102 protein-coding genes, 20 pseudogenes and 1 riboswitch (1 of these 123 running past the window's edge) are annotated in these 115,343 nt (G+C 56.9%); of the genes and pseudogenes, 86 read left to right on the top strand and 36 right to left on the bottom strand.

Annotation, left to right across the window (positions count from 1 at the left end):
- The 4 genes in view from cpaB to HK44_RS03150 are tightly spaced (at most 28 nt apart) and all read right to left on the bottom strand, a layout consistent with a single transcriptional unit that may run on beyond the window.
- Positions 1–808 carry the 5' portion of a Flp pilus assembly protein CpaB gene (cpaB, locus tag HK44_RS03165; RefSeq protein WP_019689315.1) on the bottom strand. The gene continues 5 nt to the left of window position 1, outside the view, so 808 of the gene's 813 nt are visible here — the first part of the coding sequence; it begins with the start codon at positions 806–808; its stop codon lies off the left edge, out of view.
- Positions 809–823: 15 nt separating this feature from the next.
- Entirely contained in the window at positions 824–2,143 is a 1,320-nt protein-coding gene (locus tag HK44_RS03160) for a hypothetical protein (protein ID WP_019689314.1), read from the bottom strand.
- Between the two features lie 14 nt (positions 2,144–2,157).
- Positions 2,158–2,676, bottom strand: a complete 519-nt coding sequence (locus HK44_RS03155; RefSeq protein WP_019689313.1) for an A24 family peptidase — start codon at positions 2,674–2,676, stop codon at positions 2,158–2,160.
- 28 nt (positions 2,677–2,704) lie between these two features.
- Entirely contained in the window at positions 2,705–2,899 is a 195-nt protein-coding gene (locus HK44_RS03150) for a Flp family type IVb pilin (protein ID WP_019689312.1), read from the bottom strand.
- Between the two features lie 421 nt (positions 2,900–3,320).
- Here HK44_RS03150 and HK44_RS03145 point away from each other — a divergent pair, with 421 nt between their 5' ends.
- Positions 3,321–4,184: a helix-turn-helix transcriptional regulator gene (locus HK44_RS03145; RefSeq protein WP_019689311.1), complete on the top strand. Its 864-nt coding sequence runs from the start codon at positions 3,321–3,323 to the stop codon at positions 4,182–4,184.
- A gap of 530 nt (positions 4,185–4,714) precedes the next feature.
- On the opposite strand, the pseudogene HK44_RS03140 reads toward HK44_RS03145, so the two are convergent.
- The 5 genes and pseudogenes from HK44_RS03140 to HK44_RS03120 form a co-directional block, all read right to left on the bottom strand.
- Positions 4,715–4,944: pseudogene (locus tag HK44_RS03140) on the bottom strand (PaaX family transcriptional regulator C-terminal domain-containing protein); the annotation flags it as partial.
- 267 nt (positions 4,945–5,211) lie between these two features.
- On the bottom strand, positions 5,212–6,555 hold the full coding sequence (locus tag HK44_RS03135; protein WP_019689310.1) for an MFS transporter: 1,344 nt from the start codon (positions 6,553–6,555) through the stop codon (positions 5,212–5,214).
- 196 nt (positions 6,556–6,751) lie between these two features.
- The gene (locus HK44_RS03130; protein ID WP_019689309.1) at positions 6,752–7,081 is read right to left on the bottom strand and encodes a 4-methylmuconolactone methylisomerase; all 330 of its coding nucleotides are present in this window, start codon (positions 7,079–7,081) and stop codon (positions 6,752–6,754) included.
- A 12-nt stretch (positions 7,082–7,093) separates the two neighbouring features.
- Entirely contained in the window at positions 7,094–8,377 is a 1,284-nt protein-coding gene (locus HK44_RS03125) for an MFS transporter (protein ID WP_019689308.1), read from the bottom strand.
- A 112-nt stretch (positions 8,378–8,489) separates the two neighbouring features.
- The gene (locus HK44_RS03120; RefSeq protein ID WP_277884162.1) at positions 8,490–9,029 is read right to left on the bottom strand and encodes a TetR/AcrR family transcriptional regulator; all 540 of its coding nucleotides are present in this window, start codon (positions 9,027–9,029) and stop codon (positions 8,490–8,492) included.
- Positions 9,030–9,268: 239 nt separating this feature from the next.
- Between HK44_RS03120 and HK44_RS03115 the strand changes: the two genes are divergently transcribed.
- The 3 genes from HK44_RS03115 to HK44_RS03105 are packed head-to-tail and all read left to right on the top strand — an operon-like array spanning position 9,269 to position 12,115.
- Positions 9,269–10,096 (top strand): FAS1-like dehydratase domain-containing protein, encoded by an 828-nt coding sequence (locus HK44_RS03115; protein ID WP_019689306.1) that lies wholly within the window; start codon positions 9,269–9,271, stop codon positions 10,094–10,096.
- A gap of 27 nt (positions 10,097–10,123) precedes the next feature.
- Positions 10,124–11,287 (top strand): acyl-CoA dehydrogenase family protein, encoded by a 1,164-nt coding sequence (locus HK44_RS03110; RefSeq protein ID WP_019689305.1) that lies wholly within the window; start codon positions 10,124–10,126, stop codon positions 11,285–11,287.
- 9 nt (positions 11,288–11,296) lie between these two features.
- The gene (locus tag HK44_RS03105) at positions 11,297–12,115 is read left to right on the top strand and encodes an HpcH/HpaI aldolase/citrate lyase family protein (protein ID WP_019689304.1); all 819 of its coding nucleotides are present in this window, start codon (positions 11,297–11,299) and stop codon (positions 12,113–12,115) included.
- A gap of 240 nt (positions 12,116–12,355) precedes the next feature.
- On the opposite strand, the gene HK44_RS03100 is transcribed toward HK44_RS03105, so the two are convergent.
- The 3 genes from HK44_RS03100 to HK44_RS03090 all read right to left on the bottom strand — a co-directional run bounded on the left by HK44_RS03100 (position 12,356) and on the right by HK44_RS03090 (position 15,313).
- Positions 12,356–13,507 carry a thiolase gene (locus tag HK44_RS03100; RefSeq protein WP_019689303.1) on the bottom strand — a complete coding sequence of 384 codons (1,152 nt, stop codon included), beginning with the start codon at positions 13,505–13,507 and terminating at the stop codon, positions 12,356–12,358.
- On the bottom strand, positions 13,504–13,890 hold the full coding sequence (locus HK44_RS03095; RefSeq protein ID WP_019689302.1) for a Zn-ribbon domain-containing OB-fold protein: 387 nt from the start codon (positions 13,888–13,890) through the stop codon (positions 13,504–13,506). The genes HK44_RS03100 and HK44_RS03095 overlap by 4 nt, the downstream gene beginning before the upstream one ends.
- A 184-nt stretch (positions 13,891–14,074) precedes the next feature.
- Positions 14,075–15,313: an OprD family porin gene (locus tag HK44_RS03090; RefSeq protein ID WP_019689301.1), complete on the bottom strand. Its 1,239-nt coding sequence runs from the start codon at positions 15,311–15,313 to the stop codon at positions 14,075–14,077.
- A gap of 267 nt (positions 15,314–15,580) precedes the next feature.
- Here HK44_RS03090 and HK44_RS03085 point away from each other — a divergent pair, with 267 nt between their 5' ends.
- From HK44_RS03085 to HK44_RS02980, 22 genes are all read left to right on the top strand, one after another.
- On the top strand, positions 15,581–16,777 hold the full coding sequence (locus tag HK44_RS03085) for an acetyl-CoA C-acetyltransferase (RefSeq protein ID WP_019689300.1): 1,197 nt from the start codon (positions 15,581–15,583) through the stop codon (positions 16,775–16,777).
- A gap of 13 nt (positions 16,778–16,790) precedes the next feature.
- The gene (locus HK44_RS03080; protein WP_019689299.1) at positions 16,791–17,651 is read left to right on the top strand and encodes an alpha/beta fold hydrolase; all 861 of its coding nucleotides are present in this window, start codon (positions 16,791–16,793) and stop codon (positions 17,649–17,651) included.
- Between the two features lie 34 nt (positions 17,652–17,685).
- Entirely contained in the window at positions 17,686–18,576 is an 891-nt protein-coding gene (locus tag HK44_RS03075; RefSeq protein WP_019689298.1) for an MBL fold metallo-hydrolase, read from the top strand.
- Between the two features lie 91 nt (positions 18,577–18,667).
- Entirely contained in the window at positions 18,668–19,591 is a 924-nt protein-coding gene (locus HK44_RS03070; protein WP_019689297.1) for a LysR substrate-binding domain-containing protein, read from the top strand.
- Positions 19,592–19,715: 124 nt separating this feature from the next.
- A complete protein-coding gene (locus HK44_RS03065; RefSeq protein ID WP_019689296.1) occupies positions 19,716–20,768 on the top strand; it encodes a cyclase family protein in 1,053 nt (350 codons plus the stop codon).
- A gap of 21 nt (positions 20,769–20,789) precedes the next feature.
- Positions 20,790–21,491, top strand: coding sequence for an SDR family oxidoreductase (locus tag HK44_RS03060; RefSeq protein WP_019689295.1), 702 nt, complete (start codon positions 20,790–20,792; stop codon positions 21,489–21,491).
- 205 nt (positions 21,492–21,696) lie between these two features.
- Positions 21,697–22,401, top strand: a complete 705-nt coding sequence (locus tag HK44_RS03055) for a 3-oxoacid CoA-transferase subunit A (RefSeq protein WP_019689294.1) — start codon at positions 21,697–21,699, stop codon at positions 22,399–22,401.
- Complete coding sequence (locus tag HK44_RS03050) at positions 22,398–23,120, top strand: 3-oxoacid CoA-transferase subunit B (RefSeq protein ID WP_019689293.1); 723 nt, start codon at positions 22,398–22,400, stop codon at positions 23,118–23,120. The genes HK44_RS03055 and HK44_RS03050 overlap by 4 nt, the downstream gene beginning before the upstream one ends.
- Entirely contained in the window at positions 23,117–23,992 is an 876-nt protein-coding gene (locus HK44_RS03045) for an acyl-CoA thioesterase (RefSeq protein ID WP_019689292.1), read from the top strand. Before HK44_RS03050 ends, HK44_RS03045 begins: the two co-directional genes overlap by 4 nt.
- Before the next feature lie 134 nt (positions 23,993–24,126).
- Positions 24,127–25,440, top strand: a complete 1,314-nt coding sequence (locus HK44_RS03040) for an MFS transporter (protein ID WP_019689291.1) — start codon at positions 24,127–24,129, stop codon at positions 25,438–25,440.
- Positions 25,441–25,445: 5 nt separating this feature from the next.
- Positions 25,446–25,724 (top strand): muconolactone Delta-isomerase, encoded by a 279-nt coding sequence (gene catC / locus HK44_RS03035; RefSeq protein ID WP_019689290.1) that lies wholly within the window; start codon positions 25,446–25,448, stop codon positions 25,722–25,724.
- A 100-nt stretch (positions 25,725–25,824) separates the two neighbouring features.
- Positions 25,825–27,108 (top strand): acetyl-CoA hydrolase/transferase family protein, encoded by a 1,284-nt coding sequence (locus HK44_RS03030; protein WP_024264721.1) that lies wholly within the window; start codon positions 25,825–25,827, stop codon positions 27,106–27,108.
- A 711-nt stretch (positions 27,109–27,819) separates the two neighbouring features.
- Positions 27,820–28,764, top strand: a complete 945-nt coding sequence (locus tag HK44_RS03025; RefSeq protein WP_019689288.1) for a LysR family transcriptional regulator — start codon at positions 27,820–27,822, stop codon at positions 28,762–28,764.
- A gap of 440 nt (positions 28,765–29,204) precedes the next feature.
- Positions 29,205–29,417: an AlpA family transcriptional regulator gene (locus HK44_RS03020; RefSeq protein WP_019689287.1), complete on the top strand. Its 213-nt coding sequence runs from the start codon at positions 29,205–29,207 to the stop codon at positions 29,415–29,417.
- A gap of 36 nt (positions 29,418–29,453) precedes the next feature.
- Positions 29,454–30,317 (top strand): ParA family protein, encoded by an 864-nt coding sequence (locus HK44_RS03015; RefSeq protein WP_019689286.1) that lies wholly within the window; start codon positions 29,454–29,456, stop codon positions 30,315–30,317.
- Entirely contained in the window at positions 30,301–30,561 is a 261-nt protein-coding gene (locus tag HK44_RS03010) for a hypothetical protein (protein ID WP_019689285.1), read from the top strand. Before HK44_RS03015 ends, HK44_RS03010 begins: the two co-directional genes overlap by 17 nt.
- Positions 30,554–32,278 carry a ParB family protein gene (locus HK44_RS03005; RefSeq protein ID WP_019689284.1) on the top strand — a complete coding sequence of 575 codons (1,725 nt, stop codon included), beginning with the start codon at positions 30,554–30,556 and terminating at the stop codon, positions 32,276–32,278. Before HK44_RS03010 ends, HK44_RS03005 begins: the two co-directional genes overlap by 8 nt.
- Positions 32,279–32,289: 11 nt before the next feature.
- Entirely contained in the window at positions 32,290–32,850 is a 561-nt protein-coding gene (locus HK44_RS03000) for a DUF2857 domain-containing protein (protein ID WP_024264720.1), read from the top strand.
- Positions 32,850–34,037: an STY4528 family pathogenicity island replication protein gene (locus tag HK44_RS02995; protein ID WP_019689282.1), complete on the top strand. Its 1,188-nt coding sequence runs from the start codon at positions 32,850–32,852 to the stop codon at positions 34,035–34,037. The genes HK44_RS03000 and HK44_RS02995 overlap by 1 nt, the downstream gene beginning before the upstream one ends.
- Positions 34,038–34,455: 418 nt before the next feature.
- Positions 34,456–35,280 carry a PFL_4669 family integrating conjugative element protein gene (locus HK44_RS02990; protein ID WP_019689281.1) on the top strand — a complete coding sequence of 275 codons (825 nt, stop codon included), beginning with the start codon at positions 34,456–34,458 and terminating at the stop codon, positions 35,278–35,280.
- Entirely contained in the window at positions 35,277–35,792 is a 516-nt protein-coding gene (locus HK44_RS02985) for a DUF3158 family protein (RefSeq protein WP_019689280.1), read from the top strand. Before HK44_RS02990 ends, HK44_RS02985 begins: the two co-directional genes overlap by 4 nt.
- Positions 35,789–36,184 carry a single-stranded DNA-binding protein gene (locus tag HK44_RS02980; protein ID WP_019689279.1) on the top strand — a complete coding sequence of 132 codons (396 nt, stop codon included), beginning with the start codon at positions 35,789–35,791 and terminating at the stop codon, positions 36,182–36,184. The genes HK44_RS02985 and HK44_RS02980 overlap by 4 nt, the downstream gene beginning before the upstream one ends.
- A gap of 204 nt (positions 36,185–36,388) precedes the next feature.
- On the opposite strand, the gene HK44_RS02975 is transcribed toward HK44_RS02980, so the two are convergent.
- Positions 36,389–36,628: a hypothetical protein gene (locus HK44_RS02975; protein ID WP_019689278.1), complete on the bottom strand. Its 240-nt coding sequence runs from the start codon at positions 36,626–36,628 to the stop codon at positions 36,389–36,391.
- A 422-nt stretch (positions 36,629–37,050) separates the two neighbouring features.
- Between HK44_RS02975 and HK44_RS02970 the strand changes: the two genes are divergently transcribed.
- The 7 genes and pseudogenes from HK44_RS02970 to HK44_RS02940 all read left to right on the top strand — a co-directional run bounded on the left by HK44_RS02970 (position 37,051) and on the right by HK44_RS02940 (position 44,021).
- On the top strand, positions 37,051–37,239 hold the full coding sequence (locus tag HK44_RS02970) for a hypothetical protein (protein ID WP_162174760.1): 189 nt from the start codon (positions 37,051–37,053) through the stop codon (positions 37,237–37,239).
- The gene (locus HK44_RS02965; RefSeq protein WP_187682477.1) at positions 37,236–38,120 is read left to right on the top strand and encodes a hypothetical protein; all 885 of its coding nucleotides are present in this window, start codon (positions 37,236–37,238) and stop codon (positions 38,118–38,120) included. Before HK44_RS02970 ends, HK44_RS02965 begins: the two co-directional genes overlap by 4 nt.
- A gap of 400 nt (positions 38,121–38,520) precedes the next feature.
- The gene (locus HK44_RS02960; protein WP_019689274.1) at positions 38,521–40,545 is read left to right on the top strand and encodes a DNA topoisomerase III; all 2,025 of its coding nucleotides are present in this window, start codon (positions 38,521–38,523) and stop codon (positions 40,543–40,545) included.
- Positions 40,546–41,095: 550 nt separating this feature from the next.
- Positions 41,096–41,323 carry a hypothetical protein gene (locus HK44_RS02955; RefSeq protein WP_019689273.1) on the top strand — a complete coding sequence of 76 codons (228 nt, stop codon included), beginning with the start codon at positions 41,096–41,098 and terminating at the stop codon, positions 41,321–41,323.
- A 40-nt stretch (positions 41,324–41,363) separates the two neighbouring features.
- Positions 41,364–42,343 (top strand): annotated as a pseudogene (locus HK44_RS02950) (IS5 family transposase).
- 711 nt (positions 42,344–43,054) lie between these two features.
- Positions 43,055–43,417, top strand: coding sequence for a hypothetical protein (locus HK44_RS02945; RefSeq protein ID WP_019689270.1), 363 nt, complete (start codon positions 43,055–43,057; stop codon positions 43,415–43,417).
- 364 nt (positions 43,418–43,781) lie between these two features.
- Positions 43,782–44,021: a hypothetical protein gene (locus tag HK44_RS02940; protein ID WP_019689269.1), complete on the top strand. Its 240-nt coding sequence runs from the start codon at positions 43,782–43,784 to the stop codon at positions 44,019–44,021.
- A 44-nt stretch (positions 44,022–44,065) separates the two neighbouring features.
- On the opposite strand, the gene HK44_RS02935 is transcribed toward HK44_RS02940, so the two are convergent.
- Positions 44,066–45,157, bottom strand: coding sequence for an IS630 family transposase (locus tag HK44_RS02935; protein WP_024264718.1), 1,092 nt, complete (start codon positions 45,155–45,157; stop codon positions 44,066–44,068).
- Positions 45,158–45,306: 149 nt separating this feature from the next.
- Here HK44_RS02935 and HK44_RS02930 point away from each other — a divergent pair.
- From HK44_RS02930 to HK44_RS02890, 10 genes and pseudogenes are all read left to right on the top strand, one after another.
- Positions 45,307–46,680 (top strand): annotated as a pseudogene (locus tag HK44_RS02930) (IS1182 family transposase).
- A gap of 321 nt (positions 46,681–47,001) precedes the next feature.
- Positions 47,002–47,277: pseudogene (locus tag HK44_RS02925) on the top strand (IS630 family transposase); the annotation flags it as partial.
- 132 nt (positions 47,278–47,409) lie between these two features.
- A pseudogene (locus HK44_RS30380) lies at positions 47,410–47,706 on the top strand (PAS domain-containing protein); the annotation flags it as partial.
- Positions 47,707–48,438: 732 nt separating this feature from the next.
- On the top strand, positions 48,439–48,990 hold the full coding sequence (locus tag HK44_RS30375; RefSeq protein WP_431357296.1) for a methyl-accepting chemotaxis protein: 552 nt from the start codon (positions 48,439–48,441) through the stop codon (positions 48,988–48,990).
- Between the two features lie 39 nt (positions 48,991–49,029).
- Positions 49,030–51,696 (top strand): EAL domain-containing protein, encoded by a 2,667-nt coding sequence (locus tag HK44_RS02915; RefSeq protein ID WP_019689263.1) that lies wholly within the window; start codon positions 49,030–49,032, stop codon positions 51,694–51,696.
- 143 nt (positions 51,697–51,839) lie between these two features.
- Positions 51,840–51,924, top strand: a riboswitch (cyclic di-GMP riboswitch).
- A gap of 560 nt (positions 51,925–52,484) precedes the next feature.
- Positions 52,485–52,625 carry a hypothetical protein gene (locus HK44_RS02910; protein WP_019689262.1) on the top strand — a complete coding sequence of 47 codons (141 nt, stop codon included), beginning with the start codon at positions 52,485–52,487 and terminating at the stop codon, positions 52,623–52,625.
- A 444-nt stretch (positions 52,626–53,069) separates the two neighbouring features.
- Positions 53,070–54,194 (top strand): methyl-accepting chemotaxis protein, encoded by a 1,125-nt coding sequence (locus tag HK44_RS02905; RefSeq protein WP_019689261.1) that lies wholly within the window; start codon positions 53,070–53,072, stop codon positions 54,192–54,194.
- A gap of 5 nt (positions 54,195–54,199) precedes the next feature.
- Entirely contained in the window at positions 54,200–55,057 is an 858-nt protein-coding gene (locus tag HK44_RS02900) for a nitrate- and nitrite sensing domain-containing protein (RefSeq protein WP_019689260.1), read from the top strand.
- Positions 55,058–55,067: 10 nt separating this feature from the next.
- Entirely contained in the window at positions 55,068–56,333 is a 1,266-nt protein-coding gene (locus tag HK44_RS02895) for an EAL domain-containing protein (RefSeq protein WP_019689259.1), read from the top strand.
- 118 nt (positions 56,334–56,451) lie between these two features.
- A pseudogene (locus HK44_RS02890) lies at positions 56,452–56,700 on the top strand (plasmid pRiA4b ORF-3 family protein); the annotation flags it as partial.
- A 54-nt stretch (positions 56,701–56,754) separates the two neighbouring features.
- On the opposite strand, the pseudogene HK44_RS30370 reads toward HK44_RS02890, so the two are convergent.
- A pseudogene (locus HK44_RS30370) lies at positions 56,755–57,114 on the bottom strand (YagK/YfjJ domain-containing protein); the annotation flags it as partial.
- Between the two features lie 264 nt (positions 57,115–57,378).
- Here HK44_RS30370 and HK44_RS02885 point away from each other — a divergent pair.
- Positions 57,379–58,471, top strand: a pseudogene (locus HK44_RS02885) (IS630 family transposase).
- A gap of 173 nt (positions 58,472–58,644) precedes the next feature.
- Here HK44_RS02885 and HK44_RS30275 read toward each other — a convergent pair.
- On the bottom strand, positions 58,645–58,854 hold the full coding sequence (locus HK44_RS30275) for a hypothetical protein (RefSeq protein ID WP_347248968.1): 210 nt from the start codon (positions 58,852–58,854) through the stop codon (positions 58,645–58,647).
- Positions 58,855–58,920: 66 nt separating this feature from the next.
- Between HK44_RS30275 and HK44_RS02880 the strand changes: the two genes are divergently transcribed.
- From HK44_RS02880 to HK44_RS02860, 5 genes are all read left to right on the top strand, one after another.
- Complete coding sequence (locus HK44_RS02880) at positions 58,921–59,898, top strand: ATP-binding protein (protein ID WP_347248966.1); 978 nt, start codon at positions 58,921–58,923, stop codon at positions 59,896–59,898.
- Entirely contained in the window at positions 59,895–61,214 is a 1,320-nt protein-coding gene (locus HK44_RS02875; RefSeq protein ID WP_019689255.1) for an HD domain-containing phosphohydrolase, read from the top strand. The genes HK44_RS02880 and HK44_RS02875 overlap by 4 nt, the downstream gene beginning before the upstream one ends.
- Before the next feature lie 257 nt (positions 61,215–61,471).
- Positions 61,472–64,879, top strand: coding sequence for a GAF domain-containing sensor histidine kinase (locus tag HK44_RS29575; protein WP_019689253.1), 3,408 nt, complete (start codon positions 61,472–61,474; stop codon positions 64,877–64,879).
- 6 nt (positions 64,880–64,885) lie between these two features.
- On the top strand, positions 64,886–65,320 hold the full coding sequence (locus HK44_RS02865; protein WP_019689252.1) for a response regulator: 435 nt from the start codon (positions 64,886–64,888) through the stop codon (positions 65,318–65,320).
- Complete coding sequence (locus tag HK44_RS02860; protein WP_019689251.1) at positions 65,317–67,518, top strand: PAS domain S-box protein; 2,202 nt, start codon at positions 65,317–65,319, stop codon at positions 67,516–67,518. Before HK44_RS02865 ends, HK44_RS02860 begins: the two co-directional genes overlap by 4 nt.
- On the opposite strand, the gene HK44_RS02855 is transcribed toward HK44_RS02860, so the two are convergent.
- Positions 67,436–68,464 carry an IS30-like element ISShes10 family transposase gene (locus tag HK44_RS02855; RefSeq protein WP_011711660.1) on the bottom strand — a complete coding sequence of 343 codons (1,029 nt, stop codon included), beginning with the start codon at positions 68,462–68,464 and terminating at the stop codon, positions 67,436–67,438. The genes HK44_RS02860 and HK44_RS02855 overlap by 83 nt on opposite strands.
- A gap of 56 nt (positions 68,465–68,520) precedes the next feature.
- On the opposite strand from HK44_RS02855, the pseudogene HK44_RS02850 reads away from it, so the two are divergent.
- The 5 genes and pseudogenes from HK44_RS02850 to HK44_RS02835 form a co-directional block, all read left to right on the top strand.
- A pseudogene (locus HK44_RS02850) lies at positions 68,521–69,666 on the top strand (EAL domain-containing protein); the annotation flags it as partial.
- 114 nt (positions 69,667–69,780) lie between these two features.
- Positions 69,781–70,332: pseudogene (locus HK44_RS02845) on the top strand (IS5 family transposase); the annotation flags it as partial.
- Between the two features lie 552 nt (positions 70,333–70,884).
- Positions 70,885–71,895 (top strand): annotated as a pseudogene (locus HK44_RS29570) (reverse transcriptase domain-containing protein); the annotation flags it as partial.
- A gap of 9 nt (positions 71,896–71,904) precedes the next feature.
- Positions 71,905–72,384 carry a group II intron maturase-specific domain-containing protein gene (locus tag HK44_RS29565; RefSeq protein WP_277884161.1) on the top strand — a complete coding sequence of 160 codons (480 nt, stop codon included), beginning with the start codon at positions 71,905–71,907 and terminating at the stop codon, positions 72,382–72,384.
- A 110-nt stretch (positions 72,385–72,494) separates the two neighbouring features.
- Positions 72,495–72,791: pseudogene (locus HK44_RS02835) on the top strand (transposase); the annotation flags it as partial.
- A 267-nt stretch (positions 72,792–73,058) separates the two neighbouring features.
- On the opposite strand, the gene HK44_RS02830 reads toward HK44_RS02835, so the two are convergent.
- Positions 73,059–74,090 (bottom strand): IS110 family transposase, encoded by a 1,032-nt coding sequence (locus HK44_RS02830; protein ID WP_024264711.1) that lies wholly within the window; start codon positions 74,088–74,090, stop codon positions 73,059–73,061.
- Positions 74,091–74,177: 87 nt separating this feature from the next.
- Here HK44_RS02830 and HK44_RS02825 point away from each other — a divergent pair.
- A pseudogene (locus tag HK44_RS02825) lies at positions 74,178–74,300 on the top strand (IS5/IS1182 family transposase); the annotation flags it as partial.
- A gap of 361 nt (positions 74,301–74,661) precedes the next feature.
- Here HK44_RS02825 and HK44_RS30110 read toward each other — a convergent pair.
- Positions 74,662–74,793 (bottom strand): hypothetical protein, encoded by a 132-nt coding sequence (locus HK44_RS30110; protein ID WP_019689244.1) that lies wholly within the window; start codon positions 74,791–74,793, stop codon positions 74,662–74,664.
- Between HK44_RS30110 and HK44_RS02820 the strand changes: the two genes are divergently transcribed.
- The 7 genes and pseudogenes from HK44_RS02820 to HK44_RS02790 all read left to right on the top strand — a co-directional run.
- Positions 74,792–75,091: a hypothetical protein gene (locus tag HK44_RS02820; protein WP_141651656.1), complete on the top strand. Its 300-nt coding sequence runs from the start codon at positions 74,792–74,794 to the stop codon at positions 75,089–75,091. The genes HK44_RS30110 and HK44_RS02820 overlap by 2 nt on opposite strands.
- Before the next feature lie 141 nt (positions 75,092–75,232).
- Positions 75,233–76,078 (top strand): MinD/ParA family protein, encoded by an 846-nt coding sequence (locus tag HK44_RS02815; RefSeq protein ID WP_019689243.1) that lies wholly within the window; start codon positions 75,233–75,235, stop codon positions 76,076–76,078.
- 63 nt (positions 76,079–76,141) lie between these two features.
- Positions 76,142–76,516 (top strand): chemotaxis response regulator CheY, encoded by a 375-nt coding sequence (locus tag HK44_RS02810; protein ID WP_019689242.1) that lies wholly within the window; start codon positions 76,142–76,144, stop codon positions 76,514–76,516.
- A 339-nt stretch (positions 76,517–76,855) separates the two neighbouring features.
- A pseudogene (locus tag HK44_RS02805) lies at positions 76,856–77,928 on the top strand (IS630 family transposase).
- A 566-nt stretch (positions 77,929–78,494) separates the two neighbouring features.
- Entirely contained in the window at positions 78,495–78,908 is a 414-nt protein-coding gene (locus tag HK44_RS02800; RefSeq protein WP_019689239.1) for a PAS domain-containing protein, read from the top strand.
- The gene (locus HK44_RS02795) at positions 78,871–79,041 is read left to right on the top strand and encodes a PAS domain-containing protein (protein WP_158002029.1); all 171 of its coding nucleotides are present in this window, start codon (positions 78,871–78,873) and stop codon (positions 79,039–79,041) included. Before HK44_RS02800 ends, HK44_RS02795 begins: the two co-directional genes overlap by 38 nt.
- Positions 79,026–79,508 (top strand): annotated as a pseudogene (locus HK44_RS02790) (IS110 family transposase); the annotation flags it as partial. The gene HK44_RS02795 and the pseudogene HK44_RS02790, both read left to right, overlap by 16 nt.
- 416 nt (positions 79,509–79,924) lie before the next feature.
- Here the strand turns inward: HK44_RS02790 and HK44_RS02785 are convergent.
- Together HK44_RS02785 and HK44_RS02780 are read right to left on the bottom strand one after the other, a co-directional pair.
- Positions 79,925–80,143 (bottom strand): hypothetical protein, encoded by a 219-nt coding sequence (locus HK44_RS02785; RefSeq protein ID WP_019689237.1) that lies wholly within the window; start codon positions 80,141–80,143, stop codon positions 79,925–79,927.
- Positions 80,103–80,649 (bottom strand): annotated as a pseudogene (locus HK44_RS02780) (IS110 family transposase); the annotation flags it as partial. The gene HK44_RS02785 and the pseudogene HK44_RS02780, both read right to left, overlap by 41 nt.
- A 427-nt stretch (positions 80,650–81,076) precedes the next feature.
- Here HK44_RS02780 and HK44_RS02775 point away from each other — a divergent pair.
- From HK44_RS02775 to HK44_RS02685, 19 genes and pseudogenes are all read left to right on the top strand, one after another.
- A complete protein-coding gene (locus HK44_RS02775) occupies positions 81,077–81,451 on the top strand; it encodes a hypothetical protein (RefSeq protein WP_033865242.1) in 375 nt (124 codons plus the stop codon).
- Between the two features lie 98 nt (positions 81,452–81,549).
- Positions 81,550–81,831: a hypothetical protein gene (locus HK44_RS02770; RefSeq protein WP_019689234.1), complete on the top strand. Its 282-nt coding sequence runs from the start codon at positions 81,550–81,552 to the stop codon at positions 81,829–81,831.
- A gap of 63 nt (positions 81,832–81,894) precedes the next feature.
- Positions 81,895–82,614: pseudogene (locus HK44_RS02765) on the top strand (ABC transporter substrate-binding protein).
- 18 nt (positions 82,615–82,632) lie between these two features.
- The gene (locus tag HK44_RS02760; protein ID WP_019689231.1) at positions 82,633–82,953 is read left to right on the top strand and encodes a hypothetical protein; all 321 of its coding nucleotides are present in this window, start codon (positions 82,633–82,635) and stop codon (positions 82,951–82,953) included.
- Between the two features lie 323 nt (positions 82,954–83,276).
- On the top strand, positions 83,277–84,077 hold the full coding sequence (locus tag HK44_RS02755) for a hypothetical protein (protein ID WP_019689230.1): 801 nt from the start codon (positions 83,277–83,279) through the stop codon (positions 84,075–84,077).
- Positions 84,078–84,164: 87 nt separating this feature from the next.
- Positions 84,165–84,527 carry a DUF3085 domain-containing protein gene (locus HK44_RS02750; RefSeq protein ID WP_019689229.1) on the top strand — a complete coding sequence of 121 codons (363 nt, stop codon included), beginning with the start codon at positions 84,165–84,167 and terminating at the stop codon, positions 84,525–84,527.
- Between the two features lie 525 nt (positions 84,528–85,052).
- The gene (locus tag HK44_RS02745) at positions 85,053–85,604 is read left to right on the top strand and encodes an STY4534 family ICE replication protein (protein WP_019689228.1); all 552 of its coding nucleotides are present in this window, start codon (positions 85,053–85,055) and stop codon (positions 85,602–85,604) included.
- Positions 85,605–85,862: 258 nt separating this feature from the next.
- Complete coding sequence (locus tag HK44_RS02740) at positions 85,863–86,690, top strand: DUF932 domain-containing protein (RefSeq protein WP_019689227.1); 828 nt, start codon at positions 85,863–85,865, stop codon at positions 86,688–86,690.
- Positions 86,691–86,844: 154 nt separating this feature from the next.
- Positions 86,845–87,126: pseudogene (locus tag HK44_RS02735) on the top strand (DUF6094 domain-containing protein); the annotation flags it as partial.
- 97 nt (positions 87,127–87,223) lie between these two features.
- Positions 87,224–87,529: a hypothetical protein gene (locus HK44_RS02730; RefSeq protein WP_019689225.1), complete on the top strand. Its 306-nt coding sequence runs from the start codon at positions 87,224–87,226 to the stop codon at positions 87,527–87,529.
- A gap of 179 nt (positions 87,530–87,708) precedes the next feature.
- Positions 87,709–87,937, top strand: a pseudogene (locus HK44_RS02725) (plasmid related protein).
- A 109-nt stretch (positions 87,938–88,046) separates the two neighbouring features.
- Positions 88,047–88,238 (top strand): annotated as a pseudogene (locus HK44_RS02720) (IS5/IS1182 family transposase); the annotation flags it as partial.
- Positions 88,239–88,496: 258 nt separating this feature from the next.
- A complete protein-coding gene (locus HK44_RS02715) occupies positions 88,497–89,084 on the top strand; it encodes a PilL N-terminal domain-containing protein (RefSeq protein WP_080690568.1) in 588 nt (195 codons plus the stop codon).
- The gene (locus HK44_RS02710; RefSeq protein ID WP_019689219.1) at positions 89,081–89,737 is read left to right on the top strand and encodes a hypothetical protein; all 657 of its coding nucleotides are present in this window, start codon (positions 89,081–89,083) and stop codon (positions 89,735–89,737) included. The genes HK44_RS02715 and HK44_RS02710 overlap by 4 nt, the downstream gene beginning before the upstream one ends.
- Positions 89,738–89,745: 8 nt before the next feature.
- Positions 89,746–90,468, top strand: a complete 723-nt coding sequence (locus HK44_RS02705) for a TIGR03759 family integrating conjugative element protein (RefSeq protein ID WP_019689218.1) — start codon at positions 89,746–89,748, stop codon at positions 90,466–90,468.
- Complete coding sequence (locus HK44_RS02700; protein WP_024264709.1) at positions 90,453–91,085, top strand: lytic transglycosylase; 633 nt, start codon at positions 90,453–90,455, stop codon at positions 91,083–91,085. The genes HK44_RS02705 and HK44_RS02700 overlap by 16 nt, the downstream gene beginning before the upstream one ends.
- Positions 91,082–91,621 carry an integrating conjugative element protein gene (locus HK44_RS02695; protein WP_019689216.1) on the top strand — a complete coding sequence of 180 codons (540 nt, stop codon included), beginning with the start codon at positions 91,082–91,084 and terminating at the stop codon, positions 91,619–91,621. Before HK44_RS02700 ends, HK44_RS02695 begins: the two co-directional genes overlap by 4 nt.
- A gap of 9 nt (positions 91,622–91,630) precedes the next feature.
- Entirely contained in the window at positions 91,631–93,790 is a 2,160-nt protein-coding gene (gene traD, locus HK44_RS02690; RefSeq protein WP_019689215.1) for a type IV conjugative transfer system coupling protein TraD, read from the top strand.
- Positions 93,787–94,536, top strand: a complete 750-nt coding sequence (locus HK44_RS02685; protein ID WP_019689214.1) for a TIGR03747 family integrating conjugative element membrane protein — start codon at positions 93,787–93,789, stop codon at positions 94,534–94,536. The genes traD and HK44_RS02685 overlap by 4 nt, the downstream gene beginning before the upstream one ends.
- Positions 94,537–94,855: 319 nt before the next feature.
- On the opposite strand, the gene HK44_RS02680 is transcribed toward HK44_RS02685, so the two are convergent.
- From HK44_RS02680 to HK44_RS02645, 8 genes are all read right to left on the bottom strand, one after another.
- A complete protein-coding gene (locus HK44_RS02680) occupies positions 94,856–96,022 on the bottom strand; it encodes an NAD(P)/FAD-dependent oxidoreductase (protein ID WP_052014721.1) in 1,167 nt (388 codons plus the stop codon).
- On the bottom strand, positions 96,015–97,391 hold the full coding sequence (locus HK44_RS02675; RefSeq protein WP_080690566.1) for an NAD(P)/FAD-dependent oxidoreductase: 1,377 nt from the start codon (positions 97,389–97,391) through the stop codon (positions 96,015–96,017). The genes HK44_RS02680 and HK44_RS02675 overlap by 8 nt, the downstream gene beginning before the upstream one ends.
- Positions 97,388–97,741 (bottom strand): (2Fe-2S)-binding protein, encoded by a 354-nt coding sequence (locus HK44_RS02670; protein WP_019689210.1) that lies wholly within the window; start codon positions 97,739–97,741, stop codon positions 97,388–97,390. Before HK44_RS02670 ends, HK44_RS02675 begins: the two co-directional genes overlap by 4 nt.
- A complete protein-coding gene (locus tag HK44_RS02665) occupies positions 97,731–98,870 on the bottom strand; it encodes an NAD(P)/FAD-dependent oxidoreductase (RefSeq protein ID WP_019689209.1) in 1,140 nt (379 codons plus the stop codon). The genes HK44_RS02670 and HK44_RS02665 overlap by 11 nt, the downstream gene beginning before the upstream one ends.
- Positions 98,867–99,664 carry an ABC transporter permease gene (locus tag HK44_RS02660; RefSeq protein WP_019689208.1) on the bottom strand — a complete coding sequence of 266 codons (798 nt, stop codon included), beginning with the start codon at positions 99,662–99,664 and terminating at the stop codon, positions 98,867–98,869. Before HK44_RS02660 ends, HK44_RS02665 begins: the two co-directional genes overlap by 4 nt.
- A 6-nt stretch (positions 99,665–99,670) precedes the next feature.
- A complete protein-coding gene (locus HK44_RS02655; protein WP_019689207.1) occupies positions 99,671–100,543 on the bottom strand; it encodes an ABC transporter permease in 873 nt (290 codons plus the stop codon).
- The gene (locus HK44_RS02650; RefSeq protein ID WP_019689206.1) at positions 100,530–101,603 is read right to left on the bottom strand and encodes an ABC transporter ATP-binding protein; all 1,074 of its coding nucleotides are present in this window, start codon (positions 101,601–101,603) and stop codon (positions 100,530–100,532) included. The genes HK44_RS02655 and HK44_RS02650 overlap by 14 nt, the downstream gene beginning before the upstream one ends.
- 74 nt (positions 101,604–101,677) lie before the next feature.
- Positions 101,678–102,733 carry an ABC transporter substrate-binding protein gene (locus tag HK44_RS02645; RefSeq protein WP_019689205.1) on the bottom strand — a complete coding sequence of 352 codons (1,056 nt, stop codon included), beginning with the start codon at positions 102,731–102,733 and terminating at the stop codon, positions 101,678–101,680.
- A 232-nt stretch (positions 102,734–102,965) separates the two neighbouring features.
- On the opposite strand from HK44_RS02645, the gene HK44_RS02640 reads away from it, so the two are divergent.
- Entirely contained in the window at positions 102,966–103,868 is a 903-nt protein-coding gene (locus HK44_RS02640; protein ID WP_019689204.1) for a LysR substrate-binding domain-containing protein, read from the top strand.
- Positions 103,869–104,040: 172 nt separating this feature from the next.
- Here HK44_RS02640 and istB read toward each other — a convergent pair whose 3' ends face one another.
- The 6 genes from istB to HK44_RS02610 form a co-directional block, all read right to left on the bottom strand.
- Positions 104,041–104,844 (bottom strand): IS21-like element helper ATPase IstB, encoded by an 804-nt coding sequence (istB, locus tag HK44_RS02635; protein ID WP_024264708.1) that lies wholly within the window; start codon positions 104,842–104,844, stop codon positions 104,041–104,043.
- Positions 104,837–106,336, bottom strand: coding sequence for an IS21 family transposase (gene istA, locus HK44_RS02630; RefSeq protein WP_187682478.1), 1,500 nt, complete (start codon positions 106,334–106,336; stop codon positions 104,837–104,839). The genes istB and istA overlap by 8 nt, the downstream gene beginning before the upstream one ends.
- 275 nt (positions 106,337–106,611) lie before the next feature.
- The gene (locus HK44_RS02625) at positions 106,612–108,810 is read right to left on the bottom strand and encodes a malate synthase G (protein ID WP_019689203.1); all 2,199 of its coding nucleotides are present in this window, start codon (positions 108,808–108,810) and stop codon (positions 106,612–106,614) included.
- Positions 108,811–108,880: 70 nt separating this feature from the next.
- A complete protein-coding gene (locus tag HK44_RS02620; protein ID WP_019689202.1) occupies positions 108,881–109,279 on the bottom strand; it encodes a heme-binding protein in 399 nt (132 codons plus the stop codon).
- A 67-nt stretch (positions 109,280–109,346) separates the two neighbouring features.
- Positions 109,347–109,700, bottom strand: coding sequence for a RidA family protein (locus tag HK44_RS02615; protein WP_019689201.1), 354 nt, complete (start codon positions 109,698–109,700; stop codon positions 109,347–109,349).
- A gap of 22 nt (positions 109,701–109,722) precedes the next feature.
- Complete coding sequence (locus HK44_RS02610; protein WP_019689200.1) at positions 109,723–110,979, bottom strand: NAD(P)/FAD-dependent oxidoreductase; 1,257 nt, start codon at positions 110,977–110,979, stop codon at positions 109,723–109,725.
- Between the two features lie 230 nt (positions 110,980–111,209).
- On the opposite strand from HK44_RS02610, the gene HK44_RS02605 reads away from it, so the two are divergent.
- Positions 111,210–112,037 (top strand): IclR family transcriptional regulator, encoded by an 828-nt coding sequence (locus tag HK44_RS02605; protein WP_019689199.1) that lies wholly within the window; start codon positions 111,210–111,212, stop codon positions 112,035–112,037.
- Between the two features lie 36 nt (positions 112,038–112,073).
- A complete protein-coding gene (locus HK44_RS02600) occupies positions 112,074–113,594 on the top strand; it encodes an MFS transporter (protein WP_019689198.1) in 1,521 nt (506 codons plus the stop codon).
- A gap of 25 nt (positions 113,595–113,619) precedes the next feature.
- Here the strand turns inward: HK44_RS02600 and HK44_RS02595 are convergent, their stop codons facing one another.
- Positions 113,620–114,522: a LysR family transcriptional regulator gene (locus tag HK44_RS02595; protein WP_019689197.1), complete on the bottom strand. Its 903-nt coding sequence runs from the start codon at positions 114,520–114,522 to the stop codon at positions 113,620–113,622.
- A 166-nt stretch (positions 114,523–114,688) separates the two neighbouring features.
- Here HK44_RS02595 and HK44_RS02590 point away from each other — a divergent pair, with 166 nt between their 5' ends.
- Positions 114,689–114,886 (top strand): tautomerase family protein, encoded by a 198-nt coding sequence (locus tag HK44_RS02590; protein WP_020723503.1) that lies wholly within the window; start codon positions 114,689–114,691, stop codon positions 114,884–114,886.
- 84 nt (positions 114,887–114,970) lie between these two features.
- Positions 114,971–115,324, top strand: coding sequence for a putative quinol monooxygenase (locus HK44_RS02585; RefSeq protein ID WP_019689195.1), 354 nt, complete (start codon positions 114,971–114,973; stop codon positions 115,322–115,324).
- The last annotated feature ends 19 nt before the right edge of the window (positions 115,325–115,343 follow it).

The following is a 115,343-nucleotide window of genomic DNA, read 5'->3' as shown; positions in this document are numbered from 1 at the left end:
GTTGAGCTTTCACCACGTTAACCTCGGTACCGCGAATAACGGTGATCCCTGAACTGCCACTACGGTGCTGCATGACTTTGACCACTTTCACAACTTTGACCGCTGCTGGCAGTTGTTTGACCTCGGCAACAGGCTCAGCGATCACCGGTTTTTTCTGGTTATCCAGCGGGTTGCGCAAGGCCAGCTGCAACTTGCCTTCGCTCATCCCCTTGACTAGGACGACCGTTTGCTCCGGGGTCATCTCCAGCGTCACCGCACGTACCACCACCGGCTGGGTCTTGTCGGTGCTGGCCGTCTGATCCACCGCCAGTACGCGCAGGTTTTCCAGAATGGTTTCAGCCAGGGTGTTGCTGTTACTGCCGGTCTGTTTGGTGGCCAGCACGTCGACCCGATTGCCTGGCAAGAGGAACCCGCCGACACCGACCACGTCGTCCACGCGCACCGAGATGGCGCGCATGTTGGGCTCGATCAGCGAGGCCAGGGTACTGCCCCCCAAGTGTTCGGCCAGGCGCGCGCCGCGCACGATGTCGCCGCGCAGGATGGAGACATTGGCAATCTTGCCCACCACTTTGTCGGTGGCATCGAAGGCATCGTCCGGCACCGTGTCCTTGGGCATGCGCACCACGGCGACCTGCTGGGCCTCGACCATCTGCCCGAAAGAGATTTCCACCGTGGCGACCACCACGGTCTTCAGGTTGTCGTCTGGATTGGCATTGAGCCGTGCGCTCAGCCAGCTGTTGGCCATCCAGGCGGCACCCAGGCCAAGAACCAGCGACAGAGCAATCAGGGTGAGCGTACGAGAACTCATGTCTGTATCTCCTTTTCAAAGAAAATCGAGCTGGACAAAGTAGTTGTGCCAGGCCCATTTCAGATCCGCTGGCGACAGCGGTCCGGAGCTGCCCAAGTAACGCTGACGGTCGATCGCCATGTTCAACAGATCGCGTGGGTGGCAAGGCACCAGCGGCATGTTTTCCGACTCGTAGAGCTGATGTAAGACATAACGCAATAACAGCGGGTCATAGGGAATGCCCAGCCGTTCGGTTTCCTGGCGCCAGATGCGTTCATAGTCATCGGGTTGCAGATAGCCGAACGGTAGCTTGTAGCCAATGCGCCGCAGAAATGCCTCATCGGCCAATTCCAGCGGATTGAGGTTGGTGGAGAACACCAGAATCACGTCGAACGGCAGCTCGCAGTGCCGCCCGCCTCCGAGGTTGAGGAAGTCACGCTTCTCCTCCATCGGCACGATCCAGCGGTTGAGCAACTCGGCCGGCGCTATGCGCTGGCGCCCCATGTCATCGATGATGAACAGGCCGTTGCTGGCTTTGAGCTGCAAAGGGGCCTGATACAGGCGAGTGAATGGGTCGTAGTGGACATCCAACTGTTCCATATTCAACTCGCCGCCGGTGATAACCACCGGACGTTTGCAACAGATCAGCCGGCGATCGATTCCTTCGCTGAGCAGCAGCTTGCTTTGCTGTTCGTCAACATCCAGCCGCTGGTGGACGTGGGGATCGAAGATCTCGATCACCGAATCGTTGATCGCGATGGCATAGGGCACCCAGATACATTCGGCAAACAGGCAAATCAGTCGGCTGCTGATATAAGTCTTGCCGGTACCCGCAGGCCCGTAAACCATGATCGCGCGCCCGGAGTTCAGCGCTATGCCCAGTTGATCGAGCATGCGCTCGGCCAGTACCACGGACTCGAAGGCGCGATGCATTGCGCTCGCGGTGATGCCGCCATGGTGAATGGTCTGTACCTGGATCAGCGCTCGGTAGGCGCTCACCGGGAAAGGAGCCGCGCCGATATAACCACTACGCGCCAAGGCGTCACGTGCCGCGCTGCGGCCACGCTCCGTCAGGCCATAACGCAGCGTCTGGCCATTCGTCTGGCCGAGTATCTCGACCCGGCCGTCCTTGCGCAGAAAAGCCAGTATTTCCTCCAGAACCGCGCCCGTCAGTGCCAGGCGCTCGACCAGTCGCGACAGATCCAGCACGCCGGCATCGTGCAGATGCTTGCAGACCAGATCACCGAGAAAATTGTCCGCCAGGCCGGTCTCACGGACAGTGCGAGGCTGAGGCGCCAGTCGCTGCACCGCTCCCCGTTCGAAGGTCCCGGCATTTTTTTCGCTGATGGCGTACATAAGGTTCTCCCAAGCTACTGGCCCAAAGGCAACCAGATAACGCTGGTCAAAGTGCCGAGCAGGATCGCGACCGAATAGGGGAACGGCTGACCTGCCACTTCATCCGCCGCCGGTGCAAAATAGGCCCGGGCCCTCAACATCAGCCAATAGCGCCCCAAGGTCTGCTGCACCTGGCCACGCACGAGTACAATCAGGCACCCGCACAAGCCACCGGCTATCAGGCAGAAAAACGTAGTCCAGAGTGCCGGGAACGGAGTGAGGAAAGCGCCCACCATGGCCATCAACTTGACGTCGCCGGCTGCCATCCCGCCCAGGGCGTACAGTGGCAGAAACACTCCAAAACCGACCAGGATGCCCAGCAGGCCATCCCCCAACCCGCTTACTCCACCTGAATAAGCCTGACCGGCCAGCCCCAGGGCCAGACCTACCAGGATCAGCAGATTAGGAATGCGGTGGCGACGCAGGTCGCTCACCACCGCCACGCCCAGCAGTCCTAGCAGCAGAACAGTAGCCATCAGCTGTTCCTTGGACATCACAGCATCTCCCTTGCGGAAATTATTGTTACGCGCAAGCAGCACCACCCACGGCATTGCACAGCGCTGTGATTTTGGTGTGTACATTCGTTCCGAGACTGGTAAACGCGGCAGCAACAACCGCCGTAATCAAGCCTCCTGCTACCGCATATTCCACAACGGTCAAACCATCTTCGTCTTTGACGAACTTCAGTACCGAAGCCTTGATTGTTTGCATAATCATTTTGCCCACCTCACTCGAGTGTTGTTCTTCCGGGAAGCAGCACCTTATGTACTGCGTGATGCAACATTAGTCAGGACACAACCGAAGGGGTTAGGAAGATTTTGCACATCGCTAGGACTTTTTTGCGGGCGCTGCCAAATACCGGGTGATCGGGTTTTGAAAAGGTTATGGAAGGGGCAAAACAAGAAATGGCTAGCAAATGCCATTTTCTTTGATTCGCAAGCGACGAACGGTTGATCCCAAGTACACCGGCAACGCGCCAATAAATAACCGCCCGGCACTGACTTACAGGCGGAACATAGAACGCATAGAACTAAATACGGTTTTTCTTATCAGGATTTAGTCTGCAAAGTGATAGCACATTGACAATACTACTCAGCGGATAGAGGCACGAAGAACCTCAGAAGCCAGAGCCAAACACATGACGTCAAACGTGATCAGGAAGCCATCACTACTCTGGTTCGATCGGACCCACGATCGGTCCACCCCGGAACTCATGGCGCAGTTCGAACACGCCTGCGACTGCAAGCTGGCGAAAGGCTCCGCATTTTCCAGCGGGATGCAGGCCGACATGATCTGCATCCATTTTGACCGCCCCGACACACCTGGCCTGAGGATGCTGCTGGAGATCAAACGCACCGCACCGGCCATTCCGATCACCATGTTCACCGTGCAGCACTCCGAAGAGCTGGCCGTATGGGCGATGCGCTCCTGTGTCTGGGAATACATGGTGCTGCCCCTTTCAGCCGCCGAAAAAAATCGCTACCTGACGGCTGTCATTCAGCTCTATGAGCTGCGCCGCAATGTTCGCGACCAACGCAAAACGATGCAGATCGACCACTCCCCGACCCTTCCGGGCAGTATCCGGATGACGCCGGAACACCAAAAACACCAGGCGTTGAGCAATGTGCTGCTGTACATCGATCAGCACTTTCGGGACAACATCGATCAGAGGGATGTGGCCAAACGCTGCGGCATGACGACCTTTCGCTTCAGCCGCCTGTTCAAGGAAGCCTACGGGCTGGGCTTCATGGATTACATCTTGAACAAGCGCATGAACTTCGCGAAGGAATTGCTCGGCAACAGCCAGATGCCTATCACCAGCATTGGCTATGAAGCCGGTTTCAAGGACCCTTCCTACTTCGCTCGTGCCTTCAAGCATTTCGCTAACTGCACACCCAGCGAATACCGCTTGGCGCACCAGCTCAGAGCGTCGGTAGTTGCGGAGCTGGATGAAACAACCGCCGAAGTGCTGGATAACCTGATCCATAGCCTGGGAGGCTGAGGGACTTTTATAGCGCGCACACAAAAACGCCGCTCAGTGAGCGGCGTTTTTGTTAAATATGGAGCGGGAAACGAGACTCGAACCTAGTCTCTAACCGTTTGATTAACAAAGGGTTTTTCGCTTTCCTATCTCAGGAATGGACGCAATCCTGGACTTGTTCGGTAGGTCTGTCAACAGCTACAGGAAAAATTATTCCATACTGCGCTACCGAGTGCCACCGATAGCCAGTCAATGCGCCCTCATCTCTTGAATTCCGACTGAGATAGGTGAACAGGTTGGCGTCACATACAGAGATTCAAGTTGGGTACTGTGCTTGATCAGCTCCTTGAGGTTGGGTATGTCGATGTCCCCACCGAACACACCCGGATCGGAAAGCCCAAGTCGTTGGCAACGATAAACAGCACGTCGGGCTTCTGCGTGGCCGCATACACGGGAGTGGTCAGGCACGCCGCTGCAGCTCTCCGAACTCAATGAGCGAAAATCTGATAATTGAAAAGTGGATTTCTTATCTGATGCGCATAACTCAAGATTTAGTTCACGGGTGCCAGTAGCCTGGATTTGCCCCTACCAAAGCGTCGATAGAGATTTTCGCCAACGCCTGGCAACGGCCCATCGGCGCTCTCCAGTGCACTACACTCAACCATTCTTCAGCCTTGGCGTAGATCAACCGATAAATATTGCGGCATAACTGCCGGACAGCGCGTCCTTCCCAGTCGCCTGGCAACAACTCGTCCGGCAATTGCGGGTCACGCAACGTAAGCGGCTGGCCAAGTCACCGACCTGAACAGCACGCTAAGAGCGATAAGGGTAATTGTGTCCACGAAATGTGAACCCAAATTAATCAACACCCACCGTATTCCAAGCTCCTGCAAGACAGAACGAATCCTCTCCTGTCTGCATTTTTCTAGATTCTAGGCCTTGGCATGTCCTGATTCGTTACTTAAAGCCCATTCCAGCGCCCTGAGACAATGCACTCGATGCGCATGTCCAGTGATGAAGCTACGCGCAAGTCCAGACCACCACGCAGCTAACGTGCTTGAGATTTTTCTCGCAGCAATGACGCTGGATAAGCGATCAGCAGAACCAGCGCGCCAATCACCATAATGACCCCGACCGCCCCCATCGCCATCCCCACGCTTCCTGTCAAACCTTTGATCCAGCCAATAAATACCGTGCTCGCAAATCCGCCGATACATCCCATGCTACTCACCAGTGCGATACCGCCAGCAGCAGATGTTTTAGAGAAGTAAGCAGTAGGAATAGACCAGAAAACAGAAACGGCTCCATATAATCCAGTGGCGGCCAATGCCAACAACGAAATCGTCAGTGGTGCATTACCGTTTGCACTTCCTAACAATGCAAAGCCAATAGCCGATGCGATCAGGCAACAGGCTACATGCCAGCGGCGTTCCCCTGTCCGATCTGAATGCCTTCCGATAATCCAAAGCCCCACAGTCGCCGTCAGATACGGTATTGCTGATAACCAGCCGATTATGCGGATATCTGAAATATCCAGGCCTTTTATTAACGTGGGCATCCAAAAGCTCATCGCACCTGTGCCACAGCAAATGGCAAAGTAAGCAAGAATGGCGGCGTACACTCTAAAATCTTTGAGCATAGGGATTTTTTGGGACTGCGTGAATGTTTCCTTCATCCGTTGTTCGGCGCGTAAATTGCCCAGCACAATCGCTTTTTCTCTATTACTCAGCCATTTAGCATCGCTGACCCTGTCATTTAAATAAAAGAATGCGAAGAAGCCTAAAAGAATGGGCGGCAAGCCTTCATAGAGGAATAGTAATTGCCAGCCCTTCATTCCATGGTTCCCAGCCAGATCATGCATGATCCAGCCGGCAAGCGGCCCACCGATCATTCCGGAAATCGGGATACCCATGATAAACAGGGACGTTATGCGGGCACGGTAGGCTGACGGAAACCAAAATGATAAATAAAGGATGACGCCGGGGAAAAACCCTGCCTCAGCAGCGCCAAGAACAAGCCGTGCTATATACAGCTGATTTGGCGTGGTAATGAGGCTCATGGCCATCGTTACCGTTCCCCAAATCAGCATTATCCTAACGAGCGTCGCTCTTGCCCCAACCCGTTGCATGTACAAGTTACTGGGGACTTCGAACAGCACATACGTGACGTAAAACAAAGCGGCGGCAATACCGTAAACAGCTTCGTTTAAGCCAAGATCGGGTAAAAAGTGAAGTTTTGCAAAACTCAGATTAACGCGATCAAAATAGCTAACAATGTAGCAAATCAATAGCAAGGGCACTATTCGCATAGCGATCTTTCGATAGACCCTTGCTGCTTCGTGCTCGGCATGTATTACGTCGTCAAATACTTCCGCATGACTGGAAAGTTTCATGATTGCCGCCAGGATTATTAGTGAGTATTGTTTTCGGCACACAGATCTGTTTGAGATTTTCGTCAGGAATGTCAGCTGAAGAGCCAAGACATATCTAAACAAAGATAAATGAGAAACCAACCATTTCGCGATGGCCACTGCTTGAAATATCCAAGCCGTTTAAATAGCCTGGACCAAAAAGGCAATAGACTCCGAGTCACGCTCGTACTATATCACTGGTTACAAATGGCTTAAGCCCACCTATAAAGGTTTTTCCATGCTCAAACCACGCCTTTCGTTTATCGGACTCCATATAAACCGCATAATCAGCCGAATCTATAAACCAGCACTCACCAATTGCGTGCACTGGCCCTACTTCCAAGTAGGGCACATGAGTATCGCTTGGATTGTCCGCTACAAGCCGGACCTCATATTTGTGCAACCCTGGGATGCCATCGCTCATCTCGAAGTGGCGCAAGCACTCTTGCTTAAAGACTACATCGCTCATGGTGTGTGGTTTAACCAGCAGGTAGACGATTCTAATCATTTAAAAACTCCTTCAAGTGCGCTGCAAAGGCAACGGTTGCGGTAATGGATTGGCTTCGCTCTCTGCTGTTTCAACTTCATCAAGACGAATGCCCTTGGTTTCAGGTAGTAGCAGCAAGGCCAGGACCGCGATAGCGTAAGCGACAAGGCAAAACGCACCAACCGACTGGGACAGACCGAATTTAGCCGCGAGTAGCCCAACCCCCGTGACAGCCATTGCACCCACCGATTTACCTACGTTGTACGAAAACCCCATGCAAGTGGTGCGAACCTGAGTCGGGAACAATTCGCTCAGGAAGGGACCCAACGCTGCAAACATACCGATCGCCAACGCACCGACTAAAAAGCCCATGACGTGCGCTACCAGAGGGTTGAGCGGTACGAACATATAGGCGACGGTGACAACCCAGGAAGCCAACGACAGGGTCATCAGCGTCGGGCGGCGGCCTAGGCGGTCAGCCATGTAGGCAGTGGTGGCGAACCCGCAGAGACTGCCTAGCGCCATGATCAGAATCGTTAGGATAAGCGATCCGTGCACAACCCCACGCTCGGCCATCATCGCAGGCGTCCAAACCAGGATCACGTAGCAGCCCGCCTGCAATCCGATGACTAGCATGCTCGCCAGCATGCTGACCTTGATGTACTTGGTGGAAAACACGGTTCCAATCGATGCTTTATCCGTGTCTAGCTTTTGCGATTTTTTGAACGCATCCGAATCTTTGACGTTACGCCGAATAAAAATCACGATCAGCGCTGGAATCACACCAACCCAGAAAGCCAAGCGCCATGCGTACTCAGCGGGAAAATACGCCAGAATCCCGGTGACGACCAGCACGGCACCGGCCCATCCCAAGGCAAAACCGGACTGCACGAAGCCCAATGCCCTGCCACGATTTTTCGGGTTGATGACCTCGGCCATCAGCGCTACACCAATAGCCCATTCGCCGCCGAACCCCAAGCCCTGGAAAGTACGGGCGACCAGCAATTGCTCAAAGTTTTGAGCAAACCCTGCGACTACGCCAAAGAAGGTAAACCAGCAAACAGTAAAGATCAGGATGCGTACCCGCCCGAAGCGGTCGCTCAGAATGCCTGCAATCCATCCGCCCAGGGCCGCCGACAGCAAAGCCGATGTCCCAACAATGCCCGCCTCGCCTTTGGTCAGCCCCCATATTCCGATCAGCGTGGGCAGCAGGAAGCTGAACATCTGCATGTCGTAGGAATCCAGGGCCCAGCCGGCGTAGCAGGCCCAGAAGGTTTTTTTCTCACGCGGAGTACCGCTTTTATACCAGGAGAACATTGGCCGATCCTTATTGTTATGGGGGTGCTTCTACGGCTCGAGCATGAACCAGCCTTGTTGATGTGCCCATTTACGTTATTGAAAGCCCATCTTTTGCTTTCGCTAAGAAGCCCTAGGTGGCTGTTTGACCCGCGCGCTGAGCTGTCGCATCGCTACGCGCCTGGGCAATCATCAGTTCGACCATGGAGTGGATCAGGTCCAGGCGGGCTCTCATCGTGAGCCTTAACGCTGGCAGCCAAGCGGGGACTTGATTGAGGAGAGTGACGATGCTTTTCGTGCAGGCTTGGCTGCACGCTGAAGGGCTAACGGCTGCGGCGATGATTTGTTCATACCGGGCACGATGGGCATCGGCATGACTAAGCCAAGGCTCACTTAAATGACGCCACTCACGTTCCAGCAGCTGAAAATGGCACGGCATGCGGTCCTGCAGACTCAAGTGCATTTCAATGATTTTACGAAGCCGTTTGGGCGCCTCGACGCGGCGCTGTATCTGCATGGCATTGCTTTGCAGTAACCCCAATAGCTCTTCAAACAACTCGTAGAGCAACGCTTCCTTGCTCTCGATGTGGTTGTAGATCGAACCGCAGTTGATCCCCAGGGCCGAGGCCAGTTCGCGCATCCCGACATTGGTGTAGCCCTTGCTGGCAAACAGCGAAAGCGCTTGTCGACGTGTAGCCAGAAATTTGTTTATAGCCGCCTGCTCCCACGAAGCCTGGTAACAGCATGATCGGCAGCGCCATTGGCCGCCATTTCAAAAATTGGAAGGCGGCGTTACACCCTGCCGGCCTTGCCTTAGGCAAAGCTTCACACCGACTTACGCAAAAGCAAATTCCCCGCCTGCGCACCACCCTTCATCCTGTTTGCAAGCGCAGCCGATAGGGGAAACACAGCATGCAAGATTTCGAACCGGGGAACTGGGTGGGCCGAACACAGGTGCGCAATGACCAGTTCAACCTCCCTTTGGTGCGGCGTATCGCAGCGATGTTCAATGCCCCTGCGCCCGCTGAGGGCCAAGAGTTACCTTGGCTGTGGCACTGGTGCTTTTTTGATGACTGTGCAGAACAACGCGAGCTCGGTCCTGACGGGCACCCTACGCTGGGTGAGTTCATGCCGCCTGCGCATGGACGTAACCGCATGTGGGCCGGCAGCCGGGTTGAATTCATCCATCCACTGCGTGTCGGTGCCAGCGCCCGCCGTCACACCACGATCAAACATATCGAGGAAAAAAAGGGCCGCACCGGATCGCTCTTGTTCGTCACGCTCGCCCATGACTATTGGCAAGACCAGCAGCTGTGCGTGAGCGAAGAGCAGGACATTGTTTATCGTGAACCGAACCCACCCAAGCTCAGCGCCGGAGAGCCACTTCCCGAATCGCAGTGGAGCGAAAATATCAGCCCCGACCCGCTGCTGCTGTTCCGGTACTCAGCCGTCACCTTCAATGCCCACCGTATCCATTTCGATTGGCCTTATGTCACCCAGACCGAGGGTTATCCCGGTCTGGTGGTCCATGGTCCGCTGACCGCTACCCTGAACTTGGCCGCTTTCGTGCGGGCAAACCCATTAGCACGCGTTCGGCAGTTTTCCTTTCGCGGCATCCGGCCGCTGATAGCGCCCTCGACTTTCAAAGTGGGTGGACACCATACCCAACACGGTTTCGCCGAGCTGTGGGCAGGCGGTGAGACCGGTATCAGCCAACTTGCAAAGGTCGAATTTGACTGAGTTTTTCCTCACTTCCAAGGACTTAAGATGAACCCCAATAACAACGAAGATCTCAATGCCATCCGCGAAGGGGTACGCGCCCTGTGCGCCGAATTCGACGCTGCCTACTGGCGCAAAATTGATGAAGAAAAAGGCTTCCCGGAAGCCTTCGTCAAGGCCCTGACCGACGCCGGCTGGCTATCGGCGATGATCCCCGCCGAGTACGGCGGCTCGGGCCTGGGCCTGGCCGAAGCCTCGGTGATCCTTGAGGAAGTGAACCGCTGCGGCGGTAACTCCGGCACGGTGCACGGGCAGATGTACAACATGTTCACTCTGCAGCGTCACGGCAGTGAGGCGCAGAAAAGCTATTACCTGCCGAAACTGGCCAGCGGGGAATTGCGCCTGCAATCGATGGCGGTGACCGAGCCCACCACTGGCACCGACACTACCAAAATCAAGACCACCGCCATCAAGCGCGGCGACAAGTACGTGATCAACGGCCAGAAGGTGTGGATCTCGCGGGTACAGCATTCCGACCTGATGATCCTGCTGGCGCGTACCACGCCGTTGGACGAGGTGAAGAAGAAGTCCGAAGGTATGTCGATCTTCCTGGTCGACCTGCGCGAAGCCATCGGCAACGGCCTGACCGTGCAACCGATCGCCAACATGGTCAATCATGAGACCAACGAGCTGTTCTTCGACAACCTGGAGCTGCCCCTGGACAGCCTGATCGGCGAAGAGGGCAAGGGCTTTCGCTACATCCTCGATGGGTTGAACGCCGAGCGTACGCTGATTGCCGCCGAATGCATCGGTGACGGTCGCTGGTTTATCGAAAAAGCCAGCGCCTATGCCCGCGACCGCGTGGTGTTTGGCCGCCCGATCGGACAAAATCAGGGCGTGCAGTTCCCGATTACCGAAGCCCATATCGAAATCGAAGCCGCCGACCTGATGCGCTGGCGTGCCTGCGAGGAATACGACAGTGGCATCAATGCCGGGGCCAGCGCCAACATGGCTAAGTACCTGGCGGCAAAAGCCTCTTGGGAAGCGGCCAACGCCTGCTTGCAGACTCACGGTGGTTTTGGTTTTGCCTGCGAATACGACGTCGAGCGCAAGTTCCGCGAAACCCGTCTGTACCAGGTAGCCCCCATCTCCACCAACCTGATCCTGTCCTACGTCGCCGAGCACCTGCTCGAACTGCCACGTAGCTTCTAAGGAGGGGTCATGAATGAAAAACTGATGCGCTCAGCACTGTTTGTACCCGGCAATCGGCCCGAACGGTTCGCCAAAGCACTGCTCAGTGGCGCAGACGCGGTCATCGTCGATTTCGAAGATGCAGTCCAGGAAGCAGACAAAGCCTTGGCGCGTGAAAATCTCGGTCGGTTTTTGCTTGCAGAGCCGACCGCCCGCGTCTGGGTACGAGTCAATATGGCGAGCCATACTCAGCACGAGGCCGATCTGGCATTCTGCTCAGGCCAACCCGGTGTATGCGGCGTCATGCTGCCGAAGGCTGAAAGCGCAGAACAGGTTGCCCGCGTTGTTGCCACTGGCCAGCCTGCCTGGCCTATTATTGAAAGCGCCTTGGGCTTGCAGGCCCTTGCAGCGATTTCGCAGGTTTCTGGAGTTGACCGGCTGACCTATGGCGGCCTGGACATGAGTCTGGACCTGGGGCTGATTGCCGGGACCGCTGGCGCTGAATGCATGCTCGATCAGGTTCGATTCGCTCTGCTGCAGCACAGTCGTCTCGCTGATTTGGCCCCGCCTCTGGAGACCGTCTATGCGCGCATCGACGACCTCATCGGTCTTGAGCACTTTGCCTTGAGCGCACAAAGCAAAGGGTTTGCAGGCATGCTGTGTATTCATCCGCGCCAGGTCGAGGTCGTGCATCTGGCATTGGCGCCGACCCTCACTCAGGTGGATTGGGCCAGTCGCGTGCTGGCAGGCGCAGATCAAGCAGGAGCCTTTCAACTCGACGGGCAAATGATCGACGCCCCAGTGATTCAACGTGCACGTAATATCCTGGCATCCGCCAATAACGCCTGACGCCAAGCGATACCCTTGACGGACCAACGGGATTCCCGCGGGTCCGTTTTACGTGGCGCTACCGTAAACGTATGGGGGCGCCTGGATAGCCCCCCATGCCTGACACCTCTTGAACCGCCAATACCGGGGCATGCAAAGTGCTCCTACTGGCACGTTCCTGTTACGCCTTCTGCGGGTCGTAGATTTTGTCGCGAATGAAGAGCGCAGGTAAGAACCGGCATTATTGATTATTCGCAGAGATCAGAGCGTCGCGGCGCTGCCCAGAATGGCTGTCACCTGGCTGGACAACGTCCCCCCATTGCCATGCAACAGGGCAATGTCGACATCAGGCAATTGCCGCTCACCTGCACCACCGCGGATCTGCTGGACCGCCTCGATGATTAAAAACATGCCGTACATGCCCGGATGCATGCAGGACAGCCCACCGCCATTGGTGTTGACGGCCAGCTCACCGCCGGGAGCGATACGGCCGTCTTGCACGAACCGACCGCCTTCACCCTTAGGGCAAAAGCCGAGGTCTTCGAGAAACAGGAGGGTATTGATGGTGAACGCGTCGTACAGCATCACCAGGTCGACATCCGCGTGGCTAATGCGGGCCATTTGCATTGCTCGGGGGCCGCTTTCAGACGCTGCGGTGACGGTCAGGTCGGGCATGGCGACAATGGAGCGATGCCATTGCGCACCGGCCGCACCCAGGAAATAAGCGGGGCTGTTCGGCGCATCCCCTGCCCGCTCAGCGCGAACCATAACGCAGGCCCCGCCACCGTCGGTGACCAGGCAGCAATCGGCGGTGCTCAAGGGGTCGCTGAGCATTCGGGCGCTCATCACCTGATCGATGCTCAATGGGCCACGGGCGCATGCCTGCGGATTAAGGTTGGCCCAATGACGCGCCGACACAGCGACCTGCGCGAGCATTTCGCGAGTCGTCCCGTATTGATGCATGTGCCGGCTTGCCGCCAAGGCATAAGCCGAGATGGGGTGACGCGGCCGATACGGTGTTTCGTGCCACTGCGCCTCGCTCATCGAGACCAATCGCTTGCCAGCGCTGCTCTGGTTGGAGCCGTAGCAAATCAGCGCGACATTGCAAAGACCCGCTTGCAAGGCCAGTGACGCTTGCAGCAGGTGCATCTGGAAACTCGAACCGCCCACATTGGTGCCGTCAAAAAACGTCGGGCGAATGCCCAGGTATTCCGCCACGGATAACGTCGGGAATGCATGGGAACTGCTGGCCGCAAATAACCCGTCGACGTCAGAAAGCTGTACCCCGGCGTCCTTCAACGCGTTGATCGTGGCCTGCCCGAGCAGCTCGAGGGCACTGTAGCCAGTGGCAATGCCGACGCCGGCCTGGCCGATACCGATTATGGCGGTTTGCCCCCGCAGCGAGCCGCTCATGGCTGCACCTGACCTATCCGCCGAAACACCACGGCCTTGACCCCATCGAGTTCGGCAATCTGCGCCTGCAAGCGACAGCCAATCGGTGCGGTTTCGCAGTCGACAATCCGCGACATCATGCGCGGGCCTTCATCAAGGTCAACCAAGGCGATGTTGTAGACGCCGTCACGGGAACGGTTGACGGTGATCGCATATAACGTGCCCAGGCCACTGGCCGGGACCCATTGCAGATCGGTTTCACCACTGCCCGGCACCAGGACGCGTGGGTAAAACACGTAACGGCCTGTACTCGGGCTCAACTGCAGCATGAATCGCCCCTCATCGAGGAACGCCTGATACTCTGCTTGCGGCCCCGTCGGGACGTTGACTGGTGCTTCGCTCATGAATCCTCCTGCTGTGTTTATTGATTCAGGTGCGCATTGCGGCCCTGGGCGAACGGTGGAAGCGGTTCACGCTTATTTTTGCCCGTTGACTGGCAGGGCCATTGATGAAGGCAACCTGAGTGGTAAACAGCATTCACCCTTAAGCCCTACCGTTAACGGTTTCAGTGCAGCGCACTCAATTCAGTCATTTGAACGTATAGGTGTACGACAGGATCAACCGATTTTCGTCCAGGCCTCCCAGCGCATCGGAACGCACCATGGCGTTGCGCCAGCGCACCCCGACGTTTTTCAACGGTCCACTCTGGACGATGTAGCTCACGTCCAGGTCGCGCTCCCACTCTTGGGCGCTGCTACCCGCCACCTCGAACCCGTCACCTCGCAAATAGCGCGCGAGAAAGGTCAGCCCAGGCACGCCAAAGGCAGCCATGTTCACATCGTAGCGAGCTTGCCATGAGCGCTCTTGGGCACGGGTGAAGTCGAGGATCTGCACCACGTTTGCGACGTTCGGGTCTGCATCCTGCAAGAAGGGAAGCGCTGAATGGCCACGGTTGTCCTGGTAGCCGACCCGCCAGGTATGCCCACCCAGATTGGCCGACAACAGCAGCGACGTCAGCCCACTGTCGATCTTTCCTGCCCGCTGGGCTCCCACCTCAGAGGAATCGAAGTAACCCAGGTTACCACCCAACGTCCAGCGCCCAAGGGTCTGAGTAGCCAGCAGGCCGTAGTAGTTCTGCTGGTAGACATTCTCCAGCTCCGCCCGCCAAAAGGAGGCAGTCAACTGCGGACCGAACGTATAGGCCGCACCGGCGTAATCGAAACGATCACTGCTGGCCGAATAGTTAGCCGTCCTCAGGTCATCGTGGTTACCACTGGAGTTACGATAGTTGACGCTGCGAAATTGCCCGACATCAATCATCAGGTTATCCACGTCGGTGGACGTCAGGGCGACACCATTGAAAAGCGGTGGCAACAGCCGCGCATCACTGGACAACACGACGGGAGACTTAGGCATCAAGCCACCGACTTTAAGCTCGGTTTTCGACACTTTGGCCTTGAACACTCCCGACAGATCGCTGTACTCACCCGGCCCAGCGTCACCAAATGTATTAGGCAGCAAACCGGTGCCTGCGCGGGCGTCGGATGAATCCAGTTTCACCCCTAGTGCGGCATATAGGTCTAAGCCGAAGCCAATCGGGCCTTCGGTGTAGCCAGATTTAGCGTTGAACATGAAACCTTGCGCCCACTCTTCGCGCTTGGACTGGGCCGCATTGTCCTGGCGAAAATCACGGTTGAAGTAAAAGTTGCGCAGACCGAGGGTGGCGCTGCTGTCACCTAGAAAGTCAGCTTGAGCGATGCAAGGAAAGGCCAGGATTGGCGCAAGGCCAGTAAGCACACACGCGTGCGCCAAGGGAAGCTTCTGCATGGGGGGTGGTTTCCGATAATTGTTTTTATTGGGTCGCCACGGCGTCGGACGCTCAGGGCGAAGCCAGCATGGGCAGCCCGTTACAGCTTGGGTATTGGCATTTGCTTAAGCGGCACTTGCGCAGAGGAAAACATCCATTCCCACAAAGAGCTGTGGTTAAGCAGTACGAAACGCAGCCTTTTGCTAAACGAAATTGTTTGTCAGGCCAACCACCGCCATGCTGGTTTGAACCTGTCGCACACGCCCAGAATAAAAGGTACCTGCGTGATGAAAGACGCTTTGATCGTGTCGCCCCTGAGAACGCCCATCGGCAAATTTGGTGGCGCACTCGCCTCGCTGACGGCTGACCAGCTCGCGGCTACCGTGATTCGTACCCTGGTGAGTCGCCTGAACATTGCCCCTGACACACTGGATGAAGTCATCGTTTCCCAGTCTTACGCCAACAGTGAGGCGCCCTGCATGGGCCGTTATGCCGCACTGCTGGCCGACTTGCCCATCGAGGTGCCGGGTTACACGCTAGACCGGCGCTGCGGTTCGGGCCTGCAGGCCATCGCCGATGCAGCGATGCGCATCCAGACAGGCCACGCCGAAGCGGTCATGGTCATCGGCGTCGAGAGCATGAGCAACATTGAGTACTACAGCAACGACATGCGCTGGGGCGCGCGCGCCGGCAGTGCGAAAATGCACGACCGCCTGGAACGAGGCCGTGAGCGTTCACAGCCCGAGACGCGTTTTGGTCGCATCTCGGGCATGCCAGAGACCGCTGAAAACCTGGCCCGCGATTACCATATTTCTCGTGAAGAAGCAGACCGCTTCGCCGTTCGCAGCCACTTGAATGCCGCAACGGCGTGGAAGGAAGGAAGGTTTGCTGACGAGGTCATTGCCCTTGACGTGCCGCGCAAACGTGGCGCAAGCGAACGCGTGAGCATGGACGAAGGCATCCGCGCGGATGCCAGCCTGGAAACCATGGCAAGCCTGCGTACACTATTGCCCGATGGGATTTGCACAGCGGGCAACTCCAGTCAGCAAAATGATGCCGCTGCCAGTTGCCTGGTGGTGTCCCGCGAATACGCAGCACGTCATAACCTGCAACCGATCGCTCGGCTGGTGGACTGGTCCTCAGCGGGTTGTGACCCGGCACGCATGGGTATCGGCCCGGTTCCCGCTGTCGCCAAACTGCTGCAACGCACAGGTCTGAGCCTGGCCGACATGGGCCTGATCGAGGTCAACGAAGCATTTGCCGCACAGGCGCTGGCGGTCTTGCGCGCCTGGGACATCCAGGATATCGAGCGAGTCAATGTCAACGGTTCAGGTATTTCTTTAGGGCATCCGATTGGCGCCACCGGCCTGCGCATCATGACCACCCTGCTCCATGAAATGCGCCGACGCGATGTGCGTTATGGTCTGGAAACCATGTGCATCGGCGGCGGCCAGGGTATGGCCGCGATCTTCGAGCGCGTCTGAGCGAGGCACAGACATGAACTGGGTGAAGGTAAACAACCAGGTACTGCGCTATGAACTGAGCCCGAAGACAGGGCCGGCACTGGTATTAATTCATGAAATGGGCGGCACCCTGGAAAGCTGGGACCCGGTGTGCACCCTCCTCCAAGGGAAGCTCCAGACACTGCGCTATGACGTGCGCGGCTCAGGACTTTCAGAAAAAATCGTCGGCGAAATCGATCTCGATGCACACATCCACGATCTCGCTGCATTGTTGGACACGCTGCAGATCGAGGGTCCGTTGGCATTGGCCGGTGTCGCGGTGGGCGCTGCCATTGCCATTCGTTTCGCGGCTCTTTATCCGCAGCGGGTCAGCCACCTGATTGGACTGGCGCCTGCCTGTGGAGTGGCGCCCACGGCCCGCGAGGCCACCCTGGAACGCGCCAACACGATTCGCCACGAAGGTTTGAAAACACTGATCCCGGCGCTGCTGGACAAGACCTGGCCCGCGCCTTTGCGAACAGACGCTGCTGCATTCGAACGCTTCAACCTTCGCTGGTTGAGCGCAGACCCACACAGCTTCGCCGCTATCTTCGCGATGCTTGCGCGCATGGAGCTTGAGGGCGACCTGCCGCGCTTACCACGCCATACACTGCTGGTCGCAGGCGAATATGACGGCTTGCGCCCGCCCGCAGAAATCAATCGGCTCGCGGGTTTCGCCAACCACATCGAAGCGCTACAGGTTGCCTCGGGGCATTTCATGCCGGTGCAGAGCCCGCGCTGGGTAAGCACCCTGCTTGAGCACTACATTCTTGAGGGCCGTACTGGCGTCGAGATTTACAACGCTTTCATGGCCAAACCTGAACATCGGGTCGCCGTCAGCGGGCACGCTGCCTAGCTGAGCCTTATAAGAGAAAAGAGGAAAACTCACCATGATGCAATCCCGCATGATCGGCGATATCAAAGTCACCCGGATCCTGGAATACGCAGGGCCGACCCACGATCCCGCCTTCCTGTTCCCCTCTATCGACCGCAGCGTGCTCGAAGAGCACCAACAATTGATGGCCCCTAATCACTGGGTGCCACACATGAACAAATTGATCGTGACCATCCAGTTCTGGGTGGTCCACGCCGGTAACAACATCATCGTCGTTGACACCGGTGTCGGAAACTTCAAGCCGCGTGCGGGCATCCCCCGGATGAACATGCTTAATACCCTGGTGCGCGAATGGATGACCGCTGCGGGTGCGGCTCCGGAAAAAGTAACCCATGTCGTATTGACGCACCTGCACGCCGATCACGTCGGCTGGAACACCACATGGCAAGACGGACGCTGGGTACCGACCTTCCCCAACGCCCGTTACTACATCCCCAAGGAAGACTTCGTGTTCTGCAAGGAAGGCAAGAATAAGGAGCCTGGCGTCATCGACGTGTTCGGCGATTCGTTCTTTGACAGCGTCATGCCAATCATCGACGAAGGGCTTGGGGTGATGATGGAGTCGCCACAGGAAATCGCCGATTGCCTGGTGGTCGAGCCTGCTCCCGGTCACAGTCCTGGGCAAGTGGCGTTCCGTGTGCGCTCTCGCGGTGAGGAAGGTCTGTTCTGTGGCGACATTTTGCACAGCCCTATACAGATAGTGCGTCCAGACGTGAATTCTGGTTATTGCATCTGGGAAGACACTGCCCGCAATACGCGAATGGAGTTCCTCAACCGCGCCGCTGATCGGGAAGCACTGATTATGCCGGTGCACTTTGGCGAGCCACATTGCGGCTATATCCGGCGCCAGGGCGATGGCTTTCTCTTTGAGCCGGCGCAGTGGTAAATCGGCGGACCAGGCGCTGCCGTTCATGTATGGACAGACGATGGCGGCTGCCACTACCTTGGGTCATCTATGACCAAGAAGTAGAAAAATAATGGCGACCCATTTTGATATCACTGACTTCCGCCTGTTCATCAACATTGCGGAAACCAGCAGCCTGACGCGAGGCGCCGAGCGTTCGTTTCTCTCGGTGCCCGCGACCAGCAATCGCATCAAAAACCTTGAAGACAACCTTGGCATGCGCCTGCTCGAACGCTCACCTCAGGGCGTGACGCTGACCAACGCGGGCAAGACCTATCTGCAACATGCGCGAGTGATCCTCGCGCAGTTGGCATTGCTCACAGGTGACCTGCAGGAATATGCCATTGGCCTTAAGGGCCAGTTGCGGTTGCTGGCCAATACCACGGCCATCACCGAATACTTGCCGCCTGTCGTGGGCGAGTATCTGAAGACCCATCCAGACGTGCACATCGACATGCGCGAGCGCCTCAGCGACGACATTGTGCGCAGCATTCGCGATGGCGGTGCCGACCTTGGAATCGTGTCTGGCAGCGTGGTCACCGACGGGCTGCAAAGCGTGCCGCTGGTGTCCAGCCGTCTGATGGTCATCGCCCCCCTCGGGCACCCAATACTGGCCAACAGCGAGGTGTTTTTTAAAGAGGCCCTGCAATACGCCTTCGTTTCATTGCTCGAAGGCAGCGCGATTCACGTATTCCTCAGTCGGGCCGCCGCTGCGCTGCACACGCCATTGACGATTCGCGTGCAGGTGGCGAGCTCCGATGCGATTTTCCGGATGGTCGAAGCCGGTGCCGGAATTGCCATCGTGCCCCAGGCCGGATTCACCCGACTCAAGGGCCAACAAAACATAGGGTCGTGCGCCCTGCTCGATCCGTGGGCGGTCCGTACCTTCCAGCTCTGCGCGCAGGATTTTGACGGGCTTTCGTCGTTCGCCCGAGATTTCGCCAACAGCCTGGTCGACTGGTGCCACGCCTCGGACAGTGCTGCCCCAGCAGAGTGAACAGCGCTTGATGCCACGCTACAGAACACCAGATTGCCCGTGCTACGCGAGCCTGAGAGAAGGAGGCTCAAAGCCCATGGGCGGCTGACGGCCGCCTGCGACTTACAATAAAAAGGAAGTCCCCATGACCCATCACCGTTGGAAACATCGTCCCGAAGGCTCAAATTGGGGGGATTTTGGCCCCGACGATCAGAAGGGCCGACTCAACCTGCTCACCGCTGACAAGGTTCTGCAAGGCATCGCCGAGGTCCGCGAAGGCCTGGCTTTCTGCATGAGCCTGCCACTGGACTACCCGGGCGGCAACGCCATGAACGTCAATCGCCGGCCACCGATTCTGCGTCCCTTGCTGCGTAAAGGCGGGGTCAACATGAATTATCAGTACGACCGCATCCAGGCGGGCCGCCCCGACGTGCTGAGCGACGATCTGGCCATTCTGCATTTGCAGTATTCCACCCAGTGGGACGCCCTCTCTCACGTTGGCGCCCTGTTCGACGCCAACGGCGACGGAGTGGCTGAGCCGCTTTATTACAATGGCTATGCAGCGGGCATTGATGTCGTCGGCCCCAGCGATATCGCCGATTGCGGCTTTGAGGGCGAAATTTCTGCGCACAGCACCTCGTGCGCCCACGCCCTGGGCATCGAACGCATGGCCGAAACCTGCGTGCAAGGCCGCGGCGTGATGATCGACCTGCACCATCACTACGGCGATGCCCGTACCCATATTGGCTATGACGAATTGATGTACGTGCTCGATGCCGACCAGGTGAAGGTCGAACCTGGCGATATTGTCTGCCTGCACACCGGTTACGCCGAAGCGGTGCTTGGGATGAACAAGCAACCGGACACCCAGGTCCTGGACTCGCTCGCAGCGGTACTCGACGGTAATGACCAGCGTCTGCTGCAATGGATCACTGACAGCGGATTGGTCGCTATCGCTGCCGACAATTACTCGGTGGAAATCTTTCCCAATGGGCATGGCGATGGCTGTTGCTCAGTCATGCCGTTGCATCACCACTGCCTGTTCAAGCTGGGTATTCACCTGGGCGAACTGTGGCACCTCACGCCTCTGGCCAAATGGCTACGCGCCCACCAGCGCAATCGTTTTCTGCTGACCGCCCCACCCTTGCGCCTGCCGGGAGCCGTGGGTGCACCGTTGAATCCTGTCGCAACAGTCTAGAGCTACTCAAGGAACACACCTATGTCCAGAGAACGAGTACTGATTACAGGCGGCGCCTCAGGTATTGGCGCAGCGATTGTTGAGCGCTGCATTAAAGACGGCTTCGAACCGGTGATTATCGACCGTATCGGAGATGGCCTTCTTGCTGACCTTGGCAATGTTAAAGCCACTGCGCAGGCATTAGAAAAAGCGCTTGCCGGCGGGCCTATCACCCGACTGGTCAACAACGTCGGCATGGTCTGCCCCAACAACGCGCAAGAGCAAAGCCTTGAGGAGCTGGAGCAAGTCTGGGCGCTCAACCTGCGCTGCTCGCTGCAATGCATGCAAGCCCTGTTGCCCGGCATGAAAGAGGCTGGCTTCGGGCGCATTCTCAACATGTCGTCACGCGCGGCCTTGGGCAAAGAGCTACGCAGCGCCTATGCCGCTACCAAGGCAGGATTGTTGGGTATGACGCGGGTCTGGTCGCTGGAGTTGGGCCGCTTTGGTATCACGGCCAACGCCATCGGTCCTGGCCCAATCCGTACTGAATTGTTTGAGCGGGCCAATCCACCGGACAGCCCTCGTACTCAGGCCATCATCGATTCGATTCCAGTCAAGCGCTTAGGCATCCCGGACGATATTGCCCAGGCTGCCGCATTTTTTCTAGACGCCCGAAGTGGCTTTGTCACCGGTCAAGTGCTGTACGTCTGCGGTGGAATGACGGTCGGCGTGGCAGGTGTTTAAAGCCCTCATCGAACGGCTGTTAATCACCGGTTAATCAAGCCTTCCGAAGACCGAAATTGTGACTACTGGCTACGTTGGGCAAGCTGATCAAATCAGGCAGTCGAAGCATCCGGGCCACGCACCCGACGCCTCGTCTGCCTGTATCCCGCCTTTATCCCGACGCTGGACGATAACGGTGGAAGATCTCAAAACAAGGACCACATCCATGATCGACAAACTTTCCACCAGCGTACAGGCGGCTCTGGCTGGTATTCCCGACGGGGCCACCATCGCCGTGGGCGGTTTCGGCGGTGCGGGCATGCCCGATGACTTGATTGAGGCGCTGATCGAGCAAGGCGCTCGCGACCTTACGCTCGTCAGCAATAACGCCGGCCAGGGCGATACCGGCCTGGCGGCACTGCTCAAGGCTGGCAGGGTCCGTCGGATTCTCTGTTCCTATCCCCGCATGACCGGCTCACACGTTTTCGAAACCCTGTATCGGGCGGGCAAGATCGAGCTGGAGATCGTGCCTCAAGGCAATTTGGCCGAACGCTTGCGCGCTGCTGGCGTCGGTGTCGGCGCGTTCTTTACACCCACAGGCTTCGGCACGTCGCTGGCCGAAGGTAAGGAAACCCGCACCATCAAAGGCCGCGATTATGTTCTTGAGTATCCGATCCACGTCGATTACGCCTTGATCAAGGCCGAGGCCGGTGATCGTTGGGGCAACCTGGTGTATCGCAAGACGGCGCGCAACTTCGGCCCGGTCATGGCCATGGCGGCAAAAAACACGATTGCCTCCATCGAGCGCTTCTGCGAGCTGGGCGAATTGGACCCCGAGACCATCGTGACGCCGGGGATCTTCGTCAAGCACCTGGTGTTGCGCCGCGACCCGGCCGGCGAACCAGCGACACGTCTAAATCGAGCGGGATGATTGGTATGGACAAGAATGTACGTATTGCCATGGCGCAACGAGTCGCCCGAGACATCACCGAAGGCTCTTATGTCAACCTCGGAATTGGCTTGCCGACCTTGGTAGCAAACCATCTGCCGCTGGATAAAGACTTCTTCCTGCACAGTGAAAATGGCGTGCTGGGCCGCTGGCAAGCCGCCGCGCCTGGCGAAGAAGACTGGGACATGATCAACGCGGGTAAAGAACCCATCGAACTCGCCCCGGGCGGCGCTTTTTTCCACCATGCCGACTCCTTCGGGATGATGCGCGGTGGGCACCTGGACGTCTGCGTACTGGGCGCATTCCAAGTGTCGGCCACAGGCGATCTGGCCAACTGGCACACCGGCGCTGCGGATGCGATTCCGGCTGTGGGTGGCGCGATGGACCTGGCCATCGGCGCCAAGCGGGTCTTCGTCATGATGGAGCATCTGGGCAAAGACGGTCGTAGTAAGTTACTGCCAGCGTGCACCTATCCTTTGACCGGGCTGGGTTGCGTGAGCCGTGTTTACACCGAACTGGCAACGATGGATATCACCGCCACCGGCGTAAAAGTGCTCGAGTTGATCGGTGACATCACACCGCAGGCCTTGCAGGACGTGACGCAAGTGCCGCTGGACTTCAGCGCGGTGACCCTGCGCGATGACTCCTCGACCCTGCAAAAGTCATCGACCCACAGCGCTCTAGCGCCCCTAAGCATATGAACAGCGAGCGCCGTTGGGACCAACGCGATCTCACCGAACTGCTGACCCTGGAACCGGCGGGCCAGCAAAACTGGCGCAGCTATGCCTATGACACCAATGCCAACGGCCGGGTCTATGGCGGTCAGTTGCTGGGGCAAGCGTTGTGGGCGGCGGCGCAGACGGTGAACGGACGCAGCCCCAGCATGCTGCAAATGACGTTTTTGCAGGGTGCGCGTCCAAAAGACACGATCGAATACAGCGTCGAGGCGCTGCAAGACGGGCGGCGTCTTTCCACCCGCCACGTCTATGGTGTCCAGGGCACAGGCCTGGTGCTCAGCGCCAACGCCAGCTTTCAAGTAGCACAGTCCGAACCCGGCGATCCACACCAACTGCAACAACAAATGCCTGCGCCGGAAAGCCTGCCGACCCTGGCTGAATTAGCCGAGCGTTACCCGCTGGACAGCGAGGCCGTGCAACTGCGTTTCAGTGCCCGGCCGGTACTCGATATCCGGCCGATTCATCAGGATCATTTCGAGCGCCCCGCTGACCGACGAGACATCGCTTACTGGGTGCGCTTGAACCAGCCGCTTGCGGCCGAAGGCTGCCTGCACCATGCGGCGCTGGCGTACCTGTCTGACGGCTGGCTGAACGCCAGCCTGGCACCCGGACAAGGGATGCTTGATCTCTGGCAAAACCATTACATCAGCAACCTCAACCACACGCTGTGGTTTCACAGCCTGGAGATCGACGTCAATGAGTGGTTACTGTTCGTCAACGATGCAGTGCGCAGCCTGTCCGGTCGAGGGCTGAGCATGACTCACATCTACCAGCGAGACGGTCGACTGGTCGCCAGCGTGGCTCAGGATTTATTGATTTCACCACGCGATGCCTGAGCTTTAGTCAGGCTGCAAGGCTGGGTTTTGCAAAGGCAAATGGGCGCCACCCGGTCACTGCGGCATTCTGGATCACGGCCTCGCAAGCCCAAGGACCCTCCAATAAAAAGTCCAATAACAAGAAGGACGGCGATATGTTCGAATGGTACAAAACCGGCTCCTCACAAGAACGCAAAACGTTCTGGGCATGTTTTTCCGGCTGGGCGCTCGATACCTACGACGCCCAGATGTTCAGCTTTCTGTTGCCGACCCTTATGGCGGTCTGGCAGATATCCAAGGGCGAGGCCGGTATTCTGGGCACCGCCGCGCTGCTCTCTGCCGCACTGGGCGGTTGGGCCGCGGGTATCCTCAGCGACCGCTACGGTCGGGTGCGGATTCTGATTTTCACCATCTGCTGGTTCACGCTCTTCGGCGTGCTGGCAGGTTTTACTCAATCCTTCGAACAAATGCTGGTGGTGCGTACCCTGCAAGGCCTGGGCTTCGGCGGTGAGTGGGCCGTGGGTGCCGCGCTGATGGCCGAGGTCATTCGTCCCGAGCATCGCGGCAAGGCTTTAGGCTTCGTACAGAGCGGGTTCTCGGTGGGCTGGGCACTGTCTGCGGTGGTGATGACCGCTCTACTCGCTTACCTGCCACCGGAGATGGCGTGGCGTGTCGCATTTTGGGTGGGGGTCATTCCGGCCACGTTCGTGCTGTTCATCCGCCGCAACGTCAAGGACGCCGAAATTTTCAAGGAAGCCAAGGCCGCAAATAACGAGAAGGCCTCGATCCTCTCCGCTTTCCGCCCTTCCGTGATCCGACTGACCCTGTTAGGCGCCCTGTTAGTGACGGGTCTACAGGCCGCCGCCTACACCATCATGGCGTGGCTGCCGACGCTGATGGTGCAGGTTCGCGGGCTGAAGCCAGGTCCAGTCGTCATTACGATGCTGATCATGTGCGCCGGTGCGTTCGCCGGCTTCGTACTCACAGCGTATCTCAGCGATCGCTTCGGTCGTCGACCTGCGCTGCTGCTCTTCTGCCTGGGCGCATGGATTTTCACCGTGGTTTATATGCTCGTGCCGATGAGCCCCACCGTGTTGATGCTGATGAGCTTTCCTGTCGGCGCCTTCGCCACGGGCATCTTCGCCGTCGTCGGCCCCTTCTTGAGCGAGCTGTTCCCTACCCACATACGCACCACCTGCATGGGCTTTTCCTACAACCTGGGTAAATCCCTGGGTGCGTTGTCCATCGCTGGAGTCGGGGTTCTGTCTGAGCGTTTTGGCTTGGCGCAAGCGATCGGTGGCTTTTGCCTGGTGGCCTACGCCTTGGCAATCATCGCCGTGTTGCTGCTGCCAGAGACCCGCGGTGTGCGCCTGGAAGATGTCGACGCCCATTTGGGTCACAACCCGGACGATCACGATGCCCCGGTTGCCGACCATCCATTGATCAACAGTAAAATCCAATCGGAGTAGAACCCATGCTTTATCACGTAAAGATGGACGTAAACATTCCTCGCGATATCCCTGCCGACACCGTGGAGGCGATCAAAATTGCCGAGAAGAAACGCGCGACCGAGCTTCAGGAGGCGGGCAAATGGCCGCACCTGTGGCGAATAGTCGGGCAATATTCGAACATCAGCATCCTCGACGTGGCCAGCAACGACGAACTGCATCAGCTGCTGTCCAGCCTGCCACTGTTCCCGTATATGACCATCCAGGTCACACCGCTGGCCAAGCACCCTTCCTCAATCGTCTAAAGACCACGGCGGCCTTCGCGCCGCCGTTTCCCCATCCCTTTTTTTGAAGCTTCGGCTGCCCAACCAGCAGCTGCGGCTGACTGTCGCCGAGAACGCCCTGATGCCACAGCTCTTGCACCTCGAATCGCTGGACCTGGCCGCACTGATTCAACCTGGCGACACGGTGATGTGGGGTCAGGCCAACGCCGAGCCCTTGCCTTTGACCCAGGCATTGATGGCCCAGCGGCAAAAGATCGGCAGGTTCCGGGTGATGTTAGGCATCGCCAACAGCCCGACCTGTACACCCGAGCACACCGATCACGTGGATTTCATTGCTTATTGCGGCGCGGGGGCCAACCGCGAGTTGGCTAATGCCGGGTTGCTGCAGATCATGCCCAGCCACTACTCCGAACTACCGGACCTGATCAGCAGTGGCGCTTTGCGTATCGATGTGTTGATGCTGCAACTGGCGCCCGCCAATGCCGAGGGTCGCTACAGCCTGAGCCTGGCCAGCGAGTATTTGCTGCCGGCACTCGACAGCGCTCGCCTGGTGATCGCAGAAGTCAATGCTCAAGCGCCATGGACCTACAGTGACCGGCCCCTGGGCGACGATGATTTGGACGCCATCCTGTTCACCGATCGGGCGCCCATGGAAAATCCGCTCAGCCAAGTCCGGGAAAGCGATCAGCGCATCGCCAAGCATATCGCCGGACTGATCGAAGATGGCGCCACCCTGCAAATGGGCATCGGCGCCATTCCCGACGCCGTCTTGAGTGCACTAGGCGACCATCGCCATTTGGGCGTGCATTCAGGCAGCCTTGGCGACGGTGTAGCACGTCTGATGCTCAGCGGTGCGATTACCAACCAGCGCAAGACGATCGACCGAGGCATCAGCATCGGTGGCATTCTCATGGGTACCAGCCTGCTGCATGACTATGCTCACCACAACCCGTCGATTCAATTACGCTCGACTCGCTACACCCATGATGCGCACATCCTGGAGAGCATCGACAAACTGGTAGCGATCAACTCAGCCGTCGAAGTCGACCTGACCGGTCAGGTCAATTCGGAGTCGGCCGCGGGCAGCTACGTCGGCGCCATCGGCGGAGCGGTCGACTTTATCCGCGGCTCACGGCGCTCAAAAGGCGGATTGCCCATCATCGCCCTGCCCTCTACCGCAGGCCGCCACAGCAGAATCGTGACGAGGTTAAACGGACCGGCAACCATTGCACGTAGCGACGCGGTCATTGTCGTCACCGAGTACGGCATAGCAGATCTGCGCGGTATGACTCTGAATCAGCGAACCACAAAATTGCTGGAAATCGCCCATCCCGAACATAGGGCTGCACTCCAGGCTCAACTCGATAAGGGCGCCGCTGGAAGCGCGACTGCTAAGAGGAAGTAGGCAAAATCCAGCTGCCTGTTAAAAATTTTCGCATATTCTCTGATCGAGAGAGGCCCATGCGGGAGTGGCTCGGGACATATCAGGGTAACGCAGTTGCAGATCATTGCTGACGCAATCGATGGAGCGCCACAGGCAAGCCATGCGCATCTACAGCCAAGTGGAGCTTGTGTGTGTATTGCCCGCAAGGCTTTTTCCTATGGTTTCAGAGTGATCACGGGCCGCGCCGGCACGTTCTTTAAAAACTAATGCGGCTTTCCTTTATTCCTAAATGACTCGCAGACCGTAACCTCTTGATTTGCAATGATGCGATTTTATTTTCTGACGACCACCAAAGTGAAGCCGGCAGTGCATGTAAGGGCGCCATGACAGTCCAGCCCTCATCCCTCATCCCTCATCCCAGCCCCGCTCGTAACGCAACGTCTCGGCGATTGCCAGCAGCGATCTGCGCTCGGCAAAGCACCAACGCGCACGGCGGCGGCCCGCCCCTCCGATCGAGCACCTGTCGCAACTGCAGGGTCACGCAGCGACGCCGGTAGGATCAACACTTCAGTTCAGGAAGCAGTCACACGATTGCGGCGTGTCAATTTCGGCTGCGTCACAACTTGTGGACTGCATCACACAGCAGCTCACCAAAACCACTACCAGTGCGCGAATAACAGCGCACTGCTCGCGGTCAAAGAGCATGTCAACAAGCAAAAAGGAAGATGCACCATGAGGATACGTCACCTGCGCTATTTCCTGATCGTCGCTGAAGAACAAAGCTTTGCTCGTGCGGCGGCCAGAGTTCACATTGAACCTTCCCCATTGTCCAGAGCCATAAGAGATCTTGAGTCCTATCTCGGTGTCCGACTGCTCCATCGCACCAAGGGGCGTATACAGCTGACTTGGCCAGGGGAGATTTTCCGTGAAGAGGCGCGCCGCGTCCTTGCCTTCATGGATAACGCCCTGACACGAGTGCAATCGGCCTCCCTGGGCTATCGCGGCAGGGTACGTATAGCCATCGCCGATAGCCTGGCTCAGCCTCGGCTAACCCAGCTACTGGCTCGATGCCGTGAGGAGGAACCTGCCACCGAGATTCGGATCGTTGAAATGACCGTCAACGAGATGCACAAAGCGCTCTTACACGACGAGATAGATGCGGGTTTCACTGTAGACAACACAGTAGCCACCAATGGCTTCAGAAAGTTAAGGGTGTGGGCCGAACGCCCTGCGATTGCTATTCCCACTCACCATCCGCTGCTTTCCCTGGATAAAGTGCCTCTTGGGGAAGCACTCCGCTACCCCTTGATTCTTTGCCATCCTGAACGTTGCGCCGGAGGACACAACGTCATTAATCATTGGTTTGAGGACGACTCGCTGCCCTCTCCCAACATTGCTGAACATGTTTCTGGTCATGAGCCAATGATGATGCTGGTCGCCGCGGGCTATGGCATTGGTATCGGGTTGGAATCGCAGCTTTCCATTTACAACCACCCTGATGTAATTGTTCGGCCGGTTATCGACGATATCCCCGACACGGCAACATTCATCGTTGTACCGGAGAGGCCAATTTCAGCAGAGCTGGAACGCGTCATTAAAAGAGCGCAACACATCGGGGGCAGCATGACCATGAGTGACGATGATCACTCCATGCTCAGCACTGGGCTCTCACATTAAGTTCCATATATTTTCGTCTGGCGCAAGTCTCAAATATCCCCTTCATCGTCGCGAGATAAAGGGGATAACCATTGAATTCAGTTGGGGGCGCCTGCTCATGCACAAGCGCTGGAGCTTGTAGCGCTTGTCAATCGCACCCCGCCATTAATGACCGACTTTTTTTGTCGCCTAGATGACAAAAAATGCCGTACTCGGTTGCTACTAAATTGAACAACGAGCCAACGCCCGACGGACTATTTATCAAGACGCTGAACCTTTTAATAGTGTCAGCTCCACGGATAGCGTTGGCCGCAATGCTTCGCCTCGCAGCCTTAGCTTCAATGACGAAGCATGAATACGATGGTCAGCACAATCCTATTGTTTGATGTGCGTCAGGGGTGACATCGATTCAATACGGGTCACGCCCAACACGTGCCACTGAGCATTAAGGAGTGACCATTATGTCTGAACAGAACTCGGCTCCGATTGCGGAGCGACGCATTCTCCGCCGGCCTGAAGTCGAGGCCAAGACAGGCTTCAAGCGTGCCTATCTTTACAGCCTCATGAAGGCGGGACAATTCCCCAAAGCCATAAAACTTGGCGTCCGTGCCGTTGGCTGGGACTCCGCTGAGATCGACCAGTGGATCACTGACCGTCTTAAAGAACGCGCCTGACTGAGCTCCCCATTCCTTGCCAAAGAGGAGCACGCCATGCAGGTGATTTCTGTTATTTCGACCAAAGGCGGCGTAGGAAAAACCACCGTAGCCGCGAACCTCGGCGGCTTTATCGCCGATGCCGGCCTAAGGGTTCTGCTGCTCGATCTTGATATGCAGCCGACGCTGTCATCCTACTACGAGCTTGCCCGTCGCGCTCCATGCGGGATCTATGAGCTGCTGGCATTCAACGAGCGCGACATTGCGCGGCTGGTATCGCGCACCGTCATAGACCGGCTGGACGTCATTCTGTCCAATGACGCGCATCGGCAGTTGAACACCCTCTTGCTGCAAGCCCCGGATGGGCGGCTTCGACTGCGGCACCTGCTACCGGTGTTTCAGCCGCACTACGACCTGGTGCTACTCGATACTCAAGGCGCTCGCAGTGTGCTGCTCGAGATGGCCGTGCTGGCGTCCGAACAGGCGGTCTCGCCCGTCACCCCCGAAATCCTCGCCGCTCGTGAAATGCGCCGAGGCACTCTGCAGCTCATCGAAGACATCGCCCCCTATAGGCATCTGGGCATTAACCCGCCACACCTTCATCTCCTGCTCAACCGCGTACCTGCTGTGTCAGCCAATGCAAAGCTGATCCAGCAGACACTGTGTTTGATCTACCGAGATCAGGAAGGGGTTCACGTCCTGCGTACCGAGATTCCTGCAATCGAGGCATTTCCCCGAGCGGCAACGCGTGGTTTGCCGGTCCACCGGGTTGAGCACCGACGGCCCACTGGCCGAGTCGCGGCAGCCGCACTGGACATTGTCCGCGGGCTGGCCAGCGAACTGTGCCCGCAATGGCAGGAACAGTTCGCCCTGGTCACCGGGAAGTTTGAGGGAAGACATTCTCATGTTGAACGCCCATGAACTGGCCCGTGGCCACAAGCGACTACTGCCACTGATTGAACATGCCCTGAGCGAGGGTTGGAATGTCTCCCGAACACCTGGCGGGCACCTGAAATTCGTCAAGCCGGGCTTACCGCCGATTTATACCAGCGCGACAGCCAGCGATCACCGGGCAGAACGCAATGCGCGCGCCATGCTGCGGCGCGCACAACGTCACGCCACAGTGGTCGAGCACCCCGATCAAGAGGGAGCCGACCATGACTGATGCCTCCCCAGAAGACATCGCCAGCAAGCTCCTGAGCGATGGTTTCACACGCAACGGCCCGGTAGCGAGTTCGATGAGCGATCCGATCGCCGACACGCCAATGGTGGTGACGCTGGACCAGTTGCGCTCCTATGAGCTCGATCCAAGGCTGACGCGCAATCCGCTGTACGAGGAGATCAAAGCGTCCATCCGCCAGCGTGGGCTGGATGCCCCGCCGCCCATCACCCGTCGCCCCAGTGCCGATCACTACATCATTCGTAACGGCGGCAACACGCGCCTGGCGATACTGCGCGATCTGTGGAGTGAGAGCAAAGACGAGCGATTCTTCCGTATCGGCTGCCTGTTCCGCCCATGGCCGGAGCGCGGTGAGATCGTTGCCCTGACGGGACATCTGGCAGAAAACGAACTTCATGGCGGCCTGTCGTTTATCGAACGTGCCCTTGGTGTTGAGAAAGTCCGTGAGCTCTATGAGCAGGAGGATGGTAAATCGCTGTCGCAGTCAGAGCTTGCCCGACGTCTCAAAACTGACGGCTACCCCGTGCCTCAGCCCCACATCAGCCGCATGCAGGAGGCCATCCAGTTCCTGCTGCCAGCGATACCGAACGTGCTCTATGCCGGCCTCGGACGCCCCCAAGTCGAGCAACTGACCAGCCTGCGTAGGGCCGGTTCCCGGATCTGGGATGCGCGCATGACCAGAAACAGTGCGAGCATTGATTTTGCGACGCTGTTCCAGGACGTCCTGATGGTATTTGACTCCCCAGGGAGCTTTGCGGCGCAGCGAGTACAGGATGAGCTGATCGGTCAAATGGCCGATTTGCTCGGGGTGGACTATGACACGCTGGCATTCGAGATCACCGATTCCGAGAAGCGCTGGCAACTGCTGAATAGTGACCCCAACAACACGTCCAGCACGGCGACTACCGGACAGGCACCCACGAGCCAGCCAACATTGCCATCGACGGTCGCACCGCCGCCGTCAGCATCCACACCGCGGACGACGGAGACATCCAGAACATCTGCAAGCGAGCCCCATACGCTCCAAGGTGAGTCGGCAGCACGCCCTCCGGCCGACGCGGTTGAGGATCAACAGGACAAGGACGATCGCTCGGTCTTGTTTCAGGAACATATCGTTTCGCCGGCCGAGACCACCGATCGCCTGCAGTCGATCCAGCGACTGGTGGCTGACCACACCGGCGAGACACCACCTGATTTCGGAACAAACGTCCTGCAGGCCATCCCTGTCCAGGCTGGAGGTCTCTATCCGATCTCGGATGTCTGGTACATCGATCCCAGCCTCGATACACCCGATCGGCTGCGCATCCACATCGCTCAATTCGCGCGTGAGATCGCCAACGAAGCGGGTCTGGATGATGGCATCGTCACCTGCGACGAGGGCATCGGCTTCACCTGCACACCAACGTTTGGCGAGTTGGACATGCCATCAAATCTCCCTGGCGCGTTACTGTCACTGCTGCATGCCTTGAGCGCCCCCTATCAGCCGGTCGGCACGTTGCCTGTACGCATCAACACAGCACAACTGGCCGAGGACCTGGGCGCTCTTTTACTGGGGCAGGTGCGTACGCCCTCATCACAGCAGGTCGTGCGTCTGAGCGACAGTGGGCTGGTGAAGCTTTTCCGCTTGTTGAGGCTTGCCAGGCGATTGCTGGACATCGAGGCCGGCATCACTGATGGCGACACCGCCATGCACGGATCATGAGGACGGCCGCCATGCCCGACCCCCATCCGCTCAATCAGGCAGTGATCGCGCAAGCGCTCCACGATTTGCGCAACGGCCAGCTACGCCGGGCAAAATCCATGGGGTTCGACGACACGGCGCTGGAGGCACTCAAGCACCCGGCCATGGCCAGTCTCCTGGCCAACGCAACCGTTAAATGGTGCTCAGTGAGCGTGAACCAGGAGGTGCTGCATCATCTCTTGAGCCAGGTGAATGATGTCACCCGGGAGATTGAAGAAATCGATCGGCTTCTGCGGCTGGGAGCGAGTACGGAGCTCATCAGCAAGTTCTACGGCTTGACCCACCAGGAAATCGCCCTTAGGCGCGACGTCATCGGGCTACCGAAACGCAAGGGCCGGCATCCGGTCCTGTCAGAAGAACAGGACGCTGATCTCTGGCATCGCTGGTCAGCGACCGTCAAAGAACGTGGCACCGCGTTGAACGACGACATGGCAATGCTTGCGATTACCGCCGATCTTGCCGAATGCACGGGCCTGCCCATCTCAGTGATCTGGAGCGCTATCCGAGGGTGGATTGATGAAGGGCTGGTCTGATGGGCAGTCCACGTCATTCACGCGGCCCCGTATCGCTGGGGGAGCTATTCGACCAGGCACTGCAGCACATGCAACCTCCCCCGGACACAACACCGGCGCCGACTCCGGCACCCCCTCCCTCTGATGGATTCATCTTCAGCGGCAACCGCCATGACAGCGTGCCCCGTGCATTGCTGCTGGATAACCGGCTGACCCCGCTTGAACGAAATGCCTGGCAGGTCTTTCGTCTGCTGCTCAACGATGACGGGGTCACCGCCTTCCCCACCTACGATCAGCTCTGCCCCTATCTGGCCTCAATGCCGTGCACGGCTCGTGCGTCCCATGAGACCGTCGCGCGGGCGCTAACGTTGCTGCGCCTGACGCGCTGGATCAGTCTGGTGAGGCGCCGTCGTGATCCGAAAACAGGACGAATACAGGGCAATCTCTATGTGCTGCACGACGAGCCCCTGACGCCCTATGAAGCCATTCAGCTCGACCCGGATTATTTGGGTCTGGTCAGCCAGGCATTGAATCACGCCAGCAAGTCCGTCCAGCGTGTCGGTGTGCACACGCTCAAAGAAATGGCCGACGACCCGCTGCTCAGCGGGCGGATACTGCCGAGCAGGCTCCAGGTGCTGTCGCAGCGATTGGCGGCGCAAGGCTGGACCGAAGAGCAAAGTTATCCACAACCTGGGGATGACCCCGAATCCGAAGAAGGTCCCAAAGACTTACTTCGGAATCCTACCCCCCCGACTTCGGAATCCGAAGCAGGCGTAAAACCCAGTAAAACCGACTCACTTCGGAATCCGAAGACCGATAGTACTGTACGTAAAGAAAAAGAATTAAAAGAAGTACGTACAGTACCGCGCGAGCGGGGAAAACTTCGCCTACCCGAACGCTTCCTGTCACTCAAAGCAGAGCAGCAATCAGGCGCGCTGACCGCACTGCAGCCTGTGGATGCCGAGTTGCACCAAGCCATCCTCGACGAATGGGATGCACGTTGTCGGGCAAGCTCAGTGCGTAACCCTGCGGGCTACCTGTTTGGCATCATTCAGAAGGCCATGAAGGGTGAGTTTCACGCCTGGGTCGGTCAGAAGACAGCCAGCCCCCCGGTAAGCCAGCCCCCACAGCCACCGCCAACGCAGGCTGTCGACCCTGAAGTCGCCCGAAAGAACATCGCACGGCTGCGCTCTCTGCTGGGCAGGTGAAAGCAGCACCCACGGGGCATCAATGGCGTTTTGCCAATGCTCAACATCAGGGTTTGCCCTATACCTCTGCCAGCAAGTCCAACGACGTCCATGATCGCCTATACCACTGGTATAGTTGAACACACTGCCTTCCCTTCAATGCATCACCTCCAGCCGCAGAGTCATTCGCCTGAAGAGTCCACCGAAGGCCACCGTCGCCTATACCACTGGTATAGTTGAACAGGCTGCCTTCCGGCAACGGTGGCGGGCAACGGACGCAGAATGCCTCACGCCACCCTCTCATCCGCAGGGAGGTGCAAGATTCCACTGCGGCAGTGCGAATTCACAAACAGGCGGTCATGCGGTGCGGTTTGATGACTGACACCCTTCCGGTCAATGCCGATGCTGGCGACTCGTTTCCTCACCGAGAGTCGTCACGATGGCCACCGAACCCGAATCTTCCCTGCAGTTGAACCTTGGGTCATTGCGCAGCGCGATGTCGCTGACGCTGCACACCCATCATGCGTCCCGTATCTGGCACGGACGTGCGCCCTCCGAAGGCAAGCCCGGCATTGTTGGCCTCAACGGCTTTGTCGCCATCATGACCAAGCTCAAGCGAGGTTCTGAGCAAGACGATCCCTACTCCGACTGGTGGATGCTGCGCATCGAAGACAAGCTCAGCGCCACCAAAGAACAGCTTCAGGCCTTACGCGAACAGGTTGATCAGGCGCTGGCCGATGTACCGGCGGCACTCAGCCTGGGTGAGAACCTCAACGTCCAACCGGTGAAGTTGCCCCTGTTCGTGGCCTCCCAGCTTGGCTTCATGGCAGTCTATCTGCTGGCCGACTACGACGACCTGGCCCGGCGCCTGATCCTGGCGCATCACACCGCCCTGATCGACCGCAGCACCCTGGAACGCTGGCTCAATGAAGGCGCACATGCGCTGCGCAGCCTTTTCAGCCTGGCGCAGCAGTACCGCTACTCCGGTACGAAGCGCGATGATTTCGCCGCAAACAACGCCGCGGCCCGTGCCGCCCTGGAGAAATACGGTGAACTGCCGCAGGACGTGCTCGACGGCACGCGCCGTTCACGCTTTGCACCGCCGCTTCTCCGTCGCCCTGCTCTGGCATCCGCTCCAGGCACGTCGACGGTTTCAGAGGTTGCGCCAGCCAACGACACTAGCACCGTTGATCCAGCTGCTTCAAACGAGGAGAACCTGGACGACACCCCTGCGCCCGCCGACGGTGAGGACGAACCAGCATGACCGCATCCAACCGCTTCTTGGCACTGGAACAGGCGGACTTCCAGAGGCTGGAACACGCAGGCTACCTAAAAGGCCTTTTAAAGCCTTTTAAAGGTAATGGGGAGCTTGCGACCTGGGCCAGCCAGAGCGAAACACTGCGGGACGATCTGATCGGACTGGCGCAGCGCAAGGTGCTGTCGCAGGCCCGCAGTCACCCCTTCAACCTCCTTCCTGTGCAACTGGCCCAGCAAACCACTGGCGCAGGCACGACCTTTCTGCGCTGGCGCAACCTAGATCGCTCACGCATGGGTACGGCGTTGTGGGAGGAGCTGCTTGCCAGCCCCGACACACCGACATCGCTGATCGACGACCTCTACACCATCGAGGTGCAGCGCATCGTGCTGAACCTGCAGATTAGCCTCACTCACAGCATCGCCCGCCAAACCTCGGAGTGCGCCAGCAAGTTGGTCCATGCCGAGGGGGCTTACCAACGGCGTGTCCGCGCCACCAACCCCAAGGAGTCACACTCATGAGCACGCATTTCTACGGCGAGGGCAACATCGGTTCTGCGCCAGAATTCCGCGAGTTTCCGAACGGCAACAATGAGCCGCGCAGGCTGCTGCGCCTGAATGTCTATTTCGACAACCCCGTGCCTACCAAGGAGGGCTTTGAAGATCGCGGCGGGTTCTGGGCGCCGGTCGAGATCTGGCATCGCGACGCCGAGCGCTGGGCCGCGCTGTACCAGAAGGGCATGCGCGTCTTGGTCGAAGGTCGGGCGGTGAAAGACGATTGGGAGGATGCGGACGAAAACGAGCGTGTGACCTTCAAGATCGAAGCGCGCCGCGCTGGCATCCTGCCTTATCGCATTGAGTCTGTCGTGCTCGGGGCCAAGCCCGCGGCAGCGGAGCCAGCCGAGAACGAGTGATCATTCCCGCCCTGCATGCACCTTTCCCGCTGAGCGATTGCGCCAACCACCAGTCGCTCACCGGGCAACAGCCAGCGTCCATGGCGTTCCACTGAGATCCACAGTTCGCGGCACATGGAGAAGCTCCCGGAGAACCAACCTACGGCCTCCATTCGCGGCCTCATGGCTTCCGGCTACTCTTGCAGACGCTTCTCGCTTGCCACATCAGTCCAGATTTTCCGCGATATGGAACACAAGCTTGAGCGGATCCTTGCTGTCGACTATCTGGTACATCACCTCCCGCCTGCTTCTCGGCAGCGTTTTGGCACAGCGCTTCGCCGTATCCCGCACGGCGGCATCCGTACCGTGGATGGTCGCCGCCAACAGCAGCACCAGGTATGCATCGGTAAGCGTCTTCGCCATCACCTCACTCTCGTTGCAAATCGTCACTAACGCTTGGCCCATTGCATAGTGTCTTTCTTCGGCTGATCAGGGGGCAGCTTAATGGCCATTACTCGCTGTCTCGCCACTTTGCACCCACCCGCTTGGGTCTGAATCATCTCAAGTTGCTCCACTGACGTCCACTGAGGTTGCTGTCCGCGGTACATGACGATGCCCCCGATGTTTCGACTCACGACCTGCTCGATCCTCTCCTGAGCACACCATTTCACACTGCAAACATCGCCTGATCACGCCCACTCACGCTGAATACGGACGAGCGATGGCTCGGTTAGGTTTTCGACAACCCCGGTAATCACCGGCATCAATGGTCGCGTGTCCATCCTCTCCCGGCGCACAGGTCGAATGCCGGGCTCTTCATTGCGCATCGGCAATGAAATGGACGGCGTATTCATCAATATCTTGACCTAACGCTACAAGGAGGGTCCATGCGTCTGCCATTCGAGCTCGATCCGCAGATCATCCATCACATCATTTGCAGCCAGGCGGGCTCCATCGGCAAAGCCCTCATCGAGTTGCTGATGAACTCGGTCGATGCCAGGGCCAGCTCTGTGCATCTATCACTGAGGCGTGGACCGACGGCAGCAGTTACATCGCCGTCGACGTCACCCTTGTGAAGCGGCTCAAGTCCTGTCCACTCAGGAGCGCTGCCTATATTTTTTCTCTCATCGAGCACGAAGTTGCCCACGAAGGCGACAGCCTCGATTGCGGCCATGATGAAGCGTTCTATCAGCGTTTCCATGACCTCGCCCTGCAGCACAGCGAGCAACGCCAGCGCTACATGCACATGTGGCTGATGAAGTACACCACGAGCCTGGAGGGTGATGGGAAACGCGTGCGTGGCGAGGCCTGGCGTGAACGTTATCTGGTCGACCGTGCCGACAGCGGTCGGGAGAAACGCGGCCTTCCGCCGACCATCGAAGATGTCAGCAACGATCCTGTCGTCGTCGACCCGGTTCCTGACGAAAACATGGCCTTCATCGACTACCAGAACACGCTTCTTGCTGTGGTTGGCACCGATTCCCCGGCACCCAACTGGCCGAATGTCCTGACGCGTGCCGAGGCTGACCAGAAGCTCATCGAGGCGCAGCACCGGGTTGACACGGCGCAATGTACCTCAGCGCAGATCCAGTACGACGAGGAAGAGGCCACGTATTGGGCCGAGATCGAAGCCTATGAGAAAGCCCAGGCCGGGGCCAAAGAGGCTGCACGGCGTCGATTCGCCACACTGTTCAATGTACAGGTCCAAGAGCTCCATCCTGACGCACTGTGCTACTTGCTGCGCGAGGATCTGAGCGATGAAGAGCTTCATGCCCTGTGGGCTGCAAAGCCCTGGGAGGCTGACGACCAGGAGTACTCTGGCGATGATGAGCTTGAGGACTGTGACCTCGAAGAGGTCGGCCCGCCCGACGGTCGTCAAGGAGCTTCCTGTGATGGCCCGACAGCGCATTTCTCCGAAGACCTGCAGGCACTGAATCGTCCCGGAGAGACAGCATAGACGCTTGAGCGCAATGCGGCCGCTGCTGGCTTCTTTCGTGTGGGTGACTACCTGAAGTGGCGTGAAGAACCGGATGCCTGATCCGAGGGCGGCTGTAGCAACCGATGGTCGCCTTCAATGCGCCAGCGCCTGTCAACCGGTGAAGCACATGCCTGCACCGGACACCACTATACCCAGGGTATAGCGCCATGGACGTCCACTGAGTTCCACGCGTGCGCCCAAAACGAAGCGTCTGTTCTGACGATCGCCTCAACTACTCTGAGCTCAACTGCCGCAATCCTGCCTCCCAGGGCCAACAAGCCGGTCATTGTCGAGTCCACCTTGTTTGCGGTCTCTCGTGGTCTCCCCGGACATGCTGGTGCTCATTCGATGGACACCACGCTATTTCCGAGGAGGCTGCATGCGCGTGTATCTGTGCGAGAAACCTTCGCAGGGCAAAGACATCGCGCGTGTGCTGGGTGCGAAACAGCGCGGAACTGGCTGCTACAACGGACCAGGAATTGTCGTGACCTGGTGCATCGGCCATCTGCTCGAGGCGGCACCACCGGAAGCGTACGACGAGCAGTACAAGCGCTGGTCCATTGAACAGCTTCCCATTCTTCCCGAGCGCTGGCGCAGCGAGGTCAAGGCCTCCACTGCCGCGCAATTCAAGGTCGTCAAACAATTGCTCGGCCAGGCCACCGAACTGGTGATTGCTACCGATGCTGATCGCGAAGGCGAAATGATCGCCCGCGAAATCATCGAGCTATGCGGCTACCGTGGTCCCATTCAACGGCTGTGGCTGTCGGCACTGAATGACGCCTCCATTCGCAAGGCACTGGACGCGCTCAAGCCTTCGAATGAGACCCTGCCGCTGTATTACTCGGCACTCGCCCGCTCTCGCGCCGATTGGTTGATCGGCATGAACCTCAGCCGGTTGTTCACGGTGCTCGGCCGCCAAGCCGGCTACCAGGGCGTGCTCTCAGTCGGTCGTGTGCAGACGCCCACGCTGCGTCTTGTGGTTGATCGCGACCGCGAGATCGCCCGGTTCGTGCCTGTTCCGTTTTGGTCCGTCGAAGTGCAGCTATCGCACGCCGGCAATTCTTTCACCGCGAACTGGATGCCGCCCGATGCCACCACCGATGCTGCAGGTCGGTGCCTGGACCAACGCACTGCCCAGCAGGCAGTAAGCCGAATCGGCGGCGCTCGTGAGGCGCAGGTGCTGTTGGTGGAAACCGAGCGGGTCCGCGAAGTCGCGCCTCTCCCGTTCGACCTCGGCACGCTGCAGGAAGTCTGCTCGCGTCAGTTTGCTCTCGACGTTCAGGAGACACTGGACATCGCGCAATCGCTGTACGAGACGTACAAGGCGACCACCTATCCCCGTTCGGACTCAGGCTACCTGCCGGAGAGCATGTTGGCCGAAGTGCCGACAGTGCTCAACGCCATGCTTACCACCGATTCCGGCCTGCGCCCCTTGATCGACCAACTCGACCGCACCCAACGCTCACGTGCCTGGAACGATGCGAAGGTCACTGCTCACCATGGCATCATTCCCACGCTGGAACCGACCAACCTTTCTGCCATGTCGGAGAAGGAGCAAGCCGTTTATCGGCTCATCCGTTCGCATTACCTGGCCCAGTTTCTACCTCACCATGAGTTCGACAGAACAGTCGCCACGGTGTCAGCCGGTGGCCAGACACTGCAGGCGACGGGTAAGCAGGTTGCCGTCCTGGGATGGCGCCTGGCGCTAATCAACAGCGGGCCAGGAATATCCGACGGTGCCGAAGATGAGCCCGCCCAACGCAGCCAGATCCTACCGCCGCTATCCGAGGGCTCACATTGCCAGGTCGGCTCGGTCGATCTGAAAGCGCTGAAAACACTGCCGCCCAAGCCGTTCACGCAGGGCGAGTTGATTAAAGCTATGAAGGGTGTCGCCAAACTGGTGACCGACCCACGCCTGAAACAGAAGCTGAAGGAAACCACGGGCATCGGCACAGAGGCCACCCGTGCAAACATCATCAACGGCCTGTTGAGCCGAAGCTACCTGGTCAAAAAAGGTCGATCCGTCCGCGCCTCCGAAGCGGCTTTCACCCTGATCGACGCAGTTCCTGCGGCCATCGCCGACCCGGGCACGACCGCCATTTGGGAACAGGCGTTGGACATGATCGAATCTGGGCAGTTGACCATGGACACCTTCATTGCGAAACAGTCGGCCTGGATCACGCGACTGATCCAGCAGTACAGCGGCACCAGCCTGGCTATCCGGATCCCGGAAGGCCCTAGCTGCCCTCTGTGCGGCGGAGCTACACGCCAGCGAACCGGCATAACCGGCCCCTTCTGGTCGTGCAACCGTTATCCCGACTGTAAAGGCACCGTAGCAATCGAATCGTCCGGTGGGAAGCGAGCCGCTTCGCGCAAGCGGCGGACCGCTCCCAGAGCTTCCTGACGCCTGCCAGACACGTCCTGCCCCAGCCGCGTTTTCCAGCGGTTGCCAGGCATGGCCCCGCTACCCGCGGGGCATCCCAAGCATGCCCCGCCTTCTGCAATGGCATGTACCTCTCCAGCGGCTCGTGTCGTCGGGAGGATTGAAGGTGCTTTCCTGCCCGGCCGGATGCACGGCCTGCTGATCGGCACTCTCTACGTCCGGCCCGAAGGGTCTCCTGGCGCCTTGCGCGCGAGATGCCAGGAGACCCTTCGGGGACGACGGTGTTCTCCCCCGGTGCCCGCCGGTGAAACAACGGGCTCCTTTTGTGCGCGGATGTGCGCCGAAAGATATCGACCCCAGCCACGAAACGGGTCGGGTGCGATCTGCTCCAGCGACAGGCGTTGACGACGGCCAGAGTCCCTGCGACAGCCACAGGTGGTATCCCTGTTCCCCGCTGGAGGCGTACTGCCTCCAGCGCCTTGTTCCTCTCCTTCCTCAGCTTGCACGTCACCGGCCCCGCGGGCCGGGCGGCATTAGGCGCCTTTGCGCTAACCAGGGCAGGAGATGACACATGAACCATCCACCCCTTCAGTACGGCAATGTGTGCAGCGGCATCGAAGCCGTGAGCTTGGCCTGGCGGCCCTTGGGCAACGCCAGCCTAGCTCTCGGAAATCGAACCCTTCACTGCGCCGTCCTCGCCCACCACCACCACCACCACCACCACCACCACCACCACCCGCAGGTCCCGAATCTAGGCGATATGACCATTGTTAGGGAAATTCTGAAGAAGACTTCCTGATTTTGGCAAAATACCAGGACTCCACCCGCCGAGTTTTCCGATGAAACAGATGACCTTCGCTGACGCCGAGTACGCAGGCAAGCGTAAGCAGACCCGCAAAGAGTTGTTCTTGATCGAGATGGATCAGGTGGTGCCGTGGAACGGCTTGATCAAACTGATCGAGCCGTTCTACCCGAAGGGTGAAGGCGGTCGTCCGGCTTATCCGTTGATGACGATGCTGCGTGTACATTTGATGCAGAACTGGTTCGGTTACAGCGATCCAGCGATGGAGGAAGCGCTGTACGAGACCACCATCCTGCGGCAGTTCGCCGGGCTGAATCTAGAGCGTATTCCCGACGAAACCACCATCCTCAACTTCCGCCGACTGCTGGAGAAACACGAACTAGCTGCCGGCATCCTGGCCGTGATCAATGGCTATCTGGGTGACCGAGGGTTGTCGTTGCGCCAAGGCACCATTGTCGATGCCACGCTGATCAATGCGCCCAGCTCGACCAAGAACAAGGACGGTAAACGCGATCCAGAAATGCACCAAACCAAGAAGGGCAACCAGTACTATTTCGGCATGAAAGCGCACATCGGTGTTGGATGACGGGTCAGGTCTGGTGCACAGCGTGGTGGGCACAGCCGCCAACGTGGCGGATGTCACTCAGGTCGACAAACTGCTGCACGGTGCGGAGAACGTGGTCTGCGCCGATGCTGGTTATACCGGCGTCGAGAAACGTACCGAGCATGATGGGCGCGAGGTGATCTGGCAGATCGCGGCACGCCAGTACTTACAAGAAGCTGGGTAAGCGTAGCGCTCTATACAAAGCCAAGCGCAAGATCGAGAAGGCCAAGGCCCAGGTACGCGCCAAAGTCGAGCACCCGTTTCGGGTGGTCAAGCGCCAGTTCGGTTTTGTGAAAACGCGCTTCCGTGGCCTGGCCAAAAACACCGCGCAACTGGTGACGCTATTCGCTCTGTCGAATCTGTGGATGGCACGCCGACATTTACTGACCAGTACAGGAGAGGTGCGCCTGTAATGTGGGAAATGACCGTTGCGAGGTGCTCGCGGCGGCTAAAAGCTCAGAAATAAGCGGATGATCTGATCGTTTTGGTCGATTCGCCGTTTTCAAAATCAGCGGAGGCTGAAGTCAGCCAGAAAAGCGTGACTACTTCAGACCATCCTTAGCTGTCATGCTTCACCTGTCGCATTTTTATCGCAAGTAACGCATCACTTGCGACAGATACATGCGACAGATATAAAGCCGCAAAACCGGGATAAGAATGCGTGTCGCATAACTTAGGAATTCTGCGACAAGCAAGAAAATTTTCCACCTCGACTGGTCGTGATCCTAGAGTTGGTGTGCTTTCAACTACCTGCTGAGGACAACAAACATGACTGCACATTTGACATTTGAGGATGGGCATCTGGTGGCCCGCAACGAGACCGGCGACCTGCTCCCCTTCATCAAAATGTACAAACAGGGTGAATAAAATGCCCGCCAGGGATTAGCTCAGGCAGTTTCACCGGTACTGGATCAGGCCGTTGCTGCGGCAATAGGTAGGGGTCATGGGGGGTTCCAAGAATGTGTAATATGGCAATGAGCTACCTACACTGACGTCAGGTAACCGAACGGAAGAAGTTGGGGCATGGAAAGAATTCTGATGGTGTTGGCAGTGGTGCTGGGACTGGCGGGGTGCGCGTCTGCACCGGCGCCGAAACCATGTGTAGCAGCTGATACGGGGGAGCTATGAACAAAGTGCTCTGCTTTATCAAAAACAAACCCGTGTGGATTCAGAACGAAGGAGCGTGGCGGATAGTACAAGTACTTCGTTTTGCTGCTGCTTTATATTGCTTTGCCGGTATATTTATCTTGTTTTATGAGGCGCTAAGTACGGCTATGTATGAGTCAGCTAGGGAAAGTGTAGGTACGTATGCAACAATTATACATTCGCCAGAAACTATTAAGCATGGTCAGGCTATGTATGGCTGGGCTGTAGCCTATTTTTTTGCCATACCCTTGGTCACTTTGCTGGGCGCGTCAATCATACACTCCTTAGCCTGGATTATGTTCTGGATAGCCGCCGGATTTAAAGAAAGTAAGGGTGCATAACATGGTAGTTGAATTGGTATTACTGATAGTGGTATGGGTACTTGCGGAGATATTCGGAGTGCTAGTCACGGCAGAGCCTCGTGCATACATTAAGTCGGCGGCAATATGCTCAACTGTAGTCGCTTCACTGATTGATTTGGGGCAAGTTAATCATCAGGGTTCGTTGTTGTGGTTAATTATTATTTTTGCGATCCATGGGGCTATTGCACTGCCTGTTTGCTATCTTCGTTTGAAGCTGCTCAGTGTCTGGTGCAAATGGCGGTCAGTTTGATATAACGCTTACTGACCGCCATATGCAGGCGGCCAGCATTACGCCATCATCACCTTAAATTGGATGTGCGTCATAAAATAGGGAATTGCAACGATGAAGAAATTATTGGGCCTGGTCATACTGTTGTGCGGACTCGGCGTATTTGTGGGCGCAGTAGCCGTTGAAATAGCTTGGTTGGGCTTTTGTTTTGGTACGGTAATCATCGGAATTTTGCTGCTTACTTTCGCGTCAGACTTGCTTCTATTCCCCATCAGTATCGGTTTTACTGCGGGCACTGTGATATGGGTGGCGGGGTTCGCACTTCTAACTGACGACACCGGCAAGTTAATCTAACGCTTATTGCTTCAGAGTTGCACTGTGGGTAGTGTCCCGAGCGGTTAATTCAATAACTTATTCGTTATCGCCCCCAGCTTTGCTTTGTTTACAGAGTTGATGATGGATTCAGCCGTTTTATTCCACCGGAAGGGCTTGGCCGAAAGGTCATTGTGGGCCTCAATAAATTGACGAATAGCCGCCTTCAGGTCGGCCACGCTGGTGAAGGCGCCCCGGTACAGCGCCCGTCTTTCCAGCTGCGCGAACCAGCCTTCCACGGCGTTCAGCCACGACGCACTGGTCGGTGTGAAGTGCAATTTGAAACGCGGGTGGTTCTCCAGCCATTGCTTGATGGCCGGGGTTTTGTGAGTCGAGCTGTTGTCCAGGATGACATGCAGGTCAAGCGCTGCGGGCGTAGCGCGGTCGATCTGTTGCAGAAAAGCCAGAAACTCTTTGGCCCGGTGGCGTAGGGTTATCCGCCCGATGACCTGGCCCGTCAGGATGTCAAAAGCGGCATACAGACTGGCGGTGCCATGACGCTTGTAATCATGCGTGCGTCGCTCGATCTGATCGGGGCGTAGCGGCAACATCGGTTGGGTGCGATCCAGGGCCTGGATCTGGGTTTTCTCGTCAACCGACAGCACCAGGGCGTTATCCGGCGGGTTCAGATAAAGCCCGACGACATCGACGACCTTATCGGCAAAATGCGGATCGTTGCTGATCTTGAGGGTCTTCAAACGATGGGGTTTGAGGTCGGAAGCGGCCCAGACCTGTCGCACCTGCCAAGCCGTAACGGCGGCATACTTGGCCATCAGGCGCACACTCCAATGCGTCGCCTCGCGAGGCACGCGCTGGGTTGTCAGGGTCAGAATTTCCTTCATTTTTTGAGTGCTGAGCTTGCGAGGCTGGCCACTTCGCGGCAGGTCATTCAAGCCCTCAAGACCCGCCTCCAGATAACGCTTTCGCCATTTGAACACCACCGGCGCCGAGATCTGTAGCTGAGCGCTGACGTCTTTGGGGGTTAATCCATCAGCCAACAACTGCAGAATTTTGGCCCGCTGCCCGAGAGGTTGGGCCAGCGAGCCCATCCGTGACCAGCCTTGTAGTGTGGCGTGGTCAGGTGGCGTTAAAACGAATGGGGCGGCGGGCTTGGCCATGTGCACGACTGCTCAGTGACGTCGAAGTCTGGTCAGCATATCGATATGTGTTTAGATAAACGAATTACACGCTCATGATACTAGCAGCCTGTCGGACTTAATCGCTGTATTCCAGGATAATCGCGGCCCCGCCCAGCCGATGCCTCCGTATGAACCGCTTTCGCCCGATCGACCGCAAGACTGACTACCTGCTCCCGCCATCGCTGGATGACTGGCTGCCAGAAGATCACCTGGCCCGCTTCATTCTCGAAGCCATCGAACGGCTCGACCTGAGCGCGCTCACCCGGGTTTATGGCGGACGCGGCAGCGCCGCCTATCACCCCGAGGTGCTGCTCAGTCTACGGGTCTATGGCTATGCCACCGGCACCTTTTCCAGCCGCAAGATTGAGCGCGCCACTTACGACTCGCTCGCCTTTCGCTACCTCGCAGCCGGCAGCCACCCCGATCACGACACCCTGGCCAGTTTCCGCCGGCGCTTCCTCGACGAGTTGGCCGACCTCTTCCTCCAGGTGCTGGAGCTGGCGGGGGAAATGAAGCTGCTCAAGCTCGGCACCATCAGCCTCGACGGCACCAAGTTGCATGCCAATGCCTCACGCCACAGCGCACTTTCCTATGGCCATATCCAGGCACTCGAACGCTAACTCAAGACCGAAGTGCAGGAGCTCCTGGCGCTGGCAGAAAGCGCCGACCAGACAGAACTCTCCGATGGCATTGACCTGCCGGACGAGATAAAACGCCGGCAAGATCGATTGGTCGCCATGGCTGCGGCGAAGGCCGGGATCGAGGCGCGCGCCCGCGTGCGCTTCGAGCAGGATCAGGCCATCGACCAGGAAAAACTCGCTCAGAGTGCGACGCGTACGGCAGAAACTGGTAAGAAGCCCGGCGGCACGCCGCCCAACGCACCGGTGGAAGGGCCTATGGCGCACGACCAAATCTACCTCACCGACGAAGACTCGCGCATCATGCGGGTGGCCGGCGGCTGCTTCGAACAGTGCTACAACGCCCAGGCTGCGGTGGATACCGACACGCTACTCATAGTGGCGCAGGGCCTCACTCAAGCAGGCAACGACAAGCAACAAGTTGTCCCCATGCTGGCCGAGCTCAAGGCGCTGCCGGCCTCGTTGGGCCAGGTGCAGGCGCTGCTCGGGGACTGTGGCTACAGCAGCGAAAGCAACATCGCCGCCTGCGAAGCGGCCGCAATCGAACCCTACCTGGCGGTGGCGCGCGAAGACCACCACCCCGGCTGGCGGGCGCGCTTCGCGGAACTGCCGCCGCTCGACGCCGATGCCACGGCCCAGCAACGCATGGCGCACAAGCTCAAGACTCAGCCGGGGCGCCGCCTCTATGCCCTGCGCAAACAGACGGTGGAGCCGGTGTTCGGCATCATCAAATCGGTCATGGGCTTCCGTCAGTTCCTGCTGCGGGGCAAGGACAAGGTGAACGGGGAATGGCGCCTGGTCTGTCTGGCCTGGAATTTGAAACGCATGGCCGTTATGCGCCACAAATCCGTCCAATGCGGGTAAGAATGGGCTAAATCTGCTCGCACCCAGGAAGCCCGGGGCAAAAATTCCTGGAAATACCTAAATAGTGAGGAAAATTGCTTCGCCTCACTATTGATGCCCTGCTCATGAATTCAAGTCCGACAGGCTGCTAGGCGCACACTGCCCGATAGACTGCCCTTGGCTGATGCCAGGGGGAGCATCGACACGGTGCCCCATCACTTATTTTTTGTCGTGATCCAGTGTTTGTACTTAGCTTTGGCTGCAGCCAAAGCAATGACTGCCATCCACAAAGGTCATGGTAGCCGACTTGCAGAGATAACTTGTTCGGTGGAAGAACACCGCCTGCCCAAACATCCGCGTTTCAAGCTGCACTTCACGCCGACCAGTGCTTCGTGGCTGAACGCCGTGGAGGGCTGGTTTGCACAACTGGAAAAACTAGCGCTGTACCGGGGTGCCTTCACCAGCGTCGCCGACCTGAAGGCGGCTATCCGCCAATTTATCGAGGCTCACAATGAGCACTCAGCCAAGCCGTTCAAGCGGAATAAAACGGCTGAGGTAATCATTCGCTCGGTACATAAGGCGAAGCTGAGCGTGATAAAAAATAAATTAATGAATTAACCGCTCAGGCCAATAGTCATCGCTGATGCACAGATAGGCGCTGTTGTGCGCTCACTTTGTCGGAGACACTTTGCGCTTTTAGTTCCCTAAGGGGCTCGCTGATAGTGGCATAATAGCTATTACTTATATTTTTTGTGGGTATTGGCCTTGCGAGCGACTCGAACAACTACCACTGTTGAGCAAACCTTTCCGGCTCGGCAGCGTTTGATCTCAGCGACGGATGCCAGCGGGAAAATCACCTACTGCAACGACGAATTCACAAAAATAAGCGGCTATTCACGTGAGGAGTTGGTCGGCAGCCCGCACAGTTTAGTTCGTCATCCCGACATGCCTCCTGCCGTTTTTGGACTGATGTGGAGCTACCTGAAGGCTGGAAAAAGCTGGATGGGCATCGTCAAAAATCGCTGTAAAAATGGTAACTATTACTGGGTCAGTGCCTATGTGACGCCCATTGTCGAAGATGGCCGTTTGACAGGCTACGAGTCCGTTAGAGTCAAACCGACTCGCGAGCAAATTGAGCGCGCACAAACACTGTATGAGCGGTTGCGTGCTGGAAAAAAAGCCGTTCCGAAAAAGCGTCACCTTACTGCCTTTATGGGAAGAATGGCCTTATCCGCAACTGCGGCTGCGCTGGCTATTGGTGCGGCTAGCGTGCTGCCGAGTCTGGCCGCCCAAGCGGTAATCGTCGCACTCTTCCTCGCTGTAGGGTGGGGGTCATATACGCGAGAGGGAAATCAGCTCAATGGAATCATGAAATGCGCTCCTGACGCTTTTAGTGATCCGATTAGCGCTCTGACTTACAGCGACATCTACGGCCCTTCGGCGCAGCTGGAAATGATACTGATTAGTGAGGATGCGCGCCTTAAAACCGCCCTGACTCGGCTGAGCGATCTAGCAAGCCAAGTGGCTGAGGCAGCAGCACATTCCTCTTTGCTCTCCAACCAAACCGAACAGACTTTGCTGGAGCAGCGGGCCGAAACGGATATGACGGCAGCCGCGATGACTGAAATGGCTGCCTCAATCAGCGAGGTGGCGGGGCATGTTCAACAAACCGCCACTGAGGCGCAAACAGCAAATGAACTGGCTGAACAAGGCGACAAAGTCGCCGGGACCTCCCGAGAGGCTATTCAACTGCTGGCTAGTACGGTCACCAATATCAGTATGGCTGTGGATCACCTCGCCAATGAAACCCAGCAAATCATGACCGCTGCGGGAGTGATTCAATCCATTGCGGATCAAACCAACCTGCTGGCCCTCAATGCTGCCATTGAAGCGGCCAGGGCGGGTGAGCAGGGTCGTGGTTTTGCGGTGGTGGCTGATGAGGTCCGCGCCTTGGCCGGTAAAACACGTGTGTCGACTCAACAAATTCAAAGTGTCATTGAAACCCTTAAAAAGGGGGCGGATGAAGCTGTAAGCATTGCCAGAATCGGTATCCGCGAGGCCGATCATGGCGTACAGCAAGTTATAGAAGCACAGGGCGCTCTTCAAGGTATTCGTGAGGCGGTTGAGCGGATCAGTGACATGAGTCAGCAAATGGCAGCCGCCTCAGAAGAGCAGGCTCATGTCGCGGAAGATATTGCTCGGCAGATCAATAACGTTGCAGGCACGGTCGATAAAACAGCTAAAAATGCTAACGCAGCAGTCATTCGTGGCAACGAGCTTGAAGCTACATCCCGTGGTTTACGCGCCTTGGTTGAACGGTTCAATAGGTAGCTGTCCTATGGAAGGGGTCTCGTCTTGATTATCGACTTTATGAATGGCGCCGCTCTGCTGTTGGCATTGTGCTGGTTACATGCGTTCATCCTGCGGTGCAGGGACGAGCACAGCACGGCCATACAGCTGGTGTCAGGCCTGCTATTTGGCGCTACCTGTGTGATTGGCATGCTAAGCCCGATCTCGCCAGAGCCCGGCATATTCTTCGATAGCCGCAGTGTGGTTCTAAGTATGGTCGCGCTGTTTAGCGGGCCGCTGGTAGCTGGCGTCGCAGGCGTGATTGCGAGCATTTACCGGCTATGGATGGGCGGCAGCGGTATGGCCTATGGCTTGGCTGAGATCGGCCTGTCCATACTGCTTGGCCTTTCCTACCGGCATTTTTTTCAGCGTGGCACGTTCCGCATCGATCCCTGGCAACTTTGGATTTTTGGTCTACTTATGTCAGTTCTGGACTGGCTGTTGTTGCCTGCAACACAAGCGGCATCCAGCCGCGAACAGATGGCTGTGCCCTTACTACTGGTCATGCCAATTGCGACGGTTGTGCTTGGCCTGATGTTCAAAGAGGTCGCGCAGCGCAAGCGAACAGAGCTTGCGCTGCAACTGAGGGAGTCGCGCCTACGCGCAATCACCGAGGCGATCCCTGACACCCTATTAGTGTTGGATGAAGACGGTCTCTATTTAGAGGTGACCCCTTCCAAGGAATGGGCGCACGCTGATGCCTGGATCGCACGTATCGGCCAACGCGTGCAGGAGGTATTGCCTCAACGCGAAGCCGAGCGTTTTATGGCCTTTATCAAGCAAACCCTCGCTAGTGATGAACCGCAGTTCATCGAATACACTCGGCAGAGTGCAGACGGCATAAAGGTGCTTGAGGGCCATGCCCAGCGCCTGGATATTCAACTCAATGGCAAGCAGGCAGTGGTGGTACTCGCCCGCGATATAACCCAGCGGGTCAATGCCGAACATGAATTGCGCATCGCAGCCGCCGCTTTCGAAACGCAGCAGGGCATGATTATCACCGACGAGTTCAACCGCATCCTGCGGGTCAATCAGGCCTTCAGCACTATCACAGGTTACAGTCGCGAGGAAGCTATTGGACAGCGAACCAGCCTGCTCAACTCTGGACGCCAGAGCCTGGCGTTTTATCAGAGCATGTGGCAACAGCTCAAGGCGGTAGATCGCTGGCAAGGTGAAATCTGGAATCGGCGTAAAAACGGAGAAATATTCCCCGAATGGCTGTCGATCAGTGCGGTGCGAAATTCCCTGGGGCAGGTCATCAATTATGTCGCATCAATTGACGATACTTCCGAGCGTAAGGCGGCCGAGGAGCGTATCCAGCGCCTTGCCTTTTTTGATGGACTAACCGACCTACCCAATCGGAGCCTTCTGCTCGATCGCTTGCAGCACGCGTTGGATGGCTGCGTGCGTAGTGGCGAGTGTGCCGCGCTGATGTTTCTCGACCTCGACGGGTTTAAGAACATCAACGATCTGCATGGGCATCATATGGGTGACAAGGTCTTGTGCCTGGCCGCTGCCCGGCTCAACGGTGCAGTACGGGTGAGTGACACCGTGGCACGCCTTGGCGGCGATGAGTTCGTGGTGCTGCTTGAGCATCTCAACAAGCAACCCGAACAGGCTGCCATGCAGGTCGAGCACGTCACCACATTACTGTTAGCTACACTGGCCGCGCCGTACCAGATTGACGGGCTAGAACTGCGCAGCAGTGCCAGTATTGGCGTGACACTGTTTAATGACAGGTCTTGTTCAATAGATGAACTCATGCAACGCGCTGACCTGTCGATGTACGAGGCCAAAGCTGCGGGCAAGCATACGGTGCGCTTCTTCGATCCGCGCATGCAGGAGGCGGTTATCCAGCGCCTGAACCTGGAACAGGATATCCGTCGGGGGCTGCAGTCTGATGAGTTCATACCCTATCTGCAGCCGCAGCTAGATGACACAGGTCGTCTGCTTGGCGCTGAAGTATTGGCACGCTGGCAACACCCTCAGCGTGGTCTGCTGAGTCCAGCTGCCTTTGTTGAGGTGGCTGAGCACGCCGGCTTGATTGAGACACTGGATTTACAAATGCTGCAGAAGGCTTGTCGTCAGCTGGCCTTGTGGCGCCGCCAGTCGGCCATGGCATCACTCAGTTTGTCCGTCAACTTAAGTGCACGGCTCCTCTATCAAACAAATTTTGTCGAGCGAGTGCTCCAGCTTTTGGAGCAAAGTGGCGCAGACCCGCACAGACTGAAACTGGAACTGACCGAGACGCTGCTGCTTGACGACTTGCCAGGTGCCATTGCTCGCATAAGTGAACTCAAAGCCCATGGCATTCGCTTCTCAATCGACGACTTTGGCACCGGTTACTCGTCGCTGGCCTACTTGCAGCAATTATCCCTAGATCAATTGAAGATCGACCAGTCCTTCGTTCGCGAGCTGCCGGCTGATACAAACAGTCTGGCAATCATTCGAGCCATCTGCGCCTTGGCCAGCAGCCTGCAACTTGAGGTGATTGCCGAAGGGGTGGAGAGTCAAGAGCAATACATCGCTCTGCTGGAGCTCGGTTGCCGGAGCTTCCAGGGCTACCTGTTTGGCCGGCCCATGCCGCTGATCGAGTTCGAGCGCCTAATACCGACGAATACTGTAGAAGTCGAGAGCATGAAGCCGATGTTGCTGACTGTATTGGCTCCAGGGAGGCAGAAATGCTGATATGCCGGTCTTCCTGGAAGCCTTACTAACGGTTTGAGCCGTATGCGGTGAAAATCGCACGTACGCTTCAAAGGGGGCCATGGGTCAGTAATGACCCGGGGCTACCCGACTATATCTAACTATAAGTTTCGTTTATGATCGCAATACGATAATGGCAAACCCGTCGAAAGGCGGGGACGCAAAACTTCCGGTCTAAAGGCTTCGGCCTATGACAGCGGGGTTACCGAAAGCAGTGTTCATTCCAGAGGCGTGGCATGCGGGGGCTTAGCTCATCTGTATAACTAGTCAGCAGCTAATGATCTGAGGGTTGCTCCAGCAGCACTGTCAGACGACCTACTCAATCTGATTTAGCTCAACTGCTTGGGCTGAACTTCATAGAGGGCGTTTTGAGCGAGGAAACTCTACAACTCGAACCAGACCACCCCAAAAAAGGTGCAAAAAAAGAAAGCAGTCAACCTGCACACCAGTTATCGAGCCTCAGCCCCCCAAGCCTCAGCGACGACTGTGCAGTCGATCGTGGCGCATGATCAAGCATCTCGCCCTCTCGCTCATGGCATATGCTCCTTCCATGTTGGCGCTAGCCCATGCCTCCACCAGACGATTGAACATGTTGCTCCTACCGAGCTCAGATTTACCCAGCGAGTTGAAGCCTTAAGCGCACGTAGCACCTGGCAGACCCGGTGAAAACTGAGCAACTGCCCTCTGATCGGTCGCGGTAGGGTTGGCAGTTACCTGCGAACCCCACGACCCTGCCCGAGCGACAACAACTGATAACCGAAGACCGCTGGGTGCTGCACCGCTCCGACTACTCCACCGCCATCGCCTGCGGCATTCGCCACCATCTCTTCGAAGGGGCCGCAGTGATCAACCTGTCCGGCCTGGAAGCGGTGATGGAAAACTCCCAAGCCTGCGAGCTGGGCGCACGGTAACCAACGTACTGTCGGGCTATCGAAGCCGCCTTGTCACTCGCAAGCACGGCAAGTGTTCAGTTGCCTTCATGGTGCGCCGACAGCCACTTTGAAAAGACCATGTCCCAGTTATGCGTTGAAACGTGCAGGTCAGCCAGGTGATGCCTGGGACGCGATAATGCGCAGGGTGGGTCGAACCGCTCAGGTTAGTGGTGCAGAGCAAGGTCTGAAAATCAACTGCGGAATTGCTGCGCCGCGTACCCCACCGCTACAAAAGCTGCGCGCAACACGACGTGGGTCTGATCCTTTGAAAACCGCCGAGAACCTATGGCATCACTCTTGCTATCTAACAAATCACATCAGCAGGATTCGCTCCTGCAAGGCAAAGGCGCCTGAACCCGCTGCGGATATTTCGCAGCGGCTTCAGGCGTTTTTTTTTGGCTACCGCATTGGAGATTCAGACACATGAAGTGGCTCACCTACCCTGCGCTCTTGCTGCTGCGCGAACTGGGCATCCTCGGCATGATCCGCACGCTGTTGGCGATTAGCCTGACGGGCGGCGGCCTGACCGCTTCGACGCTGCCAACAGGGCCGTTGTGGGCGGTACTGGCCTACCTGGCCATTGCCAGCCTGTGGCTGCTGTTGCAGGAGATCGGGCAGTTGCAACGCTACTGTGAAAACTCCGCCCTGCATGGCGCCCAGGAGTCAGTCAGCGCTGCCGAGGGGCTGCTGCAGCCGATCAGACGAAGCTTTCAGCAGTGGCTAAACCGCGAACAACGTCAACAACAACTGTTACAGCAGCGTCTGGATGAAATATCCCACTCCTCACACGAACTCGAACAAAGCGCGGCGCTGGTGACCAGCAATGCCGAAGGGCAAAGCGAATCGGCCGCTGTCGCCGCAGCGGCGGTAGAACAACTGAATGTGAGCATTTTGCAGGTGGCGGCGCTGGCCGATGAATCGCGTCAGACCAGCGTCGTGGCCAGCGAACAGTTGGCCGACGGGATCGACCAGCTCACCAATTTGGTGCGGCAGGTGTCCGAGATGGCGCAGCAAGCCATCACCACCAACGAACTGATCCTGCAGCTGAACACCAACTCGCGCACCATCAATGAAATGTCCGGCACCATCCGCGGGATTGCTTCGCAAACCAACCTGATCGCCCTGAATGCGGCCATCGAAGCTGCCCGCGCAGGTGAGAGCGGCCGTGGCTTCGCCGTAGTGGCCGATGAAGTTCGCCGCTTGGCCTTACACAGTCAAGAGTCGGCGGCAGAAATCAGTCGCAACATCGAATCGGTGCAACAGCACATCAAGGATGCCACGGTGCAGGTGTCCGACTTGAGCAATCTGGCGCATCGCAGCGCCGCCAGTTCCGAGGCGGTCTGCACGCTGCTCAATCAGGTGCAACAGCGCACCAAGCAATTGACCGGACAGGTCGACCTAGTGGCGGTCAGTACCGAACAACAGGGCAAGGCCGTGGCGGAAATTGCCGAACTGGCCGACCGCGTCCGCCAAGGCAATGCCGACAACCTGCAGGCCGCCGATCAGGCGCGATCCATCGCCCACCATCTGGCTCATCTGACGGGATAATCAGCATGAATGGATTGCACGAACTACCGCTCTTGCTCACCGCTGCCACCGCCCTGGCCACCCTGATCCTGCTGTTGTTCTATGGCTTGCACCGACGCCTGCAGCGGCAAAAGCGCCAACATATCCAGCTGAACATTCGCCAACTGGCCTTGTTGCGTGCACTGATAGCCGGGTTTCAGCGCCATCGCGGCCTGAGCAATGGCGTGCTCTGTGGCGATGCCAGCCTGAGTCAGGACCTTGCCACCGCACGCCAGGGGCTGGACCAGCATATCCGTGCGATCCAGGCGTTCGACGGCACGTACCGGGACGCCTGGAGCAGCTTGATCGATCACTGGTCGCGCATGCGCGAAGGGCGCAGTAGCGACCGGGCGAACAATCTGGCGCAGCATCACCTGATCATTCGCAACAGCATCTTTCTGATGGAGGATGTGGCGAGCGAAATCGATCTGACCGAGGGCCGTGCCGAGCTGGGCTACCTGCCCTGCATCTGGCGCGAGGTAGTCCAGGCGGCAGAATGGGCCGGCCAGGCGCGCGCCCTGGGCACCGGCATTGCGGCGGCCGGTCAGAGCAGCGCCGAGCAGCGCGTGAGGATGCGTTTTCTCTACCAGAAGATCGAGCTGCTGGCCGGCACGGCCTTCGCCACTCTGCAACGCCACGCCACCGATCACCCGCAGGCTAACGCGTTCCACCTACAGCATCGCGAACAGGTGGTGGAGGATTTTCTACGCTGCACAAAAGAGAAGCTGCTCGATCAGGAACAACCCGTGATTGCCGCCAAGACCTACTTCCAACGCGCCACCCAAGCCATTGATGAACTGCTGGCCCTGGTGGATGTGGCGCTGGCTCAGCTCCAACCCCGCTAAGGAACTGCAGATGCCCGATACCGTCCAGCCGCACCAGACGCCCGCCTGTCCGCCAGTCCACGGCCTGCCGAGCGATCCCATCGTCGCCACCCGCTATCGTGGCCTCTCACTGACCAGCCATTTCCAGCCGATTTTCAGTATCGCGCATGGCCGGGCGGTGGGCTACGAAGGACTGATTCGCGCACACCATGCCGATGGCACAGCAGAGCCGCCGGCAACCCTACTGGCCATGCCGAGTAATAGCAGGGAAAGCCTGGAGCTGGACCGCACCTGCCGGATCTTGCATGTGCATAACTTTGCGCGGCAGGCCACGGGTCAAGCCTGGCTGTTTCTCAATTTGAACTCGCAGCACCTGGTCAGCGAACAACCGGACATTGGTTTTACCCATAACCTGCTGCAGACCACTGGCATTGCGGCGCATCGACTGGTGATAGAGATCATTGAAAGCGAAGTCAGCGATCATGAGCAGTTGAAGCGCTTCATCAGCCATTTCCGCCAACTGGGCTGCCTGATCGCCATTGATGACTTCGGCGCGGGGCACTCCAACTTCGACCGCATCTGGGATCTGCAACCCGACATCGTCAAGATCGACCGCCGCCTGATCCAGGATGCCGGTCATTCGCGCCGGGTGGAACGGATTCTCACCGGCATCGTCAGCTTGCTGCACGAGGCTGGCAGCCTGGTAGTGGTGGAAGGCGTGGAAACCGAACACGAGGCACTGGTGGCCATTGCGGCGAACGCCGACATGGTTCAGGGCTTCTACTTTGCCAAACCACAGGCCCGCATCGACGCCGAGCAGGGCTTGGCCACTACCTTCGACAACCTGCTGCGCGGCCAGCAGTGGCAAAGCGTCAAACGCAACGCCGACTTGCAGCACTATGTGCGTGAAATAGAAGGCTTGTTTCAACAGGCCGTGGTTCACTTTGCCGCCAACCAGCAGTTTGACCTGAGCAGCGCTTTGCTCTTCAGCGACCCGCGCACGGTGCGCTGCTATCTGCTCAATGAAGCGGGGTATCAGGTGTCGCGCAATGTCTATGCCCCGCACTACCAACAGCAGCTGAATGCGCGCTTTGCGCCCCTGCTGTATGGCGACAACGCCAACTGGTCGCACAAGCACTACCACTACCGGGCACTGAAGCAACCAGGGGTCATCCAGATCAGTCGGCCCTATCTGTCGGTGGCGGATTCGCGCATGTGCATCACACTGTCGCAGACCGTCAAGGTTGGCGGCACGCTCTATGTCTTCTGCTGCGACCTGGATTGGCAGGAACAGTGATGCGCCCGTCCAGAGGGCGAAGCTGGCCGGATGATCTGCGCCTTAATTTCTGTGTAGCGCAACGCCGCAGCGGGCGTTTGGAGGCTGCCGCAGTAGGCGAGAGTTTTTTCACAACCGCTCAGTGATTCAGATCGTAATGGGCTGGGAGGGAAGGTATATGCATGAGTTTGAAATTGCCGGTGAGAATTACGGCATACCCGCCCCCGACGGGTGGGGCCCACCCGTGAACTCGGAGGCCCGCAAGACCCTGATCAAAACGTTGTACGGGAAAAAGACGTTTCGCTACCTCTATGACTTTGGCGATGGTTGGGATCCCCGGATCAAAGTCGAAAAGAAACTGCCTGTCGCGGCATGTCCCCAGGTGCCGTAGTGAAATCCTCAGTGCGCTGGCCCAGGAGGACTGAATGCGGCTGTATAGGTTCGCTCTTGTTGATTGAAAGCATCCCACCGTGTGGAACGTATCTCTATTGAGCAGCAGGACGCAGTGGTAATGCGGACGCACCTCCTGCCCGACCTCCCGGACCCAGCACCAGCGCACCTCTTCCTGATAAGCGGTACCATTCCGGAGCCTGGAGCGCTCCCGTGCTGATTGAATTCTGTGAGTCAAGGAATCGACGAATCTGGAGATGACGGTGTTATCTGATTCGAGTGGGTGGTCGCCATGTGGAAAACGTAGATCGAAACGTACCGCGAACACCCGACGGTGAGCGTTCAGCGCTAACTGAGTGGTCTCATGAACGCCTTCGAGGTATTCGGTAATGAAAGGGATGTGGGACGTCATCACGGGTAGACCGCGAAAGGTGTCCTCGTAGTACAGGTGGAGATTGCTGTTGCCGGTGTGACGCTTGGACTGGTGTGCCATGGAGGTGATCCGCTGAGTGAATTCATAGACTCAGTGGGTTGGGTATTTATTTACGGTTCGATCTGCCTGTGAGGGTAGACCTCGGATCAGCAACGGATGCTAGTATCATGAGCGTGTAATTCGTTTATCTAAACACATATCGATATGCTGACCAGACTTCGACGTCACTGAGCAGTCGTGCACATGGCCAAGCCCGCCGCCCCATTCGTTTTAACGCCACCTGACCACGCCACACTACAAGGCTGGTCACGGATGGGCTCGCTGGCCCAACCTCTCGGGCAGCGGGCCAAAATTCTGCAGTTGTTGGCTGATGGATTAACCCCCAAAGACGTCAGCGCTCAGCTACAGATCTCGGCGCCGGTGGTGTTCAAATGGCGAAAGCGTTATCTGGAGGCGGGTCTTGAGGGCTTGAATGACCTGCCGCGAAGTGGCCAGCCTCGCAAGCTCAGCACTCAAAAAATGAAGGAAATTCTGACCCTGACAACCCAGCGCGTGCCTCGCGAGGCGACGCATTGGAGTGTGCGCCTGATGGCCAAGTATGCCGCCGTTACGGCTTGGCAGGTGCGACAGGTCTGGGCCGCTTCCGACCTCAAACCCCATCGTTTGAAGACCCTCAAGATCAGCAACGATCCGCATTTTGCCGATAAGGTCGTCGATGTCGTCGGGCTTTATCTGAACCCGCCGGATAACGCCCTGGTGCTGTCGGTTGACGAGAAAACCCAGATCCAGGCCCTGGATCGCACCCAACCGATGTTGCCCGCTACGCCCCGATCAGATCGAGCGACGCACGCATGATTACAAGCGTCATGGCACCGCCAGTCTGTATGCCGCTTTTGACATCCTGACGGGCCAGGTCATCGGGCGGATAACCCTACGCCACCGGGCCAAAGAGTTTCTGGCTTTTCTGCAACAGATCGACCGCGCTACGCCCGCAGCGCTTGACCTGCATGTCATCCTGGACAACAGCTCGACTCACAAAACCCCGGCCATCAAGCAATGGCTGGAAAAGCACCCGCGTTTCAAATTGCACTTCACACCGACCAGTGCGTCGTGGCTGAACGCCGTGGAAGGCTGGTTCGCGCAGCTGGAAAGACGAGCCCTGTACCTGGGCGCCTTCACCAGCGTGGCCGACCTGAAGGCGGCTATTCGTCAATTTATTGAGGCCCACAATGACCTTTCGGCCAAGCCCTTCCGGTGGAATAAAACGGCTGAATCCATCATCAACTCTGTAAACAAAGCAAAGCTGGGGGCGATAAAAAATAAATTAATGAATTAACCGCTCAGACCAATAGGTCAATGGTGAAAATGCTATAGCAACAGTCTATCAATTCAGTCATAATTCAGGCGCCATTTATATGTCAACTGAGCGCTCCCCCCCTTGAGACAGATATCACATCCCATGCTCTTCGCTGCTCCTTGGAATCTGAAATGAAGGGTTGGTCCGCTGCATTAGTTGATCAGATCGAAATTGGGGTGATCATCCTTGATATGGGATTGCGCATCCGATACTGGAACCCATTTATCAGCCGTTCCACCGGCAAGCAGCTTGAGCAGGCTAACGGTCAACTGTTGACCCATATTTTCCCAGAAGCGGACACTCCTCTCTTCATCCAGATGGTGGCGCAAGCACGGGATCATGGCCAGCACGTATACACCCATTGGCGCGATAATCCCTACCTGATACCCCTACCCCACAAGGCATCGAATGAGTCAGGGAAGTTATTGTTGCAAAACACCCTTTTGCTTCCTTTCCATGATGTAGAAGGTGGGCATTGCCTGGCTCTGCTCCTGTATGACATCAGCGAGCTGGCGGACTCTAATGACCAGCTGAAAGTAGCCCTGAATGCCCTCAGCGGTAAGAAAGCTGAACAGGAGCTGCTGATCAAGAAGCTGGACAAAGCCAACGCACAGCTCCTGCAATCGGAGAAGCTCGCGGCCATTGGTCAACTTGCCGCCGGCGTCGCCCATGAGATCAACAACCCCATCGGTTACGTGTTCTCCAACCTCAAGACCCTCGCCAGCTATGTTAATGACCTGCTACGAATCAGCGACGCAGTCGACGGCGCAGCGAGTCTGAACGAACTACGCCAGCTCAAGAGCAGCTTGGAGTATGACTACATCCGCGGCGATGTCGAAGATCTGATCAGTGAATCAGAAGACGGCATCGAGCGGGTCAAGAAGATCATCACCGCCCTGAAGGACTTCTCCCACATGGACGAAGAGGAGTTCCGCGTCGCCGACCTGCACCGTGGCCTGGACACCACACTCAACGTGGTCAATAACGAGTTGAAGTACAAGGCAGAGATCATTAAGGAGTACGGTCAGCTGCCGGAAGTCGAGTGCATCCCCTCGCAGATCAATCAGGTGCTGATGAACCTGCTGGTCAATGCCGCTCATGCCATAGAACAGTTCGGTCGCGTCATTTTGCGCAGTGGCCACGAAGATAGCTGGGTCTGGCTTGAGGTCGAAGACACCGGGGGCGGCATACCGCCACATTTGCTCAATCGCATCTACGAGCCGTTCTTCACCACCAAGCCGATAGGCAAAGGTACAGGCCTGGGCTTGTCGCTATCGTACAATATCGTTCAGAAACACCATGGCCGTATCGAAGTGAGCAGTGAGCCGGGCCTGGGCACGCGCTTTCGTATCTGGTTGCCAGTACGCCAGCCTGCCGCGATCGGCACCGGTAGTGTCTTGTCATGAGTGAATTGCAAGTGCAGCCCCACGCCACCTTGCTGCTGGTCGATGATGAGGAAAACATCCTCAAGAGCCTACGTCGCCTACTCCGTGATGAGCCTTACCAAATCCTCACCGCCAGTGGCGGTGAGCATGCGCTGCAGCTACTCAGTCAGCAGTCGGTCGACCTGGTCATTTCCGATGCGCGCATGCCTGGCATAGATGGCGCCACGCTGCTTACCGAGGTACAACAGCGCTGGCCTGAATGCGTTCGCATTCTTCTTACCGGGTACGCGGATCTCAACACAACGATCAAGGCGATCAACCAGGGCCAAATTCATCGGTACATTAGCAAACCTTGGGATGACGATGAGTTACGCCTGATCATCCGCCAGACGCTAGCCTTCCAACACTCGGAGCGCGAACGCAAGCGCCTGGAGCAACTCACTCGGGAACAGAACCTGCGCTTGCAGGAGCTTAATTCGACCCTAGAACAACGAGTGATTTCCCGCACAGCAGAATTGCAGCAAACTGCCGACATGCTCGACCTTGCATATACCGAACTGCGGCGCAGCTACGTGACCGCCACTGAGGTGTTTTCTGGTCTTGTTGCTCAAAGAATTCCTCGCGACAAGCAAAGTAATGCCCAGGTCATCGCTTTAGTCCGCGCTTATTGCGAACAACATGCCTTCGATGAAAGCACCAGTAGAGACCTATCCATGGCCGCTGCGCTATACAACATCGGCAAGCTAACCTGGGGCGACAACCTACTCAACAGTTCTGCGGACCTTCTGTACAAACAAGAGCGCGAGCGTTATCGGCAGTACCCGGTAGTAGGCGAAAGCCTGCTGATGAGCCTAGAGCCGCTACAGGACGCAGCACGACTGATCCGCCATCATCAGGAGCGCTGGGATGGCAGCGGTTTTCCCGATCGACTCAAGGGCGACGCCATCCCATCCTCCGCCCGCCTGCTCAAGCTGGCGGTGGACTTCACCGAGTTGCAATGTGGCCTTGTAGTAGAGCGCCGCCTAAGTCGCGATGATGCGCTGCTGCTGATGCAGAAATATAGTGGCAAGCTCTATGATCCAGAGCTCTGCGAGAAATTTATTGCACTGTGCATTGAACACTCGCCTGATTTGACCATGACGGACCCCAGTGTCCTGGTGCTTGACACCCGAAGACTGGAGCCCGGTATGTTACTAGCACGAAATCTTAGGGCTGAAAATGGCACCCTACTGCTCAACGAAGGCAAGCAACTCAGTAGCTCGTTGATCGATAAACTAATTGCCTTCGAAGAGAGTGAAGGCGCTCGATACACTTTGTTCGTTCGCCCTGCGCCCTAAACTAGAATCACTTCACGTGTTGTTGGACGATCAAGATCCAGTTGGTTGACGGCAAGCTTCAGACTGTCGAAGCCCTTCAGCTGCTGCTTCGCCCTTAGAGCTGGGAGGTGTACCTCTTCAGTGATCATTGGATGCGACGATAGCGCATAGACGATTACAACACTCCCAAGGGATCGGTGCTGTTCGACGAGCTGTTCTGCTCTCAATCAGCGCTTCGCAGGTACTCATCGCTACTCCCCATACGCAAGGATCACAAGATGGGCATCAGTCTTCGCCATTTAATTTGTCTGGCCTACTTGAATGCCCTCGGATATGCCTCGCTATGCATCGCGGCCATAAACCTGGGCGGTTACTTTCTGGTCGAATCCCCCCGCCTATCTCAGAGCATGTTACTGCCGGATGGCAGCCTCTCAACCCTTTTGCTGGGAACGGCTGTCCTAGGTTACGCCAATAATTGCAAAGCCCTTTTACAAGCATCCGCTGGACTACTGCTGGTTATCGCCTTATACAGCCTATTGCACAGCTGGCTAGGCCTAGAGGGAGACCGAGGACTATTTCTGATCAGTGGTTTTCCACGCATGCGCAATGCGACGGCTTTAGTGTTCGGGCTATTGGCGACTGGCCTGCTCAGCAGCCAATGGGGCTGCAGGGCGCGGATACTGGCTAGGACTTTCGGCCTGGCGGTAGTCGGTCTTGGCATTGCTTCGCACCTCGCTAACACATTCCCAGAGTTGGACGGCTGGAGACTGGCATTTAACAATAATGTCAGCAGCGCAGCCAATCTGCTCGCCCTGTCCGCTGGGCTGGCCTTGCTCTGCATCAGTTGGCGCTCGGCCAAGAATGAGAGCGCGTTTGATCGAATCACTCTGATTACTGGACTATTCTGCGTTTTTCTGAGTTGCCTTGGCTGGTACCTGCTGAGCCAGCAGAGGTACGAGTCAGATGTGCATCGCAGTGAGCTATTGCTGGACAAACTGGACACGCTCCTAGTGCGCACAAACGCAGCGCAGCTGCATTCGATCCAGCGTATGGCCGCACGCTGGAACGCTTTCGGTTCTTTACCCAGCGACCCATTGTGGCGGGAGGAAACCCGAGATTACCTGAGTGAGTTTTCGGGTTTCGACACCATCGCCGTGCTCGACGAAAAACTTCAGCCGCAATGGCTAGCCAGCCGCAGTTTTTTTGAAACCGACGAACTGTATCGACTGCTTACTCAGCCGCGTCTGCGCAACTGGCTTCAGGCACTGCCTCAAGGCGACAAGCCCTATGCAACAGCGGCTAACAGCCAAGATATTCAGTCACATGGCATGATTGCGATACCCTTGAGCCTCCCCAGTCAACCCGGCTGGGTGCTTATCGCAAGCGTGGACTTATCTCGTGCTCTAGGTGAAATCGTGGGCAGCGAGCTTGACGGTTTCTATGTTCGCGTCATCGAAGGTGAGCATGTGCTGTTCGACTCGTCCGTCCCGTCGAAACACGTCTCCACTAGCCCTATCAGCGAAAAATCGGTGAAGGGCCTGGCTGACACCAACTGGCGCCTGGTTAGCTACTTGGATACCACCAAGAAACAACCAGAACGGTATTTTCCGAGTCTAATTTTACTGTTCGGCCTTACGCTGAGCTCTATGGTCATGCTCAGTCAGCGCCTGCGCATGCAAGCTGTCCTCCACTCACAAGATCTAGAGCGCACCAACAAGGTGCTGGAGCTTAGCTTGCAACGTCAGACTTCGTTGCAAACCTTTAACCAGCGAATCATGCAGTACTCCATGGATATGCTCTGTTCAGTCGATGCAGAGGGCCGCTTCACCGAGATTAATTCCGCCGGTATCGAGCTGCTCGGCTACTCGCGCGAGGAGCTGATCGGTCAGCGGTATATAGACTTTGTGTTGCCAGAAGACCGCCCACATACCTTGCTAACCGCAGAAAAGGCCATTGAGGGGAAACCGACAGATGGCTTCCACAATCGCTATTGCCACAAGGACGGTAGCATTGTCCATCTGTTCTGGAGCTTCGGTTGGTCGACTGCCGAACGCAGCTTCTTCTGCGTGGCCCACAACATCACCAACCTAATGCTCACCAAAGCCTATCTGAAAGACCAGCGCGATATTCTCGAGATGATCTCAACCGATCAGCCGCTGGCAGAAATTTTCAACGCCATCTGCCATATGACTGAGTCTCGTGCCCCAACAGGACTCTGTTCGGTTCTGCAGGTGGACAAGGAACAACAGCACTTGCGCCTGAGTGCAGCCCCCAGCCTTCCGCCGACTTTCCGTCTGGCCATTGACAGTTTTCCCATCAATCCTAGCAGCGTTTGCGGCATTTCAGTGTTTCGCCAGCAGGTGGTAATCGTTGACGACATTGCCCAGGATCCAATCTGTCAGGATTTTGGGGCATCGGCCCTGGCGCACGGGCTGCGTGCCTGTTGGTCAATTCCGCTGATATCCAACCAGAGACATGCCCTCGGCTGTCTGACCATCTACCACCGCCAAGTGATGACGCCCAGTGACGAGCAGCTGCAACTACTGGCCAATGCTGCCCAGCTCACATCCATAGCCATCGAAAGAGAGCAAGACCGCCAGCGTCTGCAGGCAAGCGAACAGCGCTTCCGCTCTCTGTTTAGTTTCACTCCCAGTGCAGTTGCCTCACTAGACCTCAACGGTCAGTTCGAGAGCTTAAACCACGCAGCTGGCGAGCTATTCGGATCGGATAAGGAACTGCCAGGGAAACAACTTTCCGATTGTATTCTTAACGAAGATGTCCCGAAGGTTAACCAACACTTTGTCGAGGCATGCTCCGGCAAAGCCCAGCGCTTCGAGACGCATTATGTTGGCCTGTATGATGAGACACGGGACCTGAGCCTCACTTTTCTGCCAATACGGGTGGACGATGTAATTGTCGGCGTCTTTGCGGTTGCCAAAGATATCAGCGAGCGAAAAAAAACGCAGAAGCAACTACAGGTCACCCTGCAAGAACTGCAGCGCAGCAACAACGAACTGCAAGAGTTCGCCTTCGTTGCCTCCCATGACCTGCAGGAGCCCCTGCGCAAGATCCAGACATTTTCCGAGCGCCTAAAAGCTCGTACGGAAAACCTCGACCCGCAGAGCCGTGATTACCTGGAGCGCATGAACTCGGCGGCCAACCGCATGCAGACGTTGACTCGAGATCTGCTTGCTTACTCTCGCATCAGTTCCCGCGGTAAACCCTTCCAAATGCTGGAAACCGAGCGGGTTCTCGATGGCGTACTGCGTGATTTGGAAGCCGATATTGAGAAGAGCGATGCGCAAATACATCGCGAGCCACTACCGCCGATTCAGGGTGACCCGACACAGATACGCCAGCTCCTGCAAAACTTGTTGAGTAATGCAATGAAATTCCACAAGGATAATCAATCACCGCACATCCGTATCTATTCTGAACAGGAAACGAGCGGTGAATGGACACTCTGCGTGGAGGATCAAGGCATTGGTTTCGACGAGAAGTATCTGGACCGGATCTTCAATCCCTTCCAGCGCTTGCATGGTCGGAATGCCTATCCGGGAACTGGGATCGGCTTGGCTATCGTCAAAAAAATCGTCGAACGCCACCGCGCACTTATCAACGTCTCCAGTAAACCAGGACAGGGCAGCCTGTTTCGCATTCGCTTCACCATGGATAAGCAGGATTGACCCATTATGGACAGTATTAGCGGCCTGGATATTCTCATCGTCGATGACGACCCAGATGACTGCCTGCTTTTACAGGAGGCCCTTGAGGAAAATATGGTCTTCAGCAAGGTGATCTTTAAACATGACGGCGAAGAGTTGCTGGACTACCTGCAGCACTGCTATCGCCTACCAGGGTTAATCCTGCTGGATCTGAACATGCCGCGCAAAGACGGTCGCGAGGCCCTTGCTGAAATCAAGGGCAACACTCGCCTGCACACAATCCCCGTCATAGTACTGACGACCTCAGATTCAACCGAGGATGCGCAGCAAAGTTACGAGAGGGGAGCCAACGCCTTTATCAGCAAACCCACCTCTTTTTCTGGCCTAGTCTCGATGGTTCATAGTATACGCAGCTTCTGGCTCGAAACCGCCGTACTGCCGTTGGAGGACAAACCCCTATGACCTACTCCCATAAGCTGCGCCTGCTGTTGATCGAGGATGACGAGGACGACTACCTGATCGTTCGCGATCTGCTCAACGAAGTTCGGCAATTGCAGTATCAGCTGGACTGGGTCAGCGACTACGACGAGGCATTGGCTATAATTGCGCAAAAGGAACATGACCTTTACTTGGTCGATTATCGTTTAGGTGCTGAAAACGGTCTGGACCTGATAGCTCACGCCCAGGCGCTGGGTGTAACGGCACCGCTGATCCTCCTCACCGGCCAAGACCGTAATGAGCTGGATGCCAGCGCCCTCGATAATGGCGCCGCCGACTATCTGGTCAAGGGCGAGTTCAACAGCCAACTGCTGGTGCGCAGCATCCGTTACGCTCTGAGTCGTGCGCACGCTCATAATACCTTGGTCAACAGCGAAGCACGCTATCGCCAGCTGTTCGACACCAGCCCGGAAGCGATTTTCGTCGTCGACCAACAAAGCCTGGCAATCCTCGCTGCTAACCAAACCACGATTGAGCTACACGGCTATACGCGCGAAGAACTGCTGCGCATGACAGTGGCGGACGTCCTCTCGCCAAAGGAACGGAAACGCCTTTCCGCGGCTATCAAACAAGTGCTTAGTACTGATGAACCATGCAACCAAGGGATATGGGTACATCGCGTCAAGGGTGGCCATGATGTGATGTTGGAAACACTAATCCAAAAAATTGAGTACGGCGGTGCACCAGCTTTCTTAGCGATAGCCAGGAATGTCACCGAGACGATGCAGGCTCGCCGCGAAGTTGAACTCAAGAACAAATCTTTCCACCAAATATTCACCAACAGCCTCGATGGTCAACTGCTCGTGAATCAGCACGGCAGTGTGCTTTACGCCAACCCAACTGCAACAAGACTCCTCGGCACACAGCGGACGCCACTAGTGGAATCGTACCTGGCTAGACCCTATCAACCGGGCAAGCTTTATGAATGGAGCATTCCTCGGAATGATGGGAGCATTCTGGAGGCGGAAGTGCAGTGCACCCAGACCCAATGGGACGGGGAACCGGTACGGCTGCTGTCGCTACGCGATATCTGCGAGCGCAAGACCGCCGAAAAAAAAATGCGTTTGCTGCAGCGCAGCCTCGAGGCCTGCTGCAATGGCATGGTGATCTGCGATGCCCTGGCCGAAGACCTGCCGATCATTTACGTCAATAGCGCATTTGAACGCATCACTGGCTACTGCGCCGAGGAAGCTCTTGGACGTAACTGCCGTTTTCTGCAAAAAGACGAGCATGATCAGGCCGGGATAAGCAAGATCCACATAGGCCTTGCGCTACAGGAAGAAGTACACGTCGTACTACGCAATTTTCGCAAGGACGGCACGCCGTTTTGGAACGAGCTGTATATCACACCGGTGCCCAACGAACAGGGCGAGATCACCCACTACATTGGTGTGCAGAACGATATTTCCCAACAGAAGCGCTACGAGTCAGAACTGGCCTACAACGCCACCCACGACACGCTCACGGGCCTACCTAACCGTACGCTACTGGAAGATCGACTTATCCAGGGCTGCCAGATAAGCTCGCGATACAAACGTAGCCTGGCAGTCTTGTACATCGACCTTGATGGCTTCAAACCCATTAACGAAAGTCTAGGTCATTCGGTTGGTGATCGGCTGCTCATCGAAGTGGCCCAGCGTATAAACCAGCAGGTACGTCCAGGTGACACCGTTGCGCGCCTGGACAGCGATAGGTTCGTGGTAGTACTACCTGATCTGGCACGAGAGGAAGATGTGTTGCTGGTAAGCAAGCGGCTGATCGACAACATCGGCCATGCCTACCTGATCGATAATGCTGAGCTACATATAACCGCCAGCATCGGCATTACGCTAAACGACGGCACTATCGAGCAGCCATCCCAGCTGATTCAGCAGGCCAACATGGCCATGAATAAGGCCAAGCAGCAAGGTCATAACAACTTTCAGTGGTATACCAACAACCTTGAACAAAGGATCAACGACCGCGTTAATCTGCGAAACGAAATGCAGAAAGCCCTCGAGGCCGAAGAGTTTCAACTCTATTACCAGCCACAGGTCGATGGCCGAAACGGGGCGGTTGCAGGATCTGAGTGCAACACGGTTATTGAATTGAAGCGGGAGCATCATGCCGCATCACCACGGCTTCTTGCATCACTTCGCCCATCACCTCGATCGGGCATTTGAAGTCGAAGCGTTTGCGCGGTCGCATATTCAGTTGCAAAGCGATGGCGTCCAGGGCTTCCTGACTATGCACCGACAAGTCCGTGCCCTTGGGCAGGTACTGGCGGATCAGTCCATTGATGTTCTCATTGCTGCCGCGTTGCCAGGGGCTGTGCGGGTCGCAGAAGTAGATCGCCACCCCGGTCCGCTGGGTGATCTCGGCGTGCCGCGCCATCTCCCGGCCCTGGTCGTAGGTCATGCTCTTGCGCACCGCCAGCGGCATGCCATTGAGCGCCGCACTGAAGCCCTCCAGCGCCGAGGTCGCCGTCGCGTCGGCCATCTTGATCAGCATCAGGTAGCCGCTGGTACGCTCCACCAAGGTGCCCACCGCCGAGGCATTGGCCTTGCCCTTGATCAGGTCGCCCTCCCAATGGCCTGGCATCAGCCGGTCTTCGACCTCCGGCGGGCGCACGTGGATGCTGAGCATTTCAGGGATCTGGCCGCGCCGATCGACGCCGCCAGAGCGCGGCCTGCGACTCGTCTTGCCCTGGCGCAGGCAGATGATCAGCTCCTTGCGCAGGCCACCGACCGGCAGGGCGTAGATCGCGTTATAGATCGTCTCGCGGCAGACGTAGGCCTCTCTGAGGCTGGGTATGTTCATGCTGCGCAGCTTGCCGGCAATCTGCTCGGGAGACAAACCCTCACGCAGCATATGGACGACCAGCTCGAAGCGCTCACTGCCCGGCAGCAGCTTGCACTGAGGCCTGCAGACCTGGCGGCGGACCTGCATCTGCTGCTGGGCAGCACAGGCCTGGTAGCGGGTGCCAGGGGCCCGGTTGCGGCGCAGCTCCCGGCTGATGGTCGAGGGGGAGCGGCCGAGCATCCGGGCAATTCGCCGCTGGCTGAAACCTTGGGCAAGGCCGAGTTGAAGGGTCGCACGTTCGGGGATACTGAGTTCGTGATAGGACATAGTGGCAGCACCGTACCGGAAAGGTCAGGTGTTGCACTCAGTTTTTGCGGCCGCCCGGCAAAATCATTGGCGTCGAGGCCCTGTTGCGCTGGGCGCACGTCGATCATGGTTTCATTTCACCGGCGCAGTTCATCCCAGTAGCCGAGCAAACCGGGCAGATTATTCCGCTGAGCGACTGGGTGTTGAAAACCGCTTGCCGTAATGCACGCTCACTAGTCGACAAGGGGTGGAGTGACTTGGTGATGGCAGTCAATGTTTCACCCGTCCAGTTTAGAAGGGCCAACTTCGTCGAGACCGTGCTTACAGCCCTTGAAGAGGCGAATTTACCGGCTAGATTGCTGGAGCTCGAAATCACTGAAACAGTATTATTGGATAACACCGAAAAAGCCGTCTACACGTTGCACGCATTAAAAGACATTGGTGTACAGATTTCGATCGACGATTTCGGTACAGGTTTCTCTAGCCTGAACTACCTCAAACGCCTTCCGGTCGATAAGATCAAGATCGATCATACCTTCATCCAAGAGGTGATCAGTGACCGTCATGATGCGGCAATCACTAGAGGCATCATTTCGATGGCCCACCACCTCGAGCTTAAGGTGATCGCGGAAGGTGTCGAAACGGAACCACAGGTCGCTTTCCTGAGAAAAAGCCGCTGCGACGAATTTCAAGGCTATTACTTCGCTAAACCTATGCCGTTAGCCCAGCTAGAAAGCTTCTTACATACTCAGAGCGCAAAACAAAGTCGACCATCACTCGAGCAAGGGCCGAATAACATAGGGCAAACCCTACTCTTGCTTGATGATGAGGAGAATATTCTACGCGCTCTGACCCGCGTCCTTCGACGTGACGGCTACAAGATTATCACCGCTACCTGCGCCCAAGATGCCTTCGTCCTTCTAGCCAAACACGATGTACAGGTCATCCTCTCGGATCAACGCATGCCGGAGATGAGCGGCACCGAGTTCTTCAGCCGAGTCAAGAACCTCTATCCCAAGACTATTCGTATCGTCTTGTCCGGATACACGGATCTTAAGTCAGTGACAGAATCGATAAACCAGGGAGCTATCTATAAATTTCTCACTAAACCCTGGGACGATGATCAAATAAGGAAGACGGTCGCACAGGCGTTCAAGCAGCACAGCCTCAACAGGCCTGTTGAGGCTGACAGCGCTCGTGACGACCACAAAAATGGTGGTTAACCGAACCAATTTTGATCAGATGCCCCAACATGGCCATTAGTAGATACCTAGGGAATCTCCGAACAAGTCTTCAAATGTGCTGAAATGCGCCTGACAACCTGATCCGAGCCGTCCATGAGCCAGATGAGTTTTTCCGACTTTGAGTACGCCGGTAAGCGCAAGCAAACTCGCCGCGAACGCTTTCTTGCCGAGATGGATCAGGTCGTGCCCTGGACAGGCCTGCTGGGGCTGATCGAGCCGTTCTACCCCAAGGCTGGTGGCGGTGGAAAACCCTACCCTCTGGAAACCATGCTGCGCATCCATCTGTTGCAGAACTGGTTCTCCCTGAGCGATCCGGCCATGGAAGAAGCGCTGTATGAAATCACGCCCATGCGCCAGTTCGCACACCTGACGCTCAGCGCACCGATCCCCGAAGACACCACGATCATGAACTTCCGGCACTTGCTGGAGAAGCATCAGCTCGCACCTGCGATCCTCGCGGTCATCAACGGTTATTTGCAAGAAAAAGGCCTGTCGCTACGCCAGGGCACCATCGTTGATGCAACCATTATTCATGCCCCCAGTTCCACGAAGAACGAAGAAGGCAAGCGCGATCCCGAGATGCATCAGACGAAGAAAGGTAACCAGTATTTCTTTGGGATGAAGGCCCATGTGCGACCTGAAAGTCGCTTGAATTTCTGTTTTGCTTAACGAATCTGTTTTGACAAAACCGGTTGTTCCATCAACCGTTCCCTACCCAGACATGCGGAGCCGGTAACAGCTCGGTGTGAAGCTCTGGGGACAATGTAACCGCCGATCTATTCGGTACGCCAACCCGTGAGGGTAAGCAGAATCTGCGAGCACAAACGCGGTGAGGGGCTAGGGATGAACGAATACGACCAACTTATGTGAACTTCTGATAAACGTCGTCATCATTTACAAGCCAAATGTGCTGATAGGCTTGAACCAAAACGGTACGCGGTAAGGTATGGCCTCTGTGAGCTGGGCCATCGTGGACAAAACACCGCCGGCGAATAGGAAGGGTCCGACTCGTTCTGAAATTCATTCGGAACAGGGTAAGCCCGTAGTGCTGCCGGCAACGGCAGGCGGACTGCAAGGAACGCTGTTGGTGCTGCGGGTATAGGAACGCGGAGAAAGCGAATGCTGTTCTGTAACGGAGTGGATACCGGCTGAAACATCGTCGGGCGTGAAAACGAGCAGACTTCCGCATGGTCATTTATGGCGAGAGAATTTGGCAAATCGTTAGATGAAGGAAAGCAGATGACGGCATTCGATGCTGGTGCGCCTTCGCACGCTGAAAGGATGTGGCTCCAGGCAGACTGGCCGCGCATCCAGGAAGAGGTGAAACGACTCCAAGTGCGTATCGCCAAGGCAACAATGGAAGGCAGATGGGGCAAGGTTAGCGCCTTGCAACGATTGCTGACCCGCTCGCATAGCGGCAAGATGTTGGTCGTGAAGCGAGTGACGGAAAATCGCGGCAAGAGAACGCCGGGCGTCGATGGGAAAATCTGGTCGGGCCCGGCGGCCAAATGGAATGGGTTGGAGTCGATGAGGCATCGCAGCTATCGCGCGCTGCCGCTTCGGCGTATCTACATCCCCAAGAGTAATGGCAAGAAGCGTCCGCTGGGAATCCCCCGAATGCTCTGCAGATCAATGCAGGCGCTATGGAAGCTCGCTCTGGAACCTATTTCAGAGAGCTTGGCTGACCCGAACTCCTATGGATTTCGGCCTAACCGCTCGACCGCTGATGCCATCGAATATTGCTTCACCACTCTGGCGAAACGCATGTCGCCAGCATGGGTTCTGGAAGGAGACATTCGGGGCTGTTTCGATAACTTCAGCCACGACTGGATACTCCAGAATATACCGATGGACAAGGCGATCCTGCGCTAATGGCTTCAAGCCGGATTTATCGACAAGGGAACTCTGTTTGCGACGGAAGCCGGAACTCCACAGGGCGGGATTATCTCGCCCGTAATCGCGAATATGACGCTGGACGGACTTGAAGCGGCAGTAGATGCAAGCGTGACCCCGATGGCGCGCACTCGCAGAAAGTGCAAGGTCAACGTCAACAGATATGCGGATGATTTCGTTGTGACAGGAGTATCGAGGGATATTCTCGAAAACAATGTTCTCCCGGCGATCAAGCAATTTATGGCCGTACGGGGGCTGGAACTCTCCAAAGAGAAAACCAGAATCACCCACATTGATGAGGGTTTCGATTTCCTCGGGCAAAACGTGCGCAAGCATGGCGGTAAGTTGCTCATCAAACCGGCTGCCAAGAGCGAAAAAGCACTCTTGGAAAAGGTCAGAGGAATTGTGAAGAAGAACTGGACAGCTACTCAAACCAACCTGATTTTACAGCTCAATCCTGTGATTCGGGGCTGGGGGATGTACCACCGGCACGTAGTGTCCAAATCCCGCTTTACATCGATAGATGCTCAAGTTTGGCGCCTCTTATGGAGATGGGCATTGCGTCGGCATCCCTCAAAAGGCACGGCCTGGGTAAGACAAAAGTATTTCCACACAGAGGGAAATCGGACATGGGTGTTTGCAGCGCAAACCAAGGTCAACGGGCTAACCCAACGACTGCGGCTCTTTCGTACCGCAACCATTCCAATCGTTCGTCATGTCAAAATACGCGGCAAGGCGAATCCGTTTGATCCTGCGTGGATGTCTTACTTCGCTCGCCGTCGCACCGCGACCGTTTCGGATTGATGCCCGGTGCCAAACATGGTGCTGACAAGTGGCTTGAGCCGGATGAGGGGCGACTCTCACGTCCGGTTCTTAGGGGGCGGCAGCGCAGCAATGCGCTGTTGCTACCCGACATTGGCGCCGATGCCGAGTCGGGGCTGGTTCATCACGTCCATGGCACCGCCGCTAATGTGGCTGATGTCACGCAGGTCGCCGAACTGCTGCATGGCGAAGAAAACGCCGTGTATGCAGACGCCGGATACACCGGTGTCGATAAGCGCGAAGAGCATGAAAATCGTGAGGTGATCTGGCAAATCGCAGCGCGCCGCAGCACCTATGCCAAGTTGAATAAACGCAGCTTGCTCTACAAGGCCAAGCGCAAGATCGAGTACTGCAAAGCTCAGACACGAGCCAAGGTCGAGCATCCGTATATGGACTCCTCCTCTTTGCAAGCCCCCCTTCGCTCTGGCGCCCGTGCCGACTGCACACGTATATTCGGCCTCTGACTGTGGCATCAGATCGATGCTGGGCCATGATGGGCTATTCGCGCGTTGGTTCCCAATCGTTCCGCCGTGCTTTTCGCACCTGGATGCTTGAGGGTTTTACCAACGCCGGTTCGACCGGTTTGCCATCGTTCGGGTTGCGTCGCAATCGTGGTTAAGGGATGGTTCTCTCGTAGGGTACCTCGGGTGAATAGATCAGGTTGCCGCCCGATCCGGTTGGTAATCAGAATCATGACGCAGCATTGCCCAGGCCATGCGTGCCGTTTTATTGGCCAGCGCGACAGCGGCCACATTGGGATGTGAGCGCTCGGCTAAACGGACGACCCACTGGCTGAGTCGGTCGTCTTTGGGTTTCGCCGTACGCAACGCCGAGCGGGCACCATGGACTATCAGTGTTCGCAGATACGCATCGCCGCGCTTGCTGATGCCAAGCAGTCGATCCTTGCCGCCGGAGCTGTGTTGCCTCGGCGTCAATCCCAGTGAGGCGGCGAACTGTCGGCCGTTGGCAAACTGTCGAGGATCACCGAGGGCGACGACGAGTGCGGTGGCGATCATCGGGCCGACGCCGCGTAGCTGTTGTAGACGGAGGGCGGCCGGTTCGCTTGTCGCAATGGCAGTAATCTCGCTGTCGAGTTCGTTCACGCGCTCATCCAGCCCGCGAAGATCGCCCCACAAGCCATCCAGCAAACGGCGAAAGCGTACCGTCAAACCGTTATCCGGATCTTCCAGCCAGCACGGTATCGCACGACGTAGCATGAGTAATTCTTTCGGGGCGATGAGGCCGTACTCGGCGACCAGCCCACGAATCTGATTGGCTTTGGCCGTCCGCTGTTCAATTAAGCCGGCCCGGATGCGATGCGTCGCCTGGATATCCTGTTGCTCGACGGTCTTGATGGCGACGAAGCGCATGCTGGGGCGGCTCATCGCTTCACAGATGGCCTCGGCATCGTTGGCGTCGTTCTTGTTGCTCTTGACGTACGGTTTGACGAACTGCGGCGCGATCAGCTTCACGCGAAATCCGCATGCCTGGAGCTGTCGTGCCCAATGGTGCGCACCGCCGCAACTTTCCATGCCAATCTCACAGCCGGGCTCGATCTTCTCCAGCACCGTTTGAAGCCAGCGATCACGAGGCAGACGCTGCCGCCAGATTGGCTGGTCATGGCAATCCACGCCGTGGATCTGAAATACGTTCTTGGCCAGGTCGACCCCAATGCGCATAAGCTTCATGTGTGGACTCCTTCTCGCATTTGACTGTGGTTCGCACCTTCAGTCTGGCACTCAAGATGCCGAGGTGAGGAGGAGTCCATCCCATTGTTCCGGGTGATCAAGCGCCAGTTCGGTTATGTGAAGACGCGCTTCCGTGGTCTGACGAAGAACACGGCGCAACTGGTGACACTGTTTGCGCTGTCGAACTTGTGGATGGCGCGTAGACATTGACTGACGAGTGCAGGAGAGGTGCGCCTGTAATGTGGGGAATGGTTACCGGGAGGTGCTCGCGGCGGCTAAAAACACAGAAATGAGCGGGTGAACTGATCGTCTTTGATCGATTCGCCGCTTTCAAAATCGGCGGGGGCTGAAGTCAGCCAGAAATACATGACTACTTCAGACCATCCCTAGCCCCCTACGCAGATCAGGGATTTCCCCGATCGTGCCCCCAGGAAGTGGGGCAACTTAAACCAGTCGGAGTGTAACCCTACATAGGCGAATTCCTGATGACCCTACGTGCCTTGGTCGCTCAGCTTGAGGAAATGTAGCGCCAAGGCAGGCCTATATGACGTCATCAAGCACCTCAAGGCCATCATCTGCAGCTCTTGTTGGTAACATCGGATGCAAACGACAAGGTGTCCTTGATCTCGTCCACCGATGCCGTTTCCATCCAGAACAGTACATCCAGGTAATCGTTCAGCTTTCGTTTTTGACGTACGTCCATGGTGATAATCCTCAAATATCCATTCGTCTGGCGTGTTGGCACCGGCGATGTAAGCAGTGCTGAGTTTTACGCAACAGCCGTTTCTGATCAAGCTGCTGCCTTCATTGGAAGTTATTCGCTTAAATTATGGCACGCAAAATCGCCTCACAAGTCAAAATTCCGCCGCTGGAAACACCGTCGCGCCTATAGAATGGATTATTTTGAGACCTGCATTGCTTTTCGTCGCCAGCCAAATATTGGTGCGTTTTTTGCATTTCACATGCTAGGCGTCAAATTTTTAAGGACTCCTAATAATTAAAGCTTCAGATGGTTAATATTTTTAGTGCGACTCAGGTTCGCCCAAGCAAAACATAAAATCGTGCCTTCACCACGATCAGATCAGAATAGCCGTCTTGTATTAAAAGGCGGCAACCACCGAAGTGACTAGGAGATAAGAGAAATGAGCCGCATGCATCCCGTGCAGGTCATTGCTGTAACAGGTGGAAAAGGTGGCGTCGGTAAGACGAATGTAGCAGTAAATCTGTCACTGGCATTAGCTGAGCGTGGCCGACAGGTCATGCTGCTTGATGCTGATCTCGGTCTGGCAAATGTAGATGTTTTACTCGGATTAGTCCCCCCCCAAAACCTTGCCAACGTGATCAAGGGACAGTGCGAACTGCGGGATGTGCTTCTGCGAGGGCCTCGCGGAATCAGCATCGTTCCTGCCTCTTCGGGCTGCCAAAGGATGAGTCATTTAATGCCTGCTCAGCACGCCGGAGTCATTCAAGCCTTTAGCGATGTCGACGAGAAGATCGACGTACTGGTCATCGACACGGCCTCTGGTATAGGGGACTCGGTTATCAGTTTTGTTCGTGCATCCCGCGAAGTGCTGATGGTCGTGTGTGACGAGCCAACGTCACTTATCAATACCTATGCGCTGATTAAAATGCTCAGCGATTCTTACCGAATAAATCGTTTCCGTATACTCGTCAACATGACACAAACCCCCCAAGAAGGGCCCGAACTTTTTGCTAGGCTGGTCCGTGTCACGAATCTTTTTCTTGACGTCAGCTTACAATATATTGGCGCCGTGCCTTATGATGAATGCATGCGCAAGGCTGTGAGAAAACAGCGTGCTGTATACGATGCTTTTCCTCGTTCTCAGTGTTCCCTAGCATTCAAGTCCATCGCGAAAAAAATAGATGCTTGGCCATTACCAGTGAGCCCGCGCGGGCACTTGGAATTTTTTAGTGAGCGATTGTTAACCTCGCCAATGCGGCGAGACACGGTGCGCTTTGTTATTTAAGTTGAAAATGCGTTAATTGATGAGCATAGCTAATGTTATTTAGAGGTTAAGTTGAATAAAAACATGAAAATCCTCATTGTTGATGACTTTGCAACGATGCGACGGATCATAAAAACCCTGTTGCGTGATCTTGGATTCACCAACACGCTTGAGGCAGATGACGGAACGTCTGCGCTACCGATGCTGCAAAATGGCAGCTTCGATTTTCTAATCACTGACTGGAATATGCCTGGGATGTCCGGTATCGATCTTTTGAGTTATGTACGTGCTGACGATCGTATCAAGCATCTTCCGGTTTTAATGGTGACCGCCGAAGCTAAACGTGAGCAAATCATCAACGCCGCCCAAGCTGGAGTGAACGGTTACGTAATCAAGCCCTTTACTGCGCAAGTATTAAAAGGAAAAATTGAAAAAATTCTCGAGCGCGTTAATAATTAAGGTGCCCCGCTTACAACCGCATCGTCGTCATAAACGGTGGCCGACAGTTTGCCGCCTCGCCGGGGCTGACACCGAAGCAATGCCGCTCCGTCGGTAAGGTTCGATGCTTGGCTCAGCAAGCGCGGCTATGCATGTTTACGAACACTGATGGTTCATGGCGCACGCTCTGTGTTGCGTACGGCCAAGTCAAAAGGCGATCGACTTAGCCAGTTGGTCGCCGGCTTAGCCCATCATGGCTCTGCATCGAAACGATGCCGTATCTAGTGTGCTGTTCGCGAAATAAATTTCTCCATGTTTGCACTACACTTCAGGTGCCATTCCTACCTTGGAGAGTTCCTGGTGAGCGCTCTGGACATTACGCTTAGCCCCGAAGAATTTGCCGAGCTGAGCCGTCGCGTACGTTCCGCTACCATCAGTCAGCGCGATGGCCGTCGAGCCCGTGTCATCTTGCTGGCAGCGCAAGGATCAACGCGAGAAGAAATCGTACGATTGACAGGTTTCTCTCGCCCTACGGTCACCGACTGGTGCCAGCGTTTTCAGGCGCTCAGATTGGAAGGCCTGCTCGACAAGCCTGGCCGTGGACGCAAATCCCCGCTGCCCGCCGACACGATCCGCCGCGTGCTCGAACAGGTCACTCAACCTCGTATCGGCGAGCCCCGCTGGAGCTGCCGAAAGCGACCACTGTGCATAAACTGTGGGCGGCCAATGACTTGAAGCCTCATCTGACGCGCACCTTCAAACTGTCCAACGACCCGCAGTTCGAGGAGAAATTTTGGGATGTCATCGGCCTGTACCTAGCTCCGCCAGACAAGGCGTTGGTACTCTGCTGCGACGAGAAAAGTCAGGTGCAAGCCTTGGAGCGCACACAGCCTGGGCTGCCTCTGGGGATCGGTCATATCCAAACCCAATCCCATGATTACACTCGCCACGGTACGGTCACGTTGTTTGCAGCGCTGGATTATCTCCAGGGCAAACTGATCAGTAGCATCGAGCGCCAGCACCGCCATCAGGAGTGGTTGGCTTTCCTCAAGAAAATCGACAAGGAAACGCCCAAGCACCTCCAGCTGCATCTGATCGTGGATAACTATGCGACACACAAGCACACAAAAGTGAAGGCTTGGCTGGCGAAACATCCGCGCTTCCACGTGCATTTCACACCGACCTCCAGCTCGTGGATGAACATGGTCGAGCGGTTTTTTAGGGATATTACCGTGTTCTTGCGTGACGGCAGCTTCGGCTCCGTACGTGAGTTGGAAAGCTCGATTACCGCCTTCCTGGCATTACGGAACGCACGACCGACCCGGTACGTTTGGAGCGCAAAGGGCGAGGAAATTTTGAGCAAAATATCGCGAGTACGCGAGGCGATGGAGACGCAGATGGAAGGGCAAGTTATTTCGAAAACAGTACACTAGATGGCCGAATATACGTATGCAGTCGGCACGGGGGCCAAAGCAAAGTGGCTTGCAATGAGAAGGATTCCATAGTCAGGTATTGGTTAATTCATTGAGGCCCTCGATGAGCTAGCTCTCAGCCAAGCCATTCAGGTGGAGCAAGACGGCCGAATCGGTTATCAGCTCTGTCACGGTAAAAATAAATTATTGAACTATTCTTCAGGCGGCAAGATACATTTTTCACCAATCCTTACCCATGGAGAGCCTGTATATGCTTGTTGTTCCTCTACTGTCTGAGCGTGTAAATGGCCGTACGCGAGTCAGTTGGCGGCAAATGGTTCAGGCCGTCTATGACAGCCCTACCTCAGAACAGGCGTATAGGTACATGTGTCTTGCCGATGGCTATCTCCAAGCTCTCAACGATGCTGGACTGATTGATGACGCTCAGTATCAGAGCTTGTACGACTTTTTGCAGAAAACTCAAATCAGGCTGATCCCAGAATTGATAGAGTAGCTCGCCAGTCTCGGCTTATAAGATTCAAAATTGCCATTGCCATCGCTGTGGCGAGAAAGCAGGAAGTTCAGTCATGCCCCAGTTGTCAGACGATCAAGCGAATACAACCCTTGAACAGATGGAGCTGCTCAGAGCCCTTTACCGCTCCATTGCCATCATCGAGTTCACCCCCGATGGCACTGTGCTGCGCGCCAATCGCAACTACCTGAAAATTTTCAGCTACAAGGAGCAGCAGATCCGTGGCCTTCACCACCGCGCGCTCTGCCAGGCCGACTACGCTAACTCGTCGGCCTTCAATAACTTTTGGAGCAGGCTGCAAGAGGGGCAGTCCATCAGCGGTCAGTATCTGTACGTCAGCGCTGAGGGTCGTCTGGTGTGGCTGGAAGCGAGTTACAACCCGGTGTTCGCAGCCGATGGCCAACTACTCAAGATCATCCAGTTCGCCTCGGATGTCAGCACTCTGGTCAAGACGGAACGTCTGCGATAATGAGCGTACGCAGCTGTTCACCCAGATCGCCGAGCGCACTCACAACTTCTGGGTGATAACCAACGCCAAAGGTGTGGTGGTCTATATCAACGAAGCCGTCACCCATCTGCTCAGCTACTACTGGAACAATTGAAGGGGTTCGATCATCAGGTTCATGAGATCGAGAATCAAATTGTCGCCTGGCATCGCGCGAACGAAAACAGCCGCAAGCTGGCCAAGATGCCCGGCATCGGGCCGATCACGGCCAGTGCGATGGTAGCCTCTCTTGGCGATGCCAAGAGTTTCAAGAATGGCCGACAGGTGAGTGCTTGGCTTGGGCTGGTGCCGAAGCAGAATTCCACTGGTGGTAAGACGGTGCTGTTGGGGACGAGTAAGCGGTGGGACTCCTATTTACGGACGCTACTTATCCAGGGGGCACGGTCGATGATCTGCGCAGCACAGCGAAAAGAGATCTCTGACAGCTGGCTTGGCCGGCTACTTAAGCGGCGTAACGCCAATGTGGCAGCCGTTGCACTGGCTAATAAAAACGCGCGAATTATATGGGCCTTGTTGGCCGGTGACCGCGAATTCCGCTCCGATTACACGACCGTCGTCGCGTAATCGAAGCGGTTTGAAGACGTCAACGTAACCCTGTAGCGGACTAACTCCAATGATTGCTCAGGTGATCATGAATTGATGGCAAAATTGGTAAGACCGTGGCCAAGAAAATCTGACCCGCACAGCGTGCCATGAGCACACGGATCTATTGAAAACTCGGCCAGCAGATTCCATCAGGGACAACGGCAACACCGCACCGATAGTCCGGATGTATGAGTGCAATCTCTACCATCGAGCTGTCACAGATTGAAAGCTTGGCAACCAGGGGGCGTCCATGTATGTGTGGGGGGTGGCAGATGACTGCCATTCCTACCGCGACCATCGCTTCCAAGGCCTTCTGCTGTAGAACCTTATGTATCTTGATGTCGGTGATCACGCTGAGGGTATGGCTCAGCGCGCCCTGTTCATCGAAGATCGGACTAACGCCCAAGGCGCACAGCAGGTTGCTGGAACTTGCTGTAGATCAACTCTTCGCTGCGGTAGGGGTGGCCGTTGCTTAGGCGCTGGCGGATATAAGTCAGCGGGTTGCGCTCGGGATAAACCATGTTGAGCATCAGCTCGACAGGCTGGCCGAGCACTTCCTCGGGCTGGTAGCTGCACAAGCAGACGAAACGAGCCCGGCAACTCGTTGCGCTCATCCTCAATAAACTCCGGTACGCGCTTAGCGATATGCGCGATGCCCTGTGGGATTACAAGACCAAATTCGGCTAGCAGCCCGCGGATCTGATTAGCTGGCTGGCGCTGTTCGTGCCTTCACGAATCCTTGACGAACTCGATGCAGCGACAGCACGGCCTGTTGCTCAATGTCCTTGATCGGCACAAAACGCATGTTTGGCCGACCCACCGCTTCGCAGATAGCCTCAGCATCAGCTACATCGTTTTTGTTCGTTTTCACGTATGGCTTTACGAATTGCGGGGCCATCAGCCTCACATCGTGACCCAAGCTGCGCAACTTGCGAGCCCAATGGTGGGCGCTTCCACAGGCCTCCATACCGATCAGACACTGCGGCATGATGGCAAAAAAGGTGGCGACCTGTGAATCGCGCTTGAGTTGCTTCCTCAGAACGGTCTTGCCATGTTCATTAACTCCGCGCACCTGAAATACATTTTTCGCCAAGTCGATACCAACGGTCATAATTTTCATTCCGGACGCTCCTCTTGGCTTGTGGTTTCTGAAGCCCTTCCACTATGGCATGTTGAGACCTCTGGTTTGTGGATGGGGGCGTCCATACCAATAGATCCGTACGTGCGGAATTACCGCATACGGCTCCTGCCTTGGGTTTTGACGCCGAAGCGGGTTATGGGATGAGGATGCATAGGTAGCTCGCGCGGATAGGGAATGAACAACCTGGCTAGCGCAGTCATGCGCTCCCAGTTCAGTCGGTGTCGCTGACTCCACCGTTTAAGGGCATGCCTCCACGCTCCGATAATTTCCCGGCGAAAAGCATCCAGCCGCCGTGTATTACTGGGTACGCGTGGTAGTAATTGCAATAGCCTCTAAACAACCGACTCAACCACTGTCCGATCACTGGGACAGGCCCTGCAAACAGGCCAGTGGCAGCAACGCCTGCATCCTTATATCCACACAGGGGCAAGTCGCACTGGAAGTCGCGCCCAATGCACCATCCGCCTTTTTTGAGGCATGGAAGCGCGGTACAGACATCGCCGGTTTCGAGTGGTTTGGCGATGGCACCCGCGAAGGCTTGAGGCATGCGAGTAGCAAATGGGATCTGCTTCCCAACATGCTGCTGCTCAATGATGCCCTGCGCGCACTCAGCCACAGTCAACGAGTGCTTCTGTTGGCAATGGTCAGCTTCTACAACGCCCATGAAGGTGCTGCGATGCTCAAGCGTGTTGGCGTTGAAGGTCTGGCCGATCTCGGCCGTCTCGATCTGGAGCGCCGCAAGGTCATTGCCAGTCTGGTATTGAATTACCACGGCTGGTGAATTCACTTCACACGGCCGCTTCCCACTTATCCAACCCCATGAGGGACATGCGTCCCAGTCAGGAGCCGTGTTCCTCTCTTTGTCAAAGGAGAGTCACTATGAAATGTTGCAAGAACTCGACATTAAGTCCTCTCGAACAGATCGCACGCCGCCTCAACGAGCAGCATGAGCGCTATGGCGCAGGCTTCTACGGCGACGGTAGGTTCGGCGGTCGCTGGTTCCGGGCGCGGATCGTCAACGGCGAGCACCTGGAAGTCCAGGACTGGAATCACTGGGCCGTCGTGCCAGACGGTACAGCTTTCCATGATCACAACGGTCGACCGATCCTGACGGTCGCCTATTTGAAGACAGCAGAACCGACCGAGCCAACAACCAAGTGATCAATTGATCTGAGCCGATTTCCCGGCATTCGTTTACCTCATAAGGCCAAGCCCCGATGGGGGTTGGCCCATTCCAACCCACTATTGGAGACTCTATCCATTTATCACAACCTGAGCATCGTCCGCACCCTCGGCATCACCCACGAGGACGACAGCCCGCCAGTTTGGCGGCCGCTCCATCCAAGCCAGGTACATCTTCCCGATGACCAGGTCGCACAGTTCCCCTGCATTCTCCGCAACGACTTTGCCCTGATCACGGAAGGTCAGCAGGTCGGCGCCGACCTTGAGGCCCAGTGCCAGACCGAAGGTATCGTCCGCTCCGTGGTCTACGCCGTCATCGGCGACGATGCCGGACAGACTGTCTACACTGGCGATACCTACGACGACGCGCACGCGCGGGAAGTCGTGCGACGTCCGACCTTCGAGACCGGATTTTACAGTCGTTGCTGGGAAATCAGTACTGCGCACATCACAGAGGAATCAGGTCGCTACCTCACAGAGCTTGCGGACATCGCCACTCCGACCGGCTTCCTGTAAGTCGCCTTCCGTATTCCGTACAGCCCGGCGATCGGCGTCAAGCTGATTGCCACTCCATGGACGGATGGGAACCTGCAGCAGATCGAAGCCATCACTGCTGAGTAACTACGGCAGGAGCATCGGGACAAAGGAATGCCAGAGTCTCTGCTTGAGGTATTGCATCTGGCGGCGTTGGCTGACGTACGCATACTGGTCTTTGATGCCAATGCTCCAGTACTCGACGGCTTGCCGCTGTTCGAACAATGATCCCAAAGAAGACCGCTCATGATCGACAACGACAATCCTGTGGACCTTGTTTCGCCGCCTACGATTCGCACGCTGAACAACACCGAATATGACTTCACCCTGCAGCTCGGTGCTTGCATCGATGCCATGTCGCAATCAGATGCGATGGGCGAAACACTGCTTTTCTACCGCAAGGGCGCGTGCTTGTGCACGCAGTATATTCACAGCCTAGATCTTGGCGCGTTAGACATAGACCGCTACGAAATGATTCTTTTCGATGGTGGCAACACACATGGCGACCGATGGAAGCATGTGTTTTTTCCACAGCAGAAGAGCCATTTCTTCAACTACAAAGAATAGCGCGCCTGACGCACACCCAGTGTTCTTATAGCTTCAATGCCCCTCTCGCGAGGGGCATTTCCATTATGGGTGAGGAAAAGCAAATACGGGGCGAGCCAGGTACCGATTGGCATGGGGCTATCCCGGTACAGCAATGCCACTCTCTACCCATGTTCGCTGGCGTAGCCGGCTACATGCCCAGGCAGTCGAGACCTTCGAGGCTGCGGTGCGATTTCCGCACTGGTTGTTCTGCTCCACCGACGCACACCGCGTTCATTCACCTAACCCACAAGGGATCTCCTCCCTCGCGGGCGGGAGTTCCTTGCTTTCCTCAAGGAGTTCCCATGGACCATTCCACCATTCGTGCTCAGATGCCTTCGCTGGTTGCCAGACACGTGCCGCGCAACATCCGCAGCTTCAAGTTCCGTATCTACGATGACAAGCCGCGAGAGTCGACACTTGGTTTCCACATCGACCCCCAGCCTTTCGAAGGCAAGGTCGTTGCAAAAACCGACGAGGCCATCGTCGTCAAGACCGGACGTGCCGAGTTCGCGGTGCTCGATCGCCATCTGGCGACCCAGCAACCCGATGAAGGCACCAAAGTGCAAGTCCAACTCTATGTTCGCCGCCGTTTCGACGGTCTGCGTGCCGATACCCCCGAAGAGCGAACTGAACTGACTTCGGACGGTATGCCCTACGTCGTGAAGATGCACATTCTCGGTTCGGCACCTGCCAAGCTACCGATCCCTGAAGCGCGTTGCCCGGAGCTGCACGAGCTGGTTCACCAGTTGGAGCAGTTGCCGGCACCCGACGGTTTCCGGCGCATCACCCATCTACTGGTGGATGCCGGTGCAAGGGACTTCACCTGGGTCGATCCGCTACCGGCCGATATCATCAAGACGCCCCCGGCGATCAGCTTCACGGTGAACACGGCAAAGTTCCAGGGCCAGGTCACCGTGCTCTACGAGCGTACCGACGACCTCTACGCGGTGGAACTGCACTGCGGCGAGGAACTAATCGAGCGGGTCGATTCGGTGTTCTTCGACAGCCTCGGAGAAACGCTGGAGAGACTGATTGATGATGGCTACTGGCGCCAGATCCAGGTTGAAGTCGTGTCGCGCAAACGCAAGCAGGCCCGGCGCTGATCATTTCGGCCAACGCTACTCCCTCCCAGTACAGCTTCCCGCCCTCCTGGCGGGAAGCGTCATTTTCTCAAGCATCGGAGAGGAACCATGTGGCGATTCAAAGGTACAGACTTGCGTCTCGTGCTGGCCGAAGCCGTCGCTCGCAAGGGCCGCGTCATTCTCGCCAAAGACCATGGGGTGTACTTATTGGCCGAGTTTGGCGAGCGCACACCCGAAGGGAGTCACAAACTGCTGGCCTACGCCGTCGGCTGCAACCCGAACATCGACCCGTTCGATGACTGGTGGGAACTCGCCCGCACCGAGCTCGGCGGGGACGATTTCGGGGAATTCTTTGATCCTCAGGATAGTGTGTTCACACACATCCTGAACAGCGAAGATGATCTTGAACTCTCCGCCACCCCGACCCACGTGTCCCTGCAGGCTGTTCCACCTAGCGCCGTCAGCGGTTGACAGTTCCTGATCCAAAAGCCTCCTCCGGAGGCTTTTTTCTTTTCAGGTGCATGGTCGCGTTCCTGATGGGAAGATCAATCCTGCAAGCCAGACGGTCTCAGTCGGCCCGGTCAACAGTCACAGTTACTGGTCGCCAAGAAACCATAGAACCAGCAACGAATTCCTCCATCGGGTCGGCATCAGCCCCCCCCATGACATTGCCGCGCAGAAATGGGGCTTCGACTGAATCCCTATTTACCGTCGCCTGTACCCCATCACCATGCCACGCTGCAGCCATGTTCCGCTGACGTTGTCAGCAACATGCCCAGGTGGTCACGATCTTCAAGACCACGGCGCGGTTCCGTCCACGTGATCGATCCAGTTCGCACCCGGCATCCCAGCGCGAACGCCCGTCGAGTCATCGATGGTGATGCCAACCTAGTTGTACCGGATCTCATGATCCATCAACCCGCGCGGGGGTTACACACCTCCCGTTTGGGGTCGGTGTGTCTCCGCATTCTTGTCCCTCAAGTCTGGAGATTCACCATGACCACTTCCACTGAAAAAACCTTTTTCGATCTTCATATTACCGGCCTTGGCTACCTCAATCGCATCCGCGAAGTGAAGCCGAAGAAAGGTGATCCGTTCCTAGCCTGCGATATCGCAGCACTCAATGGTCCGAGTGACGACGTTTCGTACGTGCGTTTTGACACGCGCGTATCGGGCGCGGAAGCACAACACCTGATTCGTCGCTGCATCGAGGCCGTCGAGGTCGAGAAGAAAGTGATGGTCGGGTTCCGCCTGGGCGACCTGTGGGCCGACACGTTCACCTATTCCAAGGGTAAGCGTGCCGGCGAACAGGGTGTGAGCTTTAAGGCACGCTTGCTGTTTATCAGCTGGATCAAGGTCGACGGCGCTTTGGTTTACAAGGCCGAACCCAAATCGACCATGGCCAATGAGAGCGAATCGCAAGCCCCCGAGGCTTCCGACGCACCTGTCGCACAGGAAGCACCAGCAGCGGAGCAATCCAAGCTGGTTGCAGAACCGGTCGACGAAGCCACCGATGCGCAAGCACCGGCACTGGCCGAGTCGTTCTGATCCGTAACGCCGAGGTAGTCCTTCGATTCAACCCTCATGCGGGTGACTTCGAGCCGGAGTAAGCCTCGGCCTTCCTTCATTGCTCCGTATTGCGCCAATGGCGTATCCATCCGCACCGGTAAAGCCGACATGCAGATGGGTTTCTCCCTGCCAATCCTCGTCCAGGCCCTGCATCGCAGGGCTTTTTGTCCTATGCAGTTGTGCTCGCCTGGCTCCACGCCAGTCGTTGCCGGCTGCTCAATTCTCAAGGAGTTTGTCATGCAACTTGCCTCTCGTTTCGCATCCCGCTCCCCAGTACTGCGTGCTGATCATCCGCTGTCGGATGACCAGATCCGGACAATCGCCCCGTCAATCTTTGCGGAAAACCCGCATGAAAGTCGTTCCGAGCGGTACAGCTACATACCGACCTCCGCCGTTCTGGCGGAACTGCGCAGTGAGGGGTTCGAGCCCTTCATGGTGTGCCAGACGCGCGTGCGTCATGACGACCGTCGTGAGTACACCAAGCACATGCTCCGCCTTCGCCATGCGAGCCAGATCAACGGCACGGAAGCGAATGAGATCATCCTTCTAAATTCACACGATGGCACCAGCAGCTATCAGATGCTGGCCGGCATGTTCCGATTCGTCTGCCAGAACGGCCTGGTATGCGGCAACATCGTCGGCGACGTTCGTGTACCTCACAAGGGCAATGTCACGGACCACGTGATCGAAGGCGCCTACGAGGTCCTGCATGGCTTCGAGCAGGTGCAAGACTCCCGCGAAGCCATGCGGGCCATCACACTCGACGATGGCGAGGCGGAGGTTTTCGCCCGTTCGGCTTTGACGCTTAAGTACGACAGCCAAGACAACGTGCTGCCGATCACTGAACGTCAAGTGCTGACGCCGCGCCGCTTCGATGACAAGCGCTCGGACCTGTGGTCGGTGTTCAACCGGGTGCAGGAAAACCTCGTCAAAGGAGGGCTGTCCGGTCGCACCGCTAATGGTCACCATCAACGCACGAGGCCTGTTCAAGGCATCGACCAGTCGGTTCGCCTCAACCGGGCGCTGTGGTTGTTGGCAGATGGTCTTCGGCAGCTAAAAGCCTGACCCGCCCGGCTCATACCCATCTTGGGCATGGGCCGCGGTTCTCACACCGCGCTCCGGTGGAGTGCTTTCCAATCCCCAAGGGACTGTACCAGCCTCGCCGGGCCGGTGCTGTCTCTGCACTTTTGAAAGGGCACCGCTATGCCCGCATCTTCATCAGTCAATGCGGCCACCGGCGCTGGCTCTGTCGCACTGTCCTCTCGCCCTGGCCTTGGCCGCCAACGCGATTTCGGGCGTGGTGAAGTCGAATATCGGCCGGATCCTTGTCGTCAAAGGTGATACCCACAAGGAGAAAATGCTCCAGGCGGAATCCAGCGAACGCGACGACGGCTCTGTGGCCGAGACGCGCATCCTCACCGACAAGTTCGTACCTGTCATCCGTGCCTGGGACATGACGCCCGGCTCCAGGACGTGGGGCGAGATGTTGACCATCCGCTGATCGTTGTTCACCGACGGCTCGCCGTCGTTATCCACCCATCGGGGTTCCGTCACCCCGTCAGGGTGCCGTGGCCCCATCCACTATGAAGGAGATACCCATGGCATCCCGTATCACTGATAGCCACCGTCGTGGATTGCTTTTCCCGATTGGAGCATTGATTTTCAGCGAGGGCATTGACGGGCTGATACGCCAGGGCCGACTCGACCCGATCCCGTTTTTCCAACGTCATACACGCGGCGACTGGGGCGATGTCTCGGATCACAAGTGGCAGGAAAACAATGCCGCTCTGAAGTCCAGTGCACGCCTCGATTCGTTCTACGTGGTCACCCGGGATCTGAAGATCTGCGTCTTCACCGAAGCGGACCGCAGCGCCACACATATCGTGCTGCCGTCCGAATACTGACTCTTACATCAAAAGTACCGGTCGCCAGCGCCTGCCTTCGATTTCTTCCACCCACCGGGGCTCAGTCACCCAGTGGGGTGCTATGGCCCGGCATTCTCCAAGGAGCTATCACCATGGCACACGAAGCACTCTTCATCAGCGTTTTCGCCCAATCTCGGTTTCCGATTGGGCTTCTGGTCATGACCGCCGGGGTCGAGGAACTGGTCCAGCAGGGTCGGTTAACCCCAGTTTGTACCTGCCGACTGGGGCGATCTGGACGGCAGTGATCGGCAGCAGAACGATGCCGCATTGAAGTCCGGCGAGTATCAGCTGTTCTCGTCCTACCAGGTCGCGCCAGACCTGAAGCTCTGGATCATCACTGAATGGGATCGCAGCGTCACCACACTGCTGCTTCCGTCGGAGTACTGACTCTTAACCTGACGGCTGCGCGCTGTCTTCTCTTCCCACCTCAGGGGCATGCCATCGCCCCGCGGGAGTTGGTGCATGCCCCATTTCTTTGAAGCATCACCATGTCACTCTACCCAAGGCGTTCGGAAACCGGAACAAGGTCTACAAGCGCTTCAATGCGTGGTCGGCTTCAGGTAAATGGCTCAAGGTCTTCAAGGTGCTTGTGGTTGAACCCGACCTGGAATGGATTTTCCTTGATGGCAGCTATGCCAAGGTTCACCAGCACAGTGCAGGTGCTGCCAGCGGCAGAGATGAGGCAATAGCATAGGTGACTTTTCAACAGAATCGGTCGATTGCAGCCGGTCGTCACTACGGCGTGTGCTGCTCAAGCCGCATGCAAGTGGTTGGTCAATATTGGTCAAGTGAGTCATCACGGCACTGGACTCGCGTCACTTTGATTCGTCCTATTGAAAGACTGCGTCGACCGAAAATGCGGTCGAAAGCCAGTTCGGTTTGTCGGCTGTCTTGCCCCACGTAGCAAGCCATGGTGTGGCTTCATGATTTCTCGGGGAATCGACAGATGCCACCCTCCTTGCTCATTCTTCACGTCGCGCTGCCCTTAGTGACCAGCCTTGCTCTGCTTTCTGGCTGCGCAACGACGTCTTCTCTTCAGACTTCTCAGCCCACGGCATCGGAATCGCCCTCAGCGGCCGCCATCAGCGCGGAAAACGAGTTCGTGCCCGTTGTTCGATATGGACGCTACACCCTCATCGAACTGGTACCGGAATTCTCTCAGCGCGATCTGCTCCAGCAAGTCATTGAGATCTCGATTCCGCCCATGCTCGATGCGAGCGTGGGCGATGCCATGCACCACGTACTCCTGCGATCGGGCTATCGACTCTGCGACGACGCGGCGGCTAATGCGCTCTATAGGCTTCCGCTGCCGGCGGCACATCTACACCTCGGCCCACTCATGCTGCGCGACGCCTTGCTCACGCTGGCTGGCCCGGCCTGGAATCTGTCCGTCGACGACGCCGCACGGCAAGTTTGCTTTACCCGGCATCCGACTCCCACCCCACCTCCTCTCGGCCCAACCAGCGCCGCGACCGCCATATCGCCCAATAATGCTGTGGCGTCCTTCGAACCTCCCAAGGAGGCACGGCCATGACAGGTCTCCAAGCATCGCCCGGGCATTCTGGTCGCATCCGCTGGCTGAAAATCGCTGCGGCATTCGGGTTACTGCTCATCAGCGCCGTGACGATCGTCAATAGCGTAGGTCTGTCGCGTCTCGCTGAACAGGCTCAAGTCAGCGCCCAGGATATCCAGGTCAAGTCACTGGCGGCGCGCATGGCCGACCTCGAACGGAAGGTCGACGCCGCCAATCGGCAGCCCAAGCCGATCAGTCAGGTGGATTTCGACATCACTCGCCAGGCGCTGGAGGAACGGCTGACACACGTCGAACACACACCGAACAACGCTGATCAGGCCAGCGAGCTGCAAGCGCTGCAGATGCGGTTGGGCGAGATCGAAGCCCGCCTGGAAAAGGCGAAGCCGCCTGTCTCGCCGGCGCCGGTCGTTCGTCGGCACGGAGCCGATACGGCACAGCCCATAGCGTCGGAGCCGCCATTCCGCGTCGTAGGGGTGGAACGGCGTGGCGGCGAACGGTTCCTGTCCATCGCTTCCACGTCTTCTGCCGCACTCGCAGACATTCGGCTGCTGCGCCAAGGCGATACAGAGAGCGGCTGGCAACTGGAGTCCATTGATGCACACGCCGCCGCATTCCGCGTGAACGGGCAGACACGGCGCGTAGCGGTGCCATAGGGGGCATCATGTCGTTTCGACCGTTCTTCGCCACAGTCCTGACGTTGGTAGCTTTCACTGCATCGGCGCAGTCAGCGTCAGTGACGAATTCCCGCGCCCTCCAGAGCCAGCAGGCACAGACCAGTGCCGACGCCGCCCTTGACGAGCGTCAGGCTCAAGATTGGGGTCTGCGCGCCGAGGAGTGGGCGCGTTATCGGCAATTGATGCAGGGTCCCCTTGGCGTCTATTCGCCTAACCTTGATCCGCTCACTGCACTCGGCGTCGAGGCCCCCAGCAACGAAGAGCGCGACCGCTATGCGGTACTCCAGGTGCAAACCGAAGCTCGGCGGGTAGACAAGACGCTCGCTTATCAGCGGGCCTACGATTCGGCCTGGCAGCGCCTGTTTCCGGGTCAACAACGCGTGAACCTCCCCGGCGCGAAGGTGCCCGGCGCTGGCAACGCCGGTTCTGGCCGTATTGCGGTATTTATCAAGGCAGATTGCCTGCCGTGCGATCAGCGCGTGCAGCAATTGCAGGCCACTGGAACAGCCTTCGATGTCTACATGGTGGGTAGCCGCCAGGACGACACGCGTATCCGGCAGTGGGCGACACAAGCAGGCATCGACGCAGCGAAGGTGCGCTCTCGCGCCATCACGCTCAACCACGATGCAGGTAGGTGGCTGTCGCTCGGACTGCCAGGCAACCTGCCCGCCGTGGTGCGCGAGGTGAACGGCCAATGGCAGCAGCAATAGACCGGTCCACACGCCCCTCCATCCGGTCCCAGCCGACGGCGGCTATCACCGTAAGCCACATGGCCGTGGCATTGTTTCTCGCGATCGGCTCATGGGCGAACGCCACCCTCGCGCAGGAAGTGCCGCCGCCGGCCTATCAGATTGCCGCGCACCAGGCCGGTGTTCCATCGGCGGTGCTGTACGCGGTGGCGCTACAGGAAAGCGGCGCATCGCTACAGGGTCGCCTGATCCCCTGGCCGTGGACGCTCAATGTCGTCGGCATGCCGGAGCGCTACGCCACGCGCGCTGAGGCATGCGCGCGCCTGAAGCAGGCACTCGGTCAGTCGCCGGCCAACCGTATCGACGCCGGCCTCGGCCAGGTCAATCTCGGCTACCAGGCGCACCGCTACACCCATCCCTGCGAGCTGCTCGATCCGTACCGGAACCTCGCCATCGCCGCCGACATTCTGCGCGAACAACACACCCCCGGCGAGGACTGGCTGCTCGCGATCGGACGCTATCACCGGCCCGCCGGTGGCGCGCCTGCCGCGCGCTATCGCCGCAGTGTGCATCAGCACCTCGCGCGCGTGCTCGGCCCCGATGTCTCCCTTTCATCCACTCGGGACACTACGCCATGAATCGCACCGCCCTTGCTGCCGTCATCGGGTTACTGTCCGCTGCGAGCGCTTGCGCCCAGACCACGACTGCACCGCTGATCGTGGTCGAGGACCGTGGCGGCGTTTCTGCGCTGCCGTACTACGAAGCTCTGAATCCGCAATCGGGCCAAACCGATACGCGGCCTCCTGCATCAGTCCCGCAACCGCGAGTGGGCAACGCAGTGGATGCGGAAGCCTCCATGTTACCCGTTCGGTCGACGATGCTGTCGCCGGGCGATGTGCAGCCCGGAGTCATCCATGCGCCCGGGCTCACGCCGTTCTTCCTGATCGGAGACGACGAGCAGTCCCGTACCTGGCTGCGACAGAAGTATCCGGCGCTACGAGAAGTCCATGCGGTGGGGCTGGTAGTCAACGTGGCATCGGTGGACGCGTTGCAGGCATTGCGGCGCCTGGCGCCGCAACTGCCTCTGTCGCCGGTATCGGGTGACGACTTGGCTCAGCGACTGGGTATCAAACACTATCCGGTGCTGATCACAGCCACTGGGATCGAGCAATAGGCGGCGAAGGTGGCACAGGCGCATGCGGTCGAGGTTTTGCTGCGTCCAGCGGTGGAGCTTTATAGCGTTGTAGTATGCGTTGGGTCCGCCTTGCTGTGCCTGGCCGCGCCGTGGTCGCTCGCGCTCAATCCGCTGCTCGGCCTGGGCTCAGCCCTGGCATTCTTCGCCTTTGGCGCGATCCGCCTGCGGGAAGCCTGGGCCATCCTGCGCTACCGCCGCAATATCCGTCGACTGCCCCGCTACGTCATGACCAGCCGCGATGTACCGGTGAGCCAACAGCGGCTTTTCGTCGGCAGGGGCTTTCGGTGGGATCAACGGCATACCCACCGCCTGATGCAGACCTACCGCCCGGAGTTTCGCCGGTATGTCGAGCCAACTCCGCTCTACCGAATCGCCAGGCAACTGGAGGAACGACTGGAGTTCGCACCGTTTCCCATCTCGAATCTGGCACGGGCGCTGGCGTGGGATAGCCCTTTGAATCCGGCGCGACCGCTCCCTCCAGTGGGTGGCCTACCGCGTCTACATGGCATTGAACCGCACGAAGTCGACGTCACGCTTCCGTTGGGAGAGCGTGTCGGCCATAGCCTGGTACTCGGCACCACGCGCGTCGGCAAGACGCGCCTGGCCGAGCTGTTCATCACCCAGGACATTCGCCGCAAGGTCAACGGCCAGTCCGAGGTGGTCATTGTTTTTGATCCCAAAGGCGATGCCGACCTATTGAAAAGAATGTACGTGGAAGCCAAACGTGCGGGTCGGGAAGGCGAATTCTACGTATTCCATCTCGGGTGGCCGGACATCAGCGCGCGTTACAACGCTGTCGGTCGATTCGGACGCATTTCTGAGGTTGCTACACGCATTGCCGGCCAGCTATCGGGTGAAGGAAACAGTGCGGCGTTCCGCGAATTCGCCTGGCGCTTCGTCAACATCATCGCCCGCGCGCTGGTCGAACTGGGGCAACGCCCGGACTACCTGCTGATCCAGCGCCACGTTATCAATATCGATGCGCTGTTCATCGAGTATGCGCAGCATTTTTTTGCGAAGAACGAGCCGAAGGCCTGGGAGATCATCGTCCAGCTCGAAGCCAAGCTGAACGACAAGAACATCCCAAGAAACATGGTCGGGCGCGAAAAACGCGTCATCGCACTTGAGCAGTACCTGTCGCAGGTTCGAACCTACGACCCCGTGCTGGACGGCTTGAGATCGGCAGTGCGCTACGACCGTACCTATTTCGACAAGATCGTGGCGAGCCTCCTGCCGCTGCTGGAGAAACTCACCACTGGCAAGATCGCGCAGTTGCTCGCGCCGAACTATTCGGATCTGGCTGACCCGCGACCGATCTTCGACTGGATGCAGATCATCCGTAAACGGGCCGTCGTTTATGTCGGTCTGGATGCGCTCTCAGATGCGGAGGTCGCCGCTGCCGTGGGCAATTCGATGTTCAGCGACCTGGTGTCCGTAGCCGGGCACCTCTACAAATTTGGCATCGATGACGGGTTACCGGGGGCTTCGGCGAACACCAAGCTGGCGATCAACGTCCACGCGGACGAGTTCAACGAACTCATGGGTGACGAGTTCATCCCGATGATCAACAAAGGGGGCGGCGCCGGCATCCAGGTTACGGCCTACACCCAGACCCTCTCAGACATCGAAGCCCGCATCGGCAACCGCGCCAAGGCGGGCCAGGTGGTGGGCAACTTCAACAACCTGTTCATGCTGCGCGTGCGTGAAACCGCCACCGCCGAGCTGCTGACGCGCCAACTGCCCAAGGTCGAGGTATACGCCACGGCGCTCATGAGCGGTGCGACCGACAGTTCCGATCCACGCGGCAATACCGCCTTCACGTCCAACACCCAGGACCGCATCAGCAGCAATAGCGTGCCCCTGATCGAGCCTGCGCACATTGTGTCGCTGCCCAAAGGTCAGGCGTTTGGCCTGATCGAAGGAGGCAATCTCTGGAAGATCCGTATGCCATTGCCCGCTCCCGATCCCGACGAAGTGATGCCCAAGGACCTGCAGGAGCTGGCCGGTTACATGCGCCAGCACTATGTCGAGGCAGGCGATTGGTGGGCGAATCAGGACGTGCCAGAGCTACAGGAAGATGCGCTGCCAGCCGACCTGCTGGACGACTTCAAGCATCTCACCGCCTTTGATGAGGAGATCGGCCCGTGAGCGATCCGGTCACCGCAGCGAAACATCAGCAAGATCGTCAACAAGGCCTGATAGCGAGCCTGGTCACGCTGCCGTTTCGTTTCTTCGGCGTGCTGTGCGGTTCGCTGTTGCTGTGCATCGTGATCGAATGCATCGGTATGCACTTCTTCTGGCCGGACCAAGGCTGGCGCCATGCCCAGGGAATGGTCAGCTACGAGTTGGACCAGCTATCGGCGAACTTCACGCGCAGCGTACTGGTGCAGGAGCCCGGACGCACGGCGAACAAGGTGATTGAATATGCCTACGACTGGATGTTCGTGAAGAGTGGCCTGGTGAACTGGATACGCGATACCTCCGCGCAGGCGAGCGCAGGTAGCCACAGTCAGGTCAAAGATTTCCGCTACTACATGGGCCTGGTGTATGTGCACCTGGAAGGCTATTTGATCGCCTCTGCGTACACCGTATTGGTGTTCCTCGTTCGCCTGCTGGTGCTCTGCCTGACCCTACCGCTCTTCGCGATGGCCGCCTTCGTGGGCTTCGTCGACGGACTCGTACGCCGTGACATTCGGCGATTCGGCGCGGGTCGCGAATCGGGATTCATCTACCATCGCGCCAGGGCCAGCCTGCTGCCGCTGGCTGTGCTGCCGTGGGTGAGCTATCTGGCGCTTCCGGTCAGCGTCCACCCATTGCTGATCTTACTGCCCAGCGCAGTGCTGCTCGGACTCGCGATGAATCTCACCGCTGGGAGCTTCAAGAAGTACTTGTAATGTAAAACGGGGTCAGTTTTCGGTCAGCGGCAACACTCGGATCTTTGAGATGGGTTGAACATCCGCGCGCGGTCAACCGTACTACATGGAAGGCAGCTGCCGGCCAGCCGCATTCGACCCAGAGCTGCGGGCAGTAACCCGCGAACATTCGGTTAATCACAGTCCAAAAATGACCAAAAAAAAAGCTCGCTAGTGTGATAGCGAGCAAGGACCAACGAGATCTTTTAGTGACCAGCTAGCATCCACGTTAGGTCAATAGCTGAAGGGTGAGATCAGCTGCAGGTAAACAAGGCCATGCCACTCAGTCTTGACCGACCATTCAATATTGATCAACGGCTTGAACCGAGGGATGGTTTGTCATGGGATTTGCGAAGCGTTTGATGGAAAAAGGGGCAAGACTGATCGGAGATGTTTCCCCAAGAATCTCTTGGGCCAAGCGTTTTCCGACGCCCAGACCCATTTGGAATCCCGCGCTACAGAAACCGAACGAATAACTAAGGTTGCTGGCTTTGCCACTACCACCAATGACCGGCAGATCATCGGCTACAAACGCTTCAATCCCGGCCCACGCACGATTGACTCCAAGGTGCCGCAGATGTGGAAATAAATCGGTCACGGTACGTGCACTGGTGCTCAACCGATTGATCTCGACTTCGCCATGTCGAGCAGCAAACTCGACTGAGCCTACCAGCTTGCCACCGATCACTACGGTTCCATTCGAAAACTGCTTAAACGACAGCGCTCTGCCGGTTGCACCCAGGACCGTTGGGCAAAATGGCGCAACGCGATGGGTGACCATGAGCATCAACCCTTCGGGTCTCACCGGAACCGGCTCTGCGATTTGCTCCGCTAGCTGTCCTGCCCACGCCCCGGCCGCCACCACAAGATGTTCTGCCTGATAGGTTCCAGATGCAGTTTTAACCTGCCAATGGGTGCCTACTTGATCTATATGGAGGGCCGGGGTGTTTTCCATAACCTTGACACCGAGTTTTTCCGCAGCGCGACGAAAGGCAGTGACGGTGCGAAATGGCAGGGCATAACCGTCGTCTTTTACCCAGATTCCACCTACTACATGCCGAGATATGCTGGGGATGATCTCAAAAACCTGCTCGCGATCGATAAGCAACTCATGATCAAATCCAAGAGCCTGAACCTGTTGGACGCGCTTCCTACATTCCTCCAACTCGTCGGCATTTTCCGCCAACTTGAGCTGACCGCAGGACACAAACCCGCCGTCGTCGTCGACCAAATCAGCCAAACCATGCCAAAGCTTACTTGAAGATAGAGATAGCGGAATCTCTTCGACCTTTCGACCTAGAGTGCGCACGCCCCCAGCATTCACACCAGAGGCATGGCGACCGCAGTATTCGGCTTCCAGCACTGTTACTCGTACACCGGCGCGAGCCAGGTGCAAGGCAGTACTTAGACCGTGGATTCCGCCCCCGATCACTAAAACATCGCCGCTAGGGCAGGTCGAGTTATCCACCGGCAAGCTCTCCCAATGTAATTGGTTTAATCGGTGGACGAATACGATAGTAGCCAACGTCGGCCACAGGCACTTGGCGCGCATCAGCGATAACTTCGGTCACCGTCAATCCACAGAGCCGACCCTGGCACGGCCCCATACCACAACGTCCAAACGATTTAGCCTGATTAGGGCCGGTACAACCGAGGGCTACAAAGCTGCGCAAATCCCCGGCTGTGACTTCTTCACAGCGACAAACGAGGACGTCGTCCGACGGCACTCGATGTTCGTCTCTTGGGCGGTAAAGCGCATCGAGGAAGGGTCTTATACGAAGATTGTCGTTCAGCTCCCCTCGAAGATCAGCGCCCTGCTTGTCACGTTGTGGTGCGCCGAGAACGTTCAGTCGTGCAGCGATACTCAACGCTGCAAGTTTGCCTTGGAGAGCGGCCACCTGCGCACCGCCGATACCGCCGCCATCACCAGCGACAAATACGCCAGGGACATCGAGCTCGCCCCAACTGTCTTTGAGTGGGCTGAAGCAAAGCTGCATTTCGTCCCATGTATGAGTGGCCCGCAGGGACTGGCTGAACTGGATATTAGGCACAACCCCTTGATGAAGAAGTACACAACGCGTTTCGATTCGCTCGTGCTTACCGCCTACTTGAAAAGTAAGAGCTTGAGCGGCATCAGTTCCTTCTACGGCCAGCGCTTCTGCCCCGGTGTAGTGCGGAATACACGCTTTCTTCAGGCTGCGCATCAGTTGCAAGCCTTTTCGTAGGTAAGGCCAAGCCCGTAACGCCGCCACTAAGTGCCGGCGTGCTCGCCAGTAGTCTTCGTGATGAGTGGTGTCGACCAATGCCTTGATCTCCACACCGGCACGGAGATATTGCCACCCCAAGAGATATAGCAGCGGACCGCAGCCAGCCAATACGACTGGTTCGCTCGGGGCTAGACCTGCGCTCTTCAGAAGGATCTGACCAGCACCAGCAGTCATAACACCTGGCAGTGTCCACCCTGGAATCGGGAAGGGTCTTTCCATCGCTCCAGTTGCAAGGAGAATGGCTTTGGCTTGCAGGGTTTGCATGCGGCCTTCGCGCAAATAGCTGACCCGATGGTCGCGTGTTACCTGCCAAACTGCCGCGCCTTTTTCATAACGTGCACTGGAGGCTACCAACGCCTGAGCCAATGGATTGCCTTGGGCGTAGTCCGGCCCGAGCAAGTCGCGGCGCGATAGCGGTGCGAGTGTGATGCCTCTGTATATCTGGCCACCTGGACTGCTTTGCTCGTCCAATACAACCACGTTCAAACCGTAACTCGCGAGCTTGGTTGCGCCGGCCATCCCTGCCGGGCCAGCACCTACAACAACCACATCTACAACTTCAGCGTTCATGGCTGCACCTCCAGTGCCTGATTTGTCACCGGTTGGAAAATTAGATCGCGGGCACCTTCCTGTGAACGAATCTTCATCCCCTCAGATACCTCGACCAAACAGCTCTGGCGGTTAGGCACACCATCGATATCTACCAAGCATTCGAAGCACACGCCCATCATGCAATACGGTGCTCTTGGTGCTTCGCTAACGGGAGTAGCGCGAAAACGGGTGACACCCACCATCAAAAGCGCCGCAGCAACGGAAATTCCTGCAGGTACCGTCAACGTCTTGCCATTGAAGGTGAGATTAAGTGTCCGAGTCGGGCGGCTTTCGCTCGTGACTGGCTGGAACAACGGCTCAGTGGGCATATGCTTGCACCTTGTCGGTAAGAAAACGTTCGCCTTTGAAAACGGCTAGCTCGTCGGGTTGAACGCCGCCTTTGAGCCAAGGGGCTATGCGCAGAGCGTTTGCGGCGGCCAGAGTCACACCACTGTGGCAGGTGATCACGAATGCACCTGGATGAGTGGTGGACTCCTGGTAGATAGGAAGGCCATCTGGGCTCAATACTCTCAGCGCCCCCCAGGCTCTAACCAGGCGCAGATCTCGCAACACCGGAAAGGTCGACACACCACGCTGTGCAATCGCTGAAAGAACCTCACGAGAAGTGCCGTCGTCGAAGCCAACGTCTTCCATCGAATCGCCCAACTGCACAGTGCCTTCGTCGGTCTGGCGAACATTCAACGTGGGGTAATTAAGGAATGGCTGTACACGCTCGCTGATTAGTACCTGCCCGCGATTTGGAACAACCGGCGCGTGTAAGCCAACCTGGCGGGCCAAGTCCGGAATACCCAGACCTGCCGCGATGACGACCCTGGGGGCGAAAAATTGCTGGTCACCGACAACCACTCGAAAATCTCCGGCCGCCCCCTGAATGTGCTCGACATTTACGCCTCGATAAAAACGCGCGCCATGCGACTGTGCAGAGGAGTGCAAGGCGCGCAAAAGTTTCAATGGGTTAACGTGGCCATCTAGTGGCGAATAGCTGGCGCCGACCACCGCCTTGCCAATTAATGGAAGGCGAGCCTTAAGTTCACCCGGATCAAGCATTTCGAACGGATAGTCGCCCACCATGTTTTGCAATGACTGCATTCGCGACTCGCGCTCAATCAGCTCTTCATCGCTAAAGCACATGTGGAAGCCGCCAGACTGCTTCAGTTGGACATCAATCCCACTGTCAGCCAACAAAGCGTCACACAACAGATGCCAGCTTTTCGCCGACGAGCAAGTCCACCGCGCATACTCGGCATGGCCGTGGCCCTTTCCTTGTACCCACACCAAACCAAAGTTGCCACGAGACGCCCGGAACGCATCATCACCTTGGTCCAGCACAACAGTTTGAACACCCTCTCGGGCTAGACCATATGCAACCGCCGTCCCCACCAGGCCACCACCGATGACGATGGCATCAGCGACGACGGAATTAGTCGCCGTGTTCATTTGCCTTCTCCAATCAACACACGGTCTAGTCCGACCAGCCGGTCCAGCACGAGCATCAATATCAGAGTGCCTACAATCAGCACTGTTGATATCGCAGTGATCAAAGGGTCGATCGTCTGAGAGATCTGGTTGTACATGGCGACCGGCAGAGTTGTGGTGCCGGGAGTAGCGACGAATACAGTCATCGTCAGTTCATCGAAACTCTGGATGAAAGCGAGCATCCATCCCCCAACCACGCCAGTCTGTATGCGAGGCAAGACCACTCGATAGAACGCCGTCCAGCGGCTGGCTCCGAGCGACAGAGCAGCATGTTCGATGTCTTTCTCGAGACCGATGGTGGACGCCAAAGTCAGTCGCAGTGCATAGGGCAGGATCACGATCACGTGGGTCATGCACAGTGCCCAGAACGAACCACCGACCTGCGCCAACGAGAAGAACCGCAGGAAGGCGATACCCAGTACTACTGATGGAATCATCAAAGGCGACAACAGGAGCCCGGTGAGGGTGCCACGTCCAGGGAATTGGTAGCGGCTGATCGCCAGTGCAGCAGGTACGGCTAGCACCGTAGCTACAGTCGCTGAGGTCAGTCCCAGCTTCAGCGACAGGATGAACGCTTCGAGCATTTCCCGGTTTTCGAGCAACGCCCTGAACCAGCGCAGTGATAACCCGTCTGTTGGCAAGGACAGATAACCTTTGTCGGTGAACGCCATCACCATCACCACCAGCAGAGGTGCAACAATGAAGATGATGAACAGGTAGTGGAATAGCAGCGAAAAAAATCCGTTCTTATGCATGGCGACTTACTCGAAAACTTGCTTGAAGCGGCGCTCGGCCAGCTTGCTGCAACCCAGGATGATGATGAGATTGGCCACTAGCAGGAGAACGGCGATCGCCGCGCCCAAGGGCCAGTTGAGTGTCCCGAGGAATTCGTCATATGCCGCCGTAGCGACCACCTTTAACCTACGTCCGCCGATAATCGCGGGCGTTGCAAAGGCCGATGCGGCCAGGGCAAAGACAATGATCGAACCAGAAAGAATGCCCGGCATGATCTGAGGGATGATGATGCGGCGGAAGACTGTCAGTCTGGATGCACCCAGAGACAAACCGGCCCATTCAACTTGAAGATCTAGCCGCTGCAATGTCGCCCATACGGCGATGACCATGAACGGCACCAGAACATGGGTAAGAGCGATAACCACGCCGAGCTCAGTGAAGAGAATCTTCACGGGGGCCTCGGTGATACCCATCGCTTGAAGCGCTTCGTTGATGAGCCCATTGTTGCCCAGCAGGATCGCCCAACCCAGGGTACGAACAACCACCGAGATCAGCAGTGGACCGAGCACCACTAACAGGAACAACGAGCGCCAGCGTTGCGCCATCCTTGCAATGATGATCGTTTCCGGCACACCTATTACTATGCACAAAACTGTAACGGCCAGCGCCATCGAGCCGGTGCGCAGAAAGATCTCGTGGAAGTAATCGTCCTTGAACACCTCGAAGTAATTAGCGAGGCTGTAAACCGGTAGCACGCCTTCCGTGCCGCTAAACAAGTTTAACGACAATATGGCGGTTAGCAGCAGCGGTGCAAGCAGCAAGGCAACGAATACGATCAGAGCCGGCCCGCTCAGGAGCCAAGGCGTAGCGCCTACGTACTCAGCGTCATACTTGGCCATGAGCGATCTCCCGGTCCAAGACACGAAGGTCATCGTCCGACCAAACCAGACCAACCTCGCTTCCTTCCACTGGGGGAGGATTACCCAAGTTCGGTTGCGTCATGTGGACCAGGCCCAGATGACTGTCTACGGCGATCAACCACAGGTTGCCCAGGAATACGCGAAGACGAATGTACCCATTGAGCCGACCCAGTCCTGGTCCGGTCAGTCGGATCTTCTCAGGCCGGATATAGACATTGACGTCGTTACCCAGAGAGCGATCTTCATGCGGGACATGCAGCATCGTGTCGCGCACCTGCACGTGGCAGCAGTGATCGTTTCGCTTCTGCACCGCACCGGCGAAGGAGTTGGTCTTGCCCAGGAAGGCAGATGCAAACGGCGAATGAGGACGTTCGTAGGCTTCGAAGGGAGTGTCAATCTGCACGATACGACCACGCTGCATCACCGCAATGCGGTCGCTCATGGTCATTGCTTCGACTTGGTCATGAGTAACCAGAATGGTGGTGATGCCCAAATCACGCTGGATTGCCCGAAGCTCAATGTGCATTTCTTCGCGCAGTTTGGCGTCTAGGTTCGACATCGGCTCATCGAGTAACAGCAAATTCGGCCGGATCGCCAACGCACGAGCAACTGCAACCCGCTGACGTTGTCCGCCCGACAAGGCCTTGGGATAGCGGTCACCAAGCCCTGCCAATCGCACCAGATCCAAAGCCTCAGTAATACGCTTAGCACGATCAGGCTTCGCTACACCGCGCATTTCCAGACCAAAACTGATGTTCTGAGCCACAGTCATGTGCGGAAAAAGAGCGTAACTCTGGAACACGATGCCAAGGCCACGCTGTTCTGGACGAACATGAGTGATATCACGACCATCCAGCAAAATGCGCCCCTCGGTGGGCTGCACAAAACCGGCAATCGATTGAAGGGTAGTCGTCTTACCGCAGCCTGAGGGGCCCAGTAAGGAGACAAATTCACCGTCCTTGACCTCCAGACTCAAGCCATCAATAGCCTTGAACGAGCCGTATCTTTTGACGAGTCCTTCAAGTTTCAGAATTGCCATAGCTTTTACTACGCGGGTATGCACCCGCGTCTCCATTATTGTTTTAAAAATTACTCGTTTCGCACGCAGATCTTTCAGCGCTCGACGGTTCGGTTCCAACGAGCAGTCCACTCGCTTCGCTGCTGATTGATGGTGTCCCAATCAACTTTGATCAGCGCACTTACCTTGTCTGGGCCGTAAGGCATCCGCGCAGCTACCTCAGGGCTCAGTTGAACGGTCTGGTTGACTGGGGCGAAACCGATTTCTTTGGCCAGAACGCCTTGGGCTTCCGGCGAGAGCACATACTGGATGAACTGCTGGGACAGCTCAGGCTGTGCGTTCGGAGTGATTCCGCAAGCGGCGAGTTGCAAGGCAATGCCGCCCTCTTTCGGATAGACGAATTTGAGAGGAAAACCGGTGTCTTGCAGAGCGAGTGCGCGACCGCTGCCGTAAACGGCCATCACGATATCGCCGTTCTGCATCATGCCGTCCATCTCACCGGGCGCCGCTACCCAGGCCAGCACGTTCGGAGCGACTTCGTCTTTGAGCGCATTGAAGCCAGGCTCAATATTCTTCTCACTGCCACCGTGCAGTCGCGCCATTTCCACCAGCGTGTGAAGACCGTAGGTGTTGGTCACTGGAGGCAAGCCAATCAGTTGCTTGAAGCGTGGGTCTTTCAGATCTTCCCAGGAGTTAGGTGCTGGCCAGCCACGCTTCTTGAAGGCTTCTTCGTTATAACCGATGCCGGTCGCCACCACGCCAATACCGGTGGCTTCAGCGCTCAGACGCGCAATGGGGTACAGATCTTTATAAACCGCAGACTCTTCCAGCTTTGCGCACAACCCTTGCTGCAGTGCCTGGTACATCGGACCATCATCCATGATTGCCACGTTGATCTGCTGGCGGCCTTTCTGGGCCTGTAGCTTGGCTAGAACCTCAGTGGAATTGCCGGCTACATACACCACTTTTACGTCGTGCAGTTTTTCGAAGCCAGGAATAACTTTGGTTTTGTACGCCTGCTCGATGGAGCCACCTGCGCCCGCTACGTACAGTGTGGAGGTAGCAGCGAAGGCGTGACCAGTGGTTAGTGCTGCACAGGTAACGGCGATACGCAGGGCGGATATGGCGAGGGACGGGTGCTGGCTTTTCACAGTCTTTTCTCCGAAGCGCTTAGGGCAGATCGAAATGCATCAATCGCGTCGACGGTGATCGGCGCCATGCATGCTGGGCATGCCACCGGTAAAACAGCTACCGGGTAACGCATCTGGTGTGCGTTGTTATTGCTGTGAAATTTATATTGCGATCACAAATGGATATGGTCAAATACGGATATGCCGGATAGTTATTCATATTTGATATGCAAGACCAAGGGGGCATCCCGCCATGAATCTCAAACAAATTGAAGCGTTTCGCAGCGTGATGCGCCTGGGCTCAATGACAGCAGCAGCGGAAGTGCTCTACACCTCGCAACCCAACGTCAGTCGCCTGATTTCACAGTTGGAGCTGAGTACGGGCTTTGCGCTATTCAAGCGCGCAGGCGTTCGGCTTATCCCTACCCACGAAGGACAGGCTTTTTTTCTGGAAGTGGAACGAGCTTTCGTCGGCATGGACAGCCTCAAGCACTCGGCCAAAAATATCCGCAATTTGGGAACTGGACGATTACGGGTTGCTTCCGTTCCGGCTACTGGGATGAGCGTCATACCTACCGTTCTCAAAACGTTCAGTCAGTCGCGCCCGGAGCTGACCGTCTCGTTGCACGTGAACACTTCATCCAATGTCGAGCAATGGGTGAAATCACAATTCTGTGACCTTGGGATCGTGATCCATCCTGGTGACTTGAATAATCAACAGGTCGAGCTTTTGGCGGAGATCTCAGCGGTGTGCGTTCTGCCCGCAACGCATCCTCTAGCTCAGCTTGAAGTTATTACAGTGGGCGATTTGGAAGGGCAGCCGTTCATTTCGCTGTGCCACGGCGATGGCACCAGGACCCTGGTGGATGAGGTTTTCGAAAAGGCCGGGGTCGAGCGTGTGATGGCTATGGAAGCTCAGTACAGCGCTATCACCTGTGAAATGGTGGCGCAGGGCATGGGCATCACATTGACGCACCCGCTCGTGGCTAAAGACTACCTACATCGAGATATTGTGGTCCGCCCGTTTCGTCCCGAAGTACTCTTTCGGACTTATGTAATTTGGCCTAACGCACAAAATCACACGCACTTGGCGGAAGAATTCATCGAGACGCTCAAAGGGTACTACCGCGACGTTGCAAACTGCGAAAGCTCCTGAGCTGTCGGCGCTGATTGAAAACTGACCCACCCTGCCGATTGAAAATTGACCCAGGGCGGATTGCTGATTTTTGCATCAGCAATTGTGGATAAGCTTAGCAGTCGTGTTCCAGTGACAGAGGCACTAGACCCCCACCACATGCAGGCATGCGGCAGGGTATTTCGGGGGCAGATCAAAATGGTTCATCGTCCGCCGTACCATCATCGTCCTTGCGCTTTCGTTCACGTGATTTGATCTTTGTCTGGGCGACCAAGCTGCTGTGTTGCAGGCGGTAGGACTCGTTGCCCGTTTCGACGATGTGGCAGTGGTGTGTCAGCCGATCCAGCAACGCAGTGGTCATCTTGGCGTCGCCGAACACACTCGACCATTCCGAGAAACTGAGGTTGGTCGTGATGACCACGCTGGTGTGCTCGTATAGCTTGGACAGCAGGTGAAATAACAGGGCACCACCATTCTGGCTGAAGGGCAAATACCCCAGTTCATCGAGTATCACCAGGTCTGTGCGACGCAGCCCTTGAGCGATTCGGCCTGCCTTACCATCGTATTTTTCGCGCTCCAGCAAATTGACCAGATCCACCGTGGAGTAGAAGCGCACGCGTTTGTTATGCGTCGTGATCCCGGACACGGCCAAGGCGGTGGCCAGGTGTGTTTTGCCTGTTCCGGGCCCGCCGATGAACACGACATTCTGCGCGGTATCTGTGAACTCCAGGTTGGCCAGATCCCTGACCAAGCGGGCGTCTGCGCTGGAAGCGCTGAAGTCGAAGCCTGCTAAATCACGATGCATGGGGAGTTTGGCCATGTTCATCTGGTGATTCACAGACCGTACGGCGCGATCTGCATGTTCCTGTTGAAGCAGATGTTCGAGCAGCCATTTCGACGACGCCGTCGAGGCTTCTCCTTGGGAAGCCAGTTCTTCCCAGGCGCTGGCCATGCCATGCAGACGCAGTTCTTTGAGTTCCGCCATCAGATCACGCATTGCGAGTCTCCTCATCGGTGGTACGGAGCCGGTCGTAGCGCGCCGTGTTGGCGACAGGCGCTACCTTGAGTTGAAGGCTGGTCTCGGCGGACGGAGGGGCTGCTGTCGATGTCAGTCGAGCCAGGACATTCAGGATGTGGTCAGCGCTCAAGCTGCCTGATTCAAGTACCAACTCCACAGCCACCAACACGGCATCGAGCCCGGCGATGGGAACAGCAGCCAGTACCTGCGTCATGACTCGATCACCATTGGTGTGCCGTCTCAGGCCGCGCTTGAGAAGCAGTAACGGCTTCGGCAGATCGGCAAACGGAGCGCCATTGCGTAGCGCTCCGGGCTTGCGTTCGATGAGCGGGATGTAGTGCTGCCAGTCGAAGCTGACTTGGTCTCGATCAAAGAGCCGCTCGTGACTGGCAATCATCGTTTCATCGGCGATGACCACCACCCGGGAAGGATACAGACGGCTGCTGACCCACTGGCCGACTCGCTCACAAGGCACCGAGTAGCGATTTCGCGCCACGCTGATCAGGCAGGTGCTGGAGACCCGCACGGTGCGTTCGACATAGCCGTCAAAGGCCGTGGGCATCGGCATCATTTCCACCCGTTCCAGTTCCAGGACGTCCGCCACCGTCAGCCCGTTGTACTGCGGGTGCAGCAGCTCGCTCCAGAGCGCGCGGCAGCGTTGGCCGAGCCAGGCATTCAGTTCTTCGAAGGTGTGGAACATGCAATCTTGAGCATCGAGCCAGATTCGTCGCCGACTGTCCTGCACATTCTTTTCGACGATGCCTTTTTCCCAGCCGGAGGCCACGTTGCAGAAATCCGGGTCGAACAAATAGTGCGCGCACATCACGGCAAACCGGGCATTGACCGTGCGGCCCTTACCCTTATTGACCTTGTCGACAGCGGTCTTCATGTTGTCGTAGATGCCGCGACGCGGCACCCCACCTAACGCGCCGAACGAGCGGGTATGGGCATCGAACAACATCTCGTGGCCTTGGCTGGGATACGCAACCAACCAAAATGCGCGACTGGCGCACAGCTTCATGTGGGAGACCTGGATGCGTCGGAATAGGCCGCCAATCAGCAGACCTTCTTCGCTCCAGTCGAATTGAAAGGCCTCACCGAGTGCGAACGTCAACGGTACAAAGGCACGTAGGGATTTGCCTTGCTCACCGCGCCACGAGCGAATGAAGGCGGTGAGCTGGCTGTAGCCGCCGTCGTAACCCTCGGCCTTGATCAGTTCAAAGAGTGCTTTGGCGCTCCTGCGGTTGTGCTGTGCCCGAAACGAGTCGGCCTTGAGCGCCTGCTCCAGCGTCTGGTGAAATGGACTGAGTTTGTTGAAGGCTGCGCACCGCTGGTACGCCGGCTGTGTTACTTCGGGCGCTCTGATCCATTTTCGGATGGTGTTTCTCGACAGCCCGGTACGCTTGGCTATCTGATGCAGCGACAGCTTGTCGCGAAAATACATGCGCCGAATTTTGCCCATCATTTCCATGCTGATCACCCTGTGTTCTCCTGCTCAAAAATTGAGCAGAAGCAGTTGAACACCTGGGTCAGTTTTCAGTCGGCAGAACAGCCTTTACTGGGTCAGTTTTCGGTCAGCGGCAACACCTGAGCGAAGTAGGCCTCGGGATGCGGCCTACCACTTTGATAACGAGCAACCTCCCCCGAAACGCAGCGCGAGACCACGCCTCCTCCAAAGAACTGAGCGCAGCAGCACGCACGAAAGACAAGTGCATGCCGCGGCATATCGAAGGGAAGCCAAAACCGCTAAACGGCCGTTTTAGAAGCCCTTACAACCGCTTTGTAACGACAGCGCCAGGCGTGTAGCAGTGGCTCAGTGTAGCCTGAAGGCTGCTCTTGACCGAGCATGACCAATTCGGTCGCTGCATTGAAAGCTGCCGATAAGCGGAAGTTCGGAGCCATCGGTTGGTAGAGGGGATCCGAACAATTCTGAGAATCCACGACCGCTGCCATTCTCTCCAGCGAAATACGAACCTGCTCATCTGTCACAACTTTCCATCGTAACCAGTTGGCAACATGCTGAGCCGAGATACGCAGAGTCGCTCGATCTTCCATCAGACCAATGTTTTGAATATCTGGGACCTTCGAACAACCGATGCCTTGCTCAACCCATCGCACTACGTAACCCAGAATACTCTGACAGTTGTTGTTCAACTCCTGTTGTATCTCGTCCGGCGACCACCAAGGCTCATTGACTACCGGTACTGTTAGCAGGTCATTGAGAAGATCATCTCTGATCATTGAAACATTGATCTTTTCCAAGGCTCGCTGCACTGCAGATACATCGATCTGATGGTAGTGCATGGCATGCAGTGTTGCCGCTATAGGCGATGGTACCCACGCTGTGCTCGCTCCGGCTTTGGGATGACCGACTTTTTGCTCAAGCATCGCTGCCATCAAATCGGGCATCGCCCACATGCCTTTGCCGATCTGTGCGCGGCCGCGCAATCCGCAGCTCAATCCGATCAATACATTGTTTTTTTCGTACGACTGAATCCAAGGTGTAAATTTCATGTCAGCCTTACGCTGCATTGGACCGGCCTCCATTGCGGTATGCATTTCATCACCCGTCCGATCAAGGAACCCCGTATTGATGAACGCTACCCGCGACCGGGCGGCATTAATACATGCCTTCAAGTTAACACTGGTGCGTCGCTCCTCATCCATGATTCCCATTTTCAGCGTATTGCGCGTCAGACCCAGAAGATCTTCGACTTGCTCAAACAATTCATTGGCGAACGCTACCTCTAAGGGACCATGCATCTTGGGTTTGACTATGTAGATGCTACCCGTCCTCGAGTTCATTTTTCTGCTCAGATCGTGAGTGGCGATCATGCTGGTGATCACTGCATCCATGATCCCTTCAGGAATCTCCTGACCACTGCTGTCGAGAATCGCCGGCGTAGTCATGAGGTGACCGACATTGCGCACAAGCAGCAGCGAGCGACCGTGCAAAACCAGCTCACCGCCGTTCGGGGCAATATATTGTCGATCGGGGTTCAATTTCCTGACGATGGTTTTGCCGTTTTTCTCGATGTGCTCAACGAGATCGCCCTTCATGAGACCCAGCCAGTTGCGATAAACGACGATTTTGTCTGCGGCATCAACAGCTGCAACGGAGTCTTCACAATCCATGATGGTAGAAAGAGCCGACTCCATGAGGATGTCTTTGACTCCAGCCAGGTCGGTTCTACCGATTTCGCTGGAAGTATCAATCTGGATCTCGAAGTGCAATCCGTTGTTTTTGAGCAGCACTGCCGTAGGGGCTTCAGTGTGACCCTGATAGCCGACAAACTTTTGGGGGTGCGCGAGCGCTATGTTCTCGCCTGACTTCAACCCTACCACCAAGCCATCACTAGTGATTTTGTAGGTAACAGCGTCAGCATGGGATCCCTTAAGCAGCGGCACAGCTGTATCCAGGAAGTTTCGTCCAAAAGCGATGACTTTCGAACCGCGCACTGGATTGAAGCGGTCACCTTTGGCAGCTCCATCGGCTTCGCTGATCGCATCTGTTCCGTACAGAGCATCATAGAGCGAACCCCAGCGTGCATTAGCAGCATTCAAAGCATACCGAGCATTCATTACTGGCACGACCAGCTGCGGACCTGCCTGAGTATTTATCTCAACATCGACATTAGCGGTATTGATCTCTACATGCTCTGGTTGCGCCGCCAGGTAGCCTATCGACTCAAGAAATCCGCGGTAGGCAGCGTGGTCAGTAATCTGGCCAGGGTTTGCACGATGCCATGCATCGAGCTCTGATTGGAGACGATCACGCCCGACCAAGAGAGCGGCATTTTTTGGGGCAAGCTCATGAATGAGGCGGTCGAACTTCACCCAAAAGGTACCGGCGTCAATTTTGGTGCCTGGAAGCACTTCGTCTTCAATGAAGCGCTTCAGTCTGCTATCAACGAGCAGACGTTCACAGGATACGTGTTCAGTCATGATGACCCTCCAAGCGAATTCTTGAAATTATCGAAAGTAAACTGGTGGCATCTCCCTGATTAGCGAAGCGTCATAGGGCAGCAATACCGGCCTTTGCAATATGGGCGTCCTGTTCGGCCTTGACCCCAGATACACCGACGGCCCCCACTACTGCACCGTCTAGTATTACCGGAACACCACCCTCCAACGAGGTCAGTAGCGGAGCGCTGACGAAGGCAGTACGGCCTCCATTGACCATCGCCTCGTAATCTTTGGTTTCGCGACGACCAATCGCCGCGCTGCGGGCTTTTTCGACGGCAATGTAGGCGCCGACAGGCGCACAGCCATCAAGGCGGACCATGCCGAGCAAATGACCTCCGTCATCGGCTACTGCAATTGTCACCGGCCATTCTTGGGTCTTCGCTTCTGCAACAGCTGCTTCGAGGATACGGGCCACGTCTTCCTGGCCGAGAACTGCTTTTTGATACATCGATTTATCCTGCGGTAGAGGCTCTCTGCACATGCAGAGAGCCTGGTAAAAACGCTGAGGTCTGGTGTCAGATCGCAGCAGTGACAATGACCTCGATAAGAACTTGCGCAGGCAGAGTTGTCTGGCAGGTTGCACGAGCAGGAGCACAGTTCTCAGGCAGCCAGGCGTCCCAGATTTCGTTCATCCCATCGAAGTCGGCTTCGAAATTCGCCAGCCAAATTTGGGTGGAGAGCAACTTGCTCTTATCGGTCTCAACAGACGCCAATAGCTCATCAATTCGGCCCAGTACCTCAGCGGTTTGCGCCTTGATATCGCCGGAGCGATCAGCAGCAATGACGCCGGCGAGGTGAGCGACATCGCCATGTACAACAACGCGACTCATGCGTGCATTAGTTTGGTAACGCTTGATTTCTTTGGTCATCTTCAGATCTCTTTTGGGAGGGTTAGAACCGGGTTGCTGAAAACGGCGCGAGAGCCGCTCTGGCGTGCAGCGAACCGGTCATGGCTTGGGCAATCAATGCCCCAGTACCTGCGGCGCCTGTGAGCCCGAGGTGTCCGTGGCCGAACGCGCACCACAGTCCCGGGTGTTGCGGCAATTCCCCGAGAACGGGGAGCGAATCAGGAAGACATGGGCGATGCCCCATCCATTCAATAGGGTCGTGGATATCGAGGCTTGGAAAGGCGGCTTTGGCATGCCCGGCCAGGAGCCGAGCACGCTCGATGCTTGGAGGCAGATCCAACCCACCGAACTCAACCGTACCGGCTGCGCGCAGTCCGTTCTGCATGGGGGTTATGAAGACCTTCCGGTCCGCGAGTACGACTACACGCTGTATAAGATTTTGCGCATAGGGATAACGGACGTGATAGCCACGTTGTGTTTCGAGAGGGATGCTTAGCCTGAGCTTTTTCAATAGCTGAGCAGACCAGGTTCCGGCTGCGATTACTACTTTCTCAGCCTGGTAAAAACCATTCTCGCCATCCAGGGTCCAGCCTGCGCAGTGCCTTGTTAGAGAATTCACTCGATCACGCACGAATTCAACGCCACTGGCCTTTAGAAAGTCAGTAATGCGTTTCGAATACTGGCGCGGGTCCTTTACCCAAGGCTGATCAGGCAGGTAATACCCTAGCTGGTAAGCCTTGCCGACAGCTGGCTCAAGGCGCTGGATATCACTACGACCTACCCGTTCAGCGTCCAGTCCATGAGAAATTTTAAGAGCCCATCCAGCCGTATCTTTTGCGAATGCTTTGTCGTTCGGATAGAGGTGCAACTGCCCTGTCTCGACGATGAGATCAAGACAATCGGCTTTCGCCGCCAGCTTTTTGTGCTGCTCAACTGCATCACCGATCAAGCTGTGGAGTGAATGTGCGATCTCGGCGACGCGAGCGGGTCGAGCTGATGCGACGAAGCGCGCTATCCACGGTGCGACGCGCAACAGGTAGTTTGTAGGAATGTATAGAGGGCCCGTAGGGTCAAACAACATACCAGAGGCCTGCTTGAGAACACCTGGCATAGCAAGCGGAGCAACCGAACCGGCAGACAGGGAGCCGGCATTTCCCGCGGAACACCCTGAACCGGGATCGGTCCGCTCGATGACGGTCACTTTCACGCCTGTTTTGAGTAGATGGAAGGCAACGCACAGCCCTACGATTCCGCCACCAATAACGGTGGCTTGTCGCAACGGATGAACTTCACTGCTCATGGCACGCCTCGCTTAATCGCTGTAACTGCATGCCAGAACGTATGCAGAGCACAGGCCTGAACAGATGACCTCGTATCGCAGAGCAATACTGGCAGATTTAGAGCTGATACACTTACGCCAAAATCACCTCTTAGGAGTGTGCTTTCTTTACTAGGCAAAAGTTGCCGGAAACCTAAGTAATACGGGCGCGATGAGGGAATTCGCGTTTCGAAAATCGGAGAGGGGTAACCGTGAAAAGCGCGGATTCAACGCTGTTCGTACAATCCTTGGCCTCTGGCTTATCGGTACTGGATGCTTTCAACTCTGAAAGACCCTCGATGAATCTTCGAGAGGTCGCTGAAGCAGCAGGTGTTACAAAAAGTGCCGCTCAGAGATTTACCCATACGCTTGTAGAGCTGGGGTTGATACGAAAAGACACAGTGTCGAAGCGTTTCTCGCTGTCGCCGCGCACCTTGGATTTTGGATGTCGTTATCTTCAATCTCATGTGCTTTTAGAGCGTGCGAACCCGTATCTATTGGACTTGAATCGCCAGACGGGTGAGACCGTGAACTTCGCAGAGCCTGAAGGAGAGCACATGGTCTATATCGGGCGCTTCCCTAGCCCGCACCGGGCGGTGGTCCATATGCCTGTAGGCCGAAGAATTCCCATTTTTTGTTCGTCCACTGGCCGCGCCTACCTTTCAGGTTTGCCCGACGCTGAAATTGAGCAGATCCTGCAGAGCCTCGACCGCCCTAAATTCACGTCGTATACGGTGACCGATGTAGGGGCAATCTTCGAAATGATCCTAAAGGTTCGCGAGACAGGATTCGCCTACAGCATTGAAGAGTTTTACCTCAATGATCTGACCTTCGCGGCGCCGATCCAAAATATTTGGGGGAGCCCAGTCGCTTCATTGAACATCTCGGTTTCGACTGCTTACTGGAGCTATGAACGGGCCGTGGAGGAGTTGGTGCCCAAACTGATTCATACGGCGACACTCATCTCGACGAGGCCGCCGACAATGCGAGCGCTTGAACCATTCCAGATTGGATATAAAAAAATCAAACCTGACCTGTAAGGCTCCAAAGATATGAATCTGTAACGGGGCCAGACCATGTACAGAAAGAATGCCGCCTTATTGCTGACAGTGGGACTGTTATGCGCGTTGGAATATTTGCAGGCAGGCATGATTGCATTCGCCTCGGCGCCAATCCGCGGAGAAATCGACGCCAGTCCCGAAGAGTTCACGCTTGTCGCCGCGCTGTATGCGTGCATCGCCGTTGTGGTGATTTCCAAGCAGCGCTGGCTGGTCGAACGGCTGGGCTGGCGTAACTTCATGCTCGGTTCAATCAGCATCTACGTCGTGGGCGCTTTCGTGTGTGGCGTGGGGACTGATCTGAGTACCTTTACAGTCGGCCGGGTCATCATGGCATTGGGTGGAGCGTCGTTCATGACATCCGCACGCTTGATGGTCAATCTGCTCCCGCCCGGCCCTGGACGTTTTGCCGGGGTCAAGGTATTTGCGACCGGTCTGGCGGGCGGTACGGCTTCGGCGCCATTTCTTTCGTCACTTGTGGTGGTTGAAGACACCTGGCACGCCATTTTCGCGATATTGGCCGCAGGCGCAGTGCTAGCCGCTTTTCTGTGCACGCGTTTTTTGCCCAACACCCTCGCTCCGGAAGATGAAAGAACGCCCTCCAGCCCGGCCAACATCCTCTTGTTATCGGTCAGCAGTTTTTTCCTGCTTTATGTTCTGCAACGCTCCTACTACGAATTTTACAACGAGTCATTCATTCTCATCGCCTTTGCGCTGCTGGCTGCGCTGGGCATCTACATCTTTTTTCACACCGAACACGGTAAACATGAACCTTTTCTCAAGGTTAAGGACCTGATGCAACACCGCTACATGTTAGGGGTGGCCCTCTTCTGCTTCACCTACATAGTACTGGGCGGCAACAACTACATCTTGCCGTACTTTCTGCAGACCGGACTCGGCTACTCGTGGGACACAATCGGTACCTTTCAGGCTTTCGGCCTGGCGGGAGCGTTGATCACCTGGGGCATCATGTCCGTCGTTATTCCCAAATTCCCTGCGCCAAAGAAGTTCTTCGTGGCCGGGTTCGCAGCGTTGATAGGCTTCGGCTGGTTGTCCTCATCCCTTACGCCGGACGCGAACATGTGGTCAAACATCTTGCCTGCACTGGTGCTTAACGGCTGTTTCGTGATGCTGGTGCTCGCCACGGCGGCCATGCAGACATTCCGCGATGTGACACACCACGACACGCTGTTCGCCCACGCTTATCAGATCAAAAGTATGCTGGCTCAGATCGCCATGGCACTGGGTACAACCGTCGCGACCTTGTTCCTGCAATGGCGTACCACGCTGCAATACAACAACCTCAATACTCACTTCAGCTCTGGCGACTCGCTCTATCTGGAACAGACTCATACGCTGACTCAGGCACTGACACCCTCTGTAGGCGCAGGGCCAGCCAGTCAGATTTCGGTAGCGACAATTGCCCAATCCTTGCACCAACAATCCACCCTGGTCGCGAGCATGGAGTACTTCTGGGCGGTCATCATTGTCGCCAGTGTTGCGCTGGTCATTTCTATCACTCAGAAAACCTTCAAGTGAGGCCTTTTCCGCTTATTGGACTGCATCACTGCCAATGCTCACAGAGCCTGACCAACTCATCGACCACATACCTGACCTTCGGCCGCAGGTGAGACACCTTCGGCCACACTGCATGGACATCGACAGCTTCGGGTTCATACCCTTGCAGAACCTCCACCAGCCTGCCCGTCTGGATATCCTCCTGGAACAGGCTGCGTGGCATCTGACACAAACCGGCGCCAGCGACCGCCGCGAGAATCATGGCTTCCCCATCGCCAATCTGATGGGTCGAAGGTGGCGCGTAACGTACGGTCTGCCCTGCCTGCATGACCCGCCACGACAGCGGCTGGCCGCGTCGATGCCCGACAATGCAACGGTGCTGGCTCAGGTCTTCCAAGGTCTGCGGGACGCCAAAGCGCATCAGATAGTCAGGTGAGGCACAAATGACCCAGCGTTGTCGGGTCAGGCGCCGCGCTACCAGACCGCTGGTGTCTTGCAGTTCTCCAAAGCGAACCAGTAAATCGATGCCTTCCTCGAAGGGGTCAACCAGGTGATCGGAGAACGTCAGGCTCAGTTGCAAAGCCGGGTACTTGTTGGCGATCTCAAACAGCAATGGGGCCACGACCCGACGCCCGAATGCCACAGGAATGTCGACTCGCAGGCGTCCGGAGGGCTCGCCACCACCGGGCCCCAATCCGCTCTCTGCGGCACCGATCTCTTCAAGGGCGGAAGAACACGCAACGAAATAGGCCTCACCATCCGCGGTCAGGGAAATGCGCCGCGTTGTGCGATGAAACAATTGTGTGCCCAAGCGTTTTTCCAGGCGCGCAATGGCTTTGCCGACAGCAGATTTTGACACCCCGAGGCGCTCGGCAGCCTGGGTGAAGCTGATTGAACGCGCCGCCACGACGAAGGTGATGACGCCTTGAAACGATTCGATCGGGACCATACCAACTCGCCAACTGTAGAGTTTTAATCTACCCAGATTATAGTTTTAGGCCATTTATCGCCAGCAGACGCAACAGTAAGATGAGCTCCAGCAATGCAACGGTGCAGTTCGTGATCGCACGTCGCGCACCTCCTCCCGATCATCAATGCCCAAAAAGGACATCATCATGCCCGTCGTACGTGTGAGCTGGTTCGAAGGTAAAGAGCACGCGCAAAAAGCCGCTGTTGCCGCCGACATCACCGAAAGCATCGTTAAACACACTGGCACGGACGCCAATTACATCTATGTCATTTTCGAGGACGTGGCGGCTTCGGATTGGGCTGGCGCCGGGAAGCTGTTCGGGGACGCCCCCGAAAAACCCTGACCCCACCGGCATCGAATGCATCGGCTTTGCCAGCGATGCATCCTCAACAGGCTTTTCAGGAAGCCTCTGAAGCAAGGGCTACTCATGCACCCACATATTTCCTGCCTGTTCTCCCTAGCTGTAAAACCCGAAGCGTTTGCAGAGTTCAAGACGCTGATCTCGAACATCGTCGCCGTCACCCGCACTGAGGCTGGCACGCTGGTTTACGAATACAGCGTCAACGAAGACAACAGCACCGTTCACATCCTCGAACGCTATAACGCCGACGCCATCGTCAGTCACGTAGACACCACCTTCGCCCCCTTCGGCAAAAGTTTCCTTGAGTTGTGCACCATCAAAAGTCTGGTGGTCTACGGCACGCCGGATGCTGAGGTGCGCAAACGCCTGGATCCGTTCGGCGCGGTCTACATGACCCCTTTCGACGGCTTCAGTCGCTAAGTCCATTGACTGCGCACGC

This window comes from Pseudomonas fluorescens HK44, assembly GCF_000217955.3.
Taxonomy (GTDB): domain Bacteria; phylum Pseudomonadota; class Gammaproteobacteria; order Pseudomonadales; family Pseudomonadaceae; genus Aquipseudomonas; species Aquipseudomonas fluorescens_AQ.
Note: the sequence above shows the minus strand (reverse complement) of the source record. Positions and strands in the feature narration are given on the sequence as shown.

Bases quoted from the DNA above. Each gene is read 5' to 3' on its own strand.
- HK44_RS03160 (WP_019689314.1), bottom strand. From the start codon at position 2,143: ATGTACGCCATCAGCGAAAAAAATGCCGGGACCTTCGAACGGGGAGCG.
- HK44_RS03155 (WP_019689313.1), bottom strand. From the start codon at position 2,676: ATGTCCAAGGAACAGCTGATGGCTACTGTTCTGCTGCTAGGACTGCTG.
- HK44_RS03150 (WP_019689312.1), bottom strand. From the start codon at position 2,899: ATGATTATGCAAACAATCAAGGCTTCGGTACTGAAGTTCGTCAAAGAC.
- HK44_RS03145 (WP_019689311.1), top strand. From the start codon at position 3,321: ATGACGTCAAACGTGATCAGGAAGCCATCACTACTCTGGTTCGATCGG.
- HK44_RS03135 (WP_019689310.1), bottom strand. From the start codon at position 6,555: ATGAAACTTTCCAGTCATGCGGAAGTATTTGACGACGTAATACATGCC.
- HK44_RS03130 (WP_019689309.1), bottom strand. From the start codon at position 7,081: ATGATTAGAATCGTCTACCTGCTGGTTAAACCACACACCATGAGCGAT.
- HK44_RS03125 (WP_019689308.1), bottom strand. From the start codon at position 8,377: ATGTTCTCCTGGTATAAAAGCGGTACTCCGCGTGAGAAAAAAACCTTC.
- HK44_RS03115 (WP_019689306.1), top strand. From the start codon at position 9,269: ATGCAAGATTTCGAACCGGGGAACTGGGTGGGCCGAACACAGGTGCGC.
- HK44_RS03110 (WP_019689305.1), top strand. From the start codon at position 10,124: ATGAACCCCAATAACAACGAAGATCTCAATGCCATCCGCGAAGGGGTA.
- HK44_RS03105 (WP_019689304.1), top strand. From the start codon at position 11,297: ATGAATGAAAAACTGATGCGCTCAGCACTGTTTGTACCCGGCAATCGG.
- HK44_RS03100 (WP_019689303.1), bottom strand. From the start codon at position 13,507: ATGAGCGGCTCGCTGCGGGGGCAAACCGCCATAATCGGTATCGGCCAG.
- HK44_RS03095 (WP_019689302.1), bottom strand. From the start codon at position 13,890: ATGAGCGAAGCACCAGTCAACGTCCCGACGGGGCCGCAAGCAGAGTAT.
- HK44_RS03090 (WP_019689301.1), bottom strand. From the start codon at position 15,313: ATGCAGAAGCTTCCCTTGGCGCACGCGTGTGTGCTTACTGGCCTTGCG.
- HK44_RS03085 (WP_019689300.1), top strand. From the start codon at position 15,581: ATGAAAGACGCTTTGATCGTGTCGCCCCTGAGAACGCCCATCGGCAAA.
- HK44_RS03080 (WP_019689299.1), top strand. From the start codon at position 16,791: ATGAACTGGGTGAAGGTAAACAACCAGGTACTGCGCTATGAACTGAGC.
- HK44_RS03075 (WP_019689298.1), top strand. From the start codon at position 17,686: ATGATGCAATCCCGCATGATCGGCGATATCAAAGTCACCCGGATCCTG.
- HK44_RS03070 (WP_019689297.1), top strand. From the start codon at position 18,668: ATGGCGACCCATTTTGATATCACTGACTTCCGCCTGTTCATCAACATT.
- HK44_RS03065 (WP_019689296.1), top strand. From the start codon at position 19,716: ATGACCCATCACCGTTGGAAACATCGTCCCGAAGGCTCAAATTGGGGG.
- HK44_RS03060 (WP_019689295.1), top strand. From the start codon at position 20,790: ATGTCCAGAGAACGAGTACTGATTACAGGCGGCGCCTCAGGTATTGGC.
- HK44_RS03055 (WP_019689294.1), top strand. From the start codon at position 21,697: ATGATCGACAAACTTTCCACCAGCGTACAGGCGGCTCTGGCTGGTATT.
- HK44_RS03050 (WP_019689293.1), top strand. From the start codon at position 22,398: ATGATTGGTATGGACAAGAATGTACGTATTGCCATGGCGCAACGAGTC.
- HK44_RS03045 (WP_019689292.1), top strand. From the start codon at position 23,117: ATGAACAGCGAGCGCCGTTGGGACCAACGCGATCTCACCGAACTGCTG.
- HK44_RS03040 (WP_019689291.1), top strand. From the start codon at position 24,127: ATGTTCGAATGGTACAAAACCGGCTCCTCACAAGAACGCAAAACGTTC.
- catC (WP_019689290.1), top strand. From the start codon at position 25,446: ATGCTTTATCACGTAAAGATGGACGTAAACATTCCTCGCGATATCCCT.
- HK44_RS03030 (WP_024264721.1), top strand. From the start codon at position 25,825: ATGCCACAGCTCTTGCACCTCGAATCGCTGGACCTGGCCGCACTGATT.
- HK44_RS03025 (WP_019689288.1), top strand. From the start codon at position 27,820: ATGAGGATACGTCACCTGCGCTATTTCCTGATCGTCGCTGAAGAACAA.
- HK44_RS03020 (WP_019689287.1), top strand. From the start codon at position 29,205: ATGTCTGAACAGAACTCGGCTCCGATTGCGGAGCGACGCATTCTCCGC.
- HK44_RS03015 (WP_019689286.1), top strand. From the start codon at position 29,454: ATGCAGGTGATTTCTGTTATTTCGACCAAAGGCGGCGTAGGAAAAACC.
- HK44_RS03010 (WP_019689285.1), top strand. From the start codon at position 30,301: ATGTTGAACGCCCATGAACTGGCCCGTGGCCACAAGCGACTACTGCCA.
- HK44_RS03005 (WP_019689284.1), top strand. From the start codon at position 30,554: ATGACTGATGCCTCCCCAGAAGACATCGCCAGCAAGCTCCTGAGCGAT.
- HK44_RS03000 (WP_024264720.1), top strand. From the start codon at position 32,290: ATGCCCGACCCCCATCCGCTCAATCAGGCAGTGATCGCGCAAGCGCTC.
- HK44_RS02995 (WP_019689282.1), top strand. From the start codon at position 32,850: ATGGGCAGTCCACGTCATTCACGCGGCCCCGTATCGCTGGGGGAGCTA.
- HK44_RS02990 (WP_019689281.1), top strand. From the start codon at position 34,456: ATGGCCACCGAACCCGAATCTTCCCTGCAGTTGAACCTTGGGTCATTG.
- HK44_RS02985 (WP_019689280.1), top strand. From the start codon at position 35,277: ATGACCGCATCCAACCGCTTCTTGGCACTGGAACAGGCGGACTTCCAG.
- HK44_RS02980 (WP_019689279.1), top strand. From the start codon at position 35,789: ATGAGCACGCATTTCTACGGCGAGGGCAACATCGGTTCTGCGCCAGAA.
- HK44_RS02975 (WP_019689278.1), bottom strand. From the start codon at position 36,628: ATGGGCCAAGCGTTAGTGACGATTTGCAACGAGAGTGAGGTGATGGCG.
- HK44_RS02970 (WP_162174760.1), top strand. From the start codon at position 37,051: ATGCGTCTGCCATTCGAGCTCGATCCGCAGATCATCCATCACATCATT.
- HK44_RS02960 (WP_019689274.1), top strand. From the start codon at position 38,521: ATGCGCGTGTATCTGTGCGAGAAACCTTCGCAGGGCAAAGACATCGCG.
- HK44_RS02955 (WP_019689273.1), top strand. From the start codon at position 41,096: ATGAACCATCCACCCCTTCAGTACGGCAATGTGTGCAGCGGCATCGAA.
- HK44_RS02945 (WP_019689270.1), top strand. From the start codon at position 43,055: ATGAACAAAGTGCTCTGCTTTATCAAAAACAAACCCGTGTGGATTCAG.
- HK44_RS02940 (WP_019689269.1), top strand. From the start codon at position 43,782: ATGAAGAAATTATTGGGCCTGGTCATACTGTTGTGCGGACTCGGCGTA.
- HK44_RS02935 (WP_024264718.1), bottom strand. From the start codon at position 45,157: ATGGCCAAGCCCGCCGCCCCATTCGTTTTAACGCCACCTGACCACGCC.
- HK44_RS30375 (WP_431357296.1), top strand. From the start codon at position 48,439: ATGGCTGTGGATCACCTCGCCAATGAAACCCAGCAAATCATGACCGCT.
- HK44_RS02915 (WP_019689263.1), top strand. From the start codon at position 49,030: ATGAATGGCGCCGCTCTGCTGTTGGCATTGTGCTGGTTACATGCGTTC.
- HK44_RS02905 (WP_019689261.1), top strand. From the start codon at position 53,070: ATGAAGTGGCTCACCTACCCTGCGCTCTTGCTGCTGCGCGAACTGGGC.
- HK44_RS02900 (WP_019689260.1), top strand. From the start codon at position 54,200: ATGAATGGATTGCACGAACTACCGCTCTTGCTCACCGCTGCCACCGCC.
- HK44_RS02895 (WP_019689259.1), top strand. From the start codon at position 55,068: ATGCCCGATACCGTCCAGCCGCACCAGACGCCCGCCTGTCCGCCAGTC.
- HK44_RS30275 (WP_347248968.1), bottom strand. From the start codon at position 58,854: ATGGGTGTATACGTGCTGGCCATGATCCCGTGCTTGCGCCACCATCTG.
- HK44_RS02875 (WP_019689255.1), top strand. From the start codon at position 59,895: ATGAGTGAATTGCAAGTGCAGCCCCACGCCACCTTGCTGCTGGTCGAT.
- HK44_RS29575 (WP_019689253.1), top strand. From the start codon at position 61,472: ATGGGCATCAGTCTTCGCCATTTAATTTGTCTGGCCTACTTGAATGCC.
- HK44_RS02865 (WP_019689252.1), top strand. From the start codon at position 64,886: ATGGACAGTATTAGCGGCCTGGATATTCTCATCGTCGATGACGACCCA.
- HK44_RS02860 (WP_019689251.1), top strand. From the start codon at position 65,317: ATGACCTACTCCCATAAGCTGCGCCTGCTGTTGATCGAGGATGACGAG.
- HK44_RS02855 (WP_011711660.1), bottom strand. From the start codon at position 68,464: ATGTCCTATCACGAACTCAGTATCCCCGAACGTGCGACCCTTCAACTC.
- HK44_RS02830 (WP_024264711.1), bottom strand. From the start codon at position 74,090: ATGAAGCTTATGCGCATTGGGGTCGACCTGGCCAAGAACGTATTTCAG.
- HK44_RS02820 (WP_141651656.1), top strand. From the start codon at position 74,792: ATGGTGATAATCCTCAAATATCCATTCGTCTGGCGTGTTGGCACCGGC.
- HK44_RS30110 (WP_019689244.1), bottom strand. From the start codon at position 74,793: ATGGACGTACGTCAAAAACGAAAGCTGAACGATTACCTGGATGTACTG.
- HK44_RS02815 (WP_019689243.1), top strand. From the start codon at position 75,233: ATGAGCCGCATGCATCCCGTGCAGGTCATTGCTGTAACAGGTGGAAAA.
- HK44_RS02810 (WP_019689242.1), top strand. From the start codon at position 76,142: ATGAAAATCCTCATTGTTGATGACTTTGCAACGATGCGACGGATCATA.
- HK44_RS02800 (WP_019689239.1), top strand. From the start codon at position 78,495: ATGCCCCAGTTGTCAGACGATCAAGCGAATACAACCCTTGAACAGATG.
- HK44_RS02795 (WP_158002029.1), top strand. From the start codon at position 78,871: ATGTCAGCACTCTGGTCAAGACGGAACGTCTGCGATAATGAGCGTACG.
- HK44_RS02785 (WP_019689237.1), bottom strand. From the start codon at position 80,143: ATGAGCGCAACGAGTTGCCGGGCTCGTTTCGTCTGCTTGTGCAGCTAC.
- HK44_RS02770 (WP_019689234.1), top strand. From the start codon at position 81,550: ATGAAATGTTGCAAGAACTCGACATTAAGTCCTCTCGAACAGATCGCA.
- HK44_RS02760 (WP_019689231.1), top strand. From the start codon at position 82,633: ATGATCGACAACGACAATCCTGTGGACCTTGTTTCGCCGCCTACGATT.
- HK44_RS02755 (WP_019689230.1), top strand. From the start codon at position 83,277: ATGGACCATTCCACCATTCGTGCTCAGATGCCTTCGCTGGTTGCCAGA.
- HK44_RS02750 (WP_019689229.1), top strand. From the start codon at position 84,165: ATGTGGCGATTCAAAGGTACAGACTTGCGTCTCGTGCTGGCCGAAGCC.
- HK44_RS02745 (WP_019689228.1), top strand. From the start codon at position 85,053: ATGACCACTTCCACTGAAAAAACCTTTTTCGATCTTCATATTACCGGC.
- HK44_RS02740 (WP_019689227.1), top strand. From the start codon at position 85,863: ATGCAACTTGCCTCTCGTTTCGCATCCCGCTCCCCAGTACTGCGTGCT.
- HK44_RS02730 (WP_019689225.1), top strand. From the start codon at position 87,224: ATGGCATCCCGTATCACTGATAGCCACCGTCGTGGATTGCTTTTCCCG.
- HK44_RS02715 (WP_080690568.1), top strand. From the start codon at position 88,497: ATGCCACCCTCCTTGCTCATTCTTCACGTCGCGCTGCCCTTAGTGACC.
- HK44_RS02710 (WP_019689219.1), top strand. From the start codon at position 89,081: ATGACAGGTCTCCAAGCATCGCCCGGGCATTCTGGTCGCATCCGCTGG.
- HK44_RS02705 (WP_019689218.1), top strand. From the start codon at position 89,746: ATGTCGTTTCGACCGTTCTTCGCCACAGTCCTGACGTTGGTAGCTTTC.
- HK44_RS02700 (WP_024264709.1), top strand. From the start codon at position 90,453: ATGGCAGCAGCAATAGACCGGTCCACACGCCCCTCCATCCGGTCCCAG.
- HK44_RS02695 (WP_019689216.1), top strand. From the start codon at position 91,082: ATGAATCGCACCGCCCTTGCTGCCGTCATCGGGTTACTGTCCGCTGCG.
- HK44_RS02675 (WP_080690566.1), bottom strand. From the start codon at position 97,391: ATGAACGCTGAAGTTGTAGATGTGGTTGTTGTAGGTGCTGGCCCGGCA.
- HK44_RS02670 (WP_019689210.1), bottom strand. From the start codon at position 97,741: ATGCCCACTGAGCCGTTGTTCCAGCCAGTCACGAGCGAAAGCCGCCCG.
- HK44_RS02665 (WP_019689209.1), bottom strand. From the start codon at position 98,870: ATGAACACGGCGACTAATTCCGTCGTCGCTGATGCCATCGTCATCGGT.
- HK44_RS02660 (WP_019689208.1), bottom strand. From the start codon at position 99,664: ATGCATAAGAACGGATTTTTTTCGCTGCTATTCCACTACCTGTTCATC.
- HK44_RS02655 (WP_019689207.1), bottom strand. From the start codon at position 100,543: ATGGCCAAGTATGACGCTGAGTACGTAGGCGCTACGCCTTGGCTCCTG.
- HK44_RS02650 (WP_019689206.1), bottom strand. From the start codon at position 101,603: ATGGCAATTCTGAAACTTGAAGGACTCGTCAAAAGATACGGCTCGTTC.
- HK44_RS02640 (WP_019689204.1), top strand. From the start codon at position 102,966: ATGAATCTCAAACAAATTGAAGCGTTTCGCAGCGTGATGCGCCTGGGC.
- istB (WP_024264708.1), bottom strand. From the start codon at position 104,844: ATGCGTGATCTGATGGCGGAACTCAAAGAACTGCGTCTGCATGGCATG.
- istA (WP_187682478.1), bottom strand. From the start codon at position 106,336: ATGGAAATGATGGGCAAAATTCGGCGCATGTATTTTCGCGACAAGCTG.
- HK44_RS02625 (WP_019689203.1), bottom strand. From the start codon at position 108,810: ATGACTGAACACGTATCCTGTGAACGTCTGCTCGTTGATAGCAGACTG.
- HK44_RS02620 (WP_019689202.1), bottom strand. From the start codon at position 109,279: ATGTATCAAAAAGCAGTTCTCGGCCAGGAAGACGTGGCCCGTATCCTC.
- HK44_RS02615 (WP_019689201.1), bottom strand. From the start codon at position 109,700: ATGACCAAAGAAATCAAGCGTTACCAAACTAATGCACGCATGAGTCGC.
- HK44_RS02610 (WP_019689200.1), bottom strand. From the start codon at position 110,979: ATGAGCAGTGAAGTTCATCCGTTGCGACAAGCCACCGTTATTGGTGGC.
- HK44_RS02600 (WP_019689198.1), top strand. From the start codon at position 112,074: ATGTACAGAAAGAATGCCGCCTTATTGCTGACAGTGGGACTGTTATGC.
- HK44_RS02595 (WP_019689197.1), bottom strand. From the start codon at position 114,522: ATGGTCCCGATCGAATCGTTTCAAGGCGTCATCACCTTCGTCGTGGCG.
- HK44_RS02590 (WP_020723503.1), top strand. From the start codon at position 114,689: ATGCCCGTCGTACGTGTGAGCTGGTTCGAAGGTAAAGAGCACGCGCAA.
- HK44_RS02585 (WP_019689195.1), top strand. From the start codon at position 114,971: ATGCACCCACATATTTCCTGCCTGTTCTCCCTAGCTGTAAAACCCGAA.